Here is a 113,081-nt window from a genome sequence, read left to right as displayed (position 1 = left end):
GCCTCGACCTACGACCCGGCGGTCGTGGCCCGGGCGCTGCAGCTGGTCTGCACCGACCCGGCTGCGCTGATCATGGCGACCCGCTGAGAGGTGCGCGGCCGGCCCTCACCGGCCGCGCACTCCGGCTCAGTTGTCGTAGTCGTAGTTGCGCAGGACCGGGAGCCGGAGCCGGTAGGTCCGTGACTTCTCGACCGCTTCGTCGCCGCACGTGTTGTAGGTCAGCGTCGCCGCGAGCCGCACCACCGTGGTGCGGTTGCGGTCCGCGCGTACCCGGAAGGCCGTGTAGTCGGGTCGGCCCGGCTTGAGCTCGGCATCGTTCAGGAACGACGTGTAGGTGTCGGTGTTCGACGGGTACACGATCCCCACGTCGGTGCCCTCGACGGTCACGGCGGCGTCGCAGATCTTCTTGCCCGTCTTCCAGTAGACCTTGACCCAGGTCGGTTCGTGCGCCTCGACCGGCTTGATCCACTTGGTGACCGGGCGTGGCTCCCGGTGCGACGCGGCCGCTGGGGCCGTCGCCGTCACCGTCGTCAGGCCCGTCGCTGCCATAACCGCGGCCGCCATGAGGGCGGTCCGGCGAGTCCTGTTCATCAGCTCTCCCGAAACCTCGACCATTCTCAAACCACAACATTCCGGAGAATAGTGCGATTCCGGTCACGTCGACCGGTCTTTGAAAAAGCACGGGAGACCACAAAAACGCGCAGCCGGCCACGGGGCCGGCTGCGCGTTTGTCGAACTATGTGATTCAGACCTCAATTAGCGGGGTCCGCCGGGACCGCCGTTGCCCGGTCCACCGTTGCCCGGACCGCCGTTGCCCGGTCCACCGTTGCCCGGTCCACCGTTGCCCGGACCGCCGTTGCCCGGACCGCCGTTGCCCGGACCGCCGTTGCCCGGACCGCCGTTGCCCGGACCGCCGTTGCCCGGACCGCCGTTGCCCGGACCGCCGTTGCCCGGACCGCCGTTGCCCGGACCGCCGTTGCCCGGACCGCCGTTGCCCGGTCCACCGTTGCCCGGTCCGCCGTTGCCCGGACCGCCGTTACCCGGTCCACCGTGGCCGTGGCCATCGCCGTTGTTGTGGCCGTTGCCCGGACCGCCGTGGCCGTGGCCGTCACCGTTGTGGTGACCGTTGCCCGGACCGCCGTGGCCGTGACCCGGTCCACCCTGGTTGCCGCCACGCACGATGACCGGCATGAAGAGGTTGAACCGCTTCACGATGGTGCGGTCACGACGACCGCAGTGGTCGTACGCGATCACGGTGCTCAGCCGGGCGATGCCCGAGCGGCGGAAGTCCGCGTCGACCCGGAAGTTGGTGACATCGGTGCGCCCGGGGCGCAGCGAGTCGGTCCGCGGGAAGGACGTCGAGCGACGGTTCCCCGGGTAGTCGACCTCCACGCCGCGGCCGTTGACCCGCACCGCAACGTCACAGATGCGACGGTCGGTGGTCCAGCGGATGCCGACCCAGGTGTCCTGGCCGGCCTGCACGGCGCGGATGCCGCTGGAGACGGGCTGCGGGCCCCGCGGTGCCGCCTGAGCGGCGGTGGGCGCCACCAGGGACGCCATGCCGACACTGGCTGCGGTGGCTGCCACGAGGGCTCCGATACGCCGACCCTTGTTCATCCCAAATCCTCCGAAAACTAGTCACGTCGCCAAGCCTGGTGGCTGGCCTGACAGGGAAGACAATATGGGACATACGGGACTCAAGACGTATCTGAACCGCGTGTTTTGGGCGATTCATAGCTTTCTGACCATTATATGGAGGCCGACTAGTCCGTTCGTCTGATGATCAAATGCTTCAGGTACGGTGCCGACGATCTTGAAGCCGAGTGACTGCCACAGATACACCGCATGAGCATTGCTTTCGACAACCGCATTGAATTGAATGCTGTGATATCCCTGGCTGCGCGCCCACTCGACGAGGTAGGTGCCCAATGCGCGGCCGGTGCCACGTCCCTGCAGCTCAGGGTCGACCATAAAACTGCCGGTGGCGATGTGTGCTCCCCGTCCCGGCCGGTTGGGGCCCATCTTCGCCGTGCCGAGGATCCGGTCGCCGTCGACGGCCACCACGGTCAGTCCTGGTGGCGTCTCCATCCACAGTGCCCGTGCCTCGTCCGGCCCGAGACCGAGCGGGTACACGTACGTCTCGCCGGCCTCCACGATCTGCGACCAGAACGGGTAGATCTGGGCCCAGTCCGCTGAGGTCGCCTCTCTGATCTCCATGAGGCGAACATACGCAGGGGCTGAGCCCGCGTACCCAGGCGCTGCGGTCCACCGTCCTGACACGATCCGTCGCATGACTGAGGCACGCCGCGAGCCGGCCGTCCTGCTGGGCGCCGGAGTCCTCGCCCTGGGGATCTCCGCGATCAACCCGCACTCCTACGGAACCTGGCTGCTGGAGGTCCTCGCCGCCCTGATCGCCGCGCCGATCCTCGTGCTCACCTACCGGCGGTTCCCGCTGTCGCCGCTGGCCTACCGGCTGATCTTCGCTCAGGCGCTGATCCTGATGATCGGTGGCCACTGGACCTACGCCGAGGTGCCCGCCGGTCACTGGGTGCAGGACCTGCTGGGGCTGGACCGCAATCCGTACGACCGGCTCGGCCACCTCTTCCAGGGCATCACGCCGGCGATCGTCGCGCGGGAGATCCTGCTGCGGCGTACGCCCCTGCGACCGGGCGGCTGGCTCTTCGCGCTGGTGGTCTGCGTGGTGCTGGCGGTGAGTGCCTGCTGGGAGTTCTTCGAGTGGTGGTCGGCGCTGATCGGCGGCAGCGCGGCGGACGACTTCCTCGGCGCCCAGGGCGACGTGTGGGACACGCAGTGGGACATGTTCCTGGCCCTGTGCGGCGCGGTCCTCAGCCAGCTGGTCTTCTCGCGCGTCCACGACCGCCAGCTGCGCAGGCTCACCCCGCCGGAGTGATCCGGTCGTTGCGCAAGTGCTCGTAGACCACCGAGGTGCGTACGTCGGCCACGTGCGCGTGCTCGGTGAGCCGGTCGATGACAAACGCGTAGAGGCTCTCGTTGTCGGGGACGGCGACGTGGATCAGGAAGTCCTCGGTGCCGGTCGTGACGAAGACGCCGAGCGTGTCGGGCAGCGCGGTCACCCAGTTGCGGAAGGCCTCGATGTTGCGCCGCGACGGTGGCCGGATCCGGACTGCGATCAGCGCCTGCACCGGGCGCCCGATCGCGGCCAGATCGACGGTGAGACTGGCGCCCTGGATGACACCACGCTCCCGCAGCGCGCGGGTGCGGTCGAGCGCGGTTGTCGGCGAGACCCCCACGGCGGCCGCGATGTCGCGGTTGGTGCGCCGTGCATCCACCTGCAGCTCCCGCAGGATCGCCGTATCAAGTTCGTCGAGATGCGCCATCATCGCAGCCTATCCGAATTAAGTACGGATCTATTGCTGAGACTCCGTGCAGATGCCTACCGTCTGTGGTTATGGACGGTATTAATCAGGTCGGGTTCGAGCCCGGCGAGATCCGCACCGACGAGCCCACCCGGTCCGCCCGGCTCAAGTGGGTGATCGTCGTCGACGAGGAGCTGCCCGCCGGCCGCGCCACCAACGCCGCGATCTGCGTGGCGGCGGCCACCACGACGGCGGTGACGGGGCTGATCGGCCCGGAGGCCAAGGACGCCGGCGGGTCGGTGCATCCCGGCCTGCCGTGGGCCGGGTGCTCGGTGCTGGGGGCGAGCGCCGCACGCCTGGCCGAGATCCGGGCCCGGGCGGTGGAGTCGCTCGGCGTTTTTGTCGCCGACATGCCGACCCAGGGTCAGAGCACCCGGGTGTACGACGAATATCTGCGCCAGGTCGGCGAGACGGCACCGGACGACCTGGCGTACCACGCGATCAGCCTGGTCGGGCCGCGTAACCGGATCGACAAGCTCGTGCACCGGCTCGGCCTGCTGGCCTGATTTATTGGTTCAAATCACCTTGAACCCTCCGACAAGCGACGATAGGGGCAGCGTCGGCGACGGAGGGAGACGGCATGTCGCTCAGTGCAGCTCATTCGGCGGCGTTCCGCCGTGAGGTGCCCCAAGAGGGCCGGGTCTGGTCGATCCGGGACTCCGTGGGACACCCCGCCCCGAAGGACAGCCGCGGGAACAGGGCGATGCCGTTCTGGTCCAAGCAGTCGCGGGCCAAGCGGGTCGTCGGGGCCGTGCCGGCGTACCAGGGCTTCGCGGTGGTGGAGATCCCGGTCTCCGATTTTCTGGACAGCTGGCTGCCCGGCCTGCAACGCGACGGCCTGCTCGTCGGGGTGAACTGGGCGGGCGCGCGCGCCACCGGCTACGACATGGCACCCACCCAGGTCGCCGGGTGGTTCGCCGAGCTGCCATGAGTGCAACGGACCGGGTGGCAGTAACGCACCCAACAGGCACCCGGGGACGGGCGCCAAACCCTTCAGTGGGTCTCCGCGGGACCGATACACATTGCGACAGGCTGACCATGCCGGCGCAATCGGTCGCGGCACCCCAGAAGGAGACCCACGATGCTCATCACCCTGCTGCGCGAGATGGCGCGTCGGTGGCCGTCCCACGACGACGAGGGTGCGACCGCGGTCGAGTACGCCCTGCTGGTCGGACTCATCGCCGTCATCATCATCTCCTCCGTCACTCTGCTGGGCGGCAACATCGACGCGATGTTCGACGACATCGCGAGCCAGCTCGGCGGTGGCACGAACTAGTACGGATCACCGCGCGCCGGCGGCCGCACCGTCCCGACGACGGTGCGGCCGCCGTCGAACTGGCAATCGTCCTGCCGCTCCTCCTCCTGATCCTTTTCGGGATGATCGACTTCGGGATGCTGCTCAACCGGCAGCTGCTGCTGACCGAGGCCGCCCGCGAGGGCGCCCGGGTCGCGGCGCTCACCGGCTCGGCGAGCCAGGCCTCGGACCGCGCCACCACGTTCCTGGGTGACTCCGGCCTCGGCAGCACCACCGTCACCGCCGTGACCGTCTGCGACGCGACGTCGACACCCTCGAGCGCTCCCGCCGAGGTCGACCTCTCGTACGCGTACACGCCGCTCACGCCGCTCGGCGACCTGATGAACTACTCCTTCACGCTGACCGCCAAGGGCGTCATGTCATGCGTCGGCTGAGGCAGCGCGGGGCGGACGACAGCGGCGCGATCGCCGTCCTGGTCGCCATCCTGCTCAGCAGCGGACTGCTGCTCGGGATGAGTGCGCTGGTCATCGACGTAGGCCTGCTCGCCGACGAGCGCGAACAGTTGCAGAGCGGCGCCGACTCCGCCGCGTGGGGTGTGGCCCAGGCGTGCATCAGCGAGCCGGCGGACTGCGCCGCGCAGGGTCAGCTCGCGGCCTCGCTGGCCAACGCCAACTCCCGCGACGAGCGGGCCGGAGTGACGCTGGACGTCTGCACCGACCTCTGCGACCTGCGTCCCCGCGACCGGATCAGCCCCTGTCAGGACCTCGCCCCGGGCTTCGCCGCCTCGTACGCCGAGGTCCGCACCAGCACCGAGACGGCGGACGGCGCGACGGTGCTGCCACCGCGGGTCGCGCAGGGACTGATCGGCGGCCAGAACACCGGTACCCAGGTCAACGCCTGTTCGCAGGTCGCCTGGGGTCTGCCCGGCACCCTCCAGGTGTTCGGGCTGGGCATCTCCGTCTGTGACGTGCAGAACGCCGACCTCTACGGCGTACCCGGGATCAGCCCGGCAACCCGGCAGCACAGCGGCATCGTGCCCGGTGATCTCGACCCGCCCGCACAGGGTGACGACCAGACGTTCGTACCGCTCGACCTGCTGTCCCCGGTGACCTGCGCCTCGGCCGGGCTGAACCTGCCGCAGGGTTTTGCCTGGCTCGGCAACACCCAGAACTGCTCGGTCACCGTGGCCCGCGGGGATGCGGCACCGATCGTCGGCGCACCGACGGCGGCCTGCCGGAACGCTCTCGCCACGATCCGCAACGAGCACGAACCGGTCCTGGTCCCGGTCTACCGCGGCAACCCGACGCTCACGAGCGTGCGGGTCGTCGGTTTTGCGGTCCTCGTGGTCACCGGTCACCGCGGGCTGATCGTGCCGGCGGACCAGACGTCGTGGCTGGGTGGCACCACTCCGACGGTGCTGGAGTGCCTCCTGCAGGTCTGCTTCTCCGGCTATTTCAGCAAGATGCTCGTCCCCCGGGCACAACCCGAGTTCGTCACCGGCGCCGACTACGGCGTGACCGTCATGGGCCGTATCGGATGAGCGGCCACGACAGGAAGAAGGACGCATGCGACGGCGGATCCTGATCGTGCTGGCCGCGCTGGTCCTCGCCGGGCTGAGCGGAACCGCACTGCTGCTCTACGCCCGCGGTGTCGACCAGCGTGCGGTCGACGGGCGCAAAGCCGTGTCGGTCCTGCTCGCCGAGGAGCGCATCCCGGCCGGCACGACCGCGGCCCAGATCCGCGAGAAGAAGCTGGCCCGCACCGTGGTGATGCCCGCGGACAGCCTGCCCGACGACACGGTCGGGTCACTCGACAAGTCGCTCGACGGCCTCGCCCTGAGCGCCGACCTGCAACCCGACCAGCTGCTGCTGCGCGGTCAGTTCAGCCGGCCGGACACCGACTCCTCCGCGGCGGTCGGTGTGCCCGACGGCGACCTGGGGGTCAGCGTCGAGGTGACCATGGCACCCGGCGTCGCCGAGAAGGTCGCGGCGGGTGACAAGGTCACGGTTTTTGTCACGTACCCGAAGGACGCCCGGCCCAGCGACCAGAAGACGCGGATCCTGCTGCCGGACGCCACGGTCATCAGCATCACCACCGGGCCGCCGTCGGACGTGACCCCGGCGCCCACCTCGACGCGGAACAACCGGGCCGTCGCGCAGTCCTATCCGGCGACGCTGGCGGTGGACCAGGACGACGCGGTCCGGCTCGTTCACGCCGCGCAGACCGGCTCCATCTATCTCGGCCTGCTCGGGGAGACCACCAAGGTGTCGCCTTCCCCCGGCGTCGACTACGACAGCCTCTGGCCGTGAGGGGCACACCATGACCTACTACGTCTACGTCGAGCCGGATGCCGAGCGGCGCAACACCATCGGCGGCCTCTACAGCGACTTCGGGTTCGACATCGTCGCCGACCTCGCCGACCTCGAGGCGCACCTCCCGCGTAATCCGGAGACGCTGCTGGTCATGATCGGCGCCACGGTCGACCTGGACGCGGCGCTCACCTTCACCGCGTACCAGAGGGTGCAGCGGCCTTTGATCGGGGTGTTGCTGCTGAGGCGCACGCTCGAGCCGGACGTGCTGGCCCGGGCCATGCGGTCGGGGGTGCGCGAGGTGGTCGAGGAGCTCGACGTCGAGGGCATCCGCAATTCCGCCGCGCGCTCGATCGACCTGTCCAAGGCGCTCAGCACCACGATGCGGGCCGCGAGCGACCAGGGGCAACGGGCGAAGATCGTGACCGTCTTCGCCGGCAAGGGCGGGTGCGGCAAGAGTGTCGTGGCCACCAACCTGGCCGCCGCGCTCTCCGCCGACGGCAGCCGCCGGGTGCTGCTGGTCGACCTGGCACTGCAGTTCGGCGACGTCGCGATCATGCTGCAGCTGCCCCCGAACCGCAGTGTCTCCGACGCGATCTCGATGGCCGGGAAACTCGACGAGGCGGGTCTGCGGTCGGTGCTGACGCCGTACCGGCCGGGGCTGGACGCTCTGCTCGCCCCCGCGAGCCCCGCCGAGGGTGAGCATGTCAGCCGCGAGCTGGTCACCGAGATCCTCGAGGTGGCCCGCGGCATGTACGACTTCATCGTGCTGGACACCCCGCCGGCCGTCACCGACCAGGTGCTGTCGGCGCTGGACCTGTCCGACTGGTTCGTGCCGATCGTGACGCCGGACCTGCCGACGCTCAAGAGTGTGCGGCTGACCATCGAGATGTTCGACCTGCTGGAATACCCGCGGGACCGGCGGCTGGTGGTCTTCAACCGGTCGAACACCGAGGTCGGGCTGACCACCGACGACGTCGAGGAGGCCGTCGGCGCGCATCTGTCGGTGCACATGCCGTCGTCGCGGGACGTGCCGCTCTCGGTCAACCGCGGCGTACCCATGGTGCTGTCGGATCCGACGCACCCGGTCAGCCTGGCCGTCCGCAAGCTGGCTGACCGCTGTGCCGGGGTGACGAGCTCGCAGGAGTCGCGCCGCAAGATCTTCGCCTTCGGGCGGCGCCGGTGAGCCTCTCCGCGCGGATCAACGCCCGCACCCAGGCCACCACCCCGCCACCGCCACCGGCTCCCGAGGCGGCGCCGGCCAACGCGAGCACCGAGCGGTACCGTGCCGCCGGCATGCAGGCCGGTGATGCCGTCACCGAGGTGCGGCTGCGCATCCAGCGGCGGCTGGCCGACGAGCTCGGCCCCACCCTGTACGCGGCCGGCGCCCAGGGTGACGACCTCGACGCCCGTGTCCGGCAGACGCTCACCGAGCTGATCGCCCGGGAGGAGACACCGCTCGCCGGCGCGGACAAGGCGCGGATCATCCGCGACGTCACCGACGACGTGCTGGGCCACGGCCCGATCGAGTCGCTGCTGCGCGACCCGTCGGTCAGCGAGGTCATGGTCAACGGCCCGCAACTGATCTACGTCGAGCGGTTCGGCCGGCTGGAACGCGCGGACGTGGAGTTCGACGACGAATCGCACCTGCGCCGGATCATCGACCGGATCTGCTCGCGGGTCGGGCGCCGGGTCGACGAGGCCAGCCCGATGGTGGACGCGCGGCTGCCCGACGGCAGCCGGGTCAACGCGGTGGTCCCGCCGGTGGCCCTGGACGGGTCGTCGCTGACCATCCGCAAGTTCGCGGCGTCACCGCTGACCGTCGAGGACCTGATCCGCTTCGGCACGCTCAGCCGCAAGACCGCGGACTTCCTGGAGGCCTGCGTCCGCGGCCGGCGCAACATCGTCGTCAGCGGCGGTACGGGCTCCGGCAAGACCACGATGCTCAACGTGCTGTCCGCGTTCGTCCCCTACGACGAGCGGATCGTGACCATCGAGGACGCCGCCGAGCTGCAACTGCGCCAGGAGCACGTCGTACGCCTGGAGTCGCGCCCGAAGAACTCCGAGGGCCGTGGCGCGATCAGCACCCGTGACCTGGTGAAGAACGCCCTGCGGATGCGCCCGGACCGCATCGTCGTCGGTGAGGTCCGCGACGCCGCCGCCCTGGACATGCTGCAGGCGATGAACACCGGTCACGACGGCTCGATCACCACGCTGCACGCCAACGCACCCCGCGACGCCATCGCCCGCATGGAGACGATGGTGCTGATGGGCGGCATGGACCTGCCGATCCGCGCGATCCGCGACCAGATCGCCGCGGCCGTCGACGTGATCATCCAGGTCAGCCGGCTCAAGGACGGCAGCCGCAAGATCACTCACATCTCCGAGGTGGTGGGGATGGAGACCGAGGTCGTCAGCCTCCAGGACCTCTTCCTCTTCGACTTCAAGGCCGGCACCGACCGCACCGGCAAGTTCCGCGGCGGCCTGGAGGCCACCGGGCTGCGCCCGCGCTTCGCCGACGACCTCGCGGTCTACGGCGTCACGCTGCCCGCCACCCTCTTCACCAAGGGCAAGAAGTGATCGTCGCGGCCGTCGCCGGCGCCGCGGCGGTCTTCCTGATCTCGTACGCGGTCCTCGACGCCCTCTTCGGCCGCACGTTCTTCCAGCGCCGGCTGGACGCGCTGCGGCGGTTCGCCGTGCAGCGGCCTCCCGAGAAGGGCCGCCTGCTCCGGCTCTTCCGGGCCGAGGTGACCCGGGCCGGCGAGGTGCTGGCGCGGCTGAGCCGGCTCGACAACCACACGCTGCTCGACGCGGCGGCGATGCCGATCCGGCCGGCCGAGTGGCTGGTCATCCGTTTCGGTGCGGCGCTGGCCCTCGCGCTGGTGCTGGGCCTGATCCTCCCGTGGTTCCTGGGCGTGCCCGCCGGTCTGTTGGCGGGTTTCCTCATCCCCAACGCGCTGCTGCAGGGGCGGATCGAGCGGCGCAAGCGGCGTTTCGCCGAGGAGCTGCCCGACACGCTGCAGATGATCGTCAGCTCGCTGCGGTCCGGTTTCACGCTGCAGCACGGCATCGAGAACGGCGTCCGCGACAACGAGGGCCCGGTCTCCGCCGAGCTGCGCCGGGCGATCTCCGAGACACGGCTGGGTGCCGACCTCGAGGACGCGCTCGAGGGTGTCGGGCTGCGTACCGGCAACCAGGACATGAAGTGGCTGGTCATGGCCATCCGCCTGCAGCGCGAGGTCGGCGGCAACCTGTCCGAGGTCCTGCAGACAACCGCCGACACCATGCGTGAACGCGAGGAACTGCGGCGCAACGTGCGGTCGCTCTCCGCGGAGGGGCGGCTCTCGGCGATGATCCTGCTGGCGATGCCGCTCACCATCGGCGCGTGGATGTTCCTGTTCCGCACCGCGTACATCCGGCCGCTCTACACCGAGCCGCTCGGTCTGCTCATGCTCGGCGCCGCCGTGGTTCTGCTGATCGTCGGCGGCCTCTGGCTGCGCCGCGTCGTCCGGGTCGAGGTCTGAGATGGCCCTGCTGCTCGTCGAGCTCTTCGCCGTCGTGACCGGCGCGGCCGCCGTGGGTCTGCTGGTGCTGGCCGTGGCGCTGCCGCCGACCCGCGGCGAACGCATGATGCGCACGCTGGGGATGTTCGGCAACACCCGCCGCCACCCGCTCGACGAACGCGGTCCGACCGTGGACCAGCGCCTGCGGGCCGCGGCGGGCGGCGCCTTCGACCGGCTGGGCCGGGCGGTCACCCCGCCCGGCGCCCGGGTACGCCTCGTCCGGCTGCTCGATTACGCCGGCAACCCCGACGACCGCCCGATCGACGCGGTCGTCCGCCGCCGCGGCCAGCTGATGGTGGCCGCGGGCCTCGCCGGTGCCCTGCTCGGCGCGGCGTTGTGGGGCACACCCGGTGCGGTGCTGGCCGGACCCGCCGCCGCGGTCTTCGGCCTCTTCATCCCCGACCTCGTCATCTACGACATCGGCGTCAAACGGCAGAAGGACCTGGCGAAGTCGCTGCCGGACGTCCTCGACGCGCTGGTGATCGGCGTCGAGGCCGGGCTGGGCCTGGACGCGGCGATGGCACAGGTCGCCGGGAACCTCTCCGGCCCGATGCCGAGCGAGGTCCACCGGGTGCTCCAGGAGATGAAGATCGGCATTGCGCGTACCGATGCGCTGCGGTCGTTGTCGGCCCGGACCACCGTCCGTGAGCTGCAGAGTTTTGTCACCGCGGTCGTGCAGGCGGGCGAGCTCGGCGTACCCATCGCGGGCGTCCTGCGCGAGCACGCCCGCGACCAGCGCACCAAACGGCGGCAGCGGGCCGAGGAGCAGGCCCAGAAGGTGCCGATCAAGCTGCTGTTCCCCGTACTGTTCTGCCTGTTTCCGGTGATCTTCGTGGTGATTCTGGGTCCCGGGGTGCTCCGGTTGCTCGACACACTGAACCGCTGAGACCCGGCTGGTCTTGCCACCCCCGACCCCCTATGCTTGCCGAACTGCAAACAAGGGGGTGAAGCGGTGCGGAGTCTCGAGATTCTTGTCGTCGACGACGACGATGCCGATGCCCTGATGATCTCGGAAGCGCTCGAGAACGCCGACCGCAGCACAACGGTCAACCGCGTGGCCGACGGCCGCGAGGCCCTCGACTACCTGCTCCGCACCCCGCCCTACGAGCAGGCGCAGCGCCCGGACCTGATCCTGCTGGACCTCAACATGCCCCGCATGGACGGCCGCGAGACACTCGCCGCGATCAAGACCGACGACCGGCTCAAGGCCATCCCCGTGGTCATCCTGACCACCTCCGGTGCCGCTCCCGACATCGAGTCGAGCTACCAGCACCGGGCGAACGCGTACGTGACCAAGCCGTTCGGTCTGGACGAGTTCGAGGCGACGGTCCGGACCATCGACCGCTTCTACCGCGAAGTGGCGCTGCTCCCGCCGACCACCTGACCGCCGGTTACCGGCCACCCGGCCGGGGTACGTGCAGAGTCATGTCGGACAATACAGCTCCCGAAGACCTCGGGGTACCGCAGTCTTTCCTGGTCCTCGACGACGGCACGGCGGTCTACGACCGCGCGGGTGACAAGGTCGGCACGGTCGAGCACGTGCTCGCCGACGACCAGGAGGACATCTTCCACGGCGTGGTCGTGAAAACGTCCGACGGTCACCGCTATGCGAGTGCCGCCCAGATCGACGGCATCTTCGAGCACGGCGTGATCGTCGCTGTCCCGGCCGCGGAGCTCAAGGAGCCGGCCGAGAACCCCGCACCCGACGACGACAGCTCCTTCACCGAAGGACTGCGCAAGGCGTGGAACTGGCTCATCCAGCCGAAATAGACCGCTGACGGTTCTGGCCTGTGGGCGGAACCGTCGATGGCGGGCGACGGCTCCACCCACCCCCGTGGCGTCGAACCAACGCGCAGGATGCGCGACTACTCTGAAATCCGGATTGATGACGGCTGAAATGCCACACCGGGACAGGGAGCTGCCGCGCCATGTGGGATCTGCGCATCCTCGGGCCGGTCGAGCTCTTCGCCGGTGAGCGGCGACTCGACCTCGGGCCGGCCAAACAACGTGCCGTGCTCGCGGCGCTCGCCGTCGACACCGGGCAGACCGTGCCGATCGAGGTCCTCATCGACCGGGTCTGGGACGAGACACCACCACGGACGGTCCGCAACGCCCTGCACACGTACGTGCTGCGGTTGCGCCGGCTGCTGGAGACACTCGACGACACCGGCGTCCGGCTCGAGTTCCGCAACGGCGGTTATGCCCTGCGGGCGGACCCCGAACGGGTCGACCTCTTCCGGTTCCGGCGGCTCATCCGGCGTACGCGGGGCGGCGCCGAGCAGCTGCGCGAGGCCCTCGGGCTCTGGCACGGCCAGCCGCTCGCCGGTCTGCGGGGCGAGTGGGCCGCGCAGCTCCGCGACGACCTGGAGCAGCAGCGGCTCTCGGCGACACTGACCCTCGCCCCGCTCGAACTCGACCTCGGCACTCCCCCGGGCACGGTCGTCGACCTGCTCAAGCCGATGCTCGAGGCCCACCCCCTGGTCGAGCCGCTGGCCGCGGTGCTCATCCGGGCGCTACGGGCCGACGGCCGCCCCTCCGAAGCGCTCGCCTGGTACCGCCGCACCCGCGACCGCCTGCACGACGAGCTCGGCGCGCTGCCGGGCCCGGAGCTGGAGGCCGCACACCAGGCCACGCCACCGCCGGCCCGCCCGGCGAACGCGCCCCGGCAGCTGCCCCTCGACGTCCGCGGTTTCACCGGCCGCGAAGCCGAACTGTCCCGCCTCGACGACCTCCTGGAGGAGGGCGACGGGCTTGTCGTCGCGGCCGTCTCCGGCACGGCCGGTGTCGGCAAGACCACCCTCGCGGTGCACTGGGCCCACGGGGTCCGCGACCGCTTCCCCGACGGCCAGCTCTACGTCAACCTGCGCGGATTCGACCCCGACGGCCCGCCCGCAGCCGCCGCGGAGGCCCTCCGTGGTTTCCTCGACGCCCTCGGCGTGCCGTCCCAGCGGATCCCCGCCGACGTGCCCGCCCAGTCCGCGCTGTTCCGCAGCCGCCTCACCGGCAAGCGGATGCTGATCCTGCTCGACAACGCCGCCGACGCCGCCCAGGTCCGGCCCCTGCTCCCCGCCGAGCCCGGCTGCCTCGCCCTCGTCACCAGCCGCGCCTCCCTGTCGGGCCTGGTCGCCACCGAGGGCGCCCGGCCGCTGCGCCTCGACACCATGCCCGGGACCGACGGCCGGGCGCTGCTCGCCCGCCGCGTCGGCGACCGGCGGATCAAGGACGAACCCGAGGCCGTCGACCGCATCCTCACCGCCTGCGCCGGCCTCCCCCTGGCCCTGGCCATCACCGCGGCCCGCGCCGCAACCCACCCCCACTTCTCCCTCGGTACGGTCGCAGCCGAACTCGACGATGCCCGGCACCGCCTCGACGCGCTCGCCGACGCCGACCCGGCCACGGACGTCCGCGCGGTGTTCTCCTGGTCCTACCGCACCCTCGACCCGGCCACGGCACGACTGTTCCGCCTGCTCGGCCTGCACCCCGGCCCGGACGCGAGCCTCGGCGCCGTCGCGAGTCTCGCCGGGCAGACCGCGGCCGAGGTGCGGCCCCTGCTGACCCGGCTCATCCAGGCCAACCTTCTTGTCGAACAACCCGCCGGACGGTACGGCTGCCACGATCTGCTCCGGGCGTACGCGAGGGAACTGACCGACCGCGACGATGCGGAAGAGGAACGCCGGGCGGCGACCCGCCGCGTGCTGGACTTCTATCTGCACACGGCGCTGATCGGTGACCGGCGGCTCTACCCGAACCGCACGAAGCGCCACTTCGCGCCCGATCCCCTGGTCGGCGGTGTGACACCGGAACCGCTCGCCGACCTGGCCGCGGCGCAGACCTGGTTCGCCCGGGAGGAACGCGTCCTGCGCGCGGCGGTCGACCTCGCCGCCGCGACCGGGCACGACAAACACGCGTTCCTGCTGCCCTGGGCGCTCGCCACGTACTTCGAACGCGAATGGAACGAACGCGACTGGATCGCCTGCCTGAACATCGCCCACCAGGCCGCCGAACGCTCCGGCGACCGCTACCGCAGGGCCCGGACCCACTACAGCCTCGGGTACGCCCACCGCGAGCTCGGCCGCCCCTCCGAAGCTTACGAACACCTGGTCAAGGCCCTGGATCTACTCGGCGACGACGACACCACCGGCGAGAACGCCATCGTCCTGCTCAACCTCGGCACCACCGCCCGCCGCCTCGGCCGCCACGACGAAGCCCTCGAACAGGGCCGCCGCGCCATGGAGATCTACCGCACCCACGGCGACCGCCCGGGCGAAGCCAGCGCGCTCAACAACATCGGCTGGGTCCACGTCGTCCTCGGCAACTACGCCGAAGCCCTCGAGCACTGCCGACTAGCGGTGAAGATCCAGGAAGAGGAAGGCAACTGGACCGGCGCGGCCCACTCCTGGGACAGCGTCGGCTACGTCCACCACCACCTGGGCAACTACGCCGAGGCCGTGACGTGTTACCACCGCTCCCGCGACCTGTTCCGCGACCAGGGCGACCGCCGCCTCGAAGCAATCATCCTGACCCACCTGGGCGACACCCACCTGGCCGCCGGCGACCCACCGGCCGCCCGCGACGCGTGGCGCCAGGCCCTCGACATCTACGAGGAGATCGACCACACGGACAGCGAAGAAGTCCGCGCCAAACTCCGCGACGACCTCGCCCGCGTCCACCCCTGACCCGTCCTCACCCGACCCGCACAGAGTCGGCTACGGCGATCCGGCCCGGTCGCTCGACCGTCGCCCAGACCCCGAACGTCATCTCATGATGGTCAGCCACGGCCTTGAGCAGCCGCCCGTCCTTCTGGCCCAGGTCCACCATCACGCACCGGGTGAGCCTGCGGACGGGTCGCAGCACCACCTCGGGGCCGACCTGCACGTTGCCACCCAGCCAGCCATCCTCCAGAAAGCCACTGCCCGGCAGATCGACCAGCACATTGGCCCGAAATCGCAGCGGATCGACCGGCTCCCCGACCAGCTCGCCGAGGCGGCGCAGGGCGGCGGTGCTGATCACGCTCACCGGGCCCTCGTCGTGATGCTTGACCTGCTGCTCCCGCTCGATCGTCACGTTTCGCGACAGCAGGTGACTGACGGCCCGGTGACCCGCAGGATCGTCGACGGCAAAACGGCGACCGTCGGGTAGCTCGACAACACCGTCGCCGTGGGCCCGCATGCTGAGGAGGCCCGGCATCCGGCGGAAGCGGCGGGTGTTCTTGCCACTGCCGAGTTTGCCGTCCTCGTCCCGCACGGCCCAGAGCCTGTCTCCGGCCAGGCCCCGCTCCTCAACCTGGGCGGTCTGCAGGAGCTCCCCACCCAACGACTTGACCGGAAACCTACGGATCTCGACAACCTCCACGGCCGCCACTGTAGAACCCCAAAACCGTCCACCCACCAACCCACCACCGCGCCGGGCCGGGTTGAGGTCGGGCGGGGCTGGGTGAGGTCGGGTTGGGGTGGGCCGGGCGGGGCCGGGCGGGCCGGGCCGGGCGGGCCGGGCGGGTTGGGTTGAGGTCGGGCTGGGCGGGCTGCGTTGAGGTCGGGCGGGAGTGGAGCTAGGCCGGGCCGGACCCGGGCTGGGCTGGGCCGTGCCGTGCCGTGCCGTGCCGTGCCGTGCCGGGCTGGGGTGGGCCGGGCCGGGCCGGGCCGGGATGGGTGGGCCGGGATGGGCTGGGCCGTGCCGTGCCGTGCCGGGCTGGGGTGGGCCGGGCCGGGCCGGGATGGGTGGGCCGGGATGGGCCGGGATGGGTGGGCCGGGATGGGCCGAGCTGGGGTGATGTCGGCGGGCTGGGACGGGTGGGAGGGGCGAGCTGCCCCGGAACGCGCGCGCCAGGCCCGGCCGAGCTGGGGCCCGGCCGGGCCGGGTCGAGCTGGGGTGGGGTGGCCGGGCCGAGCTGGGTGAGCCGTGCTGCGATGGCCGGGCTGCGATGGGCTGGTCTTCTGGGCTGCAATGCCCAGGCTGGGGTGGATTGGGCCGGGCTGGGATCGGCAGGACCGGGACTGGCCGGACCGCGACTAGTGGACCGGGACTGCTGGGCTCCTGGGCGACCGGGGCGACCGGGGCGGGCGGGCCGAGCCGGCTGGGTGGCGTCGAGCAGGGCCGAGCGAACCCGAAGCGGGCGGCTCGGGGCGCTGGGCGGGTCGGTTCAGCCGACCGTTTCCAGGCCGGAGTCGCCGCAGACTTTCACCATCGCGGCTGCGGCGGCGCTCACCGCGGCGATCGCGTCCGGTTCGTTGTCGGTGTTGTGGGCGGCGACCGCGGCCGTGAAAGCCGTGGACAAGCGCTGGGCTTCGTCGGCCACCGGGGCGTCGGCGGTGGTGCTTGCGGTGACGATGTCGGTGACCACGCCCGGGGTCATCAGGGTTCCTTCGCGGACCGCGGAGACGACCTTGGTGCAGGTGAGGGTGCCCGGCGGGTCGTCGAGCTGGGCGGCGACGGAGGCCGATGGGGTCGGCGCTGCGGCTGGGGGCTGGGTGTCGTCGGAGCAGCCGGTGGTGACGGCGGCGATCAGGACGAGGAGCAGCACAACGGGCAGTGATCGCGGCATCAGCTCAGGGTAAGGGGGCTGGGGGCGTACCTGGGGAAACAGCACGCGGGCCGGTCGAGGAACGACCGGCCCGCGTCACTGCGGTTGTGGGTGGGCGATCAGATCGCGCTGCCCTTTTTGTATTCGTCCCAGCTCATGTTCCAGTCGGTCCAGCCGTTGCCGTTCTTCAGCTTTTCCTCGGTGCCGCTGACCGTGATCGGGTCGCCGAGCATCGTGCGGCCGAAGAGCCACTTGCCCATGGCCATGGAGACGTTGACGCAGCCGTGGGAGACGTTGGTGCGGCCCTGGACGCCCTCGGACCAGGGGGCGGCGTGGATGAACTGGCCGCTCCAGGTGATGCGCTGGGCGTAGTCGATTTTGGTGCGGTAGCCCTCTTCGGGGCCGAGCTCGGCCATCGTGTCGAAGACGGTGTGTTCCTTCTTCTCGATGACGACCATGGTGCCGCTCGAGGACGGGGTGTCCTTCTTGCCGAGGCTGACCGGGATGGTCTTGACGACCTTGCCGTCCTGCTTGACCGTCATCTTCTTGGTCTTGTTGGAGACCGTCATGACGAACGAGCGGCCGACCTTGAGGTCGACGGTGAGGTCGGAGCGGCCGTACCAGCCGTCGCCCATCGGCACACCGGCGAGCTGCACCTTGTAGAAGATCTTGGTGTAGGCCTTCCAGTACGTCTTCGGGCGGTAGTGCACCTCGGTCGGGCTGATCCAGTGCCAGATGCCCTCTTGCACCGGCGACGCGGTCACCGTCATGCGGCGCTGGACGTCGTCGCGGTACTTCTCGGGGACCGAGCGGCCGAACTTGACGATCATCGGCATGCCGACACCGACCGTCTGGCCGTCGCCGAGGAAGCTCGTCACGCGCACCAGCTTCGACGGCTTTTTCATGACCGTGAAGGTGCTCGTCGTGGAGCCACCCTTGTCACCCGAAGGGGTGCCGTTGACCGTGACCGTGTAGGTCTTGCCCCAGCCGAGCGCCTTGGCCGGCGTGAAGACCTTGGAGTCCTTGTCGAGAGTGCCCTTGACCTCGCCACCGTCGGCGTCCTTGACCTCGACGGAGGTGTTGTCGGCGTCCTCGGAGTCGTACTTGATCTCGGTCGAGGCAGCGACGTCCTTGGCGTCCGCGGCCGGTGACGTGACCGCCACCGTGCTCAGCGTCGGCTGGGGCGAGGGGGCCTCGGAGGAACCCTGACCGCCACCCTGCCAGGAGGGGGTCTCGGCCTTGTCGCCGCTGCACGCACCCGCGCTGACCAGCACACTCGCGGCCACCAGCGCCGCCGCGGCCATCCGCCACGGCCGTCGTCCGGCCCGGGCGGTCAGGCGGATCGCATCCACGTCCGTCGACCGTTCTCCACGAAGTCCCATGATCCCTCTCACCGCGCTGTCGTCCCGGCGTCCATCTTCTCTCGTGAATGCCGGGCCACCAATCCCGGATTCGTGCCGCGACCCCGGGAGAGTGGTTCCGCCGCCGGTCCCACTTTACGCTTCAAGTTTCAGGCGTCGCCCTGGGCCGCCGCCAGCTCGGCGGAGACCGGAAGAGCGCTGCCCTTCACGAATTCTTTCCAGCTCATGTCCCACGCCGTCCAGCCGTTGCCGGCCGCCAGCTTGTCTCCTGTACCCCGAACGGTGATCGGATCACCGATCAAGGTCTTGTCGAACAGCCAGCGGGCGTTCGACGGGGACACATTGACACACCCGTGCGACACGTTCCGGTTTCCCTGGGCTCCGACGGACCAGGGCGCGGAGTGGATGTACTGGCCGCTCCAGGTGATGCGCTGGGCGTACTCGATCTCGGTGCGGTAACCCTCCGTGGGGCCCAGCTCGGCGGTGGTGTCGAAGACGGTGGCCGCCTTCTTCTCCATCACGACCATGGTGCCGCTCGACGACGGGGTGCTCTTCTTGCCCAGGCTGACGGGCAGCGTACGGACGGTCTTGCCGTCCTGGACGACCGTCATCTTCTTGGTCTTGTTGTCGACCTTCATGATGAAACTGCGGCCGATCTTGGAGGTCGCGGCCCGGTCCCGGTCGCCGTAGCGGCCACTGCCCGTGGGCAGGCCACCGACGGCGATACGCACGGTGAGCTTGGTGCCGGTCTTCCAGTAGCTCGGCCCGCGGTAGTAGGCCTGGGTGCCGCTCGACGTCCACGACCAGACTCCCGGCTGCGCCGGCTCGGTCTTCACGAACATCCGTTTCTGTACGGCGGCACGGTCCTTCTTCTTGATACCGGGGTTGAACTCGACCACGACCGGCATGGCCACGCCGTACGTGCGGTCGTCGAAGAGGTACAGGCCCGTACCGGTCTGCTTGCCGGCCTTGCCCATGGTGGTGAACGAGGTGGTGACCGTCTTCTTCGCACCCGCGGCGTCGACGGCGGTGACCGTCGCGTCGTACTTCTTGGAGGTCTTGAGGGTCTTGCTCGGCACCCAGGCGGAACCGTCCTCGCGCAGCTCGCCCGAGACGGCCTTGCCGCCGGCGTCCTTGAGCGCGACGGTCGTGACCTTGCCGCCGGAGACCTTGAAGCCGATCTCCGTGCTGACCGGCACGTTCTTCTTGCCCGTGGCAGGCGTCACAGTGAGCGACACCGCACCGGCCCCACCGGTGGCACCGGGCTCCGTCGATCCGGACTCCGGAACCGACCCCGAGGGCGGGGGTGCCGACGAGGCACCGACCCACGCAGCGGGAGAGGGTTTGTCCTCGTCACCACTGCAGGCAGCCAGAGCCAGTGGCGTGACCACCACCAACGTCACTACCGCCACGACCGAGCGCCGCATGCTTGTCATTGTGTGCCCCGTTCTCACGTTCCGCGGGCACATCCTGCCTTACCCGCGCAACGCCGGGGGTCCTCCCGGCGGGCAAGGATGCATCGGACGATCATGCGGGCGGCCCGATTTCAGGGTCCCCCGGACCCCGTGTTAATGTTTCTGCGTTGTCAGCGAGCGCCGCTAGCTCAACTGGCAGAGCAGCGGACTCTTAATCCGCGGGTTGTAGGTTCAAGTCCTACGCGGCGCACCCCGTACCACCAGGCCGTACAGCCTTCAGGCTGTACGGCCTTTTGCTTTTGCGAGACACCAGCGCAATTTTCTGCAGTTGGGCGCCGCCGTGCCGAAGGAATGGGCTGTACCAGCCCGGACTCGAAGCGAGGTAGCTCATGCGCGGTCATTTGGCACGGAGGACGGGTGTCGCCGCCCTGGCCGCGATCGGGGCGGTGACGCTCGCCACCCCGCTGGCTGCCGTGGCCGGTCCGCGGGACGGCGCGTCGGTGGACACCATCGCCACCGTGCTGGACGCCGGCGGCCGGCCCACCTTCGTCGAGGTCGAGGCGGCCACCGTCGCCGAGGAGCGTCGGAAAGCCGACGCACTGGGCGAGGCCGCCGTGGAGGTGCCGGTGACCGCGCTCGCCACGCCCAACGACACGTACCGCAGTCAGCAGTGGGGTAACACCCGGCTGTCCAGCGACGACTTCACCGGTGTCGCCACCGGCGGTCAGCTGGTCGCGGTGGTCGACTCCGGCATCAGGTCGTCGCACCCGGACTTCGCGGCCGGTCAGATCCGCTGCGACATCGGCGCTGATTTTGTCGGCGACGGTCTCTCCACCAACGGCTGCGTCGACCCGAACGGTCACGGCACCCACGTGGCCGGCACAGTCGGGGCCGTCGCCAACAACGGCATCGGCGTCGCCGGCATCGCCTCGGGCGTGCCGATCCTCCCGGTCCGCGTCCTCGGGGCCGGTGGCGGCGGCACCTCCACCGGTGTGGCGAACGGCATCGTCTATGCCGTCGACCACGGTGCGACCGTCATCACGATGAGCCTCGGTGGTGGCTACTCGTCCTCCTACGACGATGCCGTCAAGTACGCCACCGACCACAACGTGGTTGTCGTCGCCGCCGCTGGTAACAACCGGGCCAGCGGCAACGCGCCGTCGTGGCCCGCCGCGTCACCGGGTGTGGAAAGCGTCGCCGCCACCGACACCAACAACGTCAGCGCTTCCTTCAGCAACTCCAGCGGGACCGCCGACATCTCGGCGCCCGGTGTCAACATCATGAGCACCGACACCAACGGCACCTACAGCTACAAGTCGGGTACGTCGATGGCTGCGCCGCACGTCGCGGCCGCGGTCGCGCTCTACCGGGCCACCCACTCCGGCGCCACCGAGGCCGCCACCCGCGCGGCGCTGGAGAGCACCGCCATCGACATCGAGAGCCCGGGTCGCGACGCCGCCACCGGCGCCGGCCTGCTCAACCTCACCGCTTTGATGCAGAGCACCTCGACCAACCCGGTGACGCCGCCGGCTTCGGGTGCACCCGCCAACCTGGTGGTCACACCGGCCGCGACCTCCATCGCGCTGAAGTGGACGGCCGCGACGAAGGCCGGCACCACCTACCGCGTCTACCGCAACGGTGTGTCGCTGGCCACCTCGACGGCCGCCGCCTACGTGGACAAGACCATCACCCCGGCCACCAATTACACGTACGCCGTAGCCGCCGTCAGCGGTGGTGTCACCTCTCAGCCCAGCGCCGCGGTGCCTGCCTACCTGGCCCCGACCACCCCGACGAAGCTGGTCGTCACCCCGTCGGCCGCCACGATCCAGCTCCGCTGGACCCCGTCCGTGAAGCTCGCCACCTCCAGCGCGCCCAGCAACTACGTCGTCTACCGCGACGGGGTGCGGTTCGGGACCTCCACCAGCCCTGCCTTCACCGACCAGGCGGGCACCAACCACACGTACGCCGTGTCAGCCGTCAACCCCGCCGGCGAGTCGGCCAAGACGGACAGCACCACCGCGTACGTGGTCCCGGCCGCACCGACCACGCTGACCACTCTGCAGGCCGGCACCACCGTCAAGCTGACCTGGCGTGCACCGGCCTCCCCGGGCGGTGTCTCGTACACCGTCTACCGCGACGGCTCACCCCTGGCGACCGTGACCACGCCCGCGTACGCCGACACCACCGTCTCGCCGACCGCCAACGCCACGTACGCGGTGTCGGCGGTGAACCCGGCCGGTGAGTCGGTCCGCAGTGCCACGGCGCTGGCGTACAAGGTGCCCTCCCCGCCGGTCGGCGTCACGTCCACGCCGGCGGTCGGCTCGATCAAGCTCAACTGGCGGGCCCCGGCCGTCACCGCCAACGCGAGCGCCGCCACGGGTTACACCGTCTACCGCGACGGTGTGCAGCTCGCCACCACCACCGACCCCACCTACGTCGACAGCTCGGCCACGGCCAACGTCAGTTACCGGTACACGGTGGCGGCGACCAACGTGGCCGGAACCGGACCCGCCTCGGCGGTCTCACTCCGGTCCTGGACCTACCCGACGGGCAAGCTCGCCGCCACCACCCGCCAGCTGGCGCCGGGCACCCCGCTGAGCATCACCGGCACCTACCTCAAGCCGGGAACAACAGTGACGTTCACCGAGGCCTACAAGGTCACGACCACCACGATGGTCAACAACAAGCCGGTGTCCAGGATGTCGGCCGGCACCCTGGTGCTGGGCAGCGCCGTCGCCGACGACAGCGGCACCCTGACCTTCTCCGCCCTGCCGGCCCAGGACGCCACCACCGGCACGGTCACCGCCACCGCGGTCGACATGAACGGCAGGACGATCCCGTTCAGCCTCGGCCTCACGGTCCGGTAGGCCGCCGTTCGACGGGGGCGCTGCTCAGGACGCCGTCCGGGCGGAGCTCCTGGCGTACGCGGGCGACGTTGACAAAGCTGTCACCGTCGACCGGCTGGGCGTTGAGCAGGCGCAGGATCACCGTGCAGTACTTCGCCATGGTGTTACGGCCCGGCATGAAGATGGACAGTTCGTCGCCGGCTTCCTCGTTCCGGACGAGGAAGCCGGCAGGCAATGCGGCGAGCACCTCGTCCGGTGCGGTCACCGCGACCTTCACGATCCAGAACGGGCCCTCGCCGTCGAGGGCACGCCGGTCCTGTTCCGGGGTCTCCAGTGCCAGGGTCCGCCACGGCCGGCCCAAACACGTGGCGCCCGCCTTCTCCACGGTGTCGAGCAGTTCGGTGACGGTCTCCGCGATGATGCGCTCGGCCTCTTCCCACTCCTGCGCGTCACGGCCCACCGGTGTGCCGGGTACGAGCCGGGCAATCACGGTCCGGGCCGGGACGTGGCTCTCCTGTGGTTCCGGCCGGGCTTCGAAAACGCTGCGCGCCGCCTGGATCGCCTCGTCCTGGGCCGCACGCTGGCAGTGGACCTCGTCGCTGTGCCGGGCGAGCAACGTTGTCGCCCGGTCGGGTTCGTCGAGGGCCTGCCGGACAAGTTTGACGCTCATCCCGGTGTCCCGCAGCAGGGTGATCAGCATGGCCTGTTCCACCTGCTCGAACGCGTACCTGCGGTAGCCCGTCCGTTCGTCGGTCTCGGCCGGCACGAGCAGGCCCTCGGCGTGGTAGAAGCGCAGGGCCTGCGGCGACAGGTGGCACATCTCGCTGAACTCGCGGATCGACAACATGACACCAGGTTCGCCCTTCCAGTTACTGGAAAGGCAAGTCCCCCGCCGGGCGGGGGTGTTGTAGCTTTTCTTCGTTCCCCTGAAGGAGGCTCATGGCGCCGGCTGATCGGCTTACCGTGGCTGCGGTTGCGGGCGGGTTGCGGCAGCGGGCGTGGTCGTTGCTGACGGTGTCCGCCTTTCTGGTGCTGGCCGCGGCCGGGGCGGCGAGCCCGATGTTCGCCGAGGCCTCCGGGAACGCCGCCTTCCAGGCCCGCCGGGATCAGGTGCCGGTCACGGCGCGGCAGAACGACGCCCCGGTCGTGCGGCTGTCGGCGAATGCCGGGCCGACCAGCCTCGAGCAGGAGTCCGTTCTGGAGGATCTGCGCGCGGTCCCGGGTCTGACCGAGCCGGATCTGACCGGTGGGTCGTTCGGCGCCGAGACGGCCGGCCCGCTGTTCTGGGGATCGACCGTCAGCCTCGGCGCCGAGCGCGAACGGGCCCGGTTGTTCGCCGTCGGTTCGCCGGAGTCCGACCTGGTGGCGGTGGGCAAGCCGGCCGGCCGGGACGGGGTGTGGTTGCCGGAGCCCGTTGCCACCGCGCTCGGGGCGAGCGCCGGCGATCGGATCGTTCTTGCTGTGGTCGTGGGCAAGGACGGTGAGCCGCGGCAGACGACTGTGGCAGTCGACGGGGTCTACGCGGTTGATGCGGCCGGGCGCCTCCCGGCCGACCCGCCCGGCAGCCGCAAGTGGGCGTTGCGCCAGGGGGACACGCCAGGCGACACCGAATATCGGACGCTGCCGGCGTACCTGTTGATCGGGGCCACCGCGACGGTGGAGCGGCTGGCGCAGGCTGTCGGGGACGAGATCTTCTGGTCGGCCGAGGCCGAGCTGGTGCCCGGATCGTCACTGGCCGAGGCCCGGCAGACCGCTGAGGGTGTCGAGGACCTGCGGCGCAGCTACGCGACCTCGGTGGCGGTCGAGGACGACGTCCGCGCGCTGCGGTTCGCGAGCGGCATCGGCCGGATCGTCGATGCGTCCCAGGCCACCACCGATCAGGTACGCCAGCGGACACGTCCCGTGGAGTGGGCGGCGATCATTGTCGGGCTCGCCTCGGTGCTCGCCGTGGCGTTGCTGTCGGCGCGGCGGCGCGAACGCGAGTTGCGGCACGTTGTGGCTGTCGGCCTCTCGCCCGTACGCGTGGGTGGTCTCTGGGGGCTCGAAAATCTCCTGCCGGCCCTGCTCGGGGCGGGTCTGGGGTGGCTCGTGGCCTGGCAGTTGGTGACCCGGCTGGGGCCGCCCGGGGCAGTGACGGAGTCGTTGCGACCGGCCGCGCTGCTGGCCGGTGCGGCTGCGCTGGCCGGGCTCGTGACCGTGGCCGGGGTCGGCGCGGCGGCAGCGGCCCGGCGGGTACGCCCGGCGCCACCCGCGACCGTCCGGCGTGCTCTCCCGTGGGCGGCCATGGTGGTGGTCATCGCCCTGGTCGCGGCCGGTGGGCTCGTCAGCGCGGGTGGTGCCGCGGACGGCGCACGCGGCGTGGACCTGCTCGTCCCGTTGCTCGTGCTCGCCGCCGTGGGTGTCGTCGCCGGCCGGCTCCCCGGCTTGCTGGCGGGCCGGCGGCGACGCACGGCCCGACTGCCCGGCTCACCAGGCCGGGCGGTTCTGTGGCTGGCCCGCCGGCGGTTGGGCTCCGGCGGGACCGAGCGCCGGCTCGCCGTTGTCGTGGTGACCACGGGCCTGGGGATGCTGCTCTTTGCGCTCTCCGCCGTGCAGTCGACCGCTGTCTCGGCCGACGACCGGGTTGCGGTCGCCTCGGGCGCCGAAGCGGTGGCCACGCTGCAGGGGTCCTGGGAGGTCGACAAGGGCGCAGCTCAAGCGCCGCCCGAGGACCCGCTCGGTGCAGAACCTCCCGACAAGCCCGTTCCGGGTGTGCGCAATCCCCCGATGCCGGCGGGCGACACGGTGGTCTGGCGGACCGACACGACCTCACCGCTCGACGACGACCAGAGGGATCTGCTGCTCATCGACCCCGCGCAGTTCCGGGACGCCGCGCTGTGGGGGCGGGGCGCCGACCTGGCCGAGGCCCGCGCGGCGGTGGCCGATCTGGTCGCCACGCCGGTGGACGCGGAGGGCACACCGCGGGTGATCACGGTCGCCGACCCCGCGTCCGACCGGCTCGACGCGATCCAGGTGGAGATCGGCTTCTCGAGAGCGAACCTGGCGGTGGCCTCGCGGGTGGCCGCGTTCCCCGGCCTGCAGAGCCGCCCGATGTACGTCGCCGCCGCCGATCCCACGTTGAAGAAGCTCGGCCGGGACGATCCGCGGTTGCGGCCGCTGAGACAGCAGTCGGTGAACGCCGTGCTGGTGCAGGCCCAGCTGTGGAGTTCCGCCGGGGCGGCCGGGATTCAGGCGGTGACAGGAGCCAACGGCGTGGTGCCCGAACGCGTCAGCACGGCCGATCAGCTGCGCCAGGATGCTGCCTATGTGGCCACCGGCCGGGCCCGGGGTTATCAGCTCGCGATCGCCGGTTATCTGGCGCTGCTGGCGGTCCTGACGTTGTGCATCTACGCGCAGCGGACGGCTGCGCTGCGCGGGCCGACGGACCTGATGCTGGCGCGTGTCGGCCTCGGGCGGGCCCGGATCCGGCGGGCGCAGACGCTCGAGTTCGTGCTGCTGGCCGCGGTCGCGTTCGCCGCCGCGGTCGGCGGGGTGGCCGCGCTCGCCCCGCTCGGCACGCGCCTGCTCGACGACCAGCCGCGGCTGCTGCCCGCGTTCGACCTGCAGCTCTCCGGTGCCGGGGTCGCGGTCACGGCCGGGGTCGCGGTCCTCGCCACCGTCCTGGCCGTGGCGCTGACCGCCGTACGCTCGGCGACCGCCGAGGAGGATGCCTACCGTGACGACTGACCGCGAGCAGGTGCTGGAGGGCCGCGAGCTGCTCCAGCTGTACGCCGCACCGACCGGCCCCACCCAGGCGCTGCGCGGTGTCGACGTCACGGTGACCGGCGGCCGGATCAGTGCCATCACCGGGCCCTCGGGCAGCGGCAAGTCGACGCTGCTGGCCGTCCTCGCGCTGCGCGAACGACCCGCCGGCGGCGAGTTGCGGCACCGGGGCCGCCTGGTCTCCAGCCTGACCCGCCACCAGCTGCAACGGCTCCGGCGCCGCGAGATCGGCTGGGTGGCGCAACGGCCGACGCACAGCCTCTTCCCGCAGCTCGACGCCCGCGGTCAGATCGAGCAGATGGCCCGGCTGCGCGGTGTGCGCGTCGACGCCGACGCCGCCCTCGCCGAGGTGGAGCTGACGGCCCGGGCCACCGCACGCCCGGCCGTCCTGTCCGGCGGCGAGCAGCAACGCCTCGCGGTCGCCGCGGCCGGTGTCGGGGCGCCGGCCCTGCTGATCGCCGACGAGCCGACCGCCGAACTCGACGACGACTCCGCGGCGCTGGTCCTGCGATTGCTGCGCTCCCGCGCCGACCAGGGCACGGCCGTGGTCCTGGCCACCCACGACGCCCGCGCCGTCGCGGCGGCCGACACCGTGCTGCGGCTGCGCCAGGGTGTCCTGTCCGGCGAGCACGACGCCGGGCAGATCCGGACCACGACGATCGACGGTCTCGGCCGGCTCCAGCTGCCCGAGGAGGCTTTGCCGCTGTTCCCCGACGGGCGGGTCATCGTCACCGTCGTCGACGGGCACGTCGAGCTGCACCACCCGGAGGACCCGAAGTGACCGGGGCACTGGTCGAGGTCCGCGCGGTCAGCCACACCCGTGGCTCCGGCGCCTCCGCGACGCAGGTGCTGCAGGACGTCGACCTGTCACTGCCCCCGGCGACGCTGGCGGTCCTGGCCGGGCGTTCCGGCTCGGGCAAGTCGACCCTGTGCCACCTGGTCGCCGGGGTCATGGCGCCGGGCGCCGGGCAGGTGCTCGTCGACGGGCGGGCGGCGTACCCGGCGGCGGACTGGGCCACGGTGTCCCTGCTGCCGCAACGGCTGGCCCTGGAACCGGAACTCACCGTGGCCGAGAACGTCCTGCTCCCGGCGGGCGTACGCGGTCGCAGCCCGGCCGCGGATCTGCTCGAGCGGCTGGGACTCGCCGCGATCGCGGGCCGCCCGGCGCGGGACACCTCACTCGGCGAACAGCAACGGGCCGCGCTGGCCCGCGCGCTGGTGCTGAACCCCGCGGTGGCGGTGCTGGACGAGCCGACCGCACACCAGGACGACGACCACGTCCGCCTGATCCTCGAGGTGCTCGCGGCCTCGGTGACCGCGGGGACACTCGCCCTCGTGGCGACACACGACCAGCGGGTCATCGACGTGGCCGGGGTGGTCGTCCGCCTGCGCTCCGGGCGTGTCCTGCCGGCGGCCTGACGGGATGTCCCGGCAAGTCGGGACAGCTGCCTGGTGACAGTGGGAACCGGCGTTTCTAGGTTCGGAGACATGCAGATCAGCCGCTCGACCGCCCTGAAGATCGCCGCCGTTCTGTCCGTGCTCGTGGCGCTCATCGGCATCGGACTCTTCGACCTTCCCAACCTCGTGCTCGGCGCCGAGAAGAGCGAGGCGCCGTTTGCGCTCGTGCTCGGTAGTTTCACCTCGGACGTGCTGGCGCTGATCGCGGCGTACGGTGCCTGGCGTGGTCAGAAGTGGGGTGCCGTGCTGCTGATCGTCGTGAACGCGTTCTGGGTCCTGCAGGCGGTCACGTCGCTGCTGTTCGACTCGACGGCCGCCGAGCTCACCTTCGCCGCGGTCATGCTGGTGCACCACGCCGTCGTGATCACGCTCTGCCTGTGGCGGGAGCGCGTCGTCAGTGTGGCGTGAACGCGCGGGTGTCGGCCAGTGGGTCTACCAGGTGCTCTACCGCCTGCTCCTGCTCCTGTACGCCGGAGTGGTCGCCGGTCTGTGCGCCGTGGTCGTCACCTGGCCGCACCGGCCGATCGCGTCGCTCGCCGACATCCCGTGGTGGTCCCACACGATCGCCCTGGTGCTCGTCGCCGTGACCTGGGCACCGGTGTCGGGGCAGATCAGCCGGGGTGTGCACCAGCTGGCGTTCGGGGAGCGGGACAACGCGTACGAGGTGGTCGAGCGGGTGCACCAGCACCTGCACGCGGGGCCGGGCCCGGACGAGTTGCTGCCGACGCTGGCCGCGACGCTGGCGCACACGCTGAAGCTGCCGTACGTCAGCATCGAGACGGGTGAGGACACCGTCGCCGCGTACGGGTCGATGGGTGACGGGATGCAGGTGGTCCGGATCCCGCTGCGCTATCAGAGCCTCACCCTGGGCACGCTGAGTGTCAGCGCCCGGCGCCGCTTCGACGGCCTGTCCTCCGCCGACCTGCGCCTGCTGGACGACCTCGCCGGCCAGGTCGGCATCACCCTGTACGCGGCCCGGCTCTCCGAGGAGCTGCAGACCTCACGGGAGAAGCTCGTCACGGCCCGTGAGGAGGAACGACTCCGCATCCGCCGCGACCTCCACGACGGTCTGGGCCCGACCCTCGCGTCGCTGGGCCTGCAACTGGGCGCCCTGCACCGCACCCTGCGCACCGATTCCGACGGCGCCGAACGCCTTGTCAAGGAACTGCGCGACGACGTCCGCGAGGCCACCGCCGAGATCCGCCGCCTGGTCTACGAGCTGCGTCCCCCGATGCTCGACGAGTTCGGCCTGATCGACGCGTTACGCAACCTGCGCCCGGTGGACGGGCTGAGCCGCAGCATCCGGGCGCCCGGACCGCTGCCGGCGCTGCCCGCCGCGGTCGAGGTGGCGATCTACCGCATCGCCGCCGAGGCCCTGCACAACGCCGCCCGGCACGCCGAAGCCGGCCGCTGCGTCGTCGAGCTGACCGGTCGCGACGACACGGTGACCCTCACGGTCACCGACGACGGACGCGGCCTGCCGGCGGACTACCTGGCGGGTGTGGGCCACCGGTCGATGCGGGAACGTGCGACCGAGCTGGGTGGCAGCATCACCATCGTTCCCGCCGGCACCGGAGGAACCCGCGTCACCGCGACCTTCCCGATCAAAGGCACCGCATGAACGAGCCCCTCAGGATCCTGATCGCCGACGACCACCCGCTCTTCCGCAAAGGGCTGCGGGCGCTGCTGGCGACCATGCCGCAGACCGAGGTCGCCGGAGAGGCCACCAACGGGGTCGAGGCCGTACGCCTGGCCGGCGAGCTCCGTCCCGACCTGATCCTGCTCGACCTCCACATGCCCGGCGGCGACGGCCTCACCGCGATCCGCCGGTTGGCCACGGTCGCCCCGCAGACCCACATCCTCGTGGTGACGATGTTCGACGACGACGACTCGGTCTTCGCCGCCCTCCGCGCCGGCGCCCGCGGGTACACCCTCAAGGACACCGACGACGACGAGATGATCCGCGCGATCACCGCCGTCGGGCACGGCGAGGCCATCTTCAGCCCGTCGATCGCAGGCCGCATCATCGCCTTCTTCGCCCAGCGACCGTCCCAGCCGGCCACACCGTTCCCGTCCCTGACCCCGAGCGAGCACAACGTCCTGCAACTGCTCGCCCGCGGCCTGCCCAACGAGACGATCGCCGGCCGTCTCAACCTGAGCCACAAGACGGTCCGCAACTACGTCAGCGCCATCTTCAGCAAGCTCCACGTCGCGAGCCGCGCCGAAGCCATAGTCCGCGCCCGCGAGGCGGGCATCGAGTAGTTCCGAGATGGGAAAGACATGGCAACGGAGTTCGCTTTCGACGACCAGATCCTGGTGCTGGACGGGCGGGTCCTCGAGATCTTCCACAGCGGCACCGAGGAAAGCGTGCGCTACCACGTGTCCTACCTGCGCATCTCCGCGACGCCGAACGGTGACGGCTTCAAGGTCCGCCTGGGCCGGGCCTACGGCGAGAACGACATCGCGGGCGGGCGCCGCTGGAAGCTGACCGCGGAGCAGTTCGCCGGCTTCCGCGCCTTCATCGCCGACGCCATCGCTGCGAGGGACAACGGTCCGCTCAATCAGTGAACCCGTCGAGGTGGAGGTCGGCGTGCACCCTGGCGTGGCCGACGCCGGCCAGGATCAGGGTCGCGGTGTGGAGGGGCGTTATCTCGGGGACGTCGCGGCCGTAACAAATGATGCGGGCCACCGTGATGGTCACGGTTTCGAAGGTTTCGCGGATGCTGGTCAGGCGGGTGCCGACGCGGACGCGGCCGCCCACGCAGCGGACCACCACCGGCAGGCCTTCCGGGGTTGCCGGTTCGACCCGGTGGATCTGGACCTCGGCGCGGCCGTCGAGGTAGCAGCGGGCCCGCCGCCACAGCTCGTCGAAGTCGTCGGGGTCCATCTCGGAGGCATCGGCCGGCGGCGGGTGGCCGCCCGCACCGGCTGCGAGGTAGGTGCCGGTGCGGGCGTCGAGCTCGATGTGGCGGACGGGCCGGCCGTGCGGGTCCAGTTCGGTGTACGTGTAGGTGGAGGTGCGGCGACCGGTGGCCAGCGAGCGGAAGAACGTCACGGCCCTTCTGCCTGTCGCCACGTCCGGCCGTCCCCGGAGATGTACGCGTCGCCCTCGGAGGACACCACGTACAGGTCGGTGGCCTGGCGGGACGTCACCTGGGTGAGTTCCAGCAGCTCTTCCGGGTACCCGGGGAGGGTGACCGGTTCGTAGTCACCGCCGTTCGTGCTGATCAGGAACCGGTCGCCGGTCTTGATGACGTGGGCGCCGTCGGCGGTGACAAAACCGCCGTCCGGGGTCTCGTCCGTCGACTGGCCGCGCTTCCACGTGACGCCGCCGTCGGTGGTGCGGTACGGATCCATGCGGAGATCCTTCCGGTAGGTCAGGACGTACGCCAGACCGTCCGGGCCGGAGGCTATCGCGGGGAGGTACATGGTGGGGGTGAAGCCGTTGTCCGCCTCGGCCGGCACGCCGTCGGTGAACACGTGGGTGCGCCAGGTGCGGCCACGGTCGGCGCTGACCGCCACGGCCGGTTTCCGTGTCTGCGGGTCCAGTCCCGGGATCCACACGGTGTCACCAGGCGGGACGTTGGTCAGGTTGGTCCAGCCTTCCTCGATGGTGATGCCGGTGGGCTGAGCGGCCAGCGGGGCGAACCGCCCGGTCACGGGGTCGACGGCGTAGATCTTGCAGGGCGGCTTCAGGTCGGCCAGGACGCAGTCGACCGGGCGGGTGCCCGGCGGCAACACGCTGACCGGCGTGGTGTCCACCGCGGCGGCTTTCCAGGTGCGGCCGCCGTCGACGGAGGTCCACAGTCCGTCGGTCGCCGGGACCTCCTTCCCGGTGCCGTCCAGGTCGGACGGGGTGAGGATCCGCCCGTCGTGCCAGGCCAGCAGCCCCTGGCCCAGGGAGGTGATCGTGGGGATCCGCGGGTCGGCGTTCTGCGGCGTCTGCGGGGGTTCAGCCCGGCGTTTCCAGGTGCGGCCGGCGTCGGCGGACGCGTACAGCTCCGGGCCGCACTCGCGGCAGCGTTCGTAGATGCCGTAAAGGTCCGTGGCGCTGCCGCCGACGACGTTGGTCATCCGGGGCTGCCAGTCGCCGCCGGGATCCGCCGTTTCGGTGGGCGCCGGCGAGGGGTCGGACACCGACACGTCACCCTGGCCGTTGGTGGTCGCGTACCCGAGACCGGTCGCGACCAGGACGGCCGCGGCGGCCGTGACACTCGTCAGCACCGCGCGGCGCCGGCGGACCCCGCGGGCACGCTGCTGGACAACGGCGAAGTCGGGCTGGCGGCTCGCGGTGCCGGCGTAGTCACGCAGACCGTCGAAGTGCTGCTCAGGCATGCCGGACCTCCTCGGTCAGCGGGGCGGGGTCGTCGTCGGTGAGGAAACGGGCGAGCGTGGCGCGGCCGCGGGACAGGCGGGCCTTGACGGTGCCCACCGGCACGCCGAGCGTGGCGGCGACCTCGTCCACGGGAAGGTCGGCCAGGTGATGCAGCACCACCGCCTCGCGGGTCGGCGGGGCCAGTTGCCGCAGCGCCGTGAGCAGCGCCACCCGGTCGGCGGACAGACCGGGCACGGCGGCCGGTGCGATCTCGACCCGGCCCGCACGGACCAGCCGGTCGAACACCCACCGGCGGCGGTACCGGCTGCGGGCGACGTTCAGGGCGACCACGCGCAGCCACCGCTCGGAGTCGTCGGCCTGGACGAACGACCGCGGCGCGGCCAGCACCTTGGCAAACGCCTCCTGCACCGCGTCCTCGGCCTCCGCCAGGTCACCGATCAGCCCGAACACCTGCGCCACCAGCCGCCGGTAATGGACCTCGTACGCCTGGCGTACGGCCTCTTCGGCATCCACATGCGCTCCCCGCTCGTCGACGTTTCGAAAAGGACCAGCAGCGGGACTGCCAGGTTGCACCCAAAGATGCCAACTTCATAGTGACGGGTTTCGCTGTCTCTGATCGTCACTCATGATGACTGTGGTGATGCGATGAGTAACCGAGGTTTGCCGCCGCAGGTGCTGGCCATGATCGACAGTTCGGTCCGGGCCGCCCGTCTGCGGGGTGTGGACGAAGCGGAACTGCTCGCGAACAGCACGGATCTCGCGATGGCAGCTGCGGCGTGGCGGGTGCTCCGGAGTCTGACGGACGAGGACAGCCGCAGTGTCGCCGCTGCGGCGACGGCCGCGCTCGAGCGATCGGCCGTGCGTTTCAATCCCGACCGCGTCGACTTCGGCACGGTCGTCCGGGGTACGCCGGAACTGGCCGCGGAAGTGCTGATCGAGGGCGCCCCGCTGGCCATCGCCACCTCGACGGTGACCGTCGCCGGTCCGGGCCTGCGCGCGCGGATGGACGGACGCCGGCTGCACATCGTGTGGGAGCCCGAGTCGGACTGGCTCGACGGTTCCGTCACGGTCCGCGGCCCGACAGGCTGGGCCGAGGTACGCGTGACCGGCCTGGCCACCGCACCCCCGCCCTCGTCCCGCGCCGAGATCGAGGCGCGCCTGCCGTCGGCCGACGGCGCGAACGACTTCGCCATGTCGCGCATGACGGTCCTCTCGGCGCCGCCTCCGCGCCGCCGCTCGGGCGCAACCGTGCTGCTCGCCGCGCTGACCGCCGGTGTGGTGCTGGGCGGCGGTGGTGTGGCCGTGGCGATGAACAGGAACGAGCAGGCCGCCCGGCAGCAGGTGGCCGCCCTCGACGGCACCTCGGCACCGTCCACGACCGGCGCCACTCCGCGCACCCTGGCGGGCCCGTCTGTCGCGGCACCCAAGGGCACGACCGTCCCGCGCATCCCGCTCGCGCGCAGCGTGGTCAGCGTCGCCAAGCCCGCGGTGACCGGCACGATCCGGGTCGGCAAGGAGCCCGAGGGTGTCGCGGTCTCCCCGAACGGCCGGACGATCTACGTCGCCAACCAGGGCGAACGGGTTCTGTCCGTGGTGGACGCCGTCTCCAGACGCGTCACCTCGATCAAGCTGCGCAACACCCCGCGGTTCGTGACCACGTCGCGGGACGGCCGGCTCGTCTTCGTGTCGATGTATGAGAACGACAAGAAGACCGGCAGCGGTGTTGCCGTCGTCGACGCCGCCCAGCGCAAGGTCGTCCGCTACCTGATCACCGGGGACCAGCCGTTCACGCTGGCGGTCGGCCCCGACGACCGGCTCTGGGTGCCGATCCACAGCAGCGGCCGGATCGAGGTCTTCGCGGCGAAGGACCAGCATCCCGACGGGCGGATCGCGGTGAAACCGAACCCGCACGCGGTGGCCTTCTCGGCGAACCTCATGCGCGCGGTGACCCCCAACCACGAGTCGAACGCCGTCTCGATCATCGACATGGGTTCCGGCAAGGTGCTGCGGTCCATCGGTGTCAGCAAGGCTCCGCACAGTGTCGCCGTGTCACCGAACGGGAGAACAGTGCTGGTCGCCGGGTACGAGGCGGACGCGGCGAACCTGATCGACCTGGTGACGATGCGGCGCAGCGGGCCGTTCAAGGTCGGCAGCAAACCACAGAGCGTGGCGTTCGCGACCGACGGCGCACACGCGTACGTGGTGAACGAGGGCGGCGGTTCTGTGTCCGTACTGAATGGACGGACCGGAGCGGTGACCGCGACGGTGAGAGTGGGTGGCAGTCCGCGTTCGGTCGCGGTGTCACCGGACGGGACGCTGGCTTATGTGTCCAACGGCGACGACAACACGATCTCCGTTCTCCGCATCGGGAAGTGAATCCGCAGGTCGCAAGGCCTCGCGCGGAGGCGGTCGGCACACCTATCATCAGATTGTGATGACTCGATATACACAGCGTCGCGGCGGCTGGTGAGTTCCGGTGACCGCCGCAGGCTGGATCGCGCTGGCGATCACCGTGTTCGGGGCCTTCGGTTATGCCGGAGCGTCGATCCTGCAGGCAGTCGCCGCCAAACGCAGCACCAGCCTGGCCCGCACGCTCAGTCATCCGCTCTACCTGACCGGCATCGCGCTCGACGTGCTCGCCTGGGCCGGCTCGATGGTCGCCCTCCGCGAGCTCGCGGTTTATCTCGTCGAGTCGATCCTCGCGGGCTCCCTGGCCATCACCGTCCTGGCGGCCCGCTTCGTCCTCAAGTCCAAGCTGCGCAAACGCGACGTCGCCTGTGTGATCGTGTCGATCAGCGCCCTGACCGTCCTGGCCCTGTCGGCCGGGCCGCAGGAGGGAACACCCGCCTCGGCCGGGCTGCGCTGGGGGCTCTGCACGGCTGCGGTGCTGCTGACGCTCCTCGGGCGGAGCGCGGCGCGTACCTGTCCTCCGGGTCTGGTGGCCGCGATGGGCGGGCTCTGCCTCGGCGGTGCGGCCCTGTCCGGCCGGGCGTTGCACCTGCCCGAGCAGGCGATGGGACATCCCGGCGCGCTGGCCCTGGCGATCGTCTCCGAGCCGCTCACCTGGGCGGTGCTGATCTTCGCCGCGAACGGCATGCTGCTCTACGCCAACGCCCTGCAACGCGGCCAGGTCGGCCAGGTCACCGCGGTCCACTGGATCGCCGAGGTCACCGCCCCCTCGGCCGTCGCGCTGCTGCTGCTCGGTGACAGCGTCCGCCCCGGCTGGGGCCTGGTCGCCATCGGCGCCGGCGTTGTCACCATCGGCGCGGCCGTCCTGCTCGCCACGGCCCCGGCGACCGGCGCGGCCGTCCGCCCGCCGGACGCCCTCCCCGACGAGCCCTCGCAGCCGTCCCTCCCGGTCTCGGCCCCGATCCGGTACGCGGAACGCATCATCTGGTGGGGCTCACCACCGGTCTGGACACCCCCGAACCGCGAACGTGTCGTGGCCCTGCCCACCCACCACGCACCCGAGCTGACCTGGACACCACCACCCCGCGTGCAGGCGCTGTGGTCGGACCCGCACCGCCCGGACGCCGACGCGGACGAGATCCCGGCCGAGCCGGTGACACTGTCGGAGCTCTGGCCGATCCTGTTGCGGGAGGAGGATCGGCCAGAGCCCGTACGCTCACGCCAGGAGCAGCCCCGCCACGGCCCCTGGGACGACCTCTAGTCACTTTCCGTCGACGATGCCGCTAGCCGATGCTGACCACGCGGGCCCAGTCGGGTGGGTGCTTCGGGACGTAGTCGGGGTCGTCCTCGCTCCACGAGCTGTGGCCGGTGTCGCGGGCGAAGAGGCCGATCACCGTCCGGCACGAGGGTCTCGATGCCGGCCAGGGGGTGTGGCCGTCGGTCAGTGCCACGATGACGTCCGGGCGCGGGTTGGTGCGCAGGGCCTTGGTGAAACCCGTCCGCAGGTCGGTGCCACCTCCGCCCACCAGCGGAATGCCCTCGGCGCGGCACAGCGGGTGGACGACCCGGGCGGCCGCGTCGCACGACAGGACGGTGACCAGGTCGCGCCGGCCGCCCACCGCGCGGGCGATCGCGGCGACCTCGAGGAGGGCGCTGCCCAGCTCGGCGTCGCTGACCGAGCCGGACGTGTCGATGACGACGGACACCCGCGGGGGCTTGCGCCGCAGGCTCGGCAGGACCACCTTGGGCAGGCTCGCCGCCCGGCGCGCCGGGCGGCTGTAGGTGTAGTCCTCCCCGGCGCCGCCGCCCGAGACCGCCGACCGGATCGCGGCCCCGAGCAGGTCACGCCAGGCCTGCGGCGGGTGGACGACGTCCTCCGCCCATCGTTGCCAGTTCCTGGAGGCACGACCGGGCCGCCCGTTGATGCCGTTCGCGACGCGGAACCGCACCGCGTCCTGCTCCTGGTCGGTGAGCCCGTGGGCGTCACCCGGGCCGAGGTCCCATTCGCGTTCCAGGCCATCGGCACCGCTGCCGCAGTCGAGCCAGACCAGGTTCTGCGTGTGCGGCCCCAGCCGGAACTCGTGCAGATATTCCTCCATCAACTGCCCTTCGGGCAGCCGCACCAGGCTCGGCAGGACCACCCCGGCCGGCTGGGTCAGACCGTCCCCGTACGCGTCGTCGTTGATCTCGAAGTCGGCGGCGATGTTCATGCGCAGCCGCTCGCCGGGCCCGCTGAGACCGTGGGCCAGGGCGTACCGGTCGCCGCGGCCGTGATGGTCGCGCAGCAGGTGCGACACCTCGTGGACCCACACCCCGGCCAGTTCGTCCAGCGGGGTCCGGTCGACGAACCCCGGCGAGATGTAACACCGCCAGTGGCGGTCGACGGCCATCGTCGGCACGGTCCGGGACTCGACCGGGTGCAGGGCGAACAGCGCGGTGGCGAGGTAGGGCCGGACGCGGGCGGCGTGCAGCCGGGCGGCGAACAGCTTCTCGCTGTCCAGTGTGGTCATGCGGCGCGCACGCCCTCCCGGTCCGCGCGGCGGGACACCGAGATCGCGCCGGTGAGCCGGTCGATCGCGGCGGGGACGTCCCAGTCTTCGCGCCTCAGTGCGGCGAGGTCACCGGCCGGCACGACGACCAGGTCCGGTGCGCCGGTCTCCATCGCCTTGACCAGCACCACCCACGCCGCCTCCCACCGGGAGCGCTCGGGGCGCTTCCGGACCGCCTCGACCACCCCGTCGAGCACGGCCTGGCGCAGGTCACCGCGTTCGGGCAGCACCGCGTTCCCGGGATCGGCGAGGAGGGTCTCGGGATCGGGCAGGTCCATGCGGTCCAGCGCGGCCAGCAACTCCAGCCCCGGCCCGTCACCGACCGTGGCCCGGACCAGCAGGGACAGCACTTCCCGGGAGGTGCCGGCCGCGGTCGCAAACGCGACCAGGAACAACGCCATCTCCCAGCTCCGGGGTGACGGCCAGGGCCCGCCACGACGGGTCTCGCTCGTCGGCAGCTGATGCACCAGCGCGGGACGGGCGGCGAGGAATCCGCACACCGCGCGCCGGGCGTACGCGACCGCGTCCGGCAGCAGGGCCGGATCGAGCCGGGGCAGCGACGCCCGGGGCCAGGTGCCGCCGAGACCGCGGACCACCACATCGTGGTCGTGCACCCACTGCAAATGGACGAACCGGTTGGCCAGTGGCGGGCTCAGCTCCCAGCCGTCGGCCGCCGACGACCGCGGGTTCGCGGCGGCCACGATCCGGACCCCCGGCGGCAGGCGCAGCGTGCCGATCCGGCGCTCGAGCACCACCCGCAGCAGCGCGGCCTGGACCGCGGGCGGCGCGGTGGAGAGCTCGTCGAGGAAGAGCAGGCCACGACCGGCCCGGACCAGGCGTACGGCCCAGTCGGGCGGGGCCATGGGCACACCCTGGACCGCCGGGTCGTCGCCGATCACCGGCAGCCCGGAGAAGTCCGACGGCTCGTGCACACTCGCGATGACCGTGGTCAGCGGCAGATCAAGAGCCTCGGCCAGCTGCCCGAGCGCCGCGGTCTTGCCGATTCCCGGCTCACCCCACAGCAGTACGGGCAGGTCGGCCGCAACCGCCAGCGTCAGCGCCTCCAGCTGCGTGTCGGGACGGGGTTCGGTGCCGGAGTCACGCAGGAGGCCGAGCAGGTCGTTCGCAACGTCGAGCCGGGCGGAGGTCAGCATCAAATGATCACCTTTGGTCGTCATCGGGCCATCGTGTGGCGGGGATGGGATCGCATGTTGCGGGGACGGCGGGCCCGGGCGGGCGTTTTCAGTCCGACTCCGGCGAGCCCGGAGCGGAACAGCCCGTACGCGACCCGTCGCTGCGCCGCGGTTTCCAACTCGTCGTGCAGAGCCCCGCTGCGCAGCAACGCATCGGGCCCCAGCAGGTCCTCGACGACGGCCAGCGCACCCGCCGCGTCGCCGTGATCGAGCCGCGCACGGACGTCGACCAGCGACTCCGGGCTGCGGTGAGCGGCGTCGATCGCCTGGAGGCAGGGCAGGGGTGTGCCGCTCAACGCCACGAGCAGCTCCTCGCGGCGAATCTCGTCGGCGCTGTGGTCCAGCGGTGCGAGCACACCGCCGACCAGGCCGATCCGGTGCTCGGCGCCACGACACCGCACCGGACGCGGCCCGCTTGTCCCAGCCGCCGCCGGCTTGCGGACGTGATCCGGCGCCAGGGCCGCGGCAACCAGGGGATGCAGCAGGTCCGGGCTCATCAGTCCGGCCCGGAGCAACGCCCGGTCCGGGGCGACCCAGGTCGCAGCGTCGGGCAGCATCGGTACCCGCGCGGCCGAGTCCGGAACACGCCTGATCCCGCCGGCAGACAGCTCGAGCGTCACCCGGCGCCGGGCACCGGCACGAACGACAAAAACGCCGTCGCCACCCAGCAGGATCCTGGCCTCGGCCGGCCAGCAACCCGCGGACCGGTCCCGCAACTCCGGGCTCCGCCGGGCATCCCACAGGTGGCGGTGCAGGTCGAGCCGGAACCGCCGGTCAGGATGCGGTTCGGCGCCGGCGCCGTCCCACACCGCGAGGCTGAACCGCTGGCCGCCGTCGGCCCAGCCCGGTGGCGTCCGCGCGACCAGCTGGACTTTGCTGCCGGCGTACCGGGAAAGAGAGATCGTGAGTCCCGGCCGCAGCAGGCCGTCGGGGGCGATGCGGGGCAGATGCCACCGCAACAGATCCGGAGCGAGATGACGAAGATCGGCCCGCACGAGCGCGGCGATCTCCCCACCGTGGACGCGAGCCACGGCCCGCAAACTCAGATCAACATCAACGCGCGCAGCGGCACAAGCAGCCGCCCAGTCCCCCACCCGGCGCCGGGCAGTGACTGACTCGATCATCGAGGGCGGCACGGCGAACTCCCGCACGCGCCGCCAGAACAGAAGCCGGGATTCCCCGTCCGAAGCAGAGCGCATCAGCACTCACACTTGTCGGACGGAACCCCCAATCTCAGGGAGAAAGTATTCATCGCCGCGGACCGTACCAGCCCCCGCCAACCCCCTCAACCGACTTTACGAGTACGGATGCCCGATTTGGCTCATGGCTGTCAGCCCTCCTCCGCTCACACACAGCTGCCTAGTCTCGACTCGTGCTGGATCCCCGGTCTCGCATCTTCATCGCGCCACGTCTGGCCGCATACCGCAAAATCAGCGCCGCGCTCGCTGTAAATCGGCGGCAGCTGGCCGAGACCGAGACGATGTTGGCCGCGCCTCCCCTCGCGGGTTGGCTCCTCGATCCGGTAAAGGCCAGACGACGTAGCGGCCTGCGGCGCGCCAGGAAGAACCTGGACCTACAGGTGAAGAAGCAGCACACCTCGGTGGAGCGACTGGCTGAGCAGATCGGTGAGGTGCTCGAGCCTGCGCTGCCCCGCGATGATCCGAACTATCGACAACTCGTGGCCACCGTAGAACGTCACCGGCACGCGCTGAGACTCGCCCAAGCCTTACGCTCACATATCGCCGCAATCGTGGCTACAACGCGTCTTCTGTCGAAGGACGCGGTTGGTAAGCCCCAGGATGAAAACACCCAATTTCGAGCCGAGTGGGCAGCCCGCGATTACCCGAACCACGTTCGTGCCGCCCAGCGGATGATTGAGGATCTGCCGGACAGTCTTCGCCGTGCCGACTGCAAACCCGATGCCCCGGCACCGGATCCGCTACTGCTTGCGGGACTGCCGCGGTCGATGTCCACCGTCGCCGACCGTCTGCGCCTGATGGCGGAGACCACACCACCTCGCATCCTGCTCGGACAGGTGGATGGCACGGTTGTGGCCGTACGCCGCGAATACCGGCTCGCGAGGCAGGCGAAAATTACGGCGTTGCGTGCTGCGTTCAGCCGCCTTTGACCGGAGGCGGGCGGCGGGCCGTTGCCGCGGGTAGCTCAAGCGAGTAAGGCTGGTGCGGAAAACGGGCGTAAACGGGGCGGGGACGCGGGATTGCGTGGTGATCTCGGGGGGTGGACTCCCGATTCCGTTTCAGCTTTGCAAAATCCTTCGGATTCCCTTGTTTTTAGGGCTTTCACTGTGTCAAGGTCCACCTCTTCGTGTGGGGGCGGTCACAGCCCCGAGGCGGGAGGCCCTTTTCCGTGAGCACTGACCTACCGGTCCTCCGCAACTTCGTCGCCGGGTCCTTTGTCGACACGGCCGACGGGGAGGTTTCGCCGGTTGTCGACCCCTGCACCGGGGAGACGTACGCCTTTGCGCCGGTTTCGTCCGCGGACGATGTCGCACAGGCGATGACGTCGGCTGAGGCCGGCTTCGAGACGTGGCGGGACACCACGCCCGCGGAGCGGCAGCGGGCGTTGCTGAGGATTGCCGATGCTGTCGAGGCGCGCGCCGACGAGATCATTGCCGCGGAGTGTCGCAACACCGGCAAACCGGTCGAGGCGACGCGGGCCGAGGAGATGGCGCCGCTGCTGGACGAGTTGCGGTTTTTTGCCGGGGCTGCGCGGATGCTCGAGGGGAAGTCGGCCGGGGAGTATCTGCGGGATCACACGTCGTGGGTGCGGCGGGAGCCGATCGGGGTCTGTGCGCAGGTCACGCCGTGGAACTATCCGATGGTCATGGCGGTGTGGAAGTTCGCGCCGGCGATCGCCGCGGGTAATTCCGTGGTGCTGAAGCCGTCAGACACGACGCCGGTCAGCACGTTGCTGCTGGCGGAGATCGCGGCCGAGTTCCTGCCGCCGGGTGTGCTGAACGTCGTCTGCGGTGACCGGGACACCGGGCGGGCGCTGGTGGTGCATCCGACGCCGCAGCTCGTGTCGATCACCGGGTCGACGCGGGCCGGGATGGAGGTGGCCGTCGCGGCCGCCGCCGACCTGAAGAAGGTGCACCTGGAGCTCGGTGGCAAGGCGCCGGTGGTCGTCTTCGACGACGTCGACATCGAGGCTGCCGCAAAGGCCATCGCCGGTGCCGGTTATTTCAACGCCGGGCAGGACTGCACCGCGGCGACGCGGGTGCTGGTCGACAGCCGGATCGCCGAGGACTTCACCGCCGCGTTGGCGCGGGCCGCGCAGGACACCCGGGTGGGTGGGCCGGGTGATCCGGACGCGTACTTCGGGCCGGTCAACAACGCCGCCCAGCTCGGACGCGTCCGGGGCTTCCTGGAGCGGGCACCCGAGCACGCGCAGGTGGTGACCGGTGGCCGGCAGATCGGCGACCGGGGCTACTTCGTCGAGCCCACGGTTGTCGCGGGCCTGAAACAACGGGACGAGATGATCCAGGACGAGATCTTCGGCCCGGTCATCACCGTGCAGGAGTTCACCGACGAGGACACCGCCGTCCGCTGGGCCAACGACGTCCGTTTCGGTCTGAGTGCGAGTGTCTGGACCCGCGACCACGGCCGGGCGCTGCGGGTCTCGCGCCGGCTGAACTTCGGCGCGGTGTGGATCAACACGCATCTGCCGTTCGTCTCCGAGATGCCGCACGGCGGGTACGGCCACTCGGGGTACGGCAAGGACCTCTCGATGTACGGCTTCGAGGAATACACCCGGATCAAACACGTGATGAGTCATCTGGGCTGAGCCCGGCCGTCCCCTCCCCCCGCGAAGAGGTACGCATGTCCATCGTGAACGAAGACCCTGGCGACGGCACCGCCCAGCCCGCGATCGAGCTGGCCGGGGTGCACAAGGACTACCTGTCGCACGGCGAGAAGGTGCAGGCCGTGCGGCGCCTGGATCTGACCATCGGGTCCGGCGAGTTCTTCTCGCTGCTCGGCCCGTCCGGCTGCGGCAAGACGACCACGATGCGGATGATCGCCGGGTTCGAGGAGCCGACCGGTGGCACCGTGTTCCTCGACGGCCAGGACGTCACCCGTGTCTCGCCCAACAAGCGGGACGTCAACATGGTGTTCCAGTCGTACGCGCTGTTTCCGCATCTGAACGCGTACCAGAACGTGTGTTTCGGGTTGGAGCGCAAGAAGGTCGCGAAGAAGGAGATCCAGCGCCGGGTGGGCGAGATCATGGAGATCGTCTCGCTGAACGGCATGGAGAAGCGCGCGCCGCGCGAGATGTCCGGCGGCCAGCAGCAGCGTGTCGCGCTGGCGCGGGCGCTGGTCAACCGGCCGCGGGCGCTGCTGCTGGACGAGCCGCTCGGCGCGCTGGACCTCAAGCTGCGGCAGCAGATGCAGGTGGAGCTCAAGCGCATCCAGCGCGAGGTGGGCATCACGTTCGTCTACGTGACCCACGACCAGGGTGAGGCGCTGACGATGTCCGACCGGATCGCGGTCATGGAGTCCGGGCGCATCGACCAGCTCGGCTCGCCGCGGGAGATCTACGAGAAGCCCGCCACCCGGTTCGTGGCCGGTTTCATCGGTACGTCGAACCTGCTGGACGGCAGCATCGACAGCATCACGGAGGGCGTGGCAACGCTGTCCTACGGCGAGGGCGAACGGGTGCTGGTGCCGGTCGTCGGCGCGATGAAGACCGGCGACACCGTCGAGGTGTCGATCCGGCCCGAGAAGATCGACCTGTCGCAGGACGCCCCGGCGGGCACGGGTGACAGCGTGCTGACCGGTGTGGTCACCGACGTCGTCTACCACGGCACCTCGACCAACTACACGGTGAAGACCTCGGCCGGCCCCGACTTCGTGGTCTTCGACCAGAACGCTTTCTCCGCCGAGGATCTGGCCGGTCCCGGTGACCGGGTGTTCCTCACCTGGAATTGCCAGCACTCGTACCCGATCGGAGTCTGATGAGCCAGCCGTTCTCCCCCGACCCGTCCCTCATCCGCGGCATGACCCAGCGGCGGCTCGGCCGGCGTGATGCCCTGCGCCTCTCCGGCCTGTCGGCTTTTGCGATGGCGTTGAGCGCCTGCGGTGTCAAGGGCACGGGGACGTCCGCGCCGAGTGCCCCCGCGGCCGACGCCGTGGCGAAGTACTGGGCCGGCAAGACCAGCAACGGCAAGGTCGACTTCGCGAACTGGCCGCTCTACATGGACCCGAAGCAGCCCGAGCTGAAGAAGTTCACGGCGGCGACCGGTGTGCAGGTGAAGTACCAGGAGGTCATCCAGGAGATGGGCCCCTGGTTCGCCAAGGTGCAGCCCCAGCTCGCGGCCGGCCAGTCGATCGGTTACGACCTCATGGTCATCACCAACGGGGTGCAGTTCAAGCAGTTCGTCGACTCGGGGTTCCTGGCGCCGCTGGACCACTCGAAGCTGCCCAACTACGTCGCCAACGCCGACAAGTCGTACGCGCAGGAAGCCTTCGACCCGGGCAACGTCTACACGATCCCGTGGACCTCGGGCATGACCGGCATCGCATACGACCCGTCGAAGATCACCCGGCCGATCACCAAGCTGGCCGACCTGTGGGACCCGGCGTTCAAGGGCAAGGTCGGCATGTACTCCGACACCCAGGAGCTGGGCAACTTCGGCATGATGGCGCTCGGCATCGACCCGGCCAAGTCGACCCCGGACGACTGGAAGAAGGCCGCGGCGAAGCTCAAGGAGCAGAAGAGCGCGGGCATCGTCCGCAACTACTACGACCAGAGTTACGTCGACGCGCTCGGCAAGGGCGAGGTCTGGATCACCCAGGCGTGGTCCGGTGACATCTTCCAGAAGAACGTCTCCGACGGCACGAACTTCAAGTTCGTGATCCCGGACGAGGGCGGCACGATCTGGACCGACAACTTCGCGATCCCGATCACGGCGCAGAACCCGCTCGACGCGATCAAGCTGATGGACTTCTTCTACGAGGTCGAGAACGCCGCGACGCTGGCCGAGTACATCAACTACGTCTGCCCGGTCCCGGCCGCGCAGGAACAGATCAAGAAGGACGCGGCCAAGGCGTCCGGCGACGACAAGGCCGCCCTGGAAGCGGTCGCGGCCAGCCCGCTGGTGTTCCCGGCCCAGTCCGACTACGCGAAGCTGCACTACTTCCGCGACTTCGCGACCGTGGCGGAGCAGCAGGAGTACCAGAGCATCTTCGAGCCGATCGTGCTGGCCTGACGCCCATGAGCTGGAGCCGGCGCGTCCTGGCGCCCTACCTGCTCGTCCTGCCGGGCGGGCTGTGGCTGCTGCTGTTCTTCGTCATCCCGATGGTGACGATGCTGTCGCTGTCGCTGCAGCAGGGCGACATCGTCAACGGGTACGTCTTCACCGGTCACTGGCAGACCTACGTGGACGCGATCTCGAACTACCGGGTGCAGCTGGTGCGCTCGCTGATCTACGGGGCGATCACCACGATCCTGCTGATCGTGATCGCGTTCCCGGTCGCGTACTGGATCGCCTTCTACGGCGGGCGGCGCAAGCCGACCTATCTTTTCCTGCTGCTGTTGCCGTTCTTCGTCTCGTTCGTGCTGCGCACGATCTCGTGGCGGCAGATCCTGACGGACGACGGCATCCTGCTCGGCTCGCTCAAGCAGATCCACCTGCTTCCCGACAACTTCCACATCCTGGGTACGCCCGCAGCCGTCATCGGCGGCCTGGTCTACAACTTCCTGCCGTTCATGGTGCTGCCGGTCTACGTGGCGCTGGAACGCATCGACCCGCGGGTGGTCGAGGCGGCCCGGGACCTGTACTCGAACCCGGCCGCCGCCTTCACCAAGGTGATCCTGCCGCTGGCCCTGCCCGGTGTGTTCGCCGGCGTGCTGATGACCTTCGTGCCGGCGAGTTCCGACTACGTCAACTCGGCGGTGCTGGGCAGCCCGGAGACCACGATGATCGGTCAGGTCATCCAGTCGCAGTTCCTGGTCAGCTCCAACTATCCGATGGCATCGGCCCTGTCCTTCACCCTGATGGCCGTGCTGCTGTTCGGTGTCTTCAGCTACGCGCGGGTCCTGGGTACGGAGGACGTCATGAAGGTGGCAGCCCGATGACGCAGGCAGTGCTCGAAGACGCGCCCGTCGTCAAGCCGCGCCGGTCTCGGCTGACCGGTGGGCGAGCGCTGTACATCTACACCTGGGTGATCATGGCCTGGCTCATCCTGCCGGTGCTGTTCATGATCGCGTTCGGCTTCAACGACACCCCGGGCCGGTACAACCAGACCTGGGAGGGCTTCACCTTCAAGTGGTACGGCCGGGTCTTCGATCTGGACGAACTGACCAAGGCCCTGGTGGTCTCCCTGGGCGTGGCCGTGGTGAGCTCGTTCGTCGCGGGTGCGCTCGGCACCGGCATCGGGTACGCGCTGGGCCGCTTCCGGTTCCGCGGTTCGGGCACGCTCAACCTGATCATGTTTGCCACGATCTCCTCGCCCGAGCTGGTCATGGGCACGTCGCTGCTGACGCTCTTCGTCTCGGTGGGGGCCGGGCTCGGCGTCGTGACGATCACGATCGCGCACATCATGTTCTCGATCTCGTTCGTGGCGATCGTCGTCCGGGCCCGGGTGCTGACCCTGGACAGGTCCATCGAGGAGGCCGCCGCCGATCTCGGCGCCAACGCGTGGACGACCTTCTGGCGGATCACCTTCCCGATCATCCTGCCGGCCGTCGGGGCGGGCATGATGCTGGCCTTCGCGCTGTCACTCGACGACTTCGTGGTCACCAACTTCACCGCGGGCACCACCACGACGTTCCCGCTGTGGATCTGGGGCGCCACCCGGGTCGGCCTGCCGCCGCAGGTCAACGTCATGGGCACGCTCATCTTCATGGCCGGTGTGCTGCTCGCCGTCGCGTCCAGCATCCGTTCCCGGCCCCGGAAGCGTTCCTGATCATGGCGAGCCGGGCGCTCGCCGACGCGGTTCCCGAGCCGTACTGGCTGGGGCAGGCGGGCGCGCCGGCCGCCGCGGAGCCGCTGCACGGCGTCGAGACCGCGGACCTCGTGGTGGTCGGCGCCGGGTACAGCGGGCTGTGGACGGCGCTGCTCGCCAAGGAACGCGATCCCGGCCGCGACGTGATCGTGGTCGAGGCGGGCACGGCCGGGTGGGCGGCGTCCGGGCGCAACGGCGGCTTCTGCTCGGCCAGCCTCACCCACGGGTTCGACAACGGGCTGAGCCGCTTCCCCGACGAGATGGACACCCTCGAACGCCTCGGGCGGCGCAACCTCGACGAGATCGAAGCGGCCGTCGCGCGCTACCGGATCAAGTGCGACTTCTCGCGTACGGGTGAGTTGAACGTCGCCACGGCCGACTGGCAGTTGCGGGAGCTGACCGCCTCGCACGACGAGGCAGTGGCCCGCGGTCTGGACGTGCAGCTGCTGGACCGTGACGAGGTCCGCGCCGAGGTCGACTCCCCCACCTATCTCGGCGGCGTCTGGGACCGCACCGGCTGCGCGATGATCGACCCGGCCCGCCTGGTCTGGGGTCTGCGGCAGGCCTGCCTCGACCTGGGCGTCCGCCTCTTCGAGAATTCCCCGGTCGACCGGATCACCACCACGCGGGCCGGGCTGCGCCTGCACACCTGGCGCGGCAGGATCGACGCGGCGCACGTCGCGCTGGCCACGGGTGCGCACGCCGGTCTGTTGCGGCGGCTGCACCACTACGTCGTCCCGATCTACGACTACGCGCTGATGACCGAACCGCTGACCGCCGACCAGGTCGGCGCGCTCGGCTGGCGCAACCGCCAGGGTGTCGGCGACGGCGGCAACCAGTTCCACTACTACCGGCTCACCGAGGACAACCGCATCCTGTGGGGCGGCTACGACGCCATCTACTACCGCGGCGGCCGCATCAGCCCCGAACGCGATCAGCGCGAGGCGACCTTCGAAGTGCTGGCCGACCATTTCGCGGACACGTTCCCGCAGCTCGAGGACGTGCGCTTCACGCACAAGTGGGGTGGGGTCATCGACACGTGCAGCCGTTTCAGCAGCTTCTTCGGTACGGCGTACAGCGGGCGTCTCGCGTACGCGGCGGGCTACACGGGTCTCGGTGTGGGTGCGACCCGCTTCGGCGCGAACGTGATGCTGGATCTCCTCGCGGGTGAGCAGACCGAGCTCACCGAGCTGAAGATGGTCCGGCGCAAGCCGATCCCGTTCCCGCCCGAGCCGGTACGCGCGGGTGTCATCGAGCTGACCCGCTGGTCGATCGCCCGCGCGGACCGCCACGAGGGCCGCCGCAACGTCTGGCTCCGCACCCTCGACAAAGTTGGTCTCGGCTTCGACTCGTAATTCCGGTACAGCGTACGTAAAATAGGGCCATGCAGAGAGCACTGGTTCTGGGCGGTGGCGGATCAACCGGGGTGGCGTGGGAGACGGGCCTGATCGCCGGGCTCGCGGAGCTCGGCGTCGACCTGTCCACCGCGGACATGTTCGTCGGCACGTCGGCCGGGGCGATCGTCACCGCGCAACTCAGCACGGGCGTGCCGATCGCCGAACTCTTCGCGGGCCAGACCTCCGCGGTGATCGCCGAGGAGCTGACCGGCAGTTTAGGCGTCGGCGGGATCCTGCGGTTCATGGTCACCGGCGCCTGGTGGGGCGACCACCAGCGCGGACGTGCCTGGCTCGGCCGCGCGGCGCTGCGGGCGAGCACACCCCCCGAGGCCGAACGGCGGCCGATCATCGAGCAGCGGCTGCCGGTCCACGACTGGCCGTCCCGGCCGCTGCGGCTGACCGCGGTCGACGCGGAGTCCGGCGAGTTCGTCACCTTCGACGCCGGCAGCGGGGTGCCCCTGGTGGACGCGGTCGCCGCGAGCTGCGCGGTGCCGACGGTGTGGGCGCCGGTCACCATCAACGGCCGGCGCTACGTCGACGGGGGCGTCCGCTCGCTGGCCAACGTCGACGCCGCCGCGGGCTGCGACCGCCTGGTCGTCCTGTCACCGCGGATCGCCGCCCTTCGCCGTGGCGACCGCCCGGACGCCCAGGCCGCGACCCTCGGTGTCCCGCACGTCGTGATCAGCGCCGACCGGACGGCCCAGGCCACCATGGGCGCCAACCCGATGAACCCGGCCTACCGCGTGCCGGCGGCCCGGGCCGGCTTCGAGCAGGCGGCACGTGTCGTGGATCAGGTTCGCGGGGTCTGGGCGAGCTAATTGGGCTGTGCCGCGGTTCGCGAGTCCCTACGGTGACGCGATGATGCTTTCCCATGACGTGACCGGAGACGGCACGCCCGTACTCCTGCTGCATTCGACCGTCTGCGACCGCCGGATGTGGGATCCCCAGGTGCCGGTGCTCGCCGGCGCCGGTTGTCAGGTCATCCGCTGCGATTTCCCGGGGTTCGGGGAGACACCCATGCCGACGGAATCCCAGAACGAGGCCGACGACGTCAGCGAACTGCTGGACCGGCTCGACGTCGGGGCCACCGCGGTGATCGCCGCCTCCGGCGGCGGGCAGGTCGGTCTGGAGTTCGCGTCGCGGTGGCCGGCCCGCGTCACCTCGCTGATCCTGCTGTGCACGGCCTGGGGCGGTCACGAGCGGGGACCGGAGCTGCGGGCCTTCGGCGCCCGCGAGGACGAGCTGCTCGAGGCAGGCGACGTGGCCGCGGCGGTGGAGCTCAACGTGGAGACCTGGGTGGGCCCGGCCGCGGACGAGGCAACCCGCGACCGGGTACGCGTGATGCAGCGGCACGCGTTCGAGGTGCAGTTGGCAGCGGTGGACGTGCCGCCGTCGATCGGGCACGAGACCGAGCTGAAAGCCATCACCGCACCCACGCTGCTCGTGTCCGGTGCCCACGACCTGCCCGACTTCCGGCAGACCGCGGCCGAGCTGGCCGGGCTGCTGCCCGGCTCGCAGCACGTCGAGCTGGACTGGGCCGGTCACCTGCCCAGCCTGGAACGTCCCGACCTGGTCAACCCGCTGCTGCTCTCCTTCCTGAGGGACAGGCCCTAAGTTGGTGCCATGGTCGCCTTCGGCGTTCTCGGACCCGTGCGCGCGGAGACCGCGCTCGGGCCCGTCGCGCTCAAGGGGCCGCGGCACCGTGCGGTGCTGGCCCGTCTGCTGATCGCCCGCGGCCGGGTCGTGCCGGTCGACACGCTGATCGACGACCTGTGGGAAGAGCCGCCGCCGGGTGCGGTCGGTGCCATCCGCACCTTCGTCGCCGACCTGCGCCGCGCCCTGGAACCCGACCGGCCGCCGCGGCAGCCCGCCCGGGTGCTGATCACCGCGGCACCCGGGTACGCATTGCAGGCCGAGGACGTGGACGCGTGGCGCTTCGAAACAGCCGTCGACGAGTCCGCGGATCTGCTCGCCACCGGCCAGGCCAAGGCGGCGCTGGCCGGGCTGGACGAGGCGCTTGCCCGGTGGCGCGGACCCGCGTACGCGGAATGGGCCGATCGGCACTGGGCCCGCGCGGAGATCGACCGGCTCGACGAGCTGCGGATACTCGCCGTGGAACGCCGGGCCGAGGCGCTGCTCGGCCTCGGCCGCGCCGCCGACGCCGTCTCCGGTCTGCAGGCGCACGCCGAGTCGCACCCGCTGCGCGAGGACGCCTGGCACCTGCTGATCACCGCGCTCTACCGGGCGGGCCGGCAGGCCGACGCGCTGGCCGCGCTGCGCCGGGTCCGCGACACCCTCGTCGACGAGCTCGGGGTGGATCCCGGGCCGCGGCTGCGGCAGCTGGAGACCGACATCCTCGGCCAGGCCGCCCACCTGAACCCACCGGCGGCGCCCCGGCCCGAGCCTCCGCCGCTGATCGGGCGCGACGACGAGCTCGACCGGCTGCTGCAGGCGGCCGGCCAGGTCGTCTCGGACGGACGGCCCCAACTCGCACTTGTCTCCGGTGACGCGGGTGCGGGCAAGACGACGCTGGCCGAGGCTCTGCAGCACCGCCTGGGCTGGACCGTGGTGTGGGGTCACGCCCCCGAGTACGACGGAGCGCCGGTCGCCTGGCCCTGGCCGTCGGCCGACCAGCCGGGTGGTGATCCGGCCACGGCCCGCTTCCGGCTGCGGCAGGCCGCCGTCGCCCGGGTGACCGCGCTCGCGGCCGGTGGACCGGTGCTGCTGGTCGCCGACGACCTGCACCGCGCCGACGAGGCCACCCTCGACCTGCTCGCCGCGCTGACCGCCGAGCCGTGGCCGCTGCTGGTCCTCGGCACCTTCCGGGCGACCGAAATCAGCCCTGCGCTGACGGCGGCGCTGGCGCGGTTCGCGCGTGCCGAGCCCGTGCGGATCCAGCTGGGCGGGCTCGACGAGGCTGCTACGGGGGCTCTTGCGCGTACCGTGTCGGGCCGGGAGATCGATGCACCGACCGCGCGGCTGATCCATCGCCGCAGCGGCGGAAATCCGTTTTTTGTCCGTGAACTGGCCCGGCTCCACGAGGGCGACGGCGACGCGTTGCAGCAGGTCCCGGCCGGTGTGCGCGACGTCATCCGGCACCGGCTGGCCCGGCTGCCGGACCCGGCCCAGACCGTGCTGCAGCAGGCCGCGGTGCTCGGCCAGGACATCGACCCGGAGGTGCTGGCCGCGCTGGCCGGGCCGGGGACGCCGCTGCTCGACGCCCTCGACGCCGCCCTGCGGGCAGGCTTCCTGACGGAGGACGGCCCGGGCGGTCAGCCCCGCTTCACCCACCTCCTGGTACGCGACACGCTCTACGACGATCTGTCCGCGCTGCGCCGTGCACACTGGCACGCCCGGGCGGCGTCGGCTCTCGAACGGCTGCGACCGGACGACGTCGCCGCGCTGGCCCATCACTTCGGTCTCGCGGGCGGGTCCACCGCTCCGCAGGCCGCCAGATATGCGCGGGCCGCCGCCGAGCTGGCCGAACGCGGATCACGACCGCACGACGCGGCACGGCTCTGGCGCCAGGCACTCGACTCCGCCGCCGCCGGACGGCAACGACTGGCCGCGGTCATGGGTCTCGGCCGGGCGCTGGCGGTCACCGGGCACCTCCACGAGGCCCGGCAGCTGCGGGACGAGGCGATCACCACCGCCGAGCAGCTGGACGATCCGGAGCTGACCGCGGAGGTCCTGGCCGCCTTTGTCGTCCCGGCCACCTGGACCCGCAACGACGACGAAGTCCTGTCCGCGCGCATCGTCGCCGCCGCCGAACACGCGCTGCCCGCGGTGCGGGGCGCTCAGCGCAGCCGCCTGCTCAGCACCCTCGCGCTCGAGCTGCGCGGTGACCGTACCGGCCGGGGTGACCGGGCCGCCCGCGAGGCCGAGGCGCTGGCCCGCGAGGACGGCGACCCGGTCCTGCTGGCGTTTGCGCTCAACGCGCGGTTCATGCACACGTTCCGGCGTACCGGGCTGGCGCGCGAGCGGGCCGCGATCGGCGCCGAACTGGCCGAGGTGGCCGCGAAGCACGATCTCGCCACGTTCGAGGTGCTGGGCCGGCTGATCCTGATGCAGGCGCACAGCGCGCTGGGTGACCTGGCTGCCGCCGACGCCCACGCCGCGGCCGCGGATCAGCTGGCCGACCGCTACGACCTGCCCGTCGTCGGTGTGCTCACCACCTGGTACGCCGCTCTGCGCCTGGCCGTCACGGGTGATCCCGGCGCCGCCCGGGCCTACCGCGAGGCGGACGGACGTCTCGCCGCCGAGGACATGCCCGGCATGGCCGACGGGCTGCTCGCGCTCGCACTGCTGTCGGTGGCGGCGGACGGCTGGGCGGATGGCGACTTCGGCCCGTACGAGCCCTGGGTCCGGCCGTTGATCTTGATCTCGCGGGGTCGTCCCGTGGAGGCGGCCGAAGCTCTGCGGCAGGCCCCGGAGTCACCCCACGATCTGCTCCGGGAAGCACGGCTCTGCCTCCTGGCCCGCGCGGCCGAGCACCTGGACGACAAGATCATCCTGGCCGAGCTCCGCGAGCAGCTCAGCCCGGCCGCCGGAGAGCTGGCCGGCGCCGGAACCGGTGCCGTGACCTTGGGGCCCGTCGACGACCATCTCTCCGGCCAGCCGGGCCCGCCGAACAGCCATCGACGCACCCACCCAACGTCGCAATAACAGGAATCCTCCCTCACATTGTTCTGCCGAATCCCCCACTGGCAGGCAGGATGCATCAGTACGCCGATCATCGAGGGAGTTGACCGGGATGGCGCAGATCCATCACTTCGAACACGGCTGGATCACTCCGACCGTGAGTTACGTGCTGTCCGTCCTCGGGTCACTGCTCGGGCTGGTCTGCGCGTCACGCCTGCGGTCCGCACCCAGCGCCGGCTGGCGCACCTGGTGGCTCGCCCTCGCCGCGGTGGCGATCGGTGGCACCGGCATCTGGACGATGCACTTCGTCGCGATGCTCGGCTTCAGCGTGGTCGGCCTCCCGATCCGCTACGACGTCGGCATCACCGCCCTCAGCGCGGTCATCGCGATCGTCGCCGTCGCCATCGGCCTGTTCATCGTCGCCCGCGGCACCAAAGCCCTCGGCGTCCGCTTTGTCATCGGCGGCCTCTTCGCCGGCCTCGGCGTCGCCGCCATGCACTTCACCGGCATGTACGCCATGCAGCTCGACGGCACCATCGACTACATGACCAGCCGCGTCGTCGCCGCCGTCGTCATCGCCGTGGTGGCGGCCACGGTCGCCCTGTGGCTCGCCATGACCGTCCAGCGGCCGCTGGCCATCGTCGTGTCGGCCCTGGTCATGGGGGTCGCGGTCAACGGCATGCACTTCACCGGCATGTCCGCCATGTCCGTGCACCAGGCCCCGACGGCCGGCACCCTCTCGGGCGCGAGCGCCGGCACGCTGCTCATCCCCATCGGCCTCGCGGTCATCTTCGGCGTCCTGGGCCTCGTCTACGCCCTGATGGCCGCCCCGACCGAGGAGGACCGGGCCGCCGCGGCCTACCTGGAATCCCGCCGGACCGCCGCGCAGGCCACACCGCCGGCCGCACCCGCCGCGGGCTGGCAGCCGTCACAGCGCACCCAGACCCCGCCGCAGCAGCCGCCGTCCCAGCCGATCCCCGGCCAGCGCGCCAACGGTCAGCGGATGCCCTCGACCAGCGCCGCCTGGACGTTCCGGGACCGCGCCAAGAAGTAGCCCGACAGCAGAAAAGGTCCGGTCGCCGCGGCGACCGGACCTTTTTGTTACCACTGCATGGGGTGACCGACGGGACTTGAACCCGCGACCCCCGGGACCACAACCAAGGTCAACCACGGCGAGCGAACGTACAGAACGAGGATGTTCGCAGCTCAGCCCATATCGGCACCCCAGCCTGACGGGGTCTGACCGCATCTCGCGGTGCTCTTCCGCTCACGGCTCGCTCCCGCTGCGCTCCCAACGGGACCGCGCTCAAGCTTGCAATCAAGACTTCGAGAGGGCTGGCAACCAGCCCGTCCGTCAACGCCCGGAAGAGACCGAACCGTGCGGTACGGGCGTTACAGCCTTCACGCCCGAAGGCTCCGGCTTCGGTCGCGGTAAGCCAGTGAGACAACCTTTCACGTAAGACTCCTTGACCTGGCCAAGCCAGGTTTTCCGCTTCTCGCTGCTTAAACCCGAGTCATCCGGCGCGGACGGAATCTCTCCTTCGCCGTAGTCACGCAGGTCGTAGCCCAATAGACACCCTTGCTCCGAGATCTGAGACCCCTGCTTTTGGAGTTGTCCCCGGTAGGTGATGCCATCGTTGGTCACCGTGTCGAGAAACTTTTCTCTCTCCTGGTATTGCTCCGCCGCCGTTTGGGCACAGCCTCCCAATGCCAGTCCGACAATCACGAGGACGCCAATCAGCCACCGACTCATGGTCGCCAAGATAACGATATGTCAATGCCTTGTCTACTAAGAGTCACATTTACGCTGATCACTGGACCGCAACGGGATCCAGCCTCAGGCCTCCACCCCGGAGGGACGCGGCCGAGTAGACCTGGTCAAAGCCTGACCAAGGCGGGCGTTAGAGCCACTTGAATCGAACCCACCGGCTGGGCGCCAGGCCACACTGGTTTTCAGACCGGAATGAACTGCGCCCCACCTGCGCATAGGCGCTCCGCGACACCCCGCTTGCCGCGTGTTTGCTGTACGAGTCGCCGCCACACGCTGTCTCGGGGGTCACGGGGTGCCCCATCAGTCAGCGATCCCTTAGTTGCCTCTGTGAGCACCCATGTCGTTTAGCCGACGCGGAGGGAGCCGACGCCCCGGAGCGGGGATGTGTCAGGCTGAGGCGTCTTGTCTATGGCTCAACATTGCGTCGATCTTGCGGGGGGTCATGACCGAGTTCTACGTTGACGCTGCCGGGCTCAATAGCGTGTACAACCAGCTCGTACGCGCGAGCGGCGACGCTTCCGACACCCTGGAGTACACGAGGAAGCATTGCGACCTGGGTTTCACCGACGTGGGCCTGATCATGCGGCTGATCTCACCGCACAAGCATGCCTATGGAGAAGTCACCGAGGCTCTGACCCAGCTCAAAGAACTGGCGCAGGGAGCCGGCACGCAGGTGAACGCGGCCCAGCACGACTACGCCCGCACCGATCAGGCCGCGGCCGCACGGCTGGATGCCGGCTATCCGGGAGCGAAGGATCCAGCCGCTGTGCGGGGAAGCCTTACGCAAGGCCGGCCGGATCTGCAGGGCTACCGATCAGCGTTCACCGACGTCGCACAGCCCGGGAGCCATCTGAAGAACCCCGAGTATGCGATCGGCATCGAGATGTGGTCGATCAACCCCATGGCTGATCTGATCAGCCCTTCGGCGTGGCTGCGCCAGGTGAGTATCTGGCTGTTCAGCTACGACCCCTTCGAAGGCTGGGCGTCGCAGTTCAGCGGCGACTGGAAGGCCTACGTGCATTGCGGCAACGCCATGGGCTTGGCCGGCGCCGCCGCGCACGACATCGGCCGCAACCTCGTCGCCGGCGCCACCGACGTGTCCACGGTGTGGCGCGGCAAGGCCGCCGAGGCGGAACAGGAATTCCAACTCACTCTCGGCGCTGCGGCCATCAACCTGCAGAGCGCTTGCCGCCAGTACAACGAGCTCTACATGCAGGCCGCCGAAGCGGTCAAGAAGCTGTTCGACGTCGTCAGTGGGCTGATCAGCGACCTCCTCGACGTCCTGATCATCATCAACGCGGCAGCCGCAGTGGGCACCGCCACCATCGAAACCGTCGTTGGACCGATCGCCGGGTACGGTGTCGCCGCCTACTACACCTGGCAGGCCTACGACCTGTACAAAGAAATCTCCTCCCTCTACGGCAACGCCGAAGACCTGCTAAAGCTGATCGGCGGCTCGATCACCGGCATCAAGGCCACGCTGGCCGTGAAGGATCTCCCGACTGTGCAGCCCTACCATCACCCGGCCGGCTACTGAGCCAGGAGGACACGGACACGTGAACGGCGATATCGCGGAAGACCCACTCGCGCGCTCGGTGTTGAACCACCTCGCGAAAACCCGCGGCAAAGATGATCCCCTCGGCTCGCTTGCCCGCACCGTCATCAGTGGAGAAGCCACCCTGCGCACCGCAGCGGACAACTCTTGGCACAGCCAGGGCCTCGCCGAAGCAGCCCAGGCCGCACAAGACGAGCAAAACCGCATGACTCCCGAGCAACGCGCCGACTACGAAAGCGCCGCGCGGCGGCTCATGAACGACACCGCCGCCGATGACACCGACGACGCGCCGGGTAGGAACCCATGAGCCCCTTCAAACGCTGGCGCATCGCCATCCCGCTGGCCATCATCTCGGCGCTCCTGCTCGGCGCCACCATCCTCGGCGCCTGGGCCTACTGGGCCGACGACAGCACCGCCGAACATGCCCTCACGGCCTTCCTCGGGATCATGTTCGCACTCTGCCTTGGCATCAGCATCTCGATCGGCGTCGACCGCAAACTTCAAGACGTACCGTGGATGCGCATCGGAACAGTCGCCCTCTTCATCGCACTCGCGTGCGGCGTTAGCTGGGTCCGAGACAGCCTGTAGCCGCACGCTCTGAGCCTGCCAGCGCTTGATGATGCAATCCTCCTGGCCCCGTCAGCCGCCCGTCTCGCTACCCACCCAGGCGTAACTCCTGCACGTGCCTCAACCAGCTGATCAAGGGCTCGACCAGCAAGACAACACCTGAGTTCGGTGTTGGATCTGCCCGAACGTGCCTCAAGCGGATGAATGAGAATCGCCCATGCGGGTGAGTAGAGCTCAAGTCGGTCTAAAAGCCGGGCGAAAGTTTGTCCAACTGGACAACATGCCTTAGCATCGTGCACATGGGAGACGGTGGCACCGCACGACTGCTGCGAGAGATCCGGAAGCGAAAAGGGTCGACGCTGCGCACCGCCGCCGACGATCTTGGTATCACACCAAGCCATCTCTCTAGACTGGAACGCGGAGAGAAGTCCCCGTCAGCAGAGTTGATGATCAAGGTGGCTGGCTACTACAGGATTAATCCAGACTTAGTGGCTCTAGAGCAGGGCCGCATTCCTGAGGACATTGTGGAAATCCTTCAGGAAAACCCATTTATTCTGGATAGGCTTCGTGCCGAGTTTGGGAAACCGGAGGCTCAGTGACGCGCGTCCTACCTCGCGAGGCAGCAATGTATCTAGGGCTGCAGTTTGGCCACTACCTCGTTAAGGATTTCATCAACAACGGCGGCTTCGGAATGGTATTTGAAGCCGAAGACACCCGTAACGCGCGAGTTGTTGCCATTAAAATTCTCAAGTTGAATCCCGATCGCGGCACGCTGGCGGAATTTGACAACGAGGATGAACTGCTGTTCAAACTTCGTGGCAGTTCAAATGTAATCGCAAGAATCGATGCCGGCACCGGCAAAATCCCCTTAACCCAAACACCAAGTTTCATGCCGATAGAGCTTGATGTTCACTACATCGTAATGGAATTAGCGCAGGCCTGCCTCGAAGACCTTCTCGCATATAGAGATATTCTCGGTTGGCAGGAGCGCATTCGCCTCTTTCGAGGCTTGGTGAAGGGTATGCATCAAATGCACCTCAAGGAGGTGGTACACAGAGATCTGAAAGCCGGGAACTGTCTAGTCGTATGGCAGGGCCGAGGGCATACAGAAACCAAAGTATCCGATCTTGGGAGGTCTAGGGATCTCAAGAACCCTCCTAAACACCATGCGCTGGAATATTTGGCCGGCCGGGGAGACTTGCGTTTTGCTCCGCCGGAGCTGCTTTGGATGCAAGGCTTCGACAATCCGAGGGTTTGGATGCAAGCCGATCTTTATGGATTGGGTTCGGTCCTCTTTGAGCTCGCAACGGGCCAGGGTATCACCGGGGTTGCTCTAGGTTCCGGTCCTGATCATTGCCACCGCATAAGCAAGATGCCGCCAAATCTCAGACGTGCCCACTTCGAGAGTCAGATAGGTGACATGCGCGGTCGCTATGAGCTGGCTTTCGATATGTTCAAAGCCGAGCTTCCCAAAAGCATAGCGAACCAAATGACGGAGTTAGTACGCCAACTTTGCGACCCAGATCCGTCCAAGCGCGTTCCGCGTGTAATTGCCAAGTCCCAAACCGAAAGACCGGGTTTGCAATGGCTTCTCCGGCGGGTTGACATTTTAGCGCGAATGCTTCGCAACGCCGAGGCGCAAGAAGAGAAAAATAGACGAAGGAAGGAGTCCAAGCCATGATCTCCGCCGCAGATACTAATACTGCGATTATAGCTTCTCCGACGGAGGCGCTCCGTGCTTCGCCGTCTGCCCTTCGTGTTGTAAATCCTATTCTTGCGTCGGTCGGACTTATCGCCGAACTCGACAAGTACGACCAGGGCGTCGAAGATACCGGGGCCGATGGGGACCCAGAATCTGCAAAAATCGACAAGCGTTGGAATGAACTCCGCACGTCGGCGTACGAGAGCGCCAAGCAGTTCGCCGACGCTAACGCGAATTCTGTAACCGCGTGGGCTCGTTTAGCACAAGCCGCTCACAACGCGAGTCTGACACAAAGCGCAGCCGAGGCCGCCATTGCCGCACTTAAACTTTCGACCGTGCGCGTCAGCGCAGGAACCGAGATCGACGGGCCGGCCGTGTACTCCGCCGCTGCAGTTTTGGCCGCCGTGGGCCAGGCAGCAACTGCCGAAAGCTACCTTGCGCAGCTTCCTGCGACTCCAAGTATCGTTGTACTTCTAGCCGCTCTTGCTGTCGAACGCGATGATTTTACGCGTGCCATGGAGCTAATAAAGTCGGTGTCAAGTTCAAACGCTACCGCTTTGCGCGCTTGGCTCTTCCTTAAAGAAGGTCGCGCCCAAGAGGCGTTGCACGAGCTGCGCTCGGTTCATCGGACTACGTCACCGACGCCTGAAACGTTAGCTAATACAGCATTCGCGTACGCCGTTCTCGGTTCACCCACTAAGGCTGTCAGAACAGCAAGACAGGCCGTAGCAATCGCGCCTATGGACGAGACTGCGAGTTTCAACCTCGTGGGCTACTACATGAACGTGCGGCAGTTTGTGCAAGCGCATAGTGAACTCGACCGGCTCTCACACGCCCGAGGAGAAGATGCTGACATTGCTCTAGCTCGCGCTGGCATCCACTGGGATGCCAACGAGCTGGACCTGGCGCTTGGCGTCCTGCAAAGGGCACGGGCTGTCACAAACCTCCCAGCCAGCCTTAGGGCCAGCGCTGAAGTAGGGGCGAATATCGCAGTGCTGAAATATCTCCGAGGTGATTGGAATATCGAAAAGGCACTCAAGGACATAAAGGGGCAAGCCTCTCGGGCGGGCGGTCGCAGTGTCAACGTTGTGATGGCATACCTTGGACTTTTGTCCCGTACGGATCAGGTCGAAGGCGTGACCCACCTAATTGACCAGGCATCGGAGTGGCATTCGGCCGAAAAGCTAATTCCGGCCAGGGCAAGGGTATTGCATTTGCAGTGCAGGTTTGCCGAGGAACAGGAACTCGTCGCGGAATGGGCCGCCCGGAGCCCACTGAACGAGATGGCCGTGGGCCTGTCGGTCTATCTGCTGGGCGCGGTCGAGGGCAAATATAGCGTTGCAGCCGATTGTGGACTTCAGGCGTTGAAGCGTCTTCCGTCCAGTCAAATTGTTCTAAACAACACGGCTTACTGTCTTGCGATGGCCGGCCGTGCGCGGGAAGCCGTTTCGGTGATTCACAGGATGGAAGTCAATCGCCATGTCCCAGTTGCTACGGCTGGACTCGTAGCAATATCTATGGGCGACGTCGAGACCGGTCTCAAGTTTTATCGCGATGCCGCTGACCTCGCAAAGAGGGAGCTGAGGCACGAGGACGATCGCAGACGAGTGCACGCAATCCTAGGTATAAACCAGCGCATCATTCTACGAAAGATGAAGAGGAGTGTCCCGGCCGAGCACCAAGACCTGCTAGTCCCTCTTAAGCTACCCACCAATTGGCGAAAGTACGCATCGCTGTCGCAGTTGGCAGAGGCGGCGCTAAGGGAAGGAATTGACGTAGAAAGCCTTGGTTCATAGCAGGCTCAAGGCGTCGAAGACTGGCTGATTTCCGAGCTGGTACACCTCGGCCCCTTACAGCGAGCTGACCGGTAGCCCAAACGAGCTGGGTTCACTGGGCGGCTCGCCTGCCTGCGTCTATACCAGGTGCAATTCCGGCGAGCGTCAAGCTGGCCAGGCTGCGCACGACGTTCCAGGGCTGGTCAGACCACACATGTCTCGGCAGAGATTGGCGACGGCAGCAACGCCGACCACGAGCCCTTCACCTTATGGCCCGCTCGGAGTGTCGACATGGCCCGCTCGGAGTGTCGACCAAGGCGGCCAATGGGCGGACGCCGAGCCGATGGGCATACCAGGCGACGCCGTGCTGGCATCAGTTGAACGGGATGCCGGCTCCGGCGACTACCACGGCCAGGTCAGTGATGTGATGGCGAAGTCTTCGTTGGGGCGTTCGAGCGGGATCGACGCGAGCGCAAAACAACGATGAGACCTACCGTTGCGATTCGCCCGCACCTGCCCGCGCCTCATGGAGATCCGCCGCGCCAGCCCGCTCCCACCGGGCGTCTTTGGGGAGGTCCCCTCCCTGAGTCTGCAGACAACAGCTCGAGGCAGGCTTCGACCGAATTCGGAGGTTCAGTGAAGACATCCGCCACGGAACCCACCAATACGAGCAACTGGACAGGATCACCGCTCGCCCCGCCTACTAAGCTGGCCGATATGAGCGACGTAACCGGCAGTGTGGAGCGGGTGATCCGTGGCCGCATCAAGGAGGGCATCTACCCGCCAGGCGGTCGGCTTCCGTCGGAACGCACGTTGTCTGCCGAGCTTGGCGCAGGTAGAACGACCATCAGGCTCGTGTTAGGCAAGCTGGCTGTGATGGGGCTGATCCAGCCGCAACACGGTCGTGGTTACTTCGTCACGAGCACGATGGGCCGAAACGAGATACCTCTTCCCGAGCAGGATGATACACATCGATGGCAGGTGTTTGGAGCTCGACCGGTATACGAGTCTCCACCCTGGATCCGGGTCGACCTTGTGGACGTTCAACCGCCGGGTGGCATGGAACGCTTCGAGCACCATGTCGTCCGGCTGTTTACCGCGGCAATCGGTTTGGTTATTGACGATTCCGACCGTGTGCTGATGCTGTGGCGTCACCGGTTCGTAAGCGACCAGTGGGGCTGGGAACTGCCTGGAGGTATCGTCAGCGACACGGAGGATGGGCAATCCGCGGCAGCACGAGAGATCGAAGAAGAGACAGGCTGGCGACCGAATAAACTGACGCCAATAATTTCATTTCAGCCCATGATCGGCATGGTCGATTCGCCACACAAGCTCTACTACTCGCGCGGCGCAACATTTGCTAAGAAACCAGATCCGTCAGATGAATCAGGTGAGGTTGCATGGATTCCGCTTACCCGCGTTCGTGAATTGCTCGAAAAGGGCCAAATAATCGGGGCAGGCTCCATCGTTGGCCTTCTCCATTTTTTGGCGTTCGGCCCACCCAAGTTGAACTAGGCGCGATCCAAGAGGCGCGTTGTTAGGTGGTCAAGCCGGCGCTTGATCCGCAAAGAGCCGGTTCGGATCACCAGCGACCTGGCTCTCCTCGCTTGATATACGGCTTGACTCAAATCCCCCTGCGCGAAATAAGCCTGGGCCAAGTTGACACGCAGCGGCGCTTCCGCCCTCGTAAATGTTCCATCATGTTCCGCCAGCGCCGCATGTAACGCATCGATCGCTTCGGTCTCCCCGAGCATGGCAAGCACGTTTCCCCGCCACCGGTTCAAATGCGCATGGTTCAAGAAAACTCCGGGAACTTCCGGATCCCGCATTTCAACTCCCTCCGGCAACGCGGTCAGAGCGAGATCAATCGAGTTCCGAGCTCGACTCTCACAGCCTGAGGAAGCGGCGATCTCGGCCTCTGCTGCGTGCAGCCAGGCGATCAGCCGAGCGGGCACGTGACCCCTCGCCGCAGATACAGCCTCTCCAATAAGCTCTTGCGCAAGGAGAGGTTTTCCGGCGTCAATAAGGACATATGCCTGCTCCGCCATGGCGTGTGACCTCAGCGCCAGATTTTCCGCCTCGCGGGCAGCTCGCCGAGCAAGCTCATAATGACGCCAAGCTCTATCGACAGCACCCACGTCGAGAGCTTGCCAGCCGCCAAGAGTCGCAGCACTGGACAGCGCCCGAGCTATGGGTCGACGCACCGACGAGAGCACTGCGTATGCGAGAGCGTTTTCCAGCGTTCCGATGTGAGCCGCCATAGGGTCGGCGAGAGCCGGAGCACCCATCTGGCGATCCATGGCCCGGAAAAGCTCTGTCTGATTGGTCAGGACGCATATCATCCCAGGATCAACCGACTTGGCGCTGTCTATCCTCTCCGCCAGCTCGACATATGCCTCATCCAGAGTCGTGGAAGCATCTGAAGGACCGAAAAGCTCAGCATCTGTGAGTCCGAAGATTGCGCGTAGCGTTGCTCGATCATTTCCGCCGACGGGCCGTCGATTATTTTCCCACTCGGAGATATAGGTCTTCAGACTTGCCCGTTTCGGCGATGGCTGCCCGCTCCCCAGCCGCCGACGTTCAAACTCGACCACAAGTCTGTCCTGCGACCAGTCGCGAGCCTTGCGCGCAGCCTTGAGTCGGTTCACTGGACAGGCCTTCCGATTGAGGTACCCGCTTTAGGATGCCGCAACGCAGCGCCGATCAACAGGGGTTAACCGCTGCGTGTTAACTCCTGTGAGCTGTCGATGAGGGCCTATTCGCGGTTGAGTCAAGTTGCCCCGGCAAGCAGAGGCGTTCGGGGTTAGACGAACCCTTCGAGCGCACCACTTGACAACTGGTGCGCACCAGCTGCATCCTACTGGTGCGCACCAGTCGGCCAGGTGGCGCGCAAGAACGGCTCTACCGCACAACTCCACAGAGGCAGTGTTGACCGAGCTGCGAAGTACGAACCGGTCAGGCGCCCTACCCGATGCGTTCGGGCCGCGCCAGCAGTAAGCGACAGGTCTAGGCCCCGCTCAGCGGCCAGCAGAACACTGGCTGTCCCGTAGCCGTCGGCATCGGCGGTGGGCATGCGATGAAGCGACCGGAACACGATCCCCGCGACGCATTGCGGGCGGCGGGCGACGGCGTGAGCGCGCGGTGGCGGACAAGTAGACCTAGCTCGATTCAAACGGCCTGCCCGAAGGCCGAGCTCGACGTGTTGCTGGCGGGCTGGCCCCGAGTCGCGGGCCGGCCCGCCGGGCATTCCCTGCACCGCATTCCCTAGTTATTCGATCAATAAACAGGAGGTTGATGTTATGGCTTCTCTGGCTTCGCTCGTCCGTGTTACCGCACGTCAGAGCGCCTGCTGGCGCAACTGCAGGGGCTGCACCCACTCGCACCTCTCGCCCCGAACGCCACCCACTGCAACGCCTCCCGGGCCGAGCCGCGGACCACGCGTCCGCGCCGCCTGAAGGCCGCCTGAAACTCCGAAGGAACTGATCACCGATGCTGCACAACCTGCACCACAACGCCGACAAGGACCTCGACGGTCCGACCTCGGCCGACCTGGCCGCGATCGCTGTCGAATGGCCGCAGATTCAGGCAGACATCGACATGCTTGCCGACCCCGACGCGGTCGATGCGCTAGTCGATCAGATCTACGCCCTGGAACGCGGTTACACACCCCGGGCGTGGCGGTCCCGCCGTCGCGCGGAAGCCCGGATCACCCGTACCGCGTTGCGGGCGGCCAGCCGGAGGACGGCGGCCTGATGAACGCCCGCAAGGTTCTCGGCCTAGCCGTCGCCGCGTTCGCGGTGTTCTACGCGATCACCAACCCGCATGAAGCCGCCGAGGCCGTCCGCACCGCCGTGGCGGGCATCCGCACGTTCGCATCCGCTCTTGCCTCAGGAGGCAACTGATGACCGCCGCGACCATGACCCGCACCCGCCGCAGCGCTTTCCCGACGGCGATCGAGGAACTACTCCCGCTCGCTCGCGACTACGCCGCCGAGCTGGGTACCACGCCGAGCCGCAACCAGCTCATGAGGCGGTTCAGGGTCGGTGACAAGAAGGCCAAGACCCTGCTCGCCGGCCTTACACCAGCGCCCCTTGAGCCGGAGCCGCTGCCGCCGATCATCGTCGCCGTAGACGACAGACAGGACGACGTCCAGGCGGCATTTGGGGCGCCCTCGGCGCCGGTCGAGCAGGCCATTCCTGACGTGCCCGAGCTGCCGTTGACCAACGCGAACGCCAAGCCGTTCACGCAGTACGACAAGCCGCTGCTGACGCCGCTGGTTGACCCCGCCGAGGCCGCCCTCGGTCCGTGGCCTACGGCCACCGCGCCGCCGCTTGCTCTTGATGTCACGATCGCCGAGCCTGCGCCACGCACGCGGCTCTCCCGGTATGGCATGGGTGCGCTGCTGACGGTCGTCGGAGTGCTGCTGGCCGGGGTGATCGTCGCCCCGATCGCCTTGTCGAGTCAGGACATCATTGCCTGGGCTGCCAGCCCGATCGGTCTCGGTTTGACCGGGGTGTGGCCGCTGGTCACGTTCTTCGCCCTGGACGCCGCCGCCGCCGTGTGCGTCGGCCTGGTCGTCTACTGCGCGTGGCGCGGTGAAGGCGCTGGGGTGTTCGCCTGGCTGGTCTGGGCCTTCGCCGGCATGAGCGCCTACGCCAACTACTCGCACAGCTCCGGCAGCCTGGCCCGCGATGCGGTGTGGTTCTTCCCCGCAATGAGCCTGGCCGGGCCGTTCCTACTGGAGATCATCGTGCGGCGGGTCCGCCGGTGGGTGCAGGAAGGCACCGGCCAGCGCGCCCGGCACAGCGTCTCGTTCGGCTTCGGCCGCTGGATCCCCGGTGTCGGCGCCCTGCGGGAGACCTACGGCGCGTGGCGGCTGGCCCGCCTCGACGGCATCAACGACGCCAGTCAGGCCGTGACCGCCTACCGCCGACTCTGCCCGGACGGCTCGATTCGCGTCCTGCGCGCCCTTCGTAAGCGCGGCAACTGATTTCGCCCAGCGGCACAGCCCCAAAGCCTGCAAGCAAGTGCTGTGCCGCCGGTCTCCCCATCCGCTGCAAGAACCTCAGGAGAGGTCACCAGTATGGCCGATCGAGCGTCCCGTCCGAAGGTGCCCGTCACGTATTCGCAGTGCGGGCACACCGACATGGTGCCGCAGGGCACCCGCCCGCCCCGCTGCTCGCGTGGCTGTGACTCGCTGCGTCCGCAGCACGGCAAGGGCTGGGGTAAGGGCCGTGGCTGACCCGAAGGGTTGCCGGGCCGGGAAGACCCCGCCGCCCGAGAGGCTGGCCCGTCGCCTCGCCGACCGCGAAGCCGACCGCGTCGAGCTGCACCGCAAGGGTGCCGAACGACTCCAGTCCCGCCACGGCTGACCGCCACGGTGCGGAATCCGTTGCCCTGCAACGGGTTCCGCGCGGTGACCGCCAGAGTGGTGCGCCCGGCGAAGGAGCAACGACATGGACCGGATCAAGAAGAAGATGCAGCAGCGGCACGCCCCGGCAAAGCCCCTGCCGCGTCCGTGCCCGTTCAGCCGTCACGAGGGTCCCTATCACTGGGCGGGCGGTTTCGAGGGCTGGGTGCCCTGCACGAAGAGCCGATGAAGCGCCGTCAGATGCGCGCGGCCGAGGCCGCGCACTGGCGCCGTGAACGCGCTCAGGAGACCGAACGTGACACCGCCCGCCGCGACCGCGAGCAGGGCCATCAGCAGCGGAAGGACAACACCTGACATGGCGAAACGCGAGTACGGCCACCGTGTCGACGGCAAGGGCCGCGCCCGGGTGGTCGACACGACCCAGCCCCGGCACCGGCGCGGCTACGACCCCGAGTACGACGTCGTGACGTTCACCGAAGGCCCGATCGCCCGGCTGTTCGGACGGCGACGCTGATGGCCATCTCCCGGCGCGACAAGGGCGGCGAGGACGTCAGCAACCCCGCCTACATGAAGACCGTGTCGATGGGCCAGGGCCTCGCGGCGGTCGACCGCACCGCGAAGCCGCTCACCGACCGGGCCGGCCGAAAGGTCAAACCGGTCGGCAAGCAGGTGAAAGGCAAGTGGTACGACGCCGACCTCAACTAGCTGTGCCCGGAGCGCGGCCTCACGGTTTCGCGGCCCCTCGGCCGCGCTCCGGCCCTCACCCCTGCAAGTCCTTCCTCAGACCCTCGGGAGAGGTGTTTCATGCTGCCAGAAACCGCCGGGCACGCCGCGACTTTCGCGGCCGTGTTCGCTGCCCTGTTCGTCGCTCACCAGGTCGCTGACCACTGGATCCAAACCCAGCACCAGGCCGACCACAAAGGCGGTCCGGGCTGGCCCGGTCGTCTCGCCTGCCTCGCACACGTCACCACCTACACGCTGACGGCCCTGGCCGCCCTGCTGGCTCTGGTCCTGGTCCTCGCCCTGCCGCTGGATCCGGCCCGCGTAGCCGCCGGCCTCGCCGTCTCAGCCTTCACGCACTACCTCGCTGACCGGCGGATCCCGTTGCGGCGTATGGCCGACGCGATCGGGAAGAACGCCGACTGGCTCGACCACGGCGGCGGTATGTACGCCCTGGATCAGTCGCTGCACTACCTGTTCCTGTTCGTCGCCGCGCTGGTCATCGCCTGAGCAGGCCGCTTCCGTCACGACCACGCCGGCCCCTGTCGGCTCTGGTCGTGTGCGGTGGCCGCCAGATCGGCGCGCCAGGACACGCGAGGAGACCCCTAAATGTTCGGTGTCGAGCGCAACGCCAAGGACGACGCGAACAAGGTCCGCAAGGACCTCAAGGCGTCCGGGATGGGCGACAAGCAGGCTGACCGGATCGCCAACCGGCACGAGCAGCGCAAGGTCCGCAACGGCAACAAGTGGATCACCAAGAACGTCGGCCTCAACTGATGGCGGCACGGGTGCCGAACACCATCACCGACCGGGAAATGGCCGGCATACGACGGCGCGCGGAGAAGGTCGCCCCGCCCTTGTTCAGCGCTGAGGCCACCCGGCGACGCCTGGCCGCCTCAGCGCAGAAGAGCAAAGCCGACCAGAGCTGACCGTGACCATGCGGAACCCGTTGTGCCGTAACGGGTTCCGGGTGGTGGCTGTCAGATAGGCCGCCAGGACAGGAGACCCCCTGATGGGTAAGAAGCCGACCGTCAACATCGCCAGCGGCAACGACACCGTGCCGGTACAGGCCGGGAAGGTCACCGGCCGCCCGGCCAAGAAGGACCCCGCGAAGCCCGCCAAGACCGCCAAGGGCGGCGGCGCGACGAACGTCGTCTCCGGTAACGCCCGCGTCGGCATGCAGTCCGACCGGGTCAACGGCTCGATCTCGATCACCTTCTGAGCAATGCCCGGCGGCACAGCCCACAGCCTGCAAGCACGTGCTGTGCCGCCGGTCCCTCCACCCCGCACCCCTTGTCCGAGCAACCGGGAGAGAGACCCTGATGCTGTCAGACCACCCCTCGCACGTGCCCGCGCACCTGCGCCCCTGGCACGTGAACTACCCGGCGTACGCGCCGGTCGATATCACCCCGCCCGAGCTCACCGCGGCCGGGATCGCCGCCAGCGTCGCCGACGGCTGGGCCGAACCCGCCCTCACCCCGACCGCCGTCGACTGGTCCGCCCGGCAGGCCGCACTGGTGCCATTCACCGTCGTCGACGGGCAGCCGCGCAACCCCGCCGGTCGCACCGGGCGCACCGGGCGTGACCTGGGCCGGTGGGGCGAGAACGCCGCCGCCGACGCGATCGTCATCATCGACACGAACGACGGACGGTTCCTGCTGCTGATCCGTCGCGGCGACTGCAGCCGGTGGGCGCTGCCCGGCGGCATGGTCGAGCCCGGCGAGACGTCACGCCTGGCCGGCCTGCGTGAACTCCACGAGGAAACCGGCGTGCGCGGCGTGGCGCCGATCTACACCCCGGCGTATGTCGGCTACGTCGCCGACCCGCGTAACACCGATCAGGCGTGGGTGTGCACCACCGCCTGGCTCTACCGCCAGCACGACGACCGACCGCTGCCGCGCGTGCAGCCCGGCGCCGACGCCATCGAGGCGCGCTGGTTCCCGTTCACCAACCGGACCCGACTCGTCGCCGACATCGAGGCGGCCGGAGACCAGTTCTACGACGCCCACGGCCCACTGCTGACCGCCGCGTCCCGGCGACTTGGCCGCCCGCGGACGGCCACCGCAGCGAGCAGCACCGAGGGCGAGACCGCATGAGCCACGACTGCGGCGAGTGCCCGCGGCTGCGGGTCGAGGTGATGCGGCTGGGCCGCCTCAACGAGTTCCTGCGCCGCCAGGTCGGGCAGCTGCTCGGCGGGGTGCGCTCCGCAATCACGTTCATCGCCAACGAGCAGGAAGAGCCGAGCATGCCGGTGCGGCAGCTGCCGGGTGCGTTGCACCTGCGGCTGACCTACGTCGCCGAGCAGGCGGAAGGGAAGAATGTCTGATGACTACCACCCCGACCACGACCGGCGTGCCCGAGGACGAGCCGGAACGCTATCTGCGGCTCGTGCCCGGCGGTCTGGCGCCGGAACCGGGCACCGAGATCGGGCCCGCCGTCCCCGGTTCTCTCGAGCCCGCCGGGGACGCCGAGACCCACCTGGTCGGTGAGGTCATCGAGGGCGTTCCGGTGGACCCGGACGACATCCCGCTCACCACCACCTGGACCGACATCACGTCCCGGCCGCGGGTGCCGATCATCCCGGCCTGGTTGCGCGACAAGCGCGAGTTCCGTGCCCGGGTCCGCGCGGTGCGTGGCCTCGCCGGATACACCATCGCCTTCTACGCGACGCGCTCGCCGAAGCTGGCCGGCAAAGTCCTGTGGTACGCGCCCAAGGGTGCCCGGCGGGTGGTGGGCTCGGTGATCCGCTGGGCCTGGGCCGAAGAGGGCAACTTCAAGCTGCGCCAGCACGCGGCGAATACCAACGACGCCCACACCTGGCAGGCCCTCGATCGCACCCGGGCCAAGTCGTCCAAGGCCCGGTGGTGGCTGGTCATCCCGGCCACCCTCGCCCTCACCATCGCGGTGTGGGTGCTCGCCGCCTCCGACGTGGTGCCCCGCCTCGGCTGGTGGGCGGTCATCGCCGCCCTGCTGATCGGGTTGGCCCGGGTCGGCTGGACCGGTGACACCCCGTTCGTCGACCGGGTGTCCAACGGGCCGAAGTTCACCAAGCTCACCGCGGAGATGGTCCGCAAGTCCTTCACCCGGCTCGGGTTGTCGCAGATGAAGGAACTCGACTCGATGGAGTTCGTGCACCCGGGCATCCACCGCGACGGGCCGGGCTGGCTGGCCCGGGTGAACCTGCCCGAAGGTCTGGAAGCGGTCAAGGTGATCGAGCAGCGCGGCCGGTTGTCCTCAGCGCTGCGGTTGCCCGTCGATCAGGTGTGGCCGGCCGCAGGTCCCGAACACGCCGGTCAGGTCGATCTGTGGGTCGGTTACCAGCCCGCCTCCAAGATGGGCCAGCCGAAGTGGTCTCTGGCCGCACCGAACGCGGTGACCAGCGTGTTCGAGCCGTTCGAGTTCGGCACCGACGAACGGCAACGCCCGGTCAAGTGCGAGCTGTTCGCCCGTTCGTGGCTGATCGGCGGGCAGCCCGGCTCCGGCAAGTCCTACGCGGCCCGCTCGGTCGCGGCGGTCGGGATGCTGGATCCGACCGCGGAGTACAAGATTGCCGAGTTCAAGGGCACTGGCGACTTCCTCGACCTGGAGCCGATCTGCTCGACCTACGTCGTCGGTGTCGACGACGAATCCCTCAAGCAGGGCGCCGCGATCCTGGTGTGGGCGCTGGGGGAGGCCGAGAAGCGCGGCAGGCGGATCCTGGCCGCGAAGAAGCGCGGTGAGGCCCCGCACGGCAAGGTCACCCCGGAACTGTCCCGTAAGTCCGGCAGCGGCCTGCACCCGGTCGTGCTGCTCTTCGACGAGGTTCACGAGCTGTTCTCGGCGATCCCCGAGGCCGCCGCCAACGCCGAACGGCTGATCAAGCGGGCCAGGGCGCTGAACATGGAAATCATCCTGGCCACGCAGATCCCGGACAAGACCAGCCTGCCGCCCAACATCGTCCGCTGTGTCACCAACCGGTGGTGCCTGTCGGTCGCCGGGCAGCAGGAAAACGACATGATCCTCGGTACCGGCGCGTACAAGCGCGGCATCACCGGCACCGTCTACCGGCCCGTGCAGGACGCCGGTTGGGGCTGCATGACCGGCCTGCCCACCCCGGTGTCGGTCCGCTCGCAGTTCCCCCCGTTGGACGTGTGGGACGACATGGTGGCCCGCGCCATCGCCTTGCGCCACGGCCGTGCGGTCGGCGCGACCGGTGAGCAGCTGCCCGCCGCCCGCGACCTGCTCGCCGACCTGCTGGAAGTGGCCGCCTCCAACGGCCAGCACTGGGACAAGGCGGCCCCCGCCCTGTCCGAGCGGTGGCCGCAGGCGTACCCCGCCCTGACCCAGGACGCATTGAGTGAGCTGGCCCGCGCGTTGGGTGTCGAGTCGGTGGACGTGAAGGTGGCTGGCCGCAACCGCAAGGGCTACAAGTCCGCCGAGCTGCGCAAGGTCATCGTCGCCCGTGACACCGCCGAGCAGGCCCCCGACGGGCCGGGCGGCGGCGACGACCGGGACGACGAAGGCTCTACGCAGAGTTAGGTAGCGGCTGAGGTAGCGGCAGAGACGTAGGTAGCGGCAGCGCTACCTCTGCCGCTACCTGATCAACAGAATCTCTGCCTGCGGAGACTTTCCGCAGGTAGCGGGTAGCGCCATGCCGAAAACAGGCCCGAGAACGCCTCTGGAGGCACTCCGTGACACCCCTGCTCGCCGCTACCAGCCTCATCGCCGGTTACGCACTGTTGTGCTGGGTGCTGCCGTTCGGCCGGTGCTGGCGCTGCCGCAAGACCGGCTCACACCCCCGGCTGATCACCCGCAAGTTGACCACCTGCCGCCGCTGCAAAGGGGCCGGCCTTCGCCTGCGCCACGGCCGGGCCGCCTTCAACTACCTCGCCCGCATCCACGCCGACGCCGCCAGCGCCAAGAACAGCGGTACCCGATGACCACCACCCGCCAGCGACCGGCCGCCGCGCCGAAAGGAACCGTCGTGAGCCTGTTCGACCGCATCGCCGACCGCATCCACTCCCGCGCTGACGCCGCAGCCGAAGCGCGAGGGCTGACCGTCACCGTCCTGCCCGGTGGCCGCCGCCGCATCGGCCACCCCGACCTGCCCGCCGTCCTGGAGGCCCGCCGCCGCCACGCCCTCACCCACGGCCTGGACGACGCCGACCGCGCCTTCATGGACCCGGCCACCCGCGCCGCCCTCAACACCACCCGCACCGCCACGACCAACCCCAACACGGACCGGCTCCGCCGGGCTGCCTGACAAACCCCCTCGGGAGGCGCCGCGCCATGACCGCCACTACGACCGCTGTTGAGGGAATCCCCGCCAACGAGCACTCGACCGGCTTCACCGCCGTCGCCCTGCGTTTCCCGGCCGACCCGGCCGCCCACCGCATCGAACGCGTCCTGCACCACCCCGACACCGCCGACACGCCGGCCGAGCAGCGCAGCGGGCCGTTCGCCGCCGGTGGATGGGAGATCCGGCCCGCCTGCCTGCCCGACAGCAACCCGGGCGAGCGCTTCTACGAGCTGTCCACCCCGGCGGCTCTCGCCCGTGGCGCACTGCCGTGCGGGCACCGCGACTGCTTCGGCGGTGCCGCATGACCCTCACCGTCGCGGACTACTTCTGCGGAGCAGGCGGCAGCTCGACCGGGATGCATCAGGTCCCCGGCGTGCGCGTCGTGATGGCCTCCAACCACTGGCAGCTCGCCGTGGACACCCACAACGCGAACTTCCCCGACGCCGACCACGACCGCGAGGACATCACCCGCATCGACCCACGGCGGCACCCGTCCACCGACATCGGCTGGTTCTCACCGGAGTGCACGAACTGGTCGCAGGCCAAGGGCATGAAGGTCGACTACGACGGCAAACCCGTGCAGGGCAACCTGTTCGAGCAGGACGACGAGGCGCCGTTGCCGGATGAGGCGGCGGTGCGCTCCCGGATGCTGATGCAGGACGTCCCCCGGTTCACCGAGGTCCACCGGTACCGGGCGGTGATCGTGGAGAACGTCACCGACGTCCTCAAGTGGTCACACCTGGACCAGTGGCTGCGCCGGATGCGACTCCTCGGCTACGAGCACCGCATCGTCGTGCTCAACAGCGCGTTCGCGACCGCGTACGGCCCTGGGGCGCCGCAGCTGCGCGATCGGGTGTACTTCGTGTTCTGGCGTACGGGTGGCCGGTCGCCGGACTTCGCGAAGTGGACCCGGCCGCGGGCATGGTGCCCGCGGTGCGGCGACGTGCGGGCGGTCTACGTCGACAAGCGGCCTGGAGTGCGGCGCACGATGCGCTACGGCCAGCAGTACACCTACCGCTGTCCCGCAACCGCGTGCCGTGGCCGGGCAGTCTCCCCGTACGCCCTTCCGGCTGCCGCCATCATCGACTGGGCAGTGCCCGCACAGCGCATCGGGGAACGGGTCAAGCCCTTGGAACCCAAGACCCTGGCCCGGATCCGCGCCGGGCTGGCCCGCTACGCCGGGCCTTCCAGCTTGGAAGCAGCCGGGAACACCTTCGAACGGCGGCCCGGAGTGCGTACCTGGCCGCTGGTCGAGCCGCTGCGGACCGTGCACACCACGGCGTCCAAGGCGCTGGCCTGCCCGCCGCTGCTCGTGCCGGTGGAGGGCCGCGACGGCAAGCTGGCCCGCACCGTCGCCGACCCGATGCGGGCGCAGACCGCCCGGGCCGAGAACGCACTGGTGATCCCGCTGCGCAACAACGGCGTCGCCAAACCTGCCGACGCCTCACCGCTGCTCACTGTCGCCGCCGCGGGCACCCATCAGGGCTTGCTCATGCGCAACAACACCGGCGGGGCGGAGATGTCGACCCCGGTCGGCGAGCCGATGCGGGCGCTGACCACCGCCGGTCACCAGTCCCTGATCGGCTTCGACCATCTGACCTATGGCTACGACACCGGCCGGTTGCGCCCGCTCGAGATGCCACTGCCCGCGCAGACCACCGTCGAAGGTGACGCCCTGCTCGGCACCGCCGTCGACGTCGACGACTGCACGTTCCGGATGCTGACCGTCGACGAGATCCGCGCCGGGATGGCGTTCACGCCCGGCTACGTGCTGCTGGGCACCGCGAAACGGGCCAAGGTGCGGATGCTCGGCAACGCCGTCACCCCACCGGCCGCCCGCGACCTGGTGGCCTGCGTGGTGGAGGCCATCACCGGCGACCCGTTCGACCTGGCCGCGTGATGGCCGCCCGGGTACCGCGCGGGGCGAGCGGAACACCGGACCAGCCCAACTTCCGTACTGACGCCAAGCTGACCGGTCTGGAGATCTGGCTCAACGGCACCGACGCCGAACTCGACGCCGCGCTCATCGCGCTGAACGAGGCGGGGCGGCTGCTCTGGCGCTCGACCCGCCGCAGGCTCCACGGCACCGGCGACCAGGGCCGCCACAGCGTGCATCTACGCCTGGCCGTCGCCGCCGAGGTACGGCCGGTTTCACAGCGGGGCACCGCGGGCGCGGACCTGATCGACCTCGACGCCGTGCGGCAGGCCCGCACTTCCGCCTGACCTGATCCGAAACCCGAACGGGAGGCATCACCATGCCCGTCTCATGCCTTGACAGCCTGCGGGCGGCGGCGTTGTCGGCCGCCGCCCGCGGCTGGCACGTCTTCCCGCTGCGCCCCGGCGACAAACGGCCCGCATTCCCCGACCACGCCGAGGACCGCTGCGCCCGCACGGACCTGCGCTGCCGGACCGGACACACCGGATGGGAGGGGCGCGCCACCACCGACCCGCAGCGCATCACCCGGGCGTGGCAGCGCATCCCGTACAACATCGGCATCGCCTGCGGCCCGTCTCGCCTGATCGTGATCGACCTGGACATGCCCAAGCCCGGCACGGTTCTGCCCGCCGAGTGGGTCACCGAAGGTGTCCGTGACGGTGGCGACGTCTTCGCCGTCCTCTGCCAGCGGGCCGGGCAGCCGTTCCCGAACACCTACACCGTGAGCACCGCGTCCGGCGGCACGCACCTGTACTTCCGCCACCCGGCAACCGGCAGCCCACTGCGCAACACCCGCGGTGAGTCCGGGCGCGGCCTCGGCCCGCTGATCGACACCCGCGCTCACGGCGGCCTGGTCGTCGCCGCGGGCTCCGTCATCGGCGCACACACCTACACCGTCCTGGACGACACCGCACCCGAGCTGCTGCCCCGGTGGCTCGCCGAGCCGCTGTACCCCGAACCGCCGCGCCCGGCCGTGCCGGTCGTGCTGGGCGCCGACCGGGCCGGCCGCTACGTCCGGGCCGCGATCGACCGCACCCTGACCAAGCTCGCCGGAGCCTCCGAGGGCGGGCGCAACGACGCGCTGTGGATGGCCGCGCAGTCACTCGGCCAGCTCGCCGCCGGTGGCGCGCTCACCGACCAGCAGGTGACCGACGCGTTGGAACCCGCGGCCCGCTCGCTCGGCCTGACCGCCCGCGAGACCGCCCGCACGATCCGCTCCGGCCTGACCGCCGGAGCCCGCAACCCGAGGAGTGTGGCCGCATGACCGACGACCGGCCCCGGATCAAGGTCGGTACCGGACCCGAGACCATCCGCGCTCTCAAGACGGCGCTGCGGAGCCGGGTGCTGCCCGATACCTACGTCGCCGGTGGCGCACTGGTCTACACCGAGCAGGTGTCCGGCGATCTCGCCAGCGTCGCCGCCGATGAGGACTCGCCGCTGCCGATCGCCTCCAGTCCGCTGAACCCGGCGTCGCTGGCCGGGCTGCTTGCCGATCACGCCTACGTGTATCGGATGCGCACCCGCAAGGACGCCAACGGAGATCCCGAGCTGGTGGAGGAAGAGTTCACCCCGCCGCGTGACGCGCTGGCCTCCGCGCTGGTCGCGAAGACGTGGCCCGAGGTGCCGCCGCTGCGCGGGATCATCGGCGCCCCGGTCCTGCGCCGTGACGGCACGCTGCTGCAGAAACCCGGCTACGACCCGGCGACCGGGCTGTACCTGGCCTCGAAGGTCGCGCTGGCGCCCGTGCCGGACAAGCCGACCCCGGTGCAGGTCGCCGCCGCCCGCACGTTCCTGCTGGACCGGTTCCTGCGGGACTTCCCGTGGGCCGGGCCGGCCGACCGGGCGAACTACCTCGCCCTGCTGGCCACGCCGGTGCTGCGCCGCTTCGTCCGGTCGCTGACCCCGTTCGCGTTGATCGACGCGACCATGCCCGCATCCGGCAAGACGATCTTGACCGCCGGGCCGGGGATGCTCTACGGACAGCGGGTTTTGCCGTGGGCCGACACGGAGGAGGAACTCCGTAAGTCGATCACCAGTGTGTTCGCTCAGCAGGTCGGGGTGGTCATCTGGGACAACCTTGCCGAGGGCACCGTCATCGACTCGGCCAACCTCGCCCTGCTGGTCACCGGTGGCGTCTGGTCCGACCGGTCGTTGGGCACGAACAACACGATGGCGGCGGTCAACGACCGGCTGTGGATGGCGACCGGCAACAACCTCCAGGTCGGCGGGGACATGGCGTCGCGCACCGTGCGGGTCCACCTGGATCCGAACATGCCCCGGCCTGAGGCACGTGACCAGTCCGGGTTCGGTATCCCCCACCTTGATCAGTGGATCACCGTCCCGGCGAACCAGCTCACCGTGCTGTGGCACCTGCTCATCCTGATCCTCGACTGGACCGGCAACGACGCGCCCAAGGTCACCAGCCTGTCGATGCGCCAGTTCACCCCGTGGGCGCAAGCCCTCGGCGGGTTCCTCACCCACCACGGCATAACCGGGTTCCTAACCAACCTCGCCGACGTCCGCGACATCGACGAAGACGAAAGCCGCTGGCAAGCCTTCCTCGCCGCCTGGCACGAGCGGCACGGCAACACCCCGATGACCGCCGCCGAGCTACGCGCCGACGCCGAACCTGACCTGCTCAACGGCATGCACATCGACCGATGGGACGGACAGTTCATCACCACGACCACCGGGCGGCTACCCAACCCGCTGCAACTCGGCCGGCTGCTCACCGGGCAGAACGGCCGCTGGCGCGGCGAGTACGTCATCCGAGCCGGGAAGCACGAACGCGGCAACCGGGCCGTGTTCCACGTCGAGCAACACGAAGGCTGACCCCTAGAACCTGCTGAAACATCTCGGCATCTCGGCAAACCGGTTCGGCACCTGCCTCTAGCTGCGGAAACACTCTGCCGAGATCGATCTCAAGATCTCGGCACCATCTCGGCATCTCGGCAACCAACCCACCTCAATCTGCCGAGATCATGGCCGGTTGCCGAGATCTTGAACCGGCACGTAAAAGATCTCGGCAGACATAACCGCAGCTCAGAGGCACCTTTGCCGAGATGCCGAGATGCCGAGATGTTTCAGCCCTCCTGACGACAGCGACAAACCACGGCTGCCCGACGCCGACGATTGACCCGCTGAGACGCCCTCTGCCGGTCCGGCCCATCCGGACCACCCGAGCCATGGCCGATCATGGCTCGGCGGGCCTCTCAGGCGGCTTCCACGTGGTCCGTCAGTCAGCCTGATTCCTCAGTGCCCCTGCAACACCCCTCATGCGCGGAACGGGCGCTGTCGGGCCGTTCCGCGCGGCCCGACGCCCTTTCCAAGGAGGCCGCGTGACCCCGCCGTCCCCGGATGCTCACGGACCGATCCCCCAAATCTTCACCCTCGAAGAGGCTGCCGAGATTCTTCGAGTCAAGAAAAGCTGGCTGGAGAAAAAGGCGGCGGCCCGCCGAATCCCCTTTTCCATGCTGGGCGGCAGCTATCGCTTCTCCCCCGAGCACCTATGGCAGATCTTCCGAGAATTCGAGCAGGTACCAGGGAGTTCCGGCTACCAGGCGCCGCCGATCGTTCCTACGGTTCGTAGCAAAAGGCGGCCCGCGGTGGAGTGCGCCGATCCGGGACTCGTCCCGCTGCAACCGCGAGCCAGGCGTACACATCAGCAGGACAGGATCGCAGCTTGAAAGCCGAAGTATCAAGGAAGGGCAAGTAATGGCGTATGCGGAAAAACGCGGGGGTCTGTGGCGTGCCCGCTGGCGCGGACCAGACGGGACCCTGGAATCCGAGCCCGGATTCCAGACGGAGAAAGCGGCTCTGAAGTACGGCCGCGATCAGGAGGCGGCCATCCGCGCACGCCGGTACGTCGATCCTCGCGGCGGCCGAATGACAGTCACCGAGTGGGTCAATATCTGGTTTCCCGCACTCGACCTCGAACCCAGCACGCTGGACAGCTACCGCTACCTGCTGGAGGTGTTCGTCCTTCCCGAATTTGGCGACAGCACCCTGATGTCCCTGACCAATGAGGGAATCGCCAAATGGGAAATGAAGCTGGTCAAGTCCGGCTACTCCAAGAAGACTGCATCAAACGCCCGCGGCGCTCTTTCTACGACGCTGGGCGACGCCGTCCCGCGGTACATACCCCTGAACCCGGCCGCCAAGAGCAAGGGAAAGGGCAGGAAGGGCAGCAGCCGTATCGAGCGCATCGAGAAGGAGTCCAAGGTATGGGCGTCTCCGTTGCAAACTCTGCTGATAGCCGAAAGGGCGGCGATCATCTCCGGTTTGGACGCAACGTTCATCGCGGACATCACCATTCAATACACGGGCTGCCGTTGGAGTGAGATGTTGGCCCTGCCGCCTGAACTCATCCACGACGATGCCATCGACGTGCACTGGAAACTGTACGAACTCAACGGCCGGTTCTACCGGGGCCGGCCCAAAGACGGATCGATGCGCACGGTGGCGACACCACCTTTTCTGAACGGCCTGCTGAGTCATCACCTGTCGTCGAAGGTTCCGCTGAAATGCTCCTGCGTTCCTCAGCTCGACGACAAGGACGGGATTTCGTGGTGCACGGGCGACGCGTACACGTTCCTCACTGCTGAAGGCCGTCACTACCGGCGATCGAATTTCAGCGAAAGGGTATTCCGGCCCGCCGCCGATGGCTGGTATCCGCGACGCTCCGATAAGCGCGACCGCATGCCGGTTCTGGTGGACTATCGACACCCATGGCCCGGCAAGCCTCTGCCGCCCTGGCCGGCGGTGGAGGCGGGCCAGGAGTACGTGGCGCCGCAAGGACGGGGCCGGCCCCGGGTCACCGAAGACTCGCGATTGGCCTCATGGCTGCCGGTACTGCCCGGCCTGACTCCGCACGGTCAACGGCACGGTTATCAGACGTGGCTGGACGAGGATGGCATCCCGTACGTTGCCCAGTCGCAGCAGATGGGCCACGAGGTGCCCGGCATGCGAGGGGTCTACAGCCACGTCACCGACCGCATGCTCAACGAAGTCCGTGATGCGCTTCAACAACGCTGGCTGGCCGCTTTGAAAATGAGGGCAACTTTGTCACCCACCTCGGCGGTACCGTCTCTAAACGCGGCACTGTTGACGCACTCCGCTCCTATGTAGCGGCTTTCCCTTGATGGTCACGTAGGCCATGGAACATACCGACTAATGCATTAGATTCGGCAGGGTGCCATCCAGTGACGAACGTTTGATATTGCACTGGGTCTCACAGCCGTGAGGTTATTACTTAAATCCACCAGCTTCTTTGAACATGCCTACCACATCCTTCGCCGTCGCGATCCTTGAAGTAAAACCTGGATCAATCAATGTCATGATAGAAATGATTGCCAATATGGATGCAACGGCATAAAGGGCTACGCTAGTCGCGCCGCCTCGTAAAACATTCGTAGCATCAAGAGCGACCACTAAGGACACCGGTACGATCGCTCCAAGGACGATTCGACCGGTGCCCATAAGAGCGTTGACGAACTTAACCTTTGTGGTTATCTCCGAGCTTGCGAGAGGCAGTTCACCATATCGCCCTGTAGCTACGGCGCTCATCACGTCAAGACTAAACCGCAATAAATCTTGTCCAGTCTGCGGCTCAGGGAGAGTGAGCCAAACCTGTCGTTCTCGGACCGCTTCGGCAGCGCTTCTCATGCGATGTTGCACTACACTATTGAAGCTTGGCGAAGCAAGACGAAGCTGCCATGCTAATCCTTTTTCAAGACATCGAGCCGCGTTCTCCAAGCGATTCACGCAGTAACGACGGACTTCATCATCTTCGAATTTGGCCGCGTCTGACGCCACTTCTGACATTTTCAACATCGCGAAAAATATGACTGGCCGAGGGGCGTTGCGGTGCTCAATTTTCGATACGACGGATTGCAGGATGCTCACGGTCAGAAAAGCCATGGCAAGCAACATAACGAGCAAACCCATCACCATGGCCAGCTCTTGTAGTAGGCTCGCCGCCCTGCGCAAATTGTCTAGGGGGCCCGCCCATGCGGATTTCAGGCGATCGGCCAACGCGAGCCAAAGCAGAGAAGATAGAAAGAACAGCGCGACAATGGCTAGCGTAATGAAAAACTTGCTCACGTCGTTTCCATTAAACCTCTGAGTCAAAAGCAGTGTTCCACATATACCGATCATGGCTATCAGCGTGATTAGCGGGCGAGAGAAGAGGGGAACAAGCGCGAACAGGTAAAATGCAGGCGCTATGAAAAAGATGGATGCGAAAGCGGAGGAAACTCTGGTGATCTGGTTCTGACGAACCGCCCGATAGGCTACGAGCGTACACAATTTGCGTAGCGGAGCGTTATCTACTGATGCCGCCTCTAAAGCGCCAACGGCGCCCAGCATGGCCCTGTGATGGCGTGCTCGGCTCGCGATCTGTTTCCGGACTGAACGCGTCGGCCAGCGCATTGTCAGCTGTTTAACACTTACTCCCACCGACTACCTCGCACTTCCTCGCACAGCACAACCGCCTTAGTATGGCACCCGCCGTTTGTGATAAAGGCTGAAGCTTGGGGTCGCTGATCGAAACCCAAGTTGATCTCTCAGGGGCAGCGGATCAGTGGGTCGGCCTGGCCGCCGAGCCAGCGACCACGCCTGTGTCGCGGCGAGCCGGGCCGGTCCTAGAGAGATGGGCGGCCCTTAGATCCCGCGCCCGCTGAGTGGCGCCGCAAAGTAGGTAGCGTCTTCGACCTCAAGCTCAGCCACCGCTCCACTGTCATAGGGCTTGCACGAGATTAGGCGCGAGAGATTTTTGCGCCCGTGAGGTTTGGCAGGACATCGCCGGCACCAAGTCCTATCAGCCGTAAGGAGTAAAGGTGCTTCTTGTTGCAGGTGCCTCGTCGCCAGCGCCTCTCCATGCCGACGACCCGCGTCGACAACTTCAGCGACCATCGACGGCCGTTCTGTTGGAGCTGCCGCTCCCAATCGGCTCCCAAAATTGGACACCTCAACAGCAGAACGCCTGACCGCTTCGCGGCCAGGCGTTCCAACCTGCGCTTACTTCAGGGTGACCGACGGGACTTGAACCCGCGACCCCCGGGACCACAACCCGGTGCTCTACCAGCTGAGCTACGACCACCATGCCGCTTTGCCGCGGAACGACCCCCGCGGCACGTGCCGGACAAGCATAGCCGCACCATCCGGCCTGACGTCGACCGGGTTACCGCGCGGCGCGCCTCACGTTTCGGTGGTGACGCCCTACAGCTCGGCGGCGATGGCGCGGGCCTGGTCGACGTCGGGGCCGGGCAGCGGGACGAAGACCGTCCGGCGGTAATACTCCAGCTCACGGATGCTCTCGCGGATGTCGGCAAGGGCGCGGTGGGCCAGGCCCTTCTGCGGCTGACCGAAATACACCCGCGGGTACCACCGGCGGGCCAGCTCCTTGATCGACGAGACGTCGATCATCCGGTAGTGCAGGAAGTCGTCCAGCTCGCGCATGTCCCGGGCCAGGAAACCCCGGTCGGTGGCAATCGAATTGCCACACAGCGGGGCGCTGCGGGGATTAGGGACAAACTCCTTGATGTACGCCAGGACGGCCGCCTCGGCCTCGGCCATGGTGACCGTGGAGCGCCGCACCTCCTCGGTGAGGCCCGACTTGGCGTGCATGTCGCGCACCACCTCGGGCATCGCGTCGAGGGACGCGTCGTCGGCGTGAATGACGAGGTCGACACCCTCGCCCAGAACATTGAGATCGGGATCGGTCACCAGTGCGGCCACCTCGATCAGGGCATCCTTGCCCAGGTCGAGACCCGTCATCTCACAGTCGATCCACACCAGAAGATCCGCCACGGGCTCAGCCTACGCGGAACATGCCGCGCGCGTCGCCGCGTCCCGGTACCCACCCGTCCGGGACGCAACACCCCCACCCTGCAGTTTCACCCCACATTGTCCGTATTGGGGATAGGACTACCCAGTTCGCCCCTCCACGGGCTAAACTGTGCTTAACGGACGAAGCCCCCCTTCGGTTACTCCGTTTCCCCCGGTAAAAGGGCCCTCCGCGTCGGCAGCGCGGAGGGCCCTTTCGGCTTTCCCACCAAAACCTCGAGGGCGGCCGCGACTCCTGGTGGAGAGTCGCGGCCGCCCGAATTTCCTGAACTCAGTCCTGCGGCGGCTGCTGCCGCCGGCCACCCTTCCGATCCGGCCGGGTCAACTTGATCGGCGGCTCCTGCGACGCAGGATCCGGCGCGGGCAACCCGGACGCGGTGGTGTTCTTCCGCCGCCGGCGTGCCGCGGAATCCCCGCCGAGCAGCTCCGCAACCTCCGCCTTGTACCCGGCCAGGCGCGACAGCGAGCTCTCGGCCTTCCGCTTCTTGTCCTCTTTCGCCGGAGCTTCAGGGTTGGTGGCGGTTGCGTCGCCGCTCTTGTCCGGCTCGGCCTTGGGCAGCCCGGCTGCGGCCTGCTGTCCGGTCTTCGGCGCCTCGGCCTGCTGCGCTGTCGTGGTCTGCGCCTCCGCGGTCTGCGCCGTCGTGGCCTGCGCCGTCGTGGCTTGCACCGTCGTGGCTTGCGCCTCTGCCTTCAGCGGTTCGGTCTTCGGCGATTCGACCTTTTGCGCTTCGGCTTTCTGCGTCTCGAGCCTCTGCGCCTCGGATCCGGCCTGCCCGGTTCTGGGCTGCTCGTTCCTGGCCTGCTGGGACTTGAGGTGCTCGTTCCTGGCCTGGTCGGACCTGAGCTGCTCGTTACCGGCCTGGCCGGACCTGAGCTGCTCGTTCCTGGCTTGCTCGGACTTGAGCTGCTCGGTCCTGGGCTGCTCGACTGCGGGGCGGAGGCCGGCGATCCGCTGCTCGGTGATTCGCTGGCCCGCGTCCGCCTGGGCTGCCGCGTTCGGAACGCCGGCCGAGTTGATCGGCCAAACCGGGTTGTTGCGCTGCGGGTCGGCGGCCGGGTCCGTGACCGGGCTCGCGCTGCGGACGCCGCCGCCCGTACCGTGAGCGGCCGGAACAGGCTCCCGATCCGGATCCGAGGGTCGCGACGGGCCGGGCACCGAAGGCCGCGGCTGGGCCGGGCTGTTCGGCGGCACCGGGACCGGGTCGGTCGGAGCGGGCCGCGTCGGGGTCGGCGCGGTGTTCTGCGCGGCCGGGGTCTGAACCCGCTTCTCCGCCGAACCGGGTGTCGAGCTTCCCCCGGTCGTCGGTCCCGATGCTGTCCCCTGCCCAGCCGTCGCGGCCTGGGCCGGGTTCGGCCCGGCGGGGTCGGTGCCCGCCGAGGTCGGTGTTTTCGACCCCGAGGAAGGGCCGGTCGGCCGCGCGGTCCCACCGTCGCCGGGCACGGACTGCGTGATGTGGTGCGAGGTGATCGGGCTGCTCTGACCGCCCGACCGCGCCGGACCGGTCGACTGCGCCGGAGCCGACGACCCGGGACGGTTCCCCGGGCTCGGGGCCGCCGTCGTGGACTCCCCCGCCGGGCTGTCACTGCCGGCCGGCGGCTTGGTCGAGGCCGCGGGCCGGGCCGGGGTGGTCGGAACCGGCCGGTTCGGGCTGGTCGGGTTCGGCTTCGGCACCGGCTTCTCGGCCGGGACAGCCGACGGCCGGCCCTTGGCGGCCGGGCTCGCTGCCTCCGGCTTGTCAGCGGCAGGGGTCTTGGCCACGCCGACCCGGCCGGAGTCCGCGCGGGTCAGCCCGCTGGCCGCCGCCCAGCCCGGGGTCGCCGACCCGCCGAAGAGCGCGTTCCGCGGGGTTGCACCGGCAGGCCGGGCAGCCTTCGCAGGCGCGGCAGTGCCGTCCCCACCGGACGTGGCGGCCTTCGACTTGGCGGCCTCGGATGCTTCGACAGCTTCCGCTGCGGACGCCCGGGCAGCCGCGGCGTTGGCAGCCGCCCTCGTAGCAGCGGCACCGGCTGCGGCGGCCCGAGCAGCCGCTTCCTCAGCTGCGCCGCGCGGCGTGATCGGCACGCCCTCCGCGGCACCCGCGGAAGCGATCAGCCAGCTCTCGGCCGCCACCTGAGGCGCGGCCTTCCCACCCTCACCGGCCTCGTCGGCGATCCGCGGCGCAGCCGAAACACCTTCACGAGCAACCTGAGGCGCGGCGGCCTTGGCTGCCGCCGACGCAGGACCGGCGATCCGAGAAGCGTTTCCTCCAGCCGCGCCGGCCTCTCTCGAAGCGGGCAACGTCAGGTCATCAGCCGACGCGGAATCGGTCCCCTTGGCGGCGGCCGACGAGATGCTCGGAGCGGCGGCCGGCTTGGTCACGTTCGGTGCGGAAACCTGCCCTGCAGCCTGGTCTGCCGAATTCGACCCCGTTGGCCCGGCCACCTCGGCCTTGGGCGGGGTAACTGCCTTGGACCCGGCGGGGACGCCCGAGACGACCGATCCCGGTGCGACCGACTGGCCTTCGCCGGCTTTCGCGGCAGAAGCGGCCGAGACGGCCGATCCCGGGACGGCCGACCGAGCGTCGCCAGCCTTCGCGGCAGCTGCCGCCGATTCCGACGCGGCTGACCCAGCTTCCACGGCGGACTTAGCGGAGACGGCCGAGTCCGACGCGGCTGACCGGGCCTCACCAGCCTTCACGGCGGGCACAGCCGAATCCGGCGCCGCCGAGCGGACTTCGCCGGCCCTAACGGCAGACACCGCCGAATCCGACGCGGCCGACGCCGCATCGCCGGCTTTCATGGCAGACGCGACCGGCTCCGCTGCTGCCGGCCGAGCCTCGCCGGCCTTCATGGCGGGCACAACCGAATCCGTCGCCGACCGGACCTCGCCAGCCGTCGCAGACGTGGAGGGGACAGTCGACCTGGAGTCGGTGTCGCCGGCGGGCTTGGGCGGGGCGGGGACGGGGGGCTTGGGCGGCGTGGGCACAGGGTGCTTGGGCGGAGCGGGGACAGGCGGCTTGGGTGCGGCCGGCCGGGATTCGTCGGCCGCCTTGGGGGCGGTCGGCGTCACCGATGAGGGCACGACCTTGCCGGCCGCGGAAGCGGACTCGGTCGAGGATGTTGTGTTTTCCTCGCCGGCCGGAGTCGCGGGCTGCAGGCGGGTGGCCACCGTGGCGATGGCGTTCGGCTCTTCCGGCTTGGTGGCGGCGGTGGTCTGGTCCGCGCGGCCGGTGGCTGCCGAAAGGTCCTGGCTTGCAGCGGCCTTGCCGGCGGCGGCTGCCGAAAGGTCCTGGTTTGCAGCGGCCTTGCCGGCGGCAGCTGCCGAAAGGTCGCGAGTCTGAGCGGCCTTGCCGGCGGCAGGGGAAGCGGCGCTGTCGGTTGCCGATTCCGTAAGACCGACGACCACAACGTCGTAGCCGGACGGCACCGAGGCGGCAGCCGTCGACTTGCGGGAGGCGTTGAGGGCTGCGGCGGCGCGGGCTTCGGTTTCGCGGGCGCGGGCTGCGGCGGTTTCCGCCACCCAGGCGCCCACCGCAGAGGCTTCGAAGATCGGCAGGTCCGTCGGCTGTGCCGCGTTACGGCGCCGGTTTGCGCGGTCCGGGGCGGCGGTCGAGCTGCGGCTGAACAGCGGGTCGGCAGGCGACGTGATCGGTGACGGGTCGGACACCGATCCAGGAGCCGGGCTGGTCGAGATGAGGTTGAGCGGCTCACCCGGAGCCGGCTTGGCCTGCGCGGGTGCCACCGAACCGGAAGCTGCAGAGCCGGAGGTCGCCGAGCCAGAGACCGCGGAGCCAGAGGTCACGGCACCGGGGGCCGGGGAACCTGAAGCCGCCGAATCAGGCGCCGCCGTAGAGGAAGCCGCCGTAGAGGAAGCCGCCGTGGAGGAAGCCGTTGCCACCGAACCCGCAGCCACCGGGGTCGGTGCTGCGGAAGCACCGGAGGCGGCCGAGGCGGTTGCCATGGCGGGTTCGGTGACCGAGGTCGCCGCTCCGGAGACCGGTGCTGCGGGCATCGGGATGGCCGAGCCGCGGCCCGACGACGGTGAGGACGACGAGGGCGGCCAGGTCAGCGCCGGTGGGCGGGACCGCGGCTGAGAGTCCGCCAGCGTCCGCGGACGGTGGGTGCCCGCGTGGCGGCCGCCGCCGGTACGGCTCAGGGGCAGCGGCGCGCCGATGGCCTGCATCAGGTCGGGGACCTGGCTGGGTTCGACGATGTAGACGACTTCGCGGCGGCGGGACGGCCAGCCGAGGACGATCATGCCGACCATGACCAGCAGGCTGCCGAGGATCAGCAGGGCCCAGGTGGCCTGGTTGAGCCAGCCGGGGAGGACGGCGGCCGTGCTCTCCAGGCGTACGCCGGGCTGGGCCGCCGGGTTCATGATGACCAGGCTGTACCGGGTGTCGCGCAGTTCGGCCGGGTTCCAGTCGAGGGTGCCCGCGCCCTTCTTCAGCCAGAAGCGCTGGCGGCCGGGAAGCTGCTCCGGGGCGATGGTGCCCGGACGGAGTTTGCTGGTCACCGGCAGTGCGCCCGTGCCGAGGTCGATCGACGAGACCCCGATCTGCGGGACGTCGGTCAGATATCTGCTGACGTCGGATGCCGGGGCGATGCCGATGAACGCCGGGGCGCCGCCGGACTGTGCGGTGAGGCGCATCCGGGTGTCGCCGAAGCGGACGAACGGAGCGTCGTTCTTCAGCAGGCCGTCGAAGTCGTCCACCACGACCGCGTAGCCCGATGTGGCGACGCGCTGCATGTCGCCGGTGAAGGCGCCGCCCGGGTCCCGGTGCTGCATGGCGGCCCAGAAAGCGCCTCCTGCCAGCAGTGTCGGTAGTCCGACGGTCAGCAACAGCATGCCGAGGATCGTGCGGAACACCCGCATCTGATCTCCCCCTTCTCGGTGGTACTGCGCAGACCATACAGACCGAAATAACACCAAAATGGATAAACGGTTACTTAGGCCCCGAGAGGTATGACAATAGCCCGGTCCGCGGGTGCGGGCCGGGCCATCGGGAGAACGCGGAATTACGAGATCTTGGCCGTCATCGTCAACGTGGACTGGTCGATGTCGCTCGTGCGTACGGTGAACTTGAAGGTCCACTCGCCCGCCATCGGCAGGGCGATGTCCCCGACGGCGTGGAAGTCGGTGATCCGCAGCAGCGGCACCTCGATCGGCTCGATGTTCTTCGCGGGCAGTGCCGCGGTCGCCGTCCACTCCACGACGGGCAACGGCTTGTTGTCCAGGGTGTACGCGTACAGGTGGATCGAGTTGTTGCCCACGGTGGCCGGGAAGATGTCCGCCTGCAACGACACCGAGTCGTCGGCGACCGTCTGCGAGATCGTCGTGGAGGTGCTCGCGCTCTCGGCCGCGGACGCCGTCCGGGGCGGCGGGATCTGCACGAGCGCCGCCGTCACACCCAGCACGACCGCGGTGACGGCCAGCTCGGCCATCACGATGCGGCGCAGGCGCCCGGGGCCGTTCTCGGCCGTCCGGCTGCGCACCAGGTTGCGGGAGACCGCCGCCATCGCGATGACCACGGCGGCCAGCCCGATCTTGACGAGGATGAGGCGGCCGTAGGTGCTCGCGTACAGGCCCTTGAACGACGCGACCTCGATCAACGCCTGGACGGAACCGGCGATGATCAGCGCGGCCACCGCGGTTGCCGCCCAGCGGGACCAGATCGGCAGGATCGCGCCCAGCTCACGCTCGTTGGCCTGGCGCAGCAGGAAGGCGACGAGCATGACGAGGCCGCCCAGCCACACCGCCATGGCGGCCAGGTGGATGGCGTCGACGACCACGGAGACGCCGGCCACCGGTGAGGCGGTCGGGTGCCCGGTCAGCGGCCAGGTGGCCAGGGCGGCCACACCGAGGACGCCGAGCAGCGCCAGGTCGGCTTTCGACTCGCCACCGTCGCCGCGCAGCAGCGGCCGCAGCAGGAAGGCGGCGGCGATGATCACGCCGAGCCGCACGAGCATGACCGCGCCGAACGTGCTGCCGAGCACATCCTGCAGGTCGGCCCCGCTGACACCGAAAAGACCCGACCCCGTCGTGTACGGGGCCTGCAGCCACAACGCGAGCACCGTGCTGCCGAGCACCAGCCCGACACCGGTCCAGACGAGCCGCGCCGGGCCGGTGCGGGACAGCCGGTGCGGCCACAGCAGGGCCAGCACCAGCACCGGGCCGACGAGGAGCACAAGTCCGGCGTACCCGAGGTATTTGCCGACCGGGATGAGTGCGCGGACGACCGGATCGACCGACTCGGCGCCCGCGGACTCGGTCGGCGGGGTCGACGCGGCGCCGACGGAGTAGGTCAGGCTGCCCGCGACGGGGTGGCTGTCGGCGGAGACGACGCGGTAGCTGACCAGATAGGTGCCGCGGCCGCCGCCGGACCGCAGCGGGATGACGACCGTGCTGCCGGTGGCCTGGGGCTCGCCCTGGTCCGCGCGGCTGCCGTCCGGCGCGAGCACCTGGATCTTGCCGGAGATGAGCTGGACCGACTCGCTGAAGGACAACGTGATCTTGTTGGGGGCGTCCGGGACGATCGTGTCGCTCGCCGGGTCGCTGCCGACCAGAGCCGCGTGCGCGCTGGCCGGTGCGGCCGGGCCGAGCAGCACCAGGAACAGCCCGATGAGCAGCCCCAATGCGGCGGCCGGGCCCCGTGCGCGGCGCCCGCGGGCGGGCCGCACGGATCGGTCGGTGGCACCCCGGAGATCAACGGTCATGCAGGTAATGCTCCCCGATGGCGTCGATGGGCCCGCAACGTGGTCGCGCGCGGGGCAGAAACGTGAGGACCTGTGATTGTCGCCCGCACGGTGACGATAGTTCCCGGACCCTCTGACATTTCCGGCCCGCGTACCATCTCCGGTTGTGATTGCGGCGGATCCCCTCACCTCGCTCGCCCTCCGGGCGCGTGCCGGCGACGCCGGTGCGCAGGCCGCCTTCGTGCGCGGCACCCAGGCCGAGGTGTGGCGGTTCACCGCCGCCCTGGTCGATCCCGGCGCGGCCGACGATCTCACGCAGGAAACCTATCTGCGCGCGTTCAAGGCGCTGCCCGGTTTTGAGGGCCGCGCCCAGGTGCGCACCTGGCTGCTCGGCATCGCCCGGCGCACGTGCGCCGATCACCTGCGGGCGGTCGTCCGGCGGCGGCGCCTCGACGCCCGGCTGGCCGCCCAGGCGTGGACCGACATCCCGCAACAGGGTGACCCCGCTCACCGTCTCAGCGCAGCGGACCTGCTCAGCCGCCTCGGCGAGGAGCGCAGAACCGCATTCGTTCTCACCCAGGTGCTCGGCCTGTCGTACGCGGAGGCCGCCGAGGTCGAGAATGTTCCGGTGGGCACGATCCGCTCCCGGGTGGCCCGGGCCCGCGAAGAGCTCGTCACCGCGGTCGCCGCGGCCCAGGCGAGCTGATCTTCAGGACCTTGGACCCGTCACACAGCCAATCCCCAGGCGGTATGACGGAACCTGGCGGCGGCATCCGCCGACTAAGGGGGCGTGAGCATGGAGACGGGGCAGTCTGCCCACACGACGGCCGTCTGGCCCTGGATCTCGACAGTGGCCCGTCTGGGCCTGGCTGCCGTGTGGCTGGTCGCGGGCGGTCTGAAGGTCGGTGACCTGGCCGAGTCCGGGCGCGCGGTCAACGCGTACGAAATCTTTCCGTACGACGTTGCCAAGGTCATCGGGGCGGCCCAGCCGTTCCTGGAGATCGCACTCGGCCTGCTGCTGCTGGTGGGTCTGGCGGTGCGCCTCAGCGCCGCCATCTCGGCCGGCCTGTTGCTGATCTTCATCGCGGGCATCACCTACGCCTGGGTGCAGGGCCTGCAGATCGACTGCGGCTGCTTCAGTTCCGGCGGGGCGCTGGGTGCCGGGGAGAGCCCGGAATACACCCTCGACATCGTCCGTGACGTCGGCTTCCTCCTGCTCGCCGGGATCCTGCTGTGGAAACCGCGGACCCGGTTCTCGATCGATGGTGTCCTGATGGGGGAAGAGTGAGCGCGAAGAACAACCGGGACAGGGCCAAGGCCAAACGGGTCGTCCAGGAGCAACTGGCCAAGGAGCGCCGCCGCCGGATCACCCTCTGGACCAGCCTCGGCGTCGTCGGCGTGCTGATCATCGCCGGGCTGATCGGCTGGAGCGTCGCCGCCGGGCAGGAGAGCGACAAGACCGCCAACCTGACGACGCCGAGCGTCGCGGTGGACGACGGCACGGCCTTCGCGGTCGGCACCGGCCCCGTGAAGATCGACATCTACGAGGACTTCATGTGCCCGATCTGCGGGCAGTTCGAGTCCTCGGTCGCGACGACGGTCGACCAGCTCGTCGCCGACAAGAAGGTGACCGTGCAGTACCACCCGATCGCGATCCTGGACCGGGCCTCCAGCACCGAATACTCCACCCGGTCCGCCGGCGCCTCGGCCGCGGCGGCCCAGGGCGGCAAGTTCGCCGAATATCACAAGGTGCTCTTCGCCAATCAGCCCGAGGAGGGCTCGGCCGGGCTCGACAACGCCAAGCTGATCGAGCTGGGCAAGTCGGTCGGCCTGAGCGACGCCGCGTTCTCCGACGCCGTCGACAAGGGCACCTACCGGGCCTGGGCGACCAAGGCCACCGACACCGCGGCGTCCCGGGGCGTGAGCAGCACCCCGACCGTCCTGGTCGGCGGCAAGGCCCTCGAGGACCGGACGCCGCAAGGGCTGACCGCAGCCGTGGAGGCGGCCGGCGCGTGAGGCGTGTCGCCCTGTTCGTCGCCGTGCTGGCCGGTGCGTTGCTCGCACCGGCCGGCCCGGCGTTCGCGCACGGCGGCGAGGCGCCCGACGCGACGGCGTACAGCATCGAGGTCACCGGGATCACACCCGCCGAGCCCGGGCTGACCGTCCGCACGGTCGAGGCCGGTGCCCGGCTCGAGCTGGTCAACCGGACCGGCAGGACGGTCGAGGTGCTCGGCTACGACGGCGAGCCCTACCTCGAGGTGCGTCCCGACGGCACCTTCGAGAACGTCAACTCCCCGTCGACGTACAGAAACCAGACCCTCGACGGTGAGACGCCGGTGCCGGCGACCGCCTCATCGGCCGCGGCCCCGCAGTGGCGCCGCGTCTCCACCGAGCCGTCCGTGCGCTGGCACGACCAGCGCACCCGCTGGCTCGGCGACGACCTCCCGCCGCAGGCCGAGGCCGACCCGTCACGCAGTCACCTGCTGCGCGACTGGGTCGTCCCGCTGCGCGAGGGCGTCACGACCTACGAGGTCCGCGGCACCCTGACCTGGGAACCCCCGCCCCTCGCCTGGCTCTGGTGGGTCGGCGCGCTCGCGCTCGGTGCGGTCCTGACGGCCCTCGGCCTGCGCCGCCCCCGCTGGATCGGCCCGGCCGCGCTCCTCGCCGGCACGATCACCTTCGCGTACGCCGTGACGCGCGCGAGTGTCGGCGTCAGCGGGCAGGCACCGGCGTACGTGGCGGCGGTCCTCGCCGTGGCCGCGGGTGTGCTCACCTGGCTGCGACGCGCACCGTTCCTGCTGGCCCTGGCCGGGGCGGTGCTGGCGGTCTTCGGCGGCTTCGCGGACGTGGGTGTCTTCGGTCAGGCGGTCGTCTCGTTCCCCGGCCCGTCCTGGCTCGCCCGGGTCGCCGTGCTGATCGCCGTCGGCGCCGGAGTGGGCATGGCGGCGACGGGTGTGCTGCGCCTGCGGGCCACCCCGATATCTTCGGACGCATGACTGAGCGCCTCACGCCGGGTGACCCGGCTCCCGAGTTCACCCTGCCCACCGACAACGGCGACACCCTGACCCTCGAGGACCTCCGCGGCCGCAAGGTCATCCTGTACGTGTACCCGGCCGCGATGACGCCCGGCTGCACGACCCAGGCGTGCGACTTCCGCGACTCGCTCGGCTCGCTGCAGGCGGCCGGCTTCGAGGTCGTCGGCATCTCCCCGGACGTCCCGGCCAAGCTGGCCAAGTTCCGCGAACGCGACGCGATCACCTTCCCGCTGGTCAGTGACCAGGACAAGAGCGTGCTGACCGCGTACGGCGCGTTCGGTGAGAAGCAGCTCTACGGCAAGACGGTGACCGGCGTGATCCGCTCGACGTTTGTCATCGACGAGAACGGCACGATCGAGAAGGCCCTCTACAACGTCAAGGCCACGGGCCACGTCGCCAAGCTGCGACGAGATCTCGGTATCGACTGACTTTTCCGACAAATTTCGCGGATCCTGGGGGGCGGTGCCGAATAGAGCGGTAACCACTGTCCCTCCCCCGGAGACCGCCGATGCCGACACCCGCCCAGACGCCTAGCCGCTCCCGCAAGGCGCCCTCCTCCAGCGAGAAGGGCCCACGCGGTGGCGCGCTGCGTAACCTGCGTGTGTCGCAGAAGCTGTTCGCCTCGTTCGGCGTCCTCAGCGTCCTGGTCATCACCATGGGCGTGACCGGTGGCATCGAGCTCAACAGTGCGAACAACCGCCTCGAGGACATGTACCAGAACAACCTGCAGTCGATCGCCCGGCTCGGTGAGGTCCGCGCGGACGTTCAGCAGGCCACCTCGCTCTCGGCCAAGCTCATCCTGCGGTCACCGCTCGCCGACGTCAGCAACGTGCAGATGGCGATCAAGCGGCTCGACGCCGACATCGACAGCACGTGGACCGCGTACACGAAGAGCCCGGCGGCCGGCACCCAGACCGACCGGGCCGCCTTCGCCGCGGGCCTGGCCGAGTACCGCAAGGTCCGCGACCAGCAGCTCGTCCCGGCGGCGCAGGCCAACAGCCTCAGCACCTACCTCGGCGTGCAGAACAACTTCATCGACCCGCTCACCAGCAAGATCACGGTGGCGCTGAACAACCTCGCCGGCATCGAGGACAAGGCCGCCCAGCAGCAGATGGCCGACGCCCGCAGCAACGCCACGATGGCGCGGATCCTCACCATCGCCCTGATGGGCGCCGCCCTGGCCTTCGCCGTTGTCATCGCCATCGCGGTCAGCCGGGCCATCGCCCGCCCGCTCGGCGAAACCGTCAAGGTCCTCGAAGCGCTCGCCGAGGGCCGCCTCGACCAGCGCCTCAAGGTCCGCGGCCGCGACGAGGTGGGCCGCATGGCCGAGGCGCTGAACACCGCGCTCGACCGGCTCACCGCCGCACTGCGCGACATCGGCACCAACGTCACGACGCTCGCCTCCTCGTCGGAGGACCTGACCGCCGTCGCCGGCCGGATGAACTCGTCCGCCGCCCGCTCGGCCAGCCGCGCCCACGCGGTCTCCACCGCCTCCGACGAGATCAGCACCAACATCGCCACGGTCTCCGCCGGCGCCGACGAGATCGGCAGCTCCATCACCGAGATCGCCCGCAGCACCTCCAGCGCCGCCGACGTGGCCGGCCAGGCCGTCCGCATCTCCGGCGAGGCCGGCGCGATCCTGCAGAAACTCGGCGAATCCTCGGCCGAGATCGTCTCCGTCGTCAAGATCATTACTGGTATCGCCGAACAGACGAACCTGCTCGCCCTCAACGCCACCATCGAGGCCGCCCGGGCGGGCGACGCCGGCAAGGGCTTCGCGGTCGTCGCCGGCGAGGTCAAGGAACTCGCCCAGGAAACCGCCCGCGCCACCGAGGACATCCGCACCCGCGTCGGCGCCATCCAGACCGACTCGTCGGCTGCGGTCGCCGCGATCGCCGAGATCGGCGCGGTCATCGACCAGATCAACGCCACCCAGACCGCGATCGCGGCGGCGGTCGAGGAACAGACGGCCACCACCAACGAGATGGGCCGCAACGTCGGCGAGGTCGCCGCCGGCTCCCACGAGATCTCCTCGAACGTGGCCGAGGTCGCCGAAGCCGCCGCCGAGACAACCAGCGCGGCGGCCAACACCGCCGCGGCCGCCGACGAGCTTGCCCGCGTCGCCCACGAGCTTCAGCAGAGTCTGGCGATGTTCCGCTACTGATCCCTGAAGGGGACCGCCGACCCACGGCGGCCGTCATGCGGCTTGATCCGCGAGGCGGCCGCCGTGCCGTGCGCGGCCCGCAAGACGGCCGGGCACGGTCTCCAAGACGGCCGCGCACGGTCTTCAGGACGGCGTTATCCGGTCGGGGCTCTGAGGTCGTCTCGGTCGAGGAGTTCGGTGAGGAAGTGGCGGTGGCGCGGGGCCAGCCGGTCCCAGACCCCGCGGGCCCGGTCCCGGTCGATGCGGACCAGCATCGACTGGGTGACCTGCCCCGGCTCGGCCCGGATCACCAGCCGGGCGGTGAGGCCGATCGCCGCACGGACACCCAGCACCACCGCGTCCGCGCCGCTCTGCCGGATCCGCCAGCCGAGCACCTGCCCGCTGCTGAACGGCATCGCGAGCCGGATCCCCAGGCCCGTCCAGACGGCCCGCATCTGGAGACGCTTGATCGGTGGCGCGCCTTCGAGGATCAGCCGGGACCACTCCAGCGGGCTGCGGATCGCAGGCGTCTCGAAACGGAACGCTTCCGCGTAGTGGATCGGGTCGAGGCCGGCGAGCGCCAGGACCGCGTCCGGGACGTCGGCCGTGCGGACCGTCACCGTCATCGGCTCGCGGCGAGTTTGGCCTTCATCGCCTCGGCCAGGGCCATCGCACCGTTCAGCGGGCGGACCATCACCGTGAACTCGTCGATCGAGCCGTCGTCACCGCGGTGCACGAAGTCGCAGCCTTCGAGCTGCCGCTCGCCGATGCGCGCCCGGAAGACCAGCGCGTGGTCGGCGGCGTCGTCGGCCCCGATCTCCCGCACGTAGTGAAAGTCCTCAAAAACCTCGAACACCGCACGCAGGACGGTCCCTACGGCCTGCCTGCCCTCGTACGGAGTGAAGGCGATCGGTGAGTTGAAGACGACCCGATCGCTGAGGAGCGCGATGGCGGCCTCGATGTCCCGTGCTTCGACGGCGGCGCGAAACGGATGCACGGCGACTCCCTATACTCAACAAATTGATTAGGTGCGGATGACGCTAACCCCGGGATCGGAGACTGTCCAGATGTCACTGCGCCATGCCGTCCTGGCCGCCCTGCTCGAAGGCGAGGCCTCGGGATACGAACTGGCCAAACGCTTCGACGTCTCCGTGGCCGAGTTCTGGTCGGCCACCCCGCAGCAGCTCTACCGCGACCTCGACCGCCTCGAAACCGACGGCCTCGTCGACGCCCGCGTCGTCGAGCAGCACCGCCGCCCCAACAAACGCGTCTTCTCCCTGACCGAGGCCGGCCTCGCCGAACTCCACACCTCCACCACCGAACCCGCCCGGCCCCCGGCGATCCGCGACGAACTCATGGTCAAGATGCAGGCCCTCGACACCGGCGACCAGCAAACCCTGCGCGCAACCGTCGCCGCCCGCCTGACCCGGTCAACCGCCAAACTCGCCCGGTACGACCGCATGCGCGACAAGTTGCTGAACGGGCGCGACGAGGACACCTACCTCCGCGACAGCAACCGCATCGGCCCCTACCTGACCCTGATGGCCGGCCGCATGTACGAGCAGGCGTACATCACCTGGGCCGAGCGCACACTGGCCATTCTGGACGCGCGACAGCACTGAGAACTGTCGGACCGCGTCGCTAGGTTCCCGCGGTGGCCTACGTCAGATACACCCGCGAAATCCTCAGCGAAGCCGTCGCCGCCTCCACCTCCATGGCCGGAGTCCTGCGCCACCTCGGTCTGCGGCTGAACGGCGGCGCCCACGCCCATCTGCGCCGCCGCATCGACCAGCTCGGCATCGACACCTCGCACTTCGAGGGGACGCCGCCGGTCCGCCGCTATCGCAGCTCGAAGCGACGCGAGCACACCGAAGTGCTGGTGGTCCGGCCGGTCGACGCCAAGCGCGAGAAGCCGACGGTCCTGCGCCGCGCCTTGACGGATCTGGGCCGGGCCTACCGATGCGCCGCATGCGGTGTCGGTGACAGCTGGAACGGGCGTCCGCTGACCCTGCACATTGATCACATCGATGGTCAGTTCTGGGACTGCCGGCCGGACAACGTTCAGTTCCTCTGCCCGAACTGCCACAGCCAGACCGCGACATATGCCGGGCGTAACCGGCAGCGCTCGCCCGGCATCTCCTTCGATGCCGACCGGCCGCACATCGCACTGAGCGAGCAGGAGAAGATCGAGGTACTGACACTGGTCGGCAAGGGTGAGGTGACCACCTCGGACGCGGCCCGGCTGATCGGCTGCAGCGTCGGCCACATCTATCAGCTGAAGCGTCGTCTGGCCGTTCGCGGTTCACTGACCTTTGCAGCTCGCCGCCCACTCTCGCAGTCCGAGCGCGATGCGGTCCTGGCTTTTGCGCTGGAGAATCCGACGCTGGGCGACCGAAAGCTGGCTCACGCCCTCCGATTGCGGGAGGACGATCCGATCGACCTGTCCCCGTCGTCCGTCCGGGCCGTCCTCACGGCGGCCGGGCTGGGCACGATAGAGACTCGGGTGACGGCGGCCGAGCGGCTGGAATCGCACGGCCCGGTCTAGAATGCTGGCAGCGATTTGCTGGTGGCAAATCGGGCGGAAGTGGCGAAATGGCAGACGCGCAAGCCTTAGGAGCTTGTGTCCGAGAGGGCGTGCGGGTTCGAGTCCCGCCTTCCGCACCCTGTGGTCTCGCGCACCCTGAGGAACGCACGCCGCGTCCGGGCCGGCGACGGGCGCGAGGATGGCGGCATGACTTTGTCGTTCGTGCTTGATCCGCCGTTGACCGATCGGCTGCGGGCGGAGATCGTCGAGCTGTGGACCGAGGTCACCAACGCCGGTGGGGCCGTCGGTTTTGTCGCCCCGGTCACCGCCGACCAGGTACGCCCCGTCGCGCAAGCGGCCTTTACCGGTGTCGCGGACGGCGTCGACCACCTGCTCATCGGGCTCGACGACGGCCGCCTGGTCTCGTTGCTTTTTGTGGCGGACAACCGGTTCGAGCTCAAGGCGCACTGGCGTGTCCTCAAGCGCGTCATGGTCGTGCCGGGTAGCCAGGGCCGGGGGTACGGCGCCGCGCTGATGCGGGAGGCCACCGTCGTGGGCCGCAAGCTGGGCCTGGCCGGTCTGCAGGTCACCCTGCGGGACGGGCACGGGCTGGACAACTTCTACCGCAGTGTCGGCTACCGGGAGGTCGGCCGGATCCCGGGCGCACTGCGTGTCGGCCCGGGTGACGACCGCGATGAGGTCCTGATGTGGCTCGACCTGCGCTAGGACGCCGTCAGCCGCAGGACTTCTTCGCCACCGGGGCAGCCGCGGCGAGCGCAACCTCCTCGGTCGATTCGAGGACGGGAGCCTCGGACGACAGCGACACCGAGGGGGACGGCGCTGGTGAGGGTGACGCCGACGCCGATACGGACGCCGAGGGGGAAGGCTTTTTCTTCTTCTTGGCGGGAGCCGGCTTCTCGGCCTGACTGGTCGTGCCGGCCGAGAAGCGTACGGAAGTGGTCTGCCGGGTCTGGGGTTTGAGTTTGATGTTCTTGGCCGTGACGGTCCTGCCGTAGATGTCGGTCATCTTGACCTGGAAGGGGCCCTGGCCGGCGGATCCGTCGAGGATCCAGACGTTGTAGTCCTCGAGGTGGGCGGACTTGAAGCTGCCGCCCGGGCCCTTGGCCTGCACCGATTTGATGGGGTTCGAGTGGTTGTCGATGGTGACCGCCCAGTAGTACTGGGAGGTGCCTTCGACGAAGGTGATGCTGAGCGGGCCCGGGGTGGGGGCGTTCGGGACGGCTTTGTAGGTGATCGGGATGATGCCGTCGATCTCCTTGCCGATCTTCTTGAACGCGGTACGGCTCAGGTCGAGGTGGCCGGCGGCGCATTCGGGGCAGGAGTCGAAGACCTTGACGCGGACCTTGCCTTTGGGGCCGGTGACGTCGAGGTAGGAGCCGCAGGCGCGCGCCCCGGAGTATTCGGTTTTGCCGAGGGCGACGTAGAGGTCGTCGGCCGGTGGTTTGGTGGAGCAGTTGCCCTGGGTGCCGGCCAGGTCGTAGAACGTCGCCTTGCCTGTGTGCTTGGCGCTGCTCGGTGGGGCCGCGCAGGCGGAGCCACCGTTCTGGAGCAGCAGCGCGGCGCCGATGATTCCGGCGAGCAGCACGGCGCCGCCCGTGGCGAGCCAGCGGGGGGCGAGGAGGCGATGTGCGGTCACGCTGACGCATCCTTCGCGGGTGCGTGGCGCCTGGGCAACTCTCCTAAGGCAGAGCTAAGGAAGACTCCCCCGCGCGGATGATTCCTGTCTCACCTGGAGTGATGTCGGGGATGAGGTTGATGCCGAAGAGGAGTCCGTCGGTGTATCGGCGGTGGCGGCCGAGGGCGCGCAGGGGTTGCCGGCCGGTTTCGCCCGTGTCCTGATCGATGGTGGTCACGACGCAGCGACTGCAGGATTTGGCGGCGCGGAAGGTCACGTCGCCGAGTTGGAGGCGGCCGCCGAGCCAGTTGTCCTCGGCCCAGGGCCGGGTGCCGCTGATGACGACGTTGGGGCGGAAGCGGGTCATGGGTACGGGTTCGTCGCCGGCTTCGAGGAGCCAGTCGTTGAGGGCGTCGAGGGACGCGGTGGTGGTGAGCAGCAGCGGGTATCCGTCGGCGAAGCTGACGCGGTCGCTGGGCCGGGCGTGGGTCTCGATGGGCCGGACGCCGGTGTCGGCGAGCCAGGCGAGCCGGGCCGGGCGGGCGAGGAACGTGCTGATGAAGTCGGTGGCCGCCGGTGCGATCCGGGCGGTCAGCGGGGGTTTTGAGCTGAAGACGCGGATTGTCGCTTTGGGGCCGTCGACCGGTTCGTCGACGCGGAAGCCGTTGAGGTCCAGCCCGCCGGCGTAGGGGACGGGCCGCAGCCCGGTCAGGATCGGGGCCTGGCGCTGGGTGATGCCGTTCCCGTCCTGGTCGACGATCATCCAGCGGCGGTCACCGGCGAGACCCCACGGCTCCACCAGCGCTGCGTCGTGGTCGAGGCGGTGACCGCCTTTGACCGGGTACGTGTGCAGCGAGCTGATCCGCATCACCCCAGCCTAGGCGCCTGATCACGCACCCGCCGTCCGGCGAGGACGCCGACGGATTCGTCACCATGCGGTGCAGCACTAGCGCAGTGAAAGTTTTCATGCATAGTCTGCTCGAGTGAATGACGGAGCTGTCAGGACGGCCGAGCGGGTGCTGGATCTGTTCCAGGGTGCCCGGCTGACGCCGACTCAGCGGCGGATCGCGCACAGCCTGGTCCAGCACGCCTCGTCGGCGGCGTTCCTGTCCGCGGCCGAGGTGGCCGAGCTCGCCGGGGTGAGTCAGCCCTCGGTGACCCGGTTTGCGATGGCGCTGGGTTATGCGGGTTATCCGGCGCTGCGCCGGGAGCTGCGCGCGCTGGTCGACGTCGGTCCGGCTCCCGCGGACAGTGGTGACAACGCCATGCAGCGGGCTCTGCGGGCCGAGACGCAGCATCTCGAGCGGATGGCCGACCAGCTGGGCAGCCTCGACGCGGTGCGGGAGGCCGCCGGGTTGCTGGCCGCGAGCCGTCCGCTGCCGGTGCTGGGGTTGCGCGCCGCCGGGCCGCTGGCCGGCTATTTCGGGTACTTCGCCGCCAAGGTGCATCCTGATGTGCGGGTGCTCGACGGCGGCGGGACGATGCTGCTCGACCGGGTCGATCAGGCCCGCGCGGCCGGTGCGACTGCGATGCTGGCCATCGTGCTGCCGCGCTATCCGCGGGAGACGCTGGACGTGATCCGTGAGGCCGGCGCCGCCGGGCTGCGGGTCGTGGCGCTCACCGATTCGGCGGTCAGCCCGGTCGCCGGTCACGCCGACGTGGTGCTGCCCGCACCGGTCGGCACCCAGCTGGTGTTCGACCTGCACACCGGGCCGATGGCGATGGCGATGGTGTTGCTGCAGGCGATGTGTGACGCGGCGCCGGAGCAGGCCCAGCGTCGCCTGGAGGAGTTCGAGGCGTACGCCTCCCGCCGCCACCTGTTCGAGGCGTGAAGGAGCAGAAGCGTGAAGGAGCCGTCGATGTCAGTCCGATCACCGCGGGGCACCACCCGTACCGCGAAGGGGTGGCCGCAGGAGGCCGCCAAGCGGATGTTGATGAACAACCTGGACCCCGACGTGGCCGAGCGCCCTGACGACCTGGTCGTCTACGGCGGGACGGGCCGCGCGGCCCGGGACTGGCCGTCGTTCCACGCGATCGTGCGGGAGCTGGACGTGCTCGCCGACGACGAGACGCTGCTGGTGCAGTCGGGCCGCCCGGTGGGTGTGTTCCGGACGCACGAGTGGGCGCCGCGGGTGCTGCTGGCGAACTCGAACCTGGTCGGCGACTGGGCCACGTGGCCGGAGTTCCGCCGCCTGGAGAAGCTCGGCCTGACGATGTACGGCCAGATGACCGCCGGCTCGTGGATCTACATCGGCACCCAGGGCATCCTCCAGGGCACGTACGAGACGTTCGCGGCCGTGGCGGCCAAGCGGTTCGGTGGTGATCTGGCCGGCACGCTGACCCTGACCGCGGGCTGCGGGGGCATGGGTGGCGCCCAGCCGCTCGCGGTGACCATGAACGGTGGCGCCTGCCTGGTCGTCGACATCGACGAGTCGCGGCTGCGGCGCCGGGTGAAGGACCGGTACCTCGACACGGTCGCGGCGGATCTCGACGACGCGATCGCGCAGGCCGAGGCGGCCAAACGGGACCGCGCGGCGACGAGCATCGGGGTGGTGGGCAACGCCGCCGAGGTCTTCCCCGAGCTGCTGCGCCGGGGTGTGGCGATCGACATCGTCACCGACCAGACCAGTGCGCACGACCCGCTGAGCTACATCCCGGCCGGGGTCGAGCTCGCGGACGCCGCCGATTACGCCGCGGCGAAGCCGGAGGAGTTCACCGACCGGGCGCGGGAGTCCATGGCCCGGCACGTCGAGGCGATGGTCGGCTTCCTGGACGCGGGTGCGGAGGTGTTCGACTACGGCAACTCGATCCGCGGTGAAGCGCAGCTGGGCGGGTACGAGCGGGCGTTCGCGTTCCCCGGGTTCGTGCCGGCGTACATCCGGCCGCTGTTCGCCGAGGGCAAGGGGCCGTTCCGGTGGGCGGCGCTGTCCGGGGACCCGGCTGACATCGCCGCGACCGACCGCGCCGTGCTGGATCTCTTCCCGGAGAACGAACCGCTGGCCCGGTGGATCAAGCTGGCCGGCGAGCGGGTGGCCTTCCAGGGCCTGCCGGCGCGGATCTGCTGGCTCGGGTACGGCGAACGCGACAAGGCCGGGGTGCGCTTCAACGACATGGTCGCCCGGGGTGAGGTGTCGGCCCCGCTGGTCATCGGTCGTGACCACCTCGACGCCGGTTCGGTGGCCTCGCCGTACAGGGAGACCGAGGCCATGCTGGACGGCTCGGACGCGATCGCGGACTGGCCCCTGCTCAACGCGATGATCAACACCGCGAGCGGCGCGAGCTGGGTGTCGATCCATCACGGCGGCGGTGTCGGCATCGGCCGCTCGATCCACGCCGGTCAGGTGTGTGTCGCCGACGGCACCGCGCTCGCCGGGCAGAAGATCGAGCGGGTGCTCACCAACGACCCCGGCATGGGCGTCATCCGGCACGTCGACGCGGGTTACGAGTCCGCGGCGGCAGCCGGCGTGCACATCCCGATGGCCGGTCAGTGACCGCGGCGTTCGCGCGGCTCTGGGCCGAGATCGCGCCCATCGGCCGTGACCGCAAGGGCGGTTACCTCCGGTACGCCCTCACCGACCCGGAGCTGACCCTGCGCGACTGGTTCCGTAACCAGGCGGATCGCCGGGACATGACCGTCACCGACGACGGCAACGGCAACCTGTTCGCCTGGTGGGGTGCACAGTGGGGCCGCGGCACCGTGCTGACCGGCTCGCACTTCGACTCGGTCCCGCACGGTGGTGGTTACGACGGCCCGCTCGGCATCGTCAGCGCGTTCCTGGCCGTGGACCGGTTGCGGGAGCAGGGGTTCACGCCGGGGCGGCCGATCGGTGTGGCCGCGTTCGTCGACGAGGAGGGTGGCCGGTTCGGGCTGCCCTGTCTCGGCTCGCGGCTGCTGTCCGGAGTGATCGATCCCGGCAAGGCGGCGGCGCTGTGCGACCGCGACGGTGTGACGTTCGGTGAGGCGCTGGGCAGCCGGCCGGCGGGTGCACTGCCGTCTTTGTCGGCGCGGGTGAGTGCTGTCGTCGAGCTGCACATCGAGCAGGGTCGGGTGCTGGACGTACCGGTCGGGGTGGCCAGCGCGATCTGGCCGCACGGCCGCTGGCGGCTGGACTTCACCGGGCACGGCGACCACGCGGGCACCACGCGGATGGCGGACCGGCACGACCCGATGCTGACCTTCGCGTCGACCGTGCTGGCCGCCAACGAGGAGGCGTGGCTGGCCGGCGCGCACGCGACGATCGCCCGGGTGACGGTCGAGCCGAACGCCACCAACGCGATCCCGTCGCTGGTCCGCGGCTGGCTCGACGCCCGCGCGGCGGACACCCCGACCATGGAACGGCTGGTCGAGGCGGTCGTCAAGCGCGCGGTCGAGCGGGCCGGCCAGGACGGTACGCAGGTGGTCGTCGAGCCGGAGTCGGTCTCCCCCGAGGTCGCCTTCGACACGTCCCTGGCCGCACGCCTCTCGGCTCTGCTGGGCGACGCACCGATCCTGCCGACCGGTGCCGGCCACGACGCGGGGGTGCTGTCGGCGCACGTACCGACCGCGATGCTCTTCGTCCGTAACCCGACGGGCGTCTCCCACTCCCCCGCCGAGTACGCGTCCGACGAGGACTGCACGGCCGGTGTCGAGGCGCTGGCCACGGTGCTGCGGGAGCTGACGTGACGTACTTCGCCGAGTACGCGTGGGTCGACGGCGCCGTCGCGCGCGACGTGCGGATCGAGGTCGCTGGTGGCCGGTTCACGGCCGTCACGCCGAACGCGCCGGCGGCGGGCACACGCCTGTCAGGCCTGGTCGTGCCCGGGTTAGTAAACGCTCACTCCCATGCGTTCCATCGCGCGCTGCGGGGGCGTACCCACGGTGATCGGGGCAGTTTCTGGACCTGGCGCGAGCTCATGTACTCCGTCGCCGCGCGTCTCGACCCGGACAGCTATTTCGAGCTCGCCCGGGCGGTCTACGGCGAGATGGCGCTGGCCGGGATCACCTGCGTGGGCGAGTTCCACTACCTGCACCACACCGCCGACGGCACGCCCTACGCCGACCCGAACGCCATGGGCCAGGCGCTGATCGCCGCGGCGCACGAGGCCGGCATCCGGATCACGCTGCTGGACACGCTCTACCTGACGTCCAGTGTGGACGGTAAGCCGCTCGAGGGTGTCCAGCGCCGCTTCGGCGACCGTGATCTGGACGCGTGGGAGGACCGGACCGCGGCCCTCCGGCCGGCGGATCACGCCCTGCTCGGCGCGGCGATCCATTCGGTACGCGCAGTGCCGGCGCGCCACCTCTCGGGCCTGGCCGGGCGGACGCCGCTGCACGTCCACCTGTCGGAGCAGCGCGCCGAGAACGAGCAGTGCCGCGCCGTCCACGGGTGCACACCCACCGAGTTGCTGCAGCAGCACGGCATCCTCGGCCCGGGTACGACCGCCGTGCACGCGACGCATCTGAGCGACGGCGACATCAAGGCGCTCGGCGGCAGCGGCACAGGTGTCTGCCTGTGTCCGACCACCGAACGCGATCTGGCCGACGGCATCGGACCGGGCCGGGCCCTCGCCGACGCGGGTGTGCCACTGAGCCTCGGCAGCGACAGCCAGGCCGTGATCGATCTGTTCGAGGAGGCCCGCGGCGTCGAGCTGGACGAGCGTCTTGCGAGTGAGCGGCGGGGTCACTTCACCCCGGCCGAGCTGCTCACGGCGGCGACCGCCCACGGCTCGCTGGGCTGGGACGACGCCGGTCGCATCACCCCGGGCCATCGCGCCGACCTGGTCGCGGTCTCGCTGGAGAGCGTGCGCACGGCCGGGGTCGAGCCGTCGGGTGCGGTCTACGCGGCCACGGCCGCCGACGTCATCCACGTGATCGCGGACGGCCGCCTGATCGTCGACGGCGGGCGCCACACGGGCTTCGACGTGGCCGCCGCCCTGCGGAAGGCCCTGTCATGAGCCTGCTGATCACGAACATCGGCGAGCTGGTCACCAACGACCCGGAGCTGGGCGTCCTGTCCGACGCGGCCGTGGTGGCCGACGGCGATCGCGTCGCCTGGGTCGGGCCCGCGGCCGCGGCACCGGCGGCCGACGAACGCCTCGACGCCCGTGGCGCCGCGGTGATTCCGGGCTTTGTGGACAGTCACGCGCATCTGGTCTTCGCGGGCGACCGGGCGGGTGAGTTCGCCGCGCGGATGAACGGCGAGCCGTACACCGGCGGTGGCATCCGCACGACCGTCGCCGCCACACGGGCGGCCACCGACGACGAGCTGCTGGCTTCGGCGCAGCGCCTCGTGCGGGAGATGCGGCGGCAGGGCACCACGACCGTCGAGATCAAGAGCGGCTACGGGCTGTCCGTCGAGGACGAGGTCCGCAGCCTGCGGGTCGCCCGGCAGCTCACCGCGGAGACCACCTTCCTCGGCGCCCACGTCGTCCCGGCCGAGTACACCGACGACCCCGACGGGTACGTGCGGCTGGTCTCCGGGCCGATGCTCGAGGCCGTCACGCCGTACGCAAGATGGGTTGATGTCTTCTGTGACCGCGGAGCCTTCGACGGTGACCAGGCCCGGACGATCCTGACCGCGGGCGCCCAGGCCGGGCTGCAGCTGCGGGTGCACGCGAACCAGCTGGTGGCGGGGCCGGGGGTGCAACTGGCCGTCGAGCTCGGCGCCGCGAGCGCGGACCACTGCACGCACCTGAGCGACGCGGACGTGGCCGCCCTGGCCGGCTCGGACACGGTGGCGACGCTGCTGCCCGGCGCGGAGTTCTCGACCCGCTCGCCCTATCCCGACGCCCGCCGGCTGCTCGACGCCGGTGTGACCGTGGCGCTGGCGACCGACTGCAATCCGGGCTCGTCCTACACGTCGTCGATGGCGTTCTGCCTGGCCCTCGCCGTGCGCGAGATGCGGATGACGCCCGCCGAGGCCCTGTGGGCGGCGACCGCGGGTGGCGCCCGGGCGCTGCGGCGCGACGACGTCGGTGTCGTGCGTCCCGGCGCGCGGGCCGACCTCGTGGTCCTCGACGCACCGTCCTACCTGCACCTGGCCTACCGGCCCGGTGTTCCCCTGATCACCACGACTCTGCACGACGGAGTGCCCCTATGAGCGTTTTTGTGGAACCCACCGGCATCACTCCCGCCGACGTCGTCGCCGTCGCCCGGCACGACGCGCGGGTCGAGCTCACCGAGGCCGCGTACGCGGTGATGGCCCGCAGCCGCGGCATCGTCGACACGATCGAGGCCTCCGGCCGGCCCGTCTACGGCGTCTCGACCGGCTTCGGCGCGCTGGCCAACACGTCGATCGCACCGGAGCGCCGCGCCGAGCTGCAGCACGCGCTGATCCGTTCGCACGCGGCGGGCATCGGCGCACCGATGCCCCGCGAGGTCGTCCGCGCGATGATGCTGCTGCGGGTGCGGTCGCTCGCGATGGGCCTGTCCGGGGTCCGGCCGGTGCTCGCGCAGGGGCTGGTCGACCTGCTGAACAACAACATCACGCCGTGGGTGCCGGAGCACGGCTCGCTGGGCGCCTCGGGTGACCTCGCGCCGCTGGCGCACTGCGCACTGGTGCTGCTCGGTGAGGGCTGGGTGCTCGGCAAGGACGGCGCCCGGATGTCCGCCGCCGACGCCCTGCACAGCGCCCGGCTCGAGCCGCTCGAGCTGGCCGCCAAGGAGGGCCTGGCGCTGATCAACGGCACCGACGGCATGCTCGCCATGCTGCTGCTGGCGATCGAGGACGCCGGTCACCTGTTCGCGATGGCCGACGTGACCGCCGCGCTGGCGATCGAGGCGATGCTCGGCTCGGAGCGGCCGTTCCTGCCCGAGCTGCACTCGATCCGCCCGCACCCGGGTCAGGCCGACTCGGCGGCGAACATCCACCGGCTGCTGCAGGACTCGGCCATCATGGACTCGCACCGCGACGACCTCGCGCACGCCGTGCAGGACGCGTACTCGATGCGCTGCGCGCCGCAGGTCGCCGGCGCGGCCCGCGACACGCTGGAGTTCGTCCGGACCACCGCCGCGCGGGAGCTGCGCTCGGTCGTCGACAACCCCGTCGTGCTGGCCGACGGCCGGGTCGAGTCGACCGGCAACTTCCACGGGGCGCCGCTCGGTTTTGCCGCGGACTTCCTGGCCATCGCCGCTGCCGAGGTCGGTGCGATCGCCGAGCGCCGCGTCGACCGGCTGCTCGACGTCACCCGCAACCGCGAACTGCCACCGTTCCTCGCGCCGGACGCCGGGGTCAACTCCGGCCTGATGATCGCGCAGTACACCGCCGCGGGCATCGTCGCGGAGAACCGCCGGCTGGCCAACCCGGCGTCGGTCGACTCCCTGCCGACCAGCGGCATGCAGGAGGACCACGTGTCGATGGGCTGGGCCGGGGCGAAAAAACTGCGGACGGTCCTCGACAACCTGACCAGCCTGCTCGCCGTCGAACTGCTCGCCGGGGTCCGGGGCATCCAGCTGCGCGCACCCCTGACGCCCTCACCCGCCGGACGTGAGGCGGTCGCCGCGGTGGGTGGTTTTGCGGGTGAGCCCGGACCGGACGTGTTCCTGGCCCCGGTGCTCGAACAGGCCCGGGAGGTGGTCGCCGGCCGCGGGCTGCGCGGCGCGATCGAGTCCTCCGTGGGGCTACTGCGTTAGGTGAAGTTGGTCGCGCGGGGTAGTTGTGCGAAACGTAATCGGGCTAGCTTGCAACGATGCGTCCGAACACCTCCGGCCTCCGACGCCGTCTGACCCAGGCCGCGACCGGCAACCTGCGCCTGCCCGCCTCCCGGGCGGCACGGCTGGTGGCGGGCCCGGCGCCGGTCGTCAACCTCGCGCCGAACCCGTCCTTCCGGTCCGCGCAGGCCGACGGCACCTTCGACCAGCCGCTCGACGCGGGCGGCGTCTACGTGCACTTCCACAGTGCCGCCCGCTCGGCGCCGGTCCCCGGCCTGGGTGTCACCGGTGCGCTGGTCACGGGCTCGGGCACCAACAACGACAGCCACATCGCCCCCGGTGGCCGCGACGAGAGCCAGGACTTCCGCCTCGGCCTGCGCGCCGGTGGGACCTACACCGCGAGCGTCTCGGTCTTCCTGACCGAGCCGCTCACCGGTGCGATCAACCCGTACGCGCTGAGGATCATCCCCGGCTGTGTGCGCGGCGGCACGGCCAACTTCCACCTGACCGCGTCACCGCCGGCCCGCAACGAGTACGGCGACCACCGCATCAGCGTCACCTTCACGCTGCCGGAGAACGCGACCGCCGCCTGGGTGCGGCTGCTCGCCGGCATGTCGCAGGGGCACGGTCAGGTCTACTGGCACTCGTTCAGCCTCACCGAGGGTGAGCAGCACGTCACCTACTTCGACGGTGACACCGAGGACGACAACTTCTTCACGTACGAGTGGCTGGGCGAGCCCGGGGCGTCGGCTTCACGACGCACGCTGCGCGCGTACCAGGAGATCCTGACCCGGACCGACCGGCAGGGTGTGGCCGACGAGGCCGCGCGGCTGTCCCGGGCCGGGGAGGCAGCCGAGGCCGACCTGCTGGTGGCCGCGCTGGCCGGCGAGCTCGACCCGATCTCCCGGCTCACCACCGCACGCCGGCTGCGGGACCGCGATGAGATCCCGCAGGCCCGGCAGACACTCCGCAAGATGATCAAGGCGGGCGACGAGCACGGGGACGCGGCGTTCGAGCTGGGCCGGCTGCACGAACGCAAACACGACTGGGCCGGCGCCGAGCAGCTGTACCGCGATGCGGTCGAGAAGAAGCCCGGCGACAGCGAGCGCTTCTATCGCCTGGCCTACACGCTCGACAAACTCAAGCGCCGCGACGAGAGCAAGCAGACCTCCCGGCAGGGCCTCGCCGTCGACGGGGAGCTGCCGTTCGACGGCCCGGCCGTGCTCGACCTCGACGTCAAGTGCTTCGGGGCGCGCCGCGAGATCGGGATCTTCCTCTCCGAACACCTCGATCAGATCCGCACGCAGGCCCGCCAGCGCCTCGACCGGCCCGCCCGCACCGCGCTGGAGATGCCGATCTTCGTCTACTGGGCGCAGGGCTTCGAGAGCGCGCCCGCCCTGGTCAAGCGGTGTGTGGCCGAGCTGCGCGCGAACAACCCGCAGGCCCAGGTGCACGAGCTGTCGGACACCAACCTCGGCTACTACGTGGACATGCCGGTCGACCTGGTCACCGCCCTCGGCGACAACAAGACCAACTTCTCCGACCTGGTACGCCTCGCGCTCCTCGAGAAGTTCGGGGGCATCTGGGTCGACGCCACCGTGTACGCCCCGAAGGCGCTGAGCGAACCGGTCGGGGCGGCACTCGGCGACGGTGACTTCTTCGCGTTCAACTACCACGGGCCGTACATCTCGAACTGGTTCCTCGCCGCCCGCCCCGGCAGCTACGTCGCGCACCTGTGGCGCGCGGCGATGTACCTGTGGTGGGAGAAGCGCGGTGAGCTGATCGAATACTTCCTGGCGCACCACATCTTCGAGATGCTCTACCACCTCGATGCCGACTTCGCCGCCGAGTGGGACAAGGGCAACCGCGTCAGCACCCGGCCCGCGCACGCGCTGCAGGTCGCGATGCTGCAGCCGTACGAGCCGGAGAGCTTCGAGCGGCTGCTGACGGGCTCGTTCGCGCACAAGCTGCGCTACAAATATCAGCCGCAGCAGGTGATGAGCGACTCCAACCTGGCCCACCTGGTCCGGGGCGACCACCGCATCTAGCGGGCGATCGCCGTCTTCACCACCAGGACCCGGTTGTCACCCTCGTCGTCGGTGAAGCTGCGGGCCAGGTAGAGCCAGTCGTCGTGCACGGCGACCGCGTCGGCGTGCCCGGCGACCGTCGAGAGCGACCCGTCCGGCTTGACGCGCAGCACCTCGGTCTCCTCGGTCCGGCCGTCCAGACTGTCCCGGGACTGCACCAGCAGCTCCTCCTGACGCCCGGTGGCGTCACCGGTCCAGTCGAACGACTCCGGCAGATCCTCGCCGAACGAGCGCGAACTGGTCAGGTACAGGTCACCGTTGGCGTCGACGACCAGGCTCGGGTTGGTCGTCCCCTGCCGTACCGAACCGCTGCCCTTGAGCCAGACACTCGCCTCGCTCGCAGAGCCGCGCGCCTCGAACGGCTCGCTGGGATCGTCGATGTCACCGTCGAGCCCCTCCCGGCCGATCACCTTCCGGGCGCTGCCGTCCGGCTTGACCGCGACGACGGTACGACGTCCCGGCGCGGCGTAGACCGTCCCGTCCGGAGCGACGGCGATCGGGTTGTCCAGCCCACCCTCGAGGGCGATCTGCGTGGCGGGTGAGCCGTCGGGGAATCCCTTGCCGGCCCGCGAGGACCGCCACTGCCGCTCGGTCAGACCGGTCAGATCACGCCCGAGGACGGTCTTCAGCTTGCCGGCGTCGACCGTCCGGACGAGCTGGAAGGTCGTCGGCCGGATCCGTTCCTCGGCGAAGTACATGCGGTTGTCCGCGGAGACCGCAACACCGTGCATGTATTGCAGGAAGGCACCCTTGACCGGGGCGCCGTCGGCGGGCGGCACCCGATCACCGGAGTACGTGTCCCGGTCGATGCCGAGCGTGTGGACCGCCCGGCCGTCCGGCTTGATCTGCCACACACCCCCCTCGCCGTTCCACAGGGCGACGTAGATCGCCCCGTCCGGCCCGGCGGTCATCTGACTGACGTAGTCGGCCTTGACCTCCGGCACGGCAACATGCGTCAACTGACCACCCTGCACCGTCCACAGCGTGGCCACGGCATCCACCTCGGTCAGGACCCGCAACGTCCCGGCCCGGTCCATGACCATGTCGACGAGCCGCCCGTCGATGAACGCATCCGCGGCCGGGCCACCATCGGCCTCCCCGGCCCCCGCCACCACCTCGACGTCCTGCGCCCCGGACCCACCCGGATCACATCCGGCCGCCGCCAGCACCAGTGCAACAACCGCGACCATCCCCCGTGTCTTCACGGCCGTGATGGTAGAGGGTTTGGGCCAAGTCTTCATTATCAGTATCGATACTGATAGCGTTCAGTCATGAAGACGTCCGGCGACCGGTGGGCCGACCTGGCCCTGCACCCGGTGCGCATCCGCATCCTCAGAGCGCTCGCCGGCGCCCGGCTGACAACACACGACCTCGTGCCGCTGCTCCCGGACATCCCGCACGCCACGCTCTACCGGCACCTGTCCACCCTGGTCAAAGGCGACCTGATCCAGGTGGTCGAGGAGCGCCGGATCCGGGGGGCGGTCGAGCGGGTCTACGCCCTGGCCACCCCGGGGGCGCCGATGGACCCGGCGGCCCTGGCCACGGCGACACCCGACGATCACGCCCGCTATTTCACGGCCTTCATGTCGAGCCTGCTGTCCGAGTTCTCCCGCTACCTCGCCCGCGACCGGGTCGACTTCGCCGCGGACGGGGCCGGATATCAGCAGCTGATGCTCCACCTCAGCGACGAGGAGCTGGCCCGGTTCGCCGCCGACCTCGGCCAGGTCATCGGGCCGCTGCTCGCCAACAAGCCCGGCGAGGGCCGGGTGCCCCGGCTGCTGGCCACCATCCTGCTGCCGGCCGACCAGCCGGCCACCACCGGAGAGGAAAGGAGTGACTGATGGTCTCAGTCACGGTTTCGCACCTGACCAAACGATGGGGCCCGATCACCGCCGTCCACGATCTGACCTTCACCGTCGCACCGGGCGTGGTCACGGGTTTCCTGGGCCCGAACGGCGCCGGCAAGACCACCACGATGCGCATGCTGACCGGTCTCGTGTCGCCGACCTCCGGCACGGTGACGATCGGCGGCCTGCCGTACGCCCAGCTGCGACGTCCGTCGAGCACCGTCGGCGCGGTCTTCGACGCGGGTGCGTTCCACCCGGGGCACACCGCCCGGGACCACCTGCGTGTCTACGCCGCGATGGGCGGCTACCCGGACAGCCGGGTCACCGACGTGCTCGAGCTGCTCGACCTGTCCGGGGCCGCCGACCGCCGCACCCGCGAGTTCTCCACCGGCATGCGCCAGCGGCTCAACCTCGCCACCGCCCTGCTCGGTGACCCGCGGGTGCTCCTGCTGGACGAACCGAGCAACGGCCTCGACCCCGAGGGCATGCTCTGGCTGCGCGGCTTTCTGCGCCGGCTGGCCGGTGAGGACCACACTGTCCTGATCTCCAGCCACGTCCTCAGCGAGATGGAGCAGCTGGTCGACGACGTGGTGGTGATCCGGCGCGGTGAGCTTGTCGCCGCCGGGCCGTGGTCGCGGCTCACCGGGCCGCCCGCGGTGCTGGTGCGGTCCCCCGACGCCGACCGCCTGGCTGCGGTCCTGCGCGACGGCCGGCCCGGTGAGGCTGCACCGCAGGTCGAAGCGCTCGATGACGGGCGTCTGCGCGTACGCGGGCTGGACGCGCCCGGCGTCGCCGACCTCGCTGCCGCTCACCGGCTGCCGGTGCACGAGCTGGTCAGCGACAGCACCAGCCTCGAACAGCTCTTCCTCGACCTGACGACCGAGAGGGCGGCCACCTCATGAAACACCTGATCAAGGCTGAATTCCGGCGGCTGTTCGCCACGCGCATGTGGGGTGGGCTGCTGCTCGGCGCCGTCCTCATCGGTGGCGGCCTGATGGGCGCGATGGCCCTCGTCGGGCCGGAGAACTTCGACCCGCCCATGCCCGGGCTGGACACCGAGACCGGCATCCGCTCGGTCCTCGGCATGCTGGGCTACACCGCGTTTGTCCCGGCCGCTGTCGGCACGCTGGCCGTCACCTCGGAGTACAGGCACCGCACCGCCGCCGTCACGTTCCTCTTCGCACCCCGCCGCTGGCAGGTGCTCGCGGCCAAACTCGCCACCTACGGGGCCGCCGGACTGGCCTACGGGCTGATCCTCGCCGGCACCGCCGCAACGGCGCTGTTCGCCGTGGCTTTTCTGCGAGGCATCCCGCTCGGCCTGCCGGCGGACACCGTGATCGCGCTGCTCGCCCGCATCGGCCTGGCCATGGTCGTCTACCTGCTGCTCGGTGTCGGCGTGGGCGCGCTGCTCCGCAACCAGATCGCCGCCCTGTGCATCGTGGTCGGCTACCTGTACGTCGGCGAGCCGCTGCTCATGATGATCCCCGGCGTCAATCAGCTCTACCCGGTCCTGCCCGGCGGCGCGATGGCCTCGCTGACCGACTTCACCTACCTGGCCGACGCGATCTCGCAGGAGGTCGGCAGCACCGCCGTCCAGCTGCTGCCACCCGCGGCCGGCGCGCTGCTGCTGACGGCGTACGCGCTGGCCGCGGCCCTGATCGCCGTGGTTCTGCCGATGCGGCGGGACATCACCTGAGGGGCGAGGTCAGCGGGGCAGTTCCTTGGCGATGACCTTGGAGAGCTCGCGGAAGGCCTTGCCGCGGTGGCTGATGGCGTCCTTCTCGGCCGGGCTCAACTCCGCGTTGGTGCGGGTCTGGCCCTCACCGAGGAAGATCGGGTCGTAACCGAAGCCACCCGTGCCGCGGCGGGCGCGCAGGATCTCGCCGCGCTGCTTGCCCTCGACGAGGTGTTCGCGGCCACCGGGCAGGACCAGGGCTGCCGCGCAGACGAAGGCGCCGCCGCGGTGTTCGTCGCCGACGTCGCCGATCTGGGCCAGGACGAGGTCGAGGTTGGCGTCGTCGTCGCCGTGGCGGCCGGACCAGCGGGCGCTGAAGACGCCCGGCATGCCGTTGAGGGCGTCGACGGCCAGGCCGGAGTCGTCGGCGACGGTCGGCAGGCCGGTGCGGGACGCACCCTCGCGGGCCTTGATCAGGGCGTTCTCGCCGAAGGTCAGGCCGGTCTCGGGCACGTCCGGGTAACCGGGGAAGTCACCCAGGCCGACCAGCTCGATGCCGCCGGTGCCGAGCGCGTTGTCGAGGATGCGCTGCAGCTCGACTAGCTTCTTCTGGTTCGCCGTGGCGAGCAGGAGGCGGGCGCTCATGAGGCCAGGGCCTTCTGCTGGGCAGCGTTCAGTTCGGCGCAGCCGAGCACACCGAGGTCGAGGAGCGCGTCGAGCTGGTCGCGGCGGAACACGTTCGCCTCGCCGGTGCCCTGGACCTCGACGAAGTCACCGTCGCCGGTGCAGACGACGTTCATGTCGACCTCGGCGGCAACGTCCTCGAGGTACATCAGGTCGAGGCGGGGCTCGCCGTCGACCACACCGACGCTGACGGCCTGGATCGACCGGTGCATCACCGCGGCCGGTTTGCCCGCCAGCGACTTGCGTTCGGCCAGCCAGTTCACCGCGTCGTGCAGGGCGACGTACGCGCCGGTGATCGCGGCCGTGCGGGTGCCGCCGTCGGCCTGGAGCACGTCGCAGTCCAGCACGATCGAATTTTCGCCCAGGGCCTTCAGGTCGATGCAGGCCCGCAGGCTGCGGCCGATCAGGCGGGAGATCTCCTGGGTGCGGCCGCCGACCTTGCCCTTGACGCTCTCGCGGTCGCCGCGGGTGTTCGTCGCGCGGGGCAGCATCGCGTACTCCGCGGTGACCCAGCCCAGGCCGGAGCCCTTGCGCCAGCGCGGCACACCCTCGGTCACGCTGGCGGTGCAGAGCACCCGGGTGTCGCCGAACTCGACGAGCACCGATCCCTCCGGATGGATGCTCCACCGGCGGGTCAGGGTCACGGGTCGGAGTTGGCCGGGCTCTCGGCCGTCGGGTCGCGCCATGGCCAACACCCTAGGCGGATGGCCGTTACAGCGCGTCGCCGGGTGCCGTCGCCCAGGCACTGGACGCGGCGGCGGCGACCGCCGGCACGGCCGGGCGCAGGCCCCGCGCGGGCATCGGCTGGCGGGCCACGACCGCTGAGCTGCGGCCCTGCGGCAGAGCACCGTGCGCGCGCAGGAAACCGTCGACGGCCTGCGGCCAGCCGAACAGCTCGGCGCGGGCCCGGGCTGCGGCGCGTCGCTCACCCTCCGGACGGTCCATCAACTCGCGTACGCCCTCAGCAAACGCCGCGGGGGTGCCCGGAACGGCCAGGCCGGCGTCGCCGACAACCTCGGGCAGCGCACTGGCGGCGTTGACCACCACGGGTGTGCCGCAGGCCAGGGCCTCGAGTGCGGCCAGGCCGAACGTCTCGACCGGTCCCGGCGCGACGGCCACGTCGGCGCTGGCCAGCAGGGCGGCCACGTCGTCGCGGTCGCTGATGTGCCCGGCAAAACGCACCGGCAGGCGCGCCGACCGGTAGGCCAGGGCGGCACGGCGTGAACCGTCACCGGCCATGGCCAGCACCG

114 protein-coding genes and 3 tRNA genes (2 of these 117 cut by a window edge) are annotated in these 113,081 nt (G+C 69.6%); 87 read left to right on the top strand and 30 right to left on the bottom strand.

Annotated elements, in window-relative coordinates; genetic code table 11:
- Positions 1-87, top strand: the end of a protein-coding gene (locus tag AFR_RS06950; protein ID WP_023359192.1) for a lipopolysaccharide biosynthesis protein. The gene continues 2,499 nt to the left of window position 1, outside the view; the window shows 87 of its 2,586 coding nt (coding positions 2,500-2,586); the start codon falls outside the window, past its left edge; it ends in the stop codon at positions 85-87.
- Between the two features lie 39 nt (positions 88-126).
- Here the strand turns inward: AFR_RS06950 and AFR_RS06945 are convergent, their stop codons facing one another.
- The 3 genes from AFR_RS06945 to AFR_RS06935 form a co-directional block, all read right to left on the bottom strand.
- Complete coding sequence (locus tag AFR_RS06945; RefSeq protein WP_148307891.1) at positions 127-591, bottom strand: hypothetical protein; 465 nt, start codon at positions 589-591, stop codon at positions 127-129.
- 165 nt (positions 592-756) lie between these two features.
- The gene (locus AFR_RS47230) at positions 757-1,587 is read right to left on the bottom strand and encodes a hypothetical protein (protein WP_052359334.1); all 831 of its coding nucleotides are present in this window, start codon (positions 1,585-1,587) and stop codon (positions 757-759) included.
- Between the two features lie 144 nt (positions 1,588-1,731).
- Positions 1,732-2,217 carry a GNAT family N-acetyltransferase gene (locus AFR_RS06935; RefSeq protein WP_023359189.1) on the bottom strand — a complete coding sequence of 162 codons (486 nt, stop codon included), beginning with the start codon at positions 2,215-2,217 and terminating at the stop codon, positions 1,732-1,734.
- A gap of 73 nt (positions 2,218-2,290) precedes the next feature.
- Here AFR_RS06935 and AFR_RS06930 point away from each other — a divergent pair, with 73 nt between their 5' ends.
- The gene (locus AFR_RS06930; protein WP_023359188.1) at positions 2,291-2,911 is read left to right on the top strand and encodes a DUF2238 domain-containing protein; all 621 of its coding nucleotides are present in this window, start codon (positions 2,291-2,293) and stop codon (positions 2,909-2,911) included.
- Here AFR_RS06930 and AFR_RS06925 read toward each other — a convergent pair.
- Entirely contained in the window at positions 2,895-3,359 is a 465-nt protein-coding gene (locus AFR_RS06925; RefSeq protein ID WP_041841866.1) for an Lrp/AsnC family transcriptional regulator, read from the bottom strand. The two genes, AFR_RS06930 and AFR_RS06925, sit on opposite strands and share 17 nt — an antisense overlap.
- A 71-nt stretch (positions 3,360-3,430) precedes the next feature.
- Between AFR_RS06925 and AFR_RS06920 the strand changes: the two genes are divergently transcribed.
- The 13 genes from AFR_RS06920 (at position 3,431) to AFR_RS06865 (ending at position 15,201) form a co-directional block, all read left to right on the top strand.
- Positions 3,431-3,904, top strand: a complete 474-nt coding sequence (locus AFR_RS06920; RefSeq protein ID WP_023359186.1) for a DUF2000 domain-containing protein — start codon at positions 3,431-3,433, stop codon at positions 3,902-3,904.
- Between the two features lie 74 nt (positions 3,905-3,978).
- Positions 3,979-4,329, top strand: coding sequence for a DUF2750 domain-containing protein (locus AFR_RS06915; protein ID WP_041840662.1), 351 nt, complete (start codon positions 3,979-3,981; stop codon positions 4,327-4,329).
- Positions 4,330-4,479: 150 nt separating this feature from the next.
- Positions 4,480-4,674: a Flp family type IVb pilin gene (locus AFR_RS06910; RefSeq protein ID WP_023359184.1), complete on the top strand. Its 195-nt coding sequence runs from the start codon at positions 4,480-4,482 to the stop codon at positions 4,672-4,674.
- 101 nt (positions 4,675-4,775) lie between these two features.
- Positions 4,776-5,087: a hypothetical protein gene (locus AFR_RS43405; RefSeq protein WP_023359183.1), complete on the top strand. Its 312-nt coding sequence runs from the start codon at positions 4,776-4,778 to the stop codon at positions 5,085-5,087.
- The gene (locus AFR_RS06905; RefSeq protein WP_023359182.1) at positions 5,075-6,193 is read left to right on the top strand and encodes a pilus assembly protein TadG-related protein; all 1,119 of its coding nucleotides are present in this window, start codon (positions 5,075-5,077) and stop codon (positions 6,191-6,193) included. Before AFR_RS43405 ends, AFR_RS06905 begins: the two co-directional genes overlap by 13 nt.
- A 25-nt stretch (positions 6,194-6,218) precedes the next feature.
- On the top strand, positions 6,219-6,962 hold the full coding sequence (cpaB, locus tag AFR_RS06900) for a Flp pilus assembly protein CpaB (protein ID WP_023359181.1): 744 nt from the start codon (positions 6,219-6,221) through the stop codon (positions 6,960-6,962).
- A 10-nt stretch (positions 6,963-6,972) separates the two neighbouring features.
- Positions 6,973-8,148, top strand: coding sequence for a CpaE/TadZ family protein (locus AFR_RS06895; protein ID WP_023359180.1), 1,176 nt, complete (start codon positions 6,973-6,975; stop codon positions 8,146-8,148).
- On the top strand, positions 8,145-9,542 hold the full coding sequence (locus AFR_RS06890; protein ID WP_023359179.1) for a TadA family conjugal transfer-associated ATPase: 1,398 nt from the start codon (positions 8,145-8,147) through the stop codon (positions 9,540-9,542). Before AFR_RS06895 ends, AFR_RS06890 begins: the two co-directional genes overlap by 4 nt.
- On the top strand, positions 9,539-10,486 hold the full coding sequence (locus tag AFR_RS06885) for a type II secretion system F family protein (protein ID WP_023359178.1): 948 nt from the start codon (positions 9,539-9,541) through the stop codon (positions 10,484-10,486). Before AFR_RS06890 ends, AFR_RS06885 begins: the two co-directional genes overlap by 4 nt.
- A 1-nt stretch (position 10,487) precedes the next feature.
- On the top strand, positions 10,488-11,411 hold the full coding sequence (locus AFR_RS06880) for a type II secretion system F family protein (RefSeq protein WP_023359177.1): 924 nt from the start codon (positions 10,488-10,490) through the stop codon (positions 11,409-11,411).
- Positions 11,412-11,477: 66 nt separating this feature from the next.
- Positions 11,478-11,909, top strand: coding sequence for a response regulator (locus AFR_RS06875; protein ID WP_023359176.1), 432 nt, complete (start codon positions 11,478-11,480; stop codon positions 11,907-11,909).
- A gap of 41 nt (positions 11,910-11,950) precedes the next feature.
- Positions 11,951-12,295 carry a PRC-barrel domain-containing protein gene (locus AFR_RS06870; RefSeq protein ID WP_023359175.1) on the top strand — a complete coding sequence of 115 codons (345 nt, stop codon included), beginning with the start codon at positions 11,951-11,953 and terminating at the stop codon, positions 12,293-12,295.
- A 158-nt stretch (positions 12,296-12,453) separates the two neighbouring features.
- Positions 12,454-15,201, top strand: a complete 2,748-nt coding sequence (locus tag AFR_RS06865) for an AfsR/SARP family transcriptional regulator (RefSeq protein ID WP_023359174.1) — start codon at positions 12,454-12,456, stop codon at positions 15,199-15,201.
- Between the two features lie 7 nt (positions 15,202-15,208).
- Here the strand turns inward: AFR_RS06865 and AFR_RS06860 are convergent, their stop codons facing one another.
- The 4 genes from AFR_RS06860 to AFR_RS06845 all read right to left on the bottom strand — a co-directional run bounded on the left by AFR_RS06860 (position 15,209) and on the right by AFR_RS06845 (position 19,842).
- Positions 15,209-15,877 carry an MOSC domain-containing protein gene (locus AFR_RS06860; protein ID WP_041841862.1) on the bottom strand — a complete coding sequence of 223 codons (669 nt, stop codon included), beginning with the start codon at positions 15,875-15,877 and terminating at the stop codon, positions 15,209-15,211.
- Positions 15,878-16,664: 787 nt separating this feature from the next.
- Complete coding sequence (locus tag AFR_RS06855; protein ID WP_041840661.1) at positions 16,665-17,066, bottom strand: hypothetical protein; 402 nt, start codon at positions 17,064-17,066, stop codon at positions 16,665-16,667.
- 98 nt (positions 17,067-17,164) lie between these two features.
- A complete protein-coding gene (locus tag AFR_RS06850) occupies positions 17,165-18,349 on the bottom strand; it encodes a L,D-transpeptidase (protein WP_052359663.1) in 1,185 nt (394 codons plus the stop codon).
- 206 nt (positions 18,350-18,555) lie between these two features.
- Positions 18,556-19,842: a L,D-transpeptidase gene (locus AFR_RS06845; protein ID WP_041840660.1), complete on the bottom strand. Its 1,287-nt coding sequence runs from the start codon at positions 19,840-19,842 to the stop codon at positions 18,556-18,558.
- A 156-nt stretch (positions 19,843-19,998) separates the two neighbouring features.
- Here AFR_RS06845 and AFR_RS06840 point away from each other — a divergent pair.
- Both AFR_RS06840 and AFR_RS43400 read left to right on the top strand, forming a co-directional pair.
- Positions 19,999-20,071, top strand: a tRNA-Lys gene (locus tag AFR_RS06840).
- Between the two features lie 139 nt (positions 20,072-20,210).
- Positions 20,211-22,688 (top strand): S8 family serine peptidase, encoded by a 2,478-nt coding sequence (locus tag AFR_RS43400; RefSeq protein WP_023359169.1) that lies wholly within the window; start codon positions 20,211-20,213, stop codon positions 22,686-22,688.
- Here AFR_RS43400 and AFR_RS06830 read toward each other — a convergent pair.
- Positions 22,675-23,514, bottom strand: coding sequence for a MerR family transcriptional regulator (locus AFR_RS06830; RefSeq protein ID WP_023359168.1), 840 nt, complete (start codon positions 23,512-23,514; stop codon positions 22,675-22,677). The two genes, AFR_RS43400 and AFR_RS06830, sit on opposite strands and share 14 nt — an antisense overlap.
- A 92-nt stretch (positions 23,515-23,606) precedes the next feature.
- On the opposite strand from AFR_RS06830, the gene AFR_RS06825 reads away from it, so the two are divergent.
- The 7 genes from AFR_RS06825 (at position 23,607) to AFR_RS06795 (ending at position 30,455) form a co-directional block, all read left to right on the top strand.
- A complete protein-coding gene (locus AFR_RS06825) occupies positions 23,607-26,393 on the top strand; it encodes a hypothetical protein (RefSeq protein ID WP_023359167.1) in 2,787 nt (928 codons plus the stop codon).
- Positions 26,383-27,210 (top strand): ABC transporter ATP-binding protein, encoded by an 828-nt coding sequence (locus AFR_RS06820; RefSeq protein WP_023359166.1) that lies wholly within the window; start codon positions 26,383-26,385, stop codon positions 27,208-27,210. Before AFR_RS06825 ends, AFR_RS06820 begins: the two co-directional genes overlap by 11 nt.
- On the top strand, positions 27,207-27,848 hold the full coding sequence (locus AFR_RS06815; RefSeq protein WP_023359165.1) for an ABC transporter ATP-binding protein: 642 nt from the start codon (positions 27,207-27,209) through the stop codon (positions 27,846-27,848). Before AFR_RS06820 ends, AFR_RS06815 begins: the two co-directional genes overlap by 4 nt.
- Positions 27,849-27,917: 69 nt before the next feature.
- Positions 27,918-28,295: a hypothetical protein gene (locus tag AFR_RS06810; protein WP_023359164.1), complete on the top strand. Its 378-nt coding sequence runs from the start codon at positions 27,918-27,920 to the stop codon at positions 28,293-28,295.
- A complete protein-coding gene (locus tag AFR_RS06805) occupies positions 28,285-29,508 on the top strand; it encodes a GAF domain-containing sensor histidine kinase (protein ID WP_023359163.1) in 1,224 nt (407 codons plus the stop codon). Before AFR_RS06810 ends, AFR_RS06805 begins: the two co-directional genes overlap by 11 nt.
- Entirely contained in the window at positions 29,505-30,149 is a 645-nt protein-coding gene (locus AFR_RS06800) for a response regulator (RefSeq protein WP_023359162.1), read from the top strand. Before AFR_RS06805 ends, AFR_RS06800 begins: the two co-directional genes overlap by 4 nt.
- 18 nt (positions 30,150-30,167) lie before the next feature.
- Entirely contained in the window at positions 30,168-30,455 is a 288-nt protein-coding gene (locus tag AFR_RS06795; protein WP_023359161.1) for a hypothetical protein, read from the top strand.
- Here the strand turns inward: AFR_RS06795 and AFR_RS06790 are convergent.
- Genes AFR_RS06790 through AFR_RS06780 form a run of 3 tightly spaced genes read right to left on the bottom strand, consistent with a single transcriptional unit; the run spans position 30,445 to position 32,736 of the window.
- The gene (locus tag AFR_RS06790; RefSeq protein WP_023359160.1) at positions 30,445-30,942 is read right to left on the bottom strand and encodes a hypothetical protein; all 498 of its coding nucleotides are present in this window, start codon (positions 30,940-30,942) and stop codon (positions 30,445-30,447) included. The two genes, AFR_RS06795 and AFR_RS06790, sit on opposite strands and share 11 nt — an antisense overlap.
- Positions 30,939-32,222, bottom strand: a complete 1,284-nt coding sequence (locus AFR_RS06785; protein WP_023359159.1) for a sialidase family protein — start codon at positions 32,220-32,222, stop codon at positions 30,939-30,941. Before AFR_RS06785 ends, AFR_RS06790 begins: the two co-directional genes overlap by 4 nt.
- A complete protein-coding gene (locus AFR_RS06780; RefSeq protein WP_023359158.1) occupies positions 32,215-32,736 on the bottom strand; it encodes a sigma-70 family RNA polymerase sigma factor in 522 nt (173 codons plus the stop codon). Before AFR_RS06780 ends, AFR_RS06785 begins: the two co-directional genes overlap by 8 nt.
- 132 nt (positions 32,737-32,868) lie before the next feature.
- Between AFR_RS06780 and AFR_RS06775 the strand changes: the two genes are divergently transcribed.
- Both AFR_RS06775 and AFR_RS06770 read left to right on the top strand, forming a co-directional pair.
- Entirely contained in the window at positions 32,869-34,599 is a 1,731-nt protein-coding gene (locus tag AFR_RS06775) for a YncE family protein (protein ID WP_041840658.1), read from the top strand.
- A gap of 100 nt (positions 34,600-34,699) precedes the next feature.
- On the top strand, positions 34,700-35,893 hold the full coding sequence (locus AFR_RS06770; protein WP_023359156.1) for a DMT family transporter: 1,194 nt from the start codon (positions 34,700-34,702) through the stop codon (positions 35,891-35,893).
- Between the two features lie 22 nt (positions 35,894-35,915).
- Here AFR_RS06770 and AFR_RS06765 read toward each other — a convergent pair whose 3' ends face one another.
- Genes AFR_RS06765 through AFR_RS06755 form a run of 3 tightly spaced genes read right to left on the bottom strand, consistent with a single transcriptional unit; the run spans position 35,916 to position 39,573 of the window.
- On the bottom strand, positions 35,916-37,142 hold the full coding sequence (locus AFR_RS06765) for a vWA domain-containing protein (RefSeq protein WP_023359155.1): 1,227 nt from the start codon (positions 37,140-37,142) through the stop codon (positions 35,916-35,918).
- Entirely contained in the window at positions 37,139-38,359 is a 1,221-nt protein-coding gene (locus tag AFR_RS06760; protein ID WP_202963975.1) for an AAA family ATPase, read from the bottom strand. Before AFR_RS06760 ends, AFR_RS06765 begins: the two co-directional genes overlap by 4 nt.
- Complete coding sequence (locus AFR_RS06755; RefSeq protein ID WP_041841856.1) at positions 38,356-39,573, bottom strand: hypothetical protein; 1,218 nt, start codon at positions 39,571-39,573, stop codon at positions 38,356-38,358. Before AFR_RS06755 ends, AFR_RS06760 begins: the two co-directional genes overlap by 4 nt.
- A gap of 173 nt (positions 39,574-39,746) precedes the next feature.
- Here AFR_RS06755 and AFR_RS45895 point away from each other — a divergent pair, with 173 nt between their 5' ends.
- From AFR_RS45895 to AFR_RS06705, 11 genes are all read left to right on the top strand, one after another.
- Complete coding sequence (locus AFR_RS45895) at positions 39,747-40,502, top strand: hypothetical protein (RefSeq protein WP_148307890.1); 756 nt, start codon at positions 39,747-39,749, stop codon at positions 40,500-40,502.
- A 239-nt stretch (positions 40,503-40,741) separates the two neighbouring features.
- The gene (locus tag AFR_RS06750) at positions 40,742-42,178 is read left to right on the top strand and encodes an aminobutyraldehyde dehydrogenase (RefSeq protein WP_023359152.1); all 1,437 of its coding nucleotides are present in this window, start codon (positions 40,742-40,744) and stop codon (positions 42,176-42,178) included.
- A 35-nt stretch (positions 42,179-42,213) separates the two neighbouring features.
- Entirely contained in the window at positions 42,214-43,347 is a 1,134-nt protein-coding gene (locus AFR_RS06745; RefSeq protein ID WP_023359151.1) for an ABC transporter ATP-binding protein, read from the top strand.
- A complete protein-coding gene (locus AFR_RS06740; protein WP_023359150.1) occupies positions 43,347-44,600 on the top strand; it encodes a polyamine ABC transporter substrate-binding protein in 1,254 nt (417 codons plus the stop codon). The genes AFR_RS06745 and AFR_RS06740 overlap by 1 nt, the downstream gene beginning before the upstream one ends.
- 5 nt (positions 44,601-44,605) lie before the next feature.
- Entirely contained in the window at positions 44,606-45,469 is an 864-nt protein-coding gene (locus AFR_RS06735; RefSeq protein WP_023359149.1) for an ABC transporter permease, read from the top strand.
- Entirely contained in the window at positions 45,466-46,299 is an 834-nt protein-coding gene (locus AFR_RS06730) for an ABC transporter permease (protein WP_023359148.1), read from the top strand. The genes AFR_RS06735 and AFR_RS06730 overlap by 4 nt, the downstream gene beginning before the upstream one ends.
- A gap of 2 nt (positions 46,300-46,301) precedes the next feature.
- Positions 46,302-47,693, top strand: a complete 1,392-nt coding sequence (locus tag AFR_RS06725) for an NAD(P)/FAD-dependent oxidoreductase (RefSeq protein ID WP_023359147.1) — start codon at positions 46,302-46,304, stop codon at positions 47,691-47,693.
- 29 nt (positions 47,694-47,722) lie between these two features.
- Positions 47,723-48,553 (top strand): patatin-like phospholipase family protein, encoded by an 831-nt coding sequence (locus AFR_RS06720; RefSeq protein ID WP_041840656.1) that lies wholly within the window; start codon positions 47,723-47,725, stop codon positions 48,551-48,553.
- 40 nt (positions 48,554-48,593) lie between these two features.
- The gene (locus AFR_RS06715; RefSeq protein WP_041841854.1) at positions 48,594-49,349 is read left to right on the top strand and encodes an alpha/beta fold hydrolase; all 756 of its coding nucleotides are present in this window, start codon (positions 48,594-48,596) and stop codon (positions 49,347-49,349) included.
- Positions 49,350-49,358: 9 nt separating this feature from the next.
- Positions 49,359-52,400 carry an ATP-binding protein gene (locus AFR_RS06710; RefSeq protein WP_023359144.1) on the top strand — a complete coding sequence of 1,014 codons (3,042 nt, stop codon included), beginning with the start codon at positions 49,359-49,361 and terminating at the stop codon, positions 52,398-52,400.
- 88 nt (positions 52,401-52,488) lie between these two features.
- Positions 52,489-53,430 (top strand): MHYT domain-containing protein, encoded by a 942-nt coding sequence (locus AFR_RS06705; RefSeq protein ID WP_023359143.1) that lies wholly within the window; start codon positions 52,489-52,491, stop codon positions 53,428-53,430.
- A gap of 300 nt (positions 53,431-53,730) precedes the next feature.
- On the opposite strand, the gene AFR_RS45890 is transcribed toward AFR_RS06705, so the two are convergent.
- Complete coding sequence (locus AFR_RS45890) at positions 53,731-54,129, bottom strand: hypothetical protein (protein WP_148307889.1); 399 nt, start codon at positions 54,127-54,129, stop codon at positions 53,731-53,733.
- A 460-nt stretch (positions 54,130-54,589) separates the two neighbouring features.
- Here AFR_RS45890 and AFR_RS06700 point away from each other — a divergent pair, with 460 nt between their 5' ends.
- The 7 genes from AFR_RS06700 to AFR_RS47655 all read left to right on the top strand — a co-directional run bounded on the left by AFR_RS06700 (position 54,590) and on the right by AFR_RS47655 (position 61,261).
- Entirely contained in the window at positions 54,590-55,684 is a 1,095-nt protein-coding gene (locus AFR_RS06700) for a hypothetical protein (protein WP_023359142.1), read from the top strand.
- 19 nt (positions 55,685-55,703) lie between these two features.
- Complete coding sequence (locus AFR_RS06695; protein WP_023359141.1) at positions 55,704-56,009, top strand: hypothetical protein; 306 nt, start codon at positions 55,704-55,706, stop codon at positions 56,007-56,009.
- On the top strand, positions 56,006-56,290 hold the full coding sequence (locus tag AFR_RS06690) for a hypothetical protein (protein ID WP_023359140.1): 285 nt from the start codon (positions 56,006-56,008) through the stop codon (positions 56,288-56,290). The genes AFR_RS06695 and AFR_RS06690 overlap by 4 nt, the downstream gene beginning before the upstream one ends.
- A 278-nt stretch (positions 56,291-56,568) precedes the next feature.
- Complete coding sequence (locus AFR_RS44835) at positions 56,569-56,868, top strand: helix-turn-helix domain-containing protein (protein ID WP_148307888.1); 300 nt, start codon at positions 56,569-56,571, stop codon at positions 56,866-56,868.
- A gap of 26 nt (positions 56,869-56,894) precedes the next feature.
- A complete protein-coding gene (locus AFR_RS44830; RefSeq protein ID WP_084297923.1) occupies positions 56,895-57,950 on the top strand; it encodes a protein kinase domain-containing protein in 1,056 nt (351 codons plus the stop codon).
- Entirely contained in the window at positions 57,947-59,767 is a 1,821-nt protein-coding gene (locus tag AFR_RS45885) for a tetratricopeptide repeat protein (protein WP_148307887.1), read from the top strand. The genes AFR_RS44830 and AFR_RS45885 overlap by 4 nt, the downstream gene beginning before the upstream one ends.
- A gap of 696 nt (positions 59,768-60,463) precedes the next feature.
- Complete coding sequence (locus AFR_RS47655) at positions 60,464-61,261, top strand: NUDIX domain-containing protein (RefSeq protein WP_023359139.1); 798 nt, start codon at positions 60,464-60,466, stop codon at positions 61,259-61,261.
- Here the strand turns inward: AFR_RS47655 and AFR_RS43395 are convergent.
- Entirely contained in the window at positions 61,258-62,394 is a 1,137-nt protein-coding gene (locus AFR_RS43395; protein ID WP_202963974.1) for an NsdA family TPR-like regulatory protein, read from the bottom strand. The two genes, AFR_RS47655 and AFR_RS43395, sit on opposite strands and share 4 nt — an antisense overlap.
- An 841-nt stretch (positions 62,395-63,235) precedes the next feature.
- On the opposite strand from AFR_RS43395, the gene AFR_RS06675 reads away from it, so the two are divergent.
- From AFR_RS06675 to AFR_RS06600, 23 genes are all read left to right on the top strand, one after another.
- Positions 63,236-63,499, top strand: a complete 264-nt coding sequence (locus tag AFR_RS06675) for a DUF6284 family protein (RefSeq protein ID WP_023359138.1) — start codon at positions 63,236-63,238, stop codon at positions 63,497-63,499.
- Positions 63,499-63,648, top strand: coding sequence for a hypothetical protein (locus tag AFR_RS47070; RefSeq protein ID WP_169739451.1), 150 nt, complete (start codon positions 63,499-63,501; stop codon positions 63,646-63,648). Before AFR_RS06675 ends, AFR_RS47070 begins: the two co-directional genes overlap by 1 nt.
- Positions 63,648-64,736: a hypothetical protein gene (locus AFR_RS06670; RefSeq protein ID WP_023359137.1), complete on the top strand. Its 1,089-nt coding sequence runs from the start codon at positions 63,648-63,650 to the stop codon at positions 64,734-64,736. Before AFR_RS47070 ends, AFR_RS06670 begins: the two co-directional genes overlap by 1 nt.
- Before the next feature lie 244 nt (positions 64,737-64,980).
- On the top strand, positions 64,981-65,118 hold the full coding sequence (locus AFR_RS46680) for a hypothetical protein (RefSeq protein WP_158510515.1): 138 nt from the start codon (positions 64,981-64,983) through the stop codon (positions 65,116-65,118).
- Positions 65,119-65,202: 84 nt separating this feature from the next.
- Positions 65,203-65,346, top strand: coding sequence for a hypothetical protein (locus AFR_RS46675; protein WP_158510514.1), 144 nt, complete (start codon positions 65,203-65,205; stop codon positions 65,344-65,346).
- Entirely contained in the window at positions 65,343-65,471 is a 129-nt protein-coding gene (locus AFR_RS48345; RefSeq protein ID WP_274519493.1) for a hypothetical protein, read from the top strand. Before AFR_RS46675 ends, AFR_RS48345 begins: the two co-directional genes overlap by 4 nt.
- Before the next feature lies 1 nt (position 65,472).
- A complete protein-coding gene (locus AFR_RS47065; protein WP_169739450.1) occupies positions 65,473-65,631 on the top strand; it encodes a hypothetical protein in 159 nt (52 codons plus the stop codon).
- Positions 65,631-65,822, top strand: a complete 192-nt coding sequence (locus AFR_RS06665) for a hypothetical protein (protein ID WP_023359136.1) — start codon at positions 65,631-65,633, stop codon at positions 65,820-65,822. Before AFR_RS47065 ends, AFR_RS06665 begins: the two co-directional genes overlap by 1 nt.
- Positions 65,823-65,921: 99 nt before the next feature.
- Complete coding sequence (locus AFR_RS06660; RefSeq protein ID WP_023359135.1) at positions 65,922-66,347, top strand: DUF3307 domain-containing protein; 426 nt, start codon at positions 65,922-65,924, stop codon at positions 66,345-66,347.
- Between the two features lie 99 nt (positions 66,348-66,446).
- A complete protein-coding gene (locus AFR_RS46670; protein ID WP_158510513.1) occupies positions 66,447-66,614 on the top strand; it encodes a hypothetical protein in 168 nt (55 codons plus the stop codon).
- A 235-nt stretch (positions 66,615-66,849) separates the two neighbouring features.
- Positions 66,850-67,059, top strand: a complete 210-nt coding sequence (locus AFR_RS06655; RefSeq protein WP_023359134.1) for a hypothetical protein — start codon at positions 66,850-66,852, stop codon at positions 67,057-67,059.
- A 100-nt stretch (positions 67,060-67,159) separates the two neighbouring features.
- On the top strand, positions 67,160-67,933 hold the full coding sequence (locus tag AFR_RS06650) for an NUDIX domain-containing protein (RefSeq protein ID WP_023359133.1): 774 nt from the start codon (positions 67,160-67,162) through the stop codon (positions 67,931-67,933).
- A complete protein-coding gene (locus AFR_RS06645) occupies positions 67,930-68,163 on the top strand; it encodes a hypothetical protein (protein WP_023359132.1) in 234 nt (77 codons plus the stop codon). Before AFR_RS06650 ends, AFR_RS06645 begins: the two co-directional genes overlap by 4 nt.
- Positions 68,163-70,355, top strand: coding sequence for an ATP-binding protein (locus tag AFR_RS06640; RefSeq protein WP_023359131.1), 2,193 nt, complete (start codon positions 68,163-68,165; stop codon positions 70,353-70,355). Before AFR_RS06645 ends, AFR_RS06640 begins: the two co-directional genes overlap by 1 nt.
- 152 nt (positions 70,356-70,507) lie before the next feature.
- Positions 70,508-70,756, top strand: a complete 249-nt coding sequence (locus tag AFR_RS06635; protein ID WP_023359130.1) for a hypothetical protein — start codon at positions 70,508-70,510, stop codon at positions 70,754-70,756.
- A gap of 44 nt (positions 70,757-70,800) precedes the next feature.
- Entirely contained in the window at positions 70,801-71,079 is a 279-nt protein-coding gene (locus AFR_RS06630; protein ID WP_148307886.1) for a hypothetical protein, read from the top strand.
- Positions 71,080-71,105: 26 nt separating this feature from the next.
- A complete protein-coding gene (locus tag AFR_RS06625; protein WP_023359128.1) occupies positions 71,106-71,420 on the top strand; it encodes a hypothetical protein in 315 nt (104 codons plus the stop codon).
- Complete coding sequence (locus tag AFR_RS06620) at positions 71,417-73,015, top strand: DNA cytosine methyltransferase (protein ID WP_023359127.1); 1,599 nt, start codon at positions 71,417-71,419, stop codon at positions 73,013-73,015. The genes AFR_RS06625 and AFR_RS06620 overlap by 4 nt, the downstream gene beginning before the upstream one ends.
- Positions 73,015-73,338, top strand: coding sequence for a hypothetical protein (locus tag AFR_RS06615; protein ID WP_023359126.1), 324 nt, complete (start codon positions 73,015-73,017; stop codon positions 73,336-73,338). Before AFR_RS06620 ends, AFR_RS06615 begins: the two co-directional genes overlap by 1 nt.
- Positions 73,339-73,370: 32 nt before the next feature.
- Positions 73,371-74,315, top strand: coding sequence for a bifunctional DNA primase/polymerase (locus AFR_RS06610; RefSeq protein ID WP_023359125.1), 945 nt, complete (start codon positions 73,371-73,373; stop codon positions 74,313-74,315).
- Complete coding sequence (locus tag AFR_RS06605) at positions 74,312-75,883, top strand: hypothetical protein (protein ID WP_023359124.1); 1,572 nt, start codon at positions 74,312-74,314, stop codon at positions 75,881-75,883. The genes AFR_RS06610 and AFR_RS06605 overlap by 4 nt, the downstream gene beginning before the upstream one ends.
- Before the next feature lie 506 nt (positions 75,884-76,389).
- Positions 76,390-76,737, top strand: a complete 348-nt coding sequence (locus tag AFR_RS44825) for a helix-turn-helix domain-containing protein (protein WP_158510512.1) — start codon at positions 76,390-76,392, stop codon at positions 76,735-76,737.
- A gap of 28 nt (positions 76,738-76,765) precedes the next feature.
- Positions 76,766-78,178, top strand: a complete 1,413-nt coding sequence (locus AFR_RS06600; protein WP_023359123.1) for a tyrosine-type recombinase/integrase — start codon at positions 76,766-76,768, stop codon at positions 78,176-78,178.
- Between the two features lie 120 nt (positions 78,179-78,298).
- On the opposite strand, the gene AFR_RS45880 is transcribed toward AFR_RS06600, so the two are convergent.
- From AFR_RS45880 to AFR_RS06580, 5 genes are all read right to left on the bottom strand, one after another.
- The gene (locus AFR_RS45880) at positions 78,299-79,153 is read right to left on the bottom strand and encodes a hypothetical protein (protein ID WP_148307885.1); all 855 of its coding nucleotides are present in this window, start codon (positions 79,151-79,153) and stop codon (positions 78,299-78,301) included.
- A gap of 924 nt (positions 79,154-80,077) precedes the next feature.
- Positions 80,078-80,150, bottom strand: a tRNA-His gene (locus tag AFR_RS06595).
- Between the two features lie 119 nt (positions 80,151-80,269).
- On the bottom strand, positions 80,270-80,860 hold the full coding sequence (gene orn, locus AFR_RS06590; RefSeq protein WP_023359122.1) for an oligoribonuclease: 591 nt from the start codon (positions 80,858-80,860) through the stop codon (positions 80,270-80,272).
- Between the two features lie 307 nt (positions 80,861-81,167).
- Positions 81,168-85,970: a hypothetical protein gene (locus AFR_RS06585; RefSeq protein WP_148307884.1), complete on the bottom strand. Its 4,803-nt coding sequence runs from the start codon at positions 85,968-85,970 to the stop codon at positions 81,168-81,170.
- Complete coding sequence (locus tag AFR_RS06580; protein ID WP_438829936.1) at positions 85,895-87,601, bottom strand: copper resistance CopC/CopD family protein; 1,707 nt, start codon at positions 87,599-87,601, stop codon at positions 85,895-85,897. The genes AFR_RS06585 and AFR_RS06580 overlap by 76 nt, the downstream gene beginning before the upstream one ends.
- A 136-nt stretch (positions 87,602-87,737) precedes the next feature.
- On the opposite strand from AFR_RS06580, the gene AFR_RS06575 reads away from it, so the two are divergent.
- The 6 genes from AFR_RS06575 (at position 87,738) to AFR_RS06550 (ending at position 92,770) form a co-directional block, all read left to right on the top strand.
- Positions 87,738-88,277 (top strand): sigma-70 family RNA polymerase sigma factor, encoded by a 540-nt coding sequence (locus AFR_RS06575; protein ID WP_023359119.1) that lies wholly within the window; start codon positions 87,738-87,740, stop codon positions 88,275-88,277.
- Between the two features lie 90 nt (positions 88,278-88,367).
- Positions 88,368-88,859, top strand: a complete 492-nt coding sequence (locus AFR_RS06570; RefSeq protein WP_023359118.1) for a MauE/DoxX family redox-associated membrane protein — start codon at positions 88,368-88,370, stop codon at positions 88,857-88,859.
- Entirely contained in the window at positions 88,856-89,587 is a 732-nt protein-coding gene (locus tag AFR_RS06565; protein ID WP_023359117.1) for a DsbA family protein, read from the top strand. Before AFR_RS06570 ends, AFR_RS06565 begins: the two co-directional genes overlap by 4 nt.
- The gene (locus AFR_RS06560; RefSeq protein WP_023359116.1) at positions 89,584-90,567 is read left to right on the top strand and encodes a hypothetical protein; all 984 of its coding nucleotides are present in this window, start codon (positions 89,584-89,586) and stop codon (positions 90,565-90,567) included. Before AFR_RS06565 ends, AFR_RS06560 begins: the two co-directional genes overlap by 4 nt.
- On the top strand, positions 90,564-91,034 hold the full coding sequence (gene bcp, locus AFR_RS06555; protein ID WP_023359115.1) for a thioredoxin-dependent thiol peroxidase: 471 nt from the start codon (positions 90,564-90,566) through the stop codon (positions 91,032-91,034). Before AFR_RS06560 ends, bcp begins: the two co-directional genes overlap by 4 nt.
- A gap of 80 nt (positions 91,035-91,114) precedes the next feature.
- Positions 91,115-92,770, top strand: coding sequence for a methyl-accepting chemotaxis protein (locus AFR_RS06550; protein WP_084297920.1), 1,656 nt, complete (start codon positions 91,115-91,117; stop codon positions 92,768-92,770).
- 134 nt (positions 92,771-92,904) lie between these two features.
- Here AFR_RS06550 and AFR_RS43390 read toward each other — a convergent pair whose 3' ends face one another.
- Both AFR_RS43390 and AFR_RS06540 read right to left on the bottom strand, forming a co-directional pair.
- Complete coding sequence (locus AFR_RS43390) at positions 92,905-93,375, bottom strand: hypothetical protein (protein ID WP_023359113.1); 471 nt, start codon at positions 93,373-93,375, stop codon at positions 92,905-92,907.
- Positions 93,372-93,746: a nuclear transport factor 2 family protein gene (locus tag AFR_RS06540; RefSeq protein ID WP_023359112.1), complete on the bottom strand. Its 375-nt coding sequence runs from the start codon at positions 93,744-93,746 to the stop codon at positions 93,372-93,374. Before AFR_RS06540 ends, AFR_RS43390 begins: the two co-directional genes overlap by 4 nt.
- Positions 93,747-93,816: 70 nt before the next feature.
- On the opposite strand from AFR_RS06540, the gene AFR_RS06535 reads away from it, so the two are divergent.
- The 4 genes from AFR_RS06535 to AFR_RS06520 all read left to right on the top strand — a co-directional run bounded on the left by AFR_RS06535 (position 93,817) and on the right by AFR_RS06520 (position 95,999).
- The gene (locus AFR_RS06535) at positions 93,817-94,371 is read left to right on the top strand and encodes a PadR family transcriptional regulator (RefSeq protein ID WP_023359111.1); all 555 of its coding nucleotides are present in this window, start codon (positions 93,817-93,819) and stop codon (positions 94,369-94,371) included.
- 32 nt (positions 94,372-94,403) lie between these two features.
- Positions 94,404-95,294 (top strand): HNH endonuclease, encoded by an 891-nt coding sequence (locus AFR_RS47375; protein ID WP_023359110.1) that lies wholly within the window; start codon positions 94,404-94,406, stop codon positions 95,292-95,294.
- Positions 95,295-95,327: 33 nt separating this feature from the next.
- Positions 95,328-95,410, top strand: a tRNA-Leu gene (locus AFR_RS06525).
- A gap of 70 nt (positions 95,411-95,480) precedes the next feature.
- Entirely contained in the window at positions 95,481-95,999 is a 519-nt protein-coding gene (locus AFR_RS06520; protein WP_023359109.1) for a GNAT family N-acetyltransferase, read from the top strand.
- 7 nt (positions 96,000-96,006) lie between these two features.
- Here the strand turns inward: AFR_RS06520 and AFR_RS06515 are convergent, their stop codons facing one another.
- Both AFR_RS06515 and AFR_RS06510 read right to left on the bottom strand, forming a co-directional pair.
- Positions 96,007-96,930: an expansin EXLX1 family cellulose-binding protein gene (locus AFR_RS06515; protein WP_023359108.1), complete on the bottom strand. Its 924-nt coding sequence runs from the start codon at positions 96,928-96,930 to the stop codon at positions 96,007-96,009.
- Positions 96,931-96,973: 43 nt separating this feature from the next.
- Complete coding sequence (locus AFR_RS06510) at positions 96,974-97,777, bottom strand: MOSC domain-containing protein (RefSeq protein WP_023359107.1); 804 nt, start codon at positions 97,775-97,777, stop codon at positions 96,974-96,976.
- Between the two features lie 115 nt (positions 97,778-97,892).
- Between AFR_RS06510 and AFR_RS06505 the strand changes: the two genes are divergently transcribed.
- Genes AFR_RS06505 through AFR_RS06475 form a run of 7 tightly spaced genes read left to right on the top strand, consistent with a single transcriptional unit; the run spans position 97,893 to position 107,586 of the window.
- Positions 97,893-98,741: a MurR/RpiR family transcriptional regulator gene (locus AFR_RS06505; RefSeq protein ID WP_041840653.1), complete on the top strand. Its 849-nt coding sequence runs from the start codon at positions 97,893-97,895 to the stop codon at positions 98,739-98,741.
- Between the two features lie 27 nt (positions 98,742-98,768).
- Positions 98,769-100,400, top strand: a complete 1,632-nt coding sequence (gene hutU / locus AFR_RS06500; RefSeq protein WP_041841842.1) for a urocanate hydratase — start codon at positions 98,769-98,771, stop codon at positions 100,398-100,400.
- Positions 100,397-101,572: an allantoate amidohydrolase gene (locus tag AFR_RS06495; protein ID WP_023359104.1), complete on the top strand. Its 1,176-nt coding sequence runs from the start codon at positions 100,397-100,399 to the stop codon at positions 101,570-101,572. The genes hutU and AFR_RS06495 overlap by 4 nt, the downstream gene beginning before the upstream one ends.
- Complete coding sequence (locus tag AFR_RS06490) at positions 101,569-102,843, top strand: formimidoylglutamate deiminase (RefSeq protein WP_023359103.1); 1,275 nt, start codon at positions 101,569-101,571, stop codon at positions 102,841-102,843. The genes AFR_RS06495 and AFR_RS06490 overlap by 4 nt, the downstream gene beginning before the upstream one ends.
- On the top strand, positions 102,840-103,988 hold the full coding sequence (hutI, locus tag AFR_RS06485; protein ID WP_023359102.1) for an imidazolonepropionase: 1,149 nt from the start codon (positions 102,840-102,842) through the stop codon (positions 103,986-103,988). Before AFR_RS06490 ends, hutI begins: the two co-directional genes overlap by 4 nt.
- Complete coding sequence (gene hutH / locus AFR_RS06480) at positions 103,985-105,520, top strand: histidine ammonia-lyase (protein ID WP_041840652.1); 1,536 nt, start codon at positions 103,985-103,987, stop codon at positions 105,518-105,520. The genes hutI and hutH overlap by 4 nt, the downstream gene beginning before the upstream one ends.
- A 56-nt stretch (positions 105,521-105,576) precedes the next feature.
- The gene (locus AFR_RS06475; protein WP_023359100.1) at positions 105,577-107,586 is read left to right on the top strand and encodes a capsular polysaccharide synthesis protein; all 2,010 of its coding nucleotides are present in this window, start codon (positions 105,577-105,579) and stop codon (positions 107,584-107,586) included.
- Here AFR_RS06475 and AFR_RS06470 read toward each other — a convergent pair.
- Entirely contained in the window at positions 107,583-108,830 is a 1,248-nt protein-coding gene (locus AFR_RS06470) for an NHL repeat-containing protein (RefSeq protein ID WP_148307883.1), read from the bottom strand. The two genes, AFR_RS06475 and AFR_RS06470, sit on opposite strands and share 4 nt — an antisense overlap.
- Before the next feature lie 66 nt (positions 108,831-108,896).
- Between AFR_RS06470 and AFR_RS06465 the strand changes: the two genes are divergently transcribed.
- Genes AFR_RS06465 through AFR_RS06455 form a run of 3 tightly spaced genes read left to right on the top strand, consistent with a single transcriptional unit; the run spans position 108,897 to position 111,168 of the window.
- Positions 108,897-109,466: a helix-turn-helix domain-containing protein gene (locus AFR_RS06465; RefSeq protein ID WP_023359098.1), complete on the top strand. Its 570-nt coding sequence runs from the start codon at positions 108,897-108,899 to the stop codon at positions 109,464-109,466.
- On the top strand, positions 109,466-110,374 hold the full coding sequence (locus tag AFR_RS06460; RefSeq protein WP_023359097.1) for an ABC transporter ATP-binding protein: 909 nt from the start codon (positions 109,466-109,468) through the stop codon (positions 110,372-110,374). Before AFR_RS06465 ends, AFR_RS06460 begins: the two co-directional genes overlap by 1 nt.
- Entirely contained in the window at positions 110,371-111,168 is a 798-nt protein-coding gene (locus AFR_RS06455; protein ID WP_023359096.1) for an ABC transporter permease, read from the top strand. The genes AFR_RS06460 and AFR_RS06455 overlap by 4 nt, the downstream gene beginning before the upstream one ends.
- Before the next feature lie 9 nt (positions 111,169-111,177).
- On the opposite strand, the gene rdgB is transcribed toward AFR_RS06455, so the two are convergent.
- The 3 genes in view from rdgB to AFR_RS06440 are tightly spaced (at most 25 nt apart) and all read right to left on the bottom strand, a layout consistent with a single transcriptional unit that may run on beyond the window.
- Complete coding sequence (gene rdgB, locus AFR_RS06450) at positions 111,178-111,792, bottom strand: RdgB/HAM1 family non-canonical purine NTP pyrophosphatase (protein WP_023359095.1); 615 nt, start codon at positions 111,790-111,792, stop codon at positions 111,178-111,180.
- Positions 111,789-112,517, bottom strand: coding sequence for a ribonuclease PH (rph, locus tag AFR_RS06445; protein WP_023359094.1), 729 nt, complete (start codon positions 112,515-112,517; stop codon positions 111,789-111,791). Before rph ends, rdgB begins: the two co-directional genes overlap by 4 nt.
- 25 nt (positions 112,518-112,542) lie before the next feature.
- Positions 112,543-113,081, bottom strand: the 3' end of a protein-coding gene (locus tag AFR_RS06440; RefSeq protein ID WP_052359333.1) for a glycosyltransferase. It continues 718 nt past the right edge of the window; the window shows 539 of its 1,257 coding nt (coding positions 719-1,257); its start codon lies off the right edge, out of view — the gene reads right to left on this strand; its stop codon occupies positions 112,543-112,545.

Origin of the sequence: Amorphoplanes friuliensis DSM 7358, from assembly GCF_000494755.1 — a bacterium.
Lineage (GTDB): Bacteria > Actinomycetota > Actinomycetes > Mycobacteriales > Micromonosporaceae > Actinoplanes > Actinoplanes friuliensis.
The sequence above is the reverse complement of the archived record's forward strand: the minus strand, read 5'-3'. Positions and strand labels throughout refer to the sequence as shown.

Coding starts and splice junctions, on each gene's coding strand:
- AFR_RS47065 (WP_169739450.1), top strand. CDS start 65,473: ATGGCGAAACGCGAGTACGGCCACCGTGTCGACGGCAAGGGCCGCGCC.
- AFR_RS06710 (WP_023359144.1), top strand. CDS start 49,359: ATGGTCGCCTTCGGCGTTCTCGGACCCGTGCGCGCGGAGACCGCGCTC.
- AFR_RS45890 (WP_148307889.1), bottom strand. CDS start 54,129: ATGAGTCGGTGGCTGATTGGCGTCCTCGTGATTGTCGGACTGGCATTG.
- AFR_RS06740 (WP_023359150.1), top strand. CDS start 43,347: ATGAGCCAGCCGTTCTCCCCCGACCCGTCCCTCATCCGCGGCATGACC.
- AFR_RS43405 (WP_023359183.1), top strand. CDS start 4,776: ATGATCGACTTCGGGATGCTGCTCAACCGGCAGCTGCTGCTGACCGAG.
- AFR_RS06895 (WP_023359180.1), top strand. CDS start 6,973: ATGACCTACTACGTCTACGTCGAGCCGGATGCCGAGCGGCGCAACACC.
- AFR_RS06615 (WP_023359126.1), top strand. CDS start 73,015: ATGGCCGCCCGGGTACCGCGCGGGGCGAGCGGAACACCGGACCAGCCC.
- AFR_RS47655 (WP_023359139.1), top strand. CDS start 60,464: ATGAGCGACGTAACCGGCAGTGTGGAGCGGGTGATCCGTGGCCGCATC.
- AFR_RS06620 (WP_023359127.1), top strand. CDS start 71,417: ATGACCCTCACCGTCGCGGACTACTTCTGCGGAGCAGGCGGCAGCTCG.
- hutU (WP_041841842.1), top strand. CDS start 98,769: ATGTCAGTCCGATCACCGCGGGGCACCACCCGTACCGCGAAGGGGTGG.
- AFR_RS06660 (WP_023359135.1), top strand. CDS start 65,922: ATGCTGCCAGAAACCGCCGGGCACGCCGCGACTTTCGCGGCCGTGTTC.
- rph (WP_023359094.1), bottom strand. CDS start 112,517: ATGGCGCGACCCGACGGCCGAGAGCCCGGCCAACTCCGACCCGTGACC.
- AFR_RS06825 (WP_023359167.1), top strand. CDS start 23,607: ATGGCGCCGGCTGATCGGCTTACCGTGGCTGCGGTTGCGGGCGGGTTG.
- AFR_RS06910 (WP_023359184.1), top strand. CDS start 4,480: ATGCTCATCACCCTGCTGCGCGAGATGGCGCGTCGGTGGCCGTCCCAC.
- AFR_RS06830 (WP_023359168.1), bottom strand. CDS start 23,514: ATGTTGTCGATCCGCGAGTTCAGCGAGATGTGCCACCTGTCGCCGCAG.
- AFR_RS06855 (WP_041840661.1), bottom strand. CDS start 17,066: ATGCCGCGATCACTGCCCGTTGTGCTGCTCCTCGTCCTGATCGCCGCC.
- AFR_RS06550 (WP_084297920.1), top strand. CDS start 91,115: ATGCCGACACCCGCCCAGACGCCTAGCCGCTCCCGCAAGGCGCCCTCC.
- AFR_RS06655 (WP_023359134.1), top strand. CDS start 66,850: ATGGGTAAGAAGCCGACCGTCAACATCGCCAGCGGCAACGACACCGTG.
- AFR_RS43400 (WP_023359169.1), top strand. CDS start 20,211: ATGCGCGGTCATTTGGCACGGAGGACGGGTGTCGCCGCCCTGGCCGCG.
- AFR_RS06645 (WP_023359132.1), top strand. CDS start 67,930: ATGAGCCACGACTGCGGCGAGTGCCCGCGGCTGCGGGTCGAGGTGATG.
- AFR_RS06460 (WP_023359097.1), top strand. CDS start 109,466: ATGGTCTCAGTCACGGTTTCGCACCTGACCAAACGATGGGGCCCGATC.
- AFR_RS06930 (WP_023359188.1), top strand. CDS start 2,291: ATGACTGAGGCACGCCGCGAGCCGGCCGTCCTGCTGGGCGCCGGAGTC.
- AFR_RS06725 (WP_023359147.1), top strand. CDS start 46,302: ATGGCGAGCCGGGCGCTCGCCGACGCGGTTCCCGAGCCGTACTGGCTG.
- AFR_RS06715 (WP_041841854.1), top strand. CDS start 48,594: ATGATGCTTTCCCATGACGTGACCGGAGACGGCACGCCCGTACTCCTG.
- AFR_RS06475 (WP_023359100.1), top strand. CDS start 105,577: ATGCGTCCGAACACCTCCGGCCTCCGACGCCGTCTGACCCAGGCCGCG.
- AFR_RS06735 (WP_023359149.1), top strand. CDS start 44,606: ATGAGCTGGAGCCGGCGCGTCCTGGCGCCCTACCTGCTCGTCCTGCCG.
- AFR_RS06925 (WP_041841866.1), bottom strand. CDS start 3,359: ATGGCGCATCTCGACGAACTTGATACGGCGATCCTGCGGGAGCTGCAG.
- AFR_RS06605 (WP_023359124.1), top strand. CDS start 74,312: ATGACCGACGACCGGCCCCGGATCAAGGTCGGTACCGGACCCGAGACC.
- AFR_RS44830 (WP_084297923.1), top strand. CDS start 56,895: ATGTATCTAGGGCTGCAGTTTGGCCACTACCTCGTTAAGGATTTCATC.
- hutI (WP_023359102.1), top strand. CDS start 102,840: ATGAGCCTGCTGATCACGAACATCGGCGAGCTGGTCACCAACGACCCG.
- AFR_RS06600 (WP_023359123.1), top strand. CDS start 76,766: ATGGCGTATGCGGAAAAACGCGGGGGTCTGTGGCGTGCCCGCTGGCGC.
- AFR_RS45885 (WP_148307887.1), top strand. CDS start 57,947: ATGATCTCCGCCGCAGATACTAATACTGCGATTATAGCTTCTCCGACG.
- AFR_RS06745 (WP_023359151.1), top strand. CDS start 42,214: ATGTCCATCGTGAACGAAGACCCTGGCGACGGCACCGCCCAGCCCGCG.
- AFR_RS06465 (WP_023359098.1), top strand. CDS start 108,897: ATGAAGACGTCCGGCGACCGGTGGGCCGACCTGGCCCTGCACCCGGTG.
- AFR_RS06610 (WP_023359125.1), top strand. CDS start 73,371: ATGCCCGTCTCATGCCTTGACAGCCTGCGGGCGGCGGCGTTGTCGGCC.
- AFR_RS06845 (WP_041840660.1), bottom strand. CDS start 19,842: ATGACAAGCATGCGGCGCTCGGTCGTGGCGGTAGTGACGTTGGTGGTG.
- bcp (WP_023359115.1), top strand. CDS start 90,564: ATGACTGAGCGCCTCACGCCGGGTGACCCGGCTCCCGAGTTCACCCTG.
- AFR_RS06935 (WP_023359189.1), bottom strand. CDS start 2,217: ATGGAGATCAGAGAGGCGACCTCAGCGGACTGGGCCCAGATCTACCCG.
- AFR_RS06755 (WP_041841856.1), bottom strand. CDS start 39,573: ATGCGCTCTGCTTCGGACGGGGAATCCCGGCTTCTGTTCTGGCGGCGC.
- AFR_RS06915 (WP_041840662.1), top strand. CDS start 3,979: ATGTCGCTCAGTGCAGCTCATTCGGCGGCGTTCCGCCGTGAGGTGCCC.
- AFR_RS06795 (WP_023359161.1), top strand. CDS start 30,168: ATGGCAACGGAGTTCGCTTTCGACGACCAGATCCTGGTGCTGGACGGG.
- cpaB (WP_023359181.1), top strand. CDS start 6,219: ATGCGACGGCGGATCCTGATCGTGCTGGCCGCGCTGGTCCTCGCCGGG.
- AFR_RS44835 (WP_148307888.1), top strand. CDS start 56,569: ATGGGAGACGGTGGCACCGCACGACTGCTGCGAGAGATCCGGAAGCGA.
- AFR_RS06810 (WP_023359164.1), top strand. CDS start 27,918: ATGCAGATCAGCCGCTCGACCGCCCTGAAGATCGCCGCCGTTCTGTCC.
- AFR_RS48345 (WP_274519493.1), top strand. CDS start 65,343: ATGAAGCGCCGTCAGATGCGCGCGGCCGAGGCCGCGCACTGGCGCCGT.
- rdgB (WP_023359095.1), bottom strand. CDS start 111,792: ATGAGCGCCCGCCTCCTGCTCGCCACGGCGAACCAGAAGAAGCTAGTC.
- AFR_RS06570 (WP_023359118.1), top strand. CDS start 88,368: ATGGAGACGGGGCAGTCTGCCCACACGACGGCCGTCTGGCCCTGGATC.
- AFR_RS06765 (WP_023359155.1), bottom strand. CDS start 37,142: ATGACCACACTGGACAGCGAGAAGCTGTTCGCCGCCCGGCTGCACGCC.
- AFR_RS06880 (WP_023359177.1), top strand. CDS start 10,488: ATGGCCCTGCTGCTCGTCGAGCTCTTCGCCGTCGTGACCGGCGCGGCC.
- AFR_RS06535 (WP_023359111.1), top strand. CDS start 93,817: ATGTCACTGCGCCATGCCGTCCTGGCCGCCCTGCTCGAAGGCGAGGCC.
- AFR_RS06775 (WP_041840658.1), top strand. CDS start 32,869: ATGAGTAACCGAGGTTTGCCGCCGCAGGTGCTGGCCATGATCGACAGT.
- AFR_RS06510 (WP_023359107.1), bottom strand. CDS start 97,777: ATGCGGATCAGCTCGCTGCACACGTACCCGGTCAAAGGCGGTCACCGC.
- AFR_RS06760 (WP_202963975.1), bottom strand. CDS start 38,359: ATGACGACCAAAGGTGATCATTTGATGCTGACCTCCGCCCGGCTCGAC.
- AFR_RS06720 (WP_041840656.1), top strand. CDS start 47,723: ATGCAGAGAGCACTGGTTCTGGGCGGTGGCGGATCAACCGGGGTGGCG.
- AFR_RS06700 (WP_023359142.1), top strand. CDS start 54,590: ATGACCGAGTTCTACGTTGACGCTGCCGGGCTCAATAGCGTGTACAAC.
- AFR_RS06730 (WP_023359148.1), top strand. CDS start 45,466: ATGACGCAGGCAGTGCTCGAAGACGCGCCCGTCGTCAAGCCGCGCCGG.
- AFR_RS06945 (WP_148307891.1), bottom strand. CDS start 591: ATGAACAGGACTCGCCGGACCGCCCTCATGGCGGCCGCGGTTATGGCA.
- AFR_RS06640 (WP_023359131.1), top strand. CDS start 68,163: ATGACTACCACCCCGACCACGACCGGCGTGCCCGAGGACGAGCCGGAA.
- AFR_RS06865 (WP_023359174.1), top strand. CDS start 12,454: ATGTGGGATCTGCGCATCCTCGGGCCGGTCGAGCTCTTCGCCGGTGAG.
- hutH (WP_041840652.1), top strand. CDS start 103,985: ATGAGCGTTTTTGTGGAACCCACCGGCATCACTCCCGCCGACGTCGTC.
- AFR_RS46675 (WP_158510514.1), top strand. CDS start 65,203: ATGGACCGGATCAAGAAGAAGATGCAGCAGCGGCACGCCCCGGCAAAG.
- AFR_RS06920 (WP_023359186.1), top strand. CDS start 3,431: ATGGACGGTATTAATCAGGTCGGGTTCGAGCCCGGCGAGATCCGCACC.
- AFR_RS06800 (WP_023359162.1), top strand. CDS start 29,505: ATGAACGAGCCCCTCAGGATCCTGATCGCCGACGACCACCCGCTCTTC.
- AFR_RS06870 (WP_023359175.1), top strand. CDS start 11,951: ATGTCGGACAATACAGCTCCCGAAGACCTCGGGGTACCGCAGTCTTTC.
- AFR_RS47070 (WP_169739451.1), top strand. CDS start 63,499: ATGAACGCCCGCAAGGTTCTCGGCCTAGCCGTCGCCGCGTTCGCGGTG.
- AFR_RS06785 (WP_023359159.1), bottom strand. CDS start 32,222: ATGCCTGAGCAGCACTTCGACGGTCTGCGTGACTACGCCGGCACCGCG.
- AFR_RS43390 (WP_023359113.1), bottom strand. CDS start 93,375: ATGACGGTGACGGTCCGCACGGCCGACGTCCCGGACGCGGTCCTGGCG.
- AFR_RS06665 (WP_023359136.1), top strand. CDS start 65,631: ATGGCCATCTCCCGGCGCGACAAGGGCGGCGAGGACGTCAGCAACCCC.
- AFR_RS06905 (WP_023359182.1), top strand. CDS start 5,075: ATGCGTCGGCTGAGGCAGCGCGGGGCGGACGACAGCGGCGCGATCGCC.
- AFR_RS06455 (WP_023359096.1), top strand. CDS start 110,371: ATGAAACACCTGATCAAGGCTGAATTCCGGCGGCTGTTCGCCACGCGC.
- AFR_RS06520 (WP_023359109.1), top strand. CDS start 95,481: ATGACTTTGTCGTTCGTGCTTGATCCGCCGTTGACCGATCGGCTGCGG.
- AFR_RS06690 (WP_023359140.1), top strand. CDS start 56,006: ATGAGCCCCTTCAAACGCTGGCGCATCGCCATCCCGCTGGCCATCATC.
- AFR_RS06650 (WP_023359133.1), top strand. CDS start 67,160: ATGCTGTCAGACCACCCCTCGCACGTGCCCGCGCACCTGCGCCCCTGG.
- AFR_RS06705 (WP_023359143.1), top strand. CDS start 52,489: ATGGCGCAGATCCATCACTTCGAACACGGCTGGATCACTCCGACCGTG.
- AFR_RS06625 (WP_023359128.1), top strand. CDS start 71,106: ATGACCGCCACTACGACCGCTGTTGAGGGAATCCCCGCCAACGAGCAC.
- AFR_RS06850 (WP_052359663.1), bottom strand. CDS start 18,349: ATGGCCGCGGCGGCGCTGGTGGCCGCGAGTGTGCTGGTCAGCGCGGGT.
- AFR_RS06670 (WP_023359137.1), top strand. CDS start 63,648: ATGACCGCCGCGACCATGACCCGCACCCGCCGCAGCGCTTTCCCGACG.
- AFR_RS06675 (WP_023359138.1), top strand. CDS start 63,236: ATGCTGCACAACCTGCACCACAACGCCGACAAGGACCTCGACGGTCCG.
- AFR_RS46670 (WP_158510513.1), top strand. CDS start 66,447: ATGTTCGGTGTCGAGCGCAACGCCAAGGACGACGCGAACAAGGTCCGC.